99 protein-coding genes and 1 riboswitch (2 of these 100 running past the window's edge) are annotated in these 112694 nt (G+C 74.7%); of the genes, 51 read left to right on the top strand and 48 right to left on the bottom strand.

Annotation, left to right across the window (positions count from 1 at the left end):
- Together ATL31_RS13200 and ATL31_RS13195 are read right to left on the bottom strand one after the other, a co-directional pair.
- Positions 1–547, bottom strand: the 5' portion of a protein-coding gene (locus ATL31_RS13200) for a WS/DGAT/MGAT family O-acyltransferase (RefSeq protein WP_101396177.1). Its footprint begins 848 nt before the window's first position; 547 of the gene's 1395 nt are visible here — the first part of the coding sequence; the start codon lies at positions 545–547; the stop codon falls past the left edge of the window.
- A gap of 4 nt (positions 548–551) precedes the next feature.
- Positions 552–1376, bottom strand: a complete 825-nt coding sequence (locus tag ATL31_RS13195; protein WP_101396176.1) for an esterase/lipase family protein — start codon at positions 1374–1376, stop codon at positions 552–554.
- Positions 1377–1528: 152 nt separating this feature from the next.
- Between ATL31_RS13195 and fumC the strand changes: the two genes are divergently transcribed.
- Positions 1529–2986 carry a class II fumarate hydratase gene (fumC, locus tag ATL31_RS13190; protein ID WP_101396175.1) on the top strand — a complete coding sequence of 486 codons (1458 nt, stop codon included), beginning with the start codon at positions 1529–1531 and terminating at the stop codon, positions 2984–2986.
- Between the two features lie 83 nt (positions 2987–3069).
- Here the strand turns inward: fumC and ATL31_RS13185 are convergent, their stop codons facing one another.
- The 3 genes from ATL31_RS13185 to ATL31_RS13175 all read right to left on the bottom strand — a co-directional run bounded on the left by ATL31_RS13185 (position 3070) and on the right by ATL31_RS13175 (position 8584).
- Positions 3070–6390 carry a DEAD/DEAH box helicase gene (locus ATL31_RS13185; protein WP_101396174.1) on the bottom strand — a complete coding sequence of 1107 codons (3321 nt, stop codon included), beginning with the start codon at positions 6388–6390 and terminating at the stop codon, positions 3070–3072.
- Positions 6391–6536: 146 nt separating this feature from the next.
- Positions 6537–7892, bottom strand: coding sequence for a sensor histidine kinase (locus tag ATL31_RS13180; protein ID WP_101396173.1), 1356 nt, complete (start codon positions 7890–7892; stop codon positions 6537–6539).
- Positions 7889–8584 (bottom strand): response regulator transcription factor, encoded by a 696-nt coding sequence (locus ATL31_RS13175; RefSeq protein WP_245862436.1) that lies wholly within the window; start codon positions 8582–8584, stop codon positions 7889–7891. Before ATL31_RS13175 ends, ATL31_RS13180 begins: the two co-directional genes overlap by 4 nt.
- Positions 8585–8762: 178 nt before the next feature.
- Here ATL31_RS13175 and ATL31_RS16990 point away from each other — a divergent pair, with 178 nt between their 5' ends.
- Positions 8763–9302, top strand: coding sequence for a hypothetical protein (locus ATL31_RS16990; RefSeq protein ID WP_245862434.1), 540 nt, complete (start codon positions 8763–8765; stop codon positions 9300–9302).
- A gap of 111 nt (positions 9303–9413) precedes the next feature.
- On the opposite strand, the gene ATL31_RS13170 is transcribed toward ATL31_RS16990, so the two are convergent.
- From ATL31_RS13170 to ATL31_RS13150, 5 genes are all read right to left on the bottom strand, one after another.
- On the bottom strand, positions 9414–10790 hold the full coding sequence (locus tag ATL31_RS13170; RefSeq protein ID WP_101396171.1) for an aspartate aminotransferase family protein: 1377 nt from the start codon (positions 10788–10790) through the stop codon (positions 9414–9416).
- Between the two features lie 27 nt (positions 10791–10817).
- Complete coding sequence (locus ATL31_RS13165; protein WP_101396170.1) at positions 10818–12296, bottom strand: gamma-aminobutyraldehyde dehydrogenase; 1479 nt, start codon at positions 12294–12296, stop codon at positions 10818–10820.
- A gap of 99 nt (positions 12297–12395) precedes the next feature.
- Positions 12396–12917: a YbhB/YbcL family Raf kinase inhibitor-like protein gene (locus ATL31_RS13160; RefSeq protein WP_101396169.1), complete on the bottom strand. Its 522-nt coding sequence runs from the start codon at positions 12915–12917 to the stop codon at positions 12396–12398.
- Between the two features lie 128 nt (positions 12918–13045).
- Positions 13046–13321, bottom strand: coding sequence for an HU family DNA-binding protein (locus ATL31_RS13155; RefSeq protein ID WP_055810150.1), 276 nt, complete (start codon positions 13319–13321; stop codon positions 13046–13048).
- Positions 13322–13429: 108 nt separating this feature from the next.
- The gene (locus tag ATL31_RS13150) at positions 13430–14428 is read right to left on the bottom strand and encodes a small ribosomal subunit Rsm22 family protein (protein ID WP_101396168.1); all 999 of its coding nucleotides are present in this window, start codon (positions 14426–14428) and stop codon (positions 13430–13432) included.
- Positions 14429–14610: 182 nt separating this feature from the next.
- Between ATL31_RS13150 and trxA the strand changes: the two genes are divergently transcribed.
- Both trxA and ATL31_RS13140 read left to right on the top strand, forming a co-directional pair.
- The gene (gene trxA / locus ATL31_RS13145) at positions 14611–14976 is read left to right on the top strand and encodes a thioredoxin (protein WP_101396167.1); all 366 of its coding nucleotides are present in this window, start codon (positions 14611–14613) and stop codon (positions 14974–14976) included.
- Positions 14977–15029: 53 nt separating this feature from the next.
- Positions 15030–15293 (top strand): metal-sensitive transcriptional regulator, encoded by a 264-nt coding sequence (locus tag ATL31_RS13140; protein ID WP_101396166.1) that lies wholly within the window; start codon positions 15030–15032, stop codon positions 15291–15293.
- Positions 15294–15307: 14 nt separating this feature from the next.
- Here the strand turns inward: ATL31_RS13140 and ATL31_RS13135 are convergent, their stop codons facing one another.
- A complete protein-coding gene (locus tag ATL31_RS13135; RefSeq protein WP_101396165.1) occupies positions 15308–16363 on the bottom strand; it encodes a zinc-binding dehydrogenase in 1056 nt (351 codons plus the stop codon).
- A gap of 323 nt (positions 16364–16686) precedes the next feature.
- Between ATL31_RS13135 and ATL31_RS13130 the strand changes: the two genes are divergently transcribed.
- Positions 16687–17676 (top strand): LacI family DNA-binding transcriptional regulator, encoded by a 990-nt coding sequence (locus tag ATL31_RS13130; RefSeq protein ID WP_211284035.1) that lies wholly within the window; start codon positions 16687–16689, stop codon positions 17674–17676.
- A 78-nt stretch (positions 17677–17754) separates the two neighbouring features.
- Here ATL31_RS13130 and ATL31_RS16465 read toward each other — a convergent pair whose 3' ends face one another.
- Entirely contained in the window at positions 17755–17922 is a 168-nt protein-coding gene (locus ATL31_RS16465; protein ID WP_157622410.1) for a hypothetical protein, read from the bottom strand.
- An 81-nt stretch (positions 17923–18003) separates the two neighbouring features.
- Here ATL31_RS16465 and ATL31_RS13125 point away from each other — a divergent pair, with 81 nt between their 5' ends.
- Complete coding sequence (locus ATL31_RS13125; protein WP_101396163.1) at positions 18004–18903, top strand: LysR family transcriptional regulator; 900 nt, start codon at positions 18004–18006, stop codon at positions 18901–18903.
- Here ATL31_RS13125 and ATL31_RS13120 read toward each other — a convergent pair.
- The 4 genes from ATL31_RS13120 to ATL31_RS13105 all read right to left on the bottom strand — a co-directional run bounded on the left by ATL31_RS13120 (position 18872) and on the right by ATL31_RS13105 (position 24077).
- Positions 18872–21514: an MMPL family transporter gene (locus ATL31_RS13120; protein ID WP_101396162.1), complete on the bottom strand. Its 2643-nt coding sequence runs from the start codon at positions 21512–21514 to the stop codon at positions 18872–18874. The genes ATL31_RS13125 and ATL31_RS13120 overlap by 32 nt on opposite strands.
- Positions 21515–21539: 25 nt before the next feature.
- Positions 21540–22175, bottom strand: a complete 636-nt coding sequence (locus ATL31_RS13115; RefSeq protein ID WP_158239850.1) for a TetR/AcrR family transcriptional regulator — start codon at positions 22173–22175, stop codon at positions 21540–21542.
- A 76-nt stretch (positions 22176–22251) separates the two neighbouring features.
- Positions 22252–22905 (bottom strand): response regulator, encoded by a 654-nt coding sequence (locus ATL31_RS13110; RefSeq protein WP_245862432.1) that lies wholly within the window; start codon positions 22903–22905, stop codon positions 22252–22254.
- Between the two features lie 5 nt (positions 22906–22910).
- Complete coding sequence (locus ATL31_RS13105) at positions 22911–24077, bottom strand: sensor histidine kinase (RefSeq protein ID WP_101396160.1); 1167 nt, start codon at positions 24075–24077, stop codon at positions 22911–22913.
- Between the two features lie 161 nt (positions 24078–24238).
- Between ATL31_RS13105 and ATL31_RS13100 the strand changes: the two genes are divergently transcribed.
- Both ATL31_RS13100 and ATL31_RS13095 read left to right on the top strand, forming a co-directional pair.
- Positions 24239–24922, top strand: a complete 684-nt coding sequence (locus ATL31_RS13100) for a hypothetical protein (protein WP_101396159.1) — start codon at positions 24239–24241, stop codon at positions 24920–24922.
- 100 nt (positions 24923–25022) lie between these two features.
- Positions 25023–25553: a GNAT family N-acetyltransferase gene (locus tag ATL31_RS13095; RefSeq protein ID WP_101396158.1), complete on the top strand. Its 531-nt coding sequence runs from the start codon at positions 25023–25025 to the stop codon at positions 25551–25553.
- A gap of 36 nt (positions 25554–25589) precedes the next feature.
- On the opposite strand, the gene ATL31_RS13090 is transcribed toward ATL31_RS13095, so the two are convergent.
- Entirely contained in the window at positions 25590–26456 is an 867-nt protein-coding gene (locus ATL31_RS13090) for a nuclease-related domain-containing protein (RefSeq protein ID WP_245862429.1), read from the bottom strand.
- 142 nt (positions 26457–26598) lie between these two features.
- Between ATL31_RS13090 and ATL31_RS13085 the strand changes: the two genes are divergently transcribed.
- The 3 genes from ATL31_RS13085 (at position 26599) to ATL31_RS13075 (ending at position 30410) form a co-directional block, all read left to right on the top strand.
- Positions 26599–27132 carry a DUF1697 domain-containing protein gene (locus ATL31_RS13085; RefSeq protein WP_101396156.1) on the top strand — a complete coding sequence of 178 codons (534 nt, stop codon included), beginning with the start codon at positions 26599–26601 and terminating at the stop codon, positions 27130–27132.
- A 464-nt stretch (positions 27133–27596) separates the two neighbouring features.
- The gene (locus tag ATL31_RS13080) at positions 27597–28295 is read left to right on the top strand and encodes a spermidine synthase (RefSeq protein ID WP_101396155.1); all 699 of its coding nucleotides are present in this window, start codon (positions 27597–27599) and stop codon (positions 28293–28295) included.
- Between the two features lie 222 nt (positions 28296–28517).
- A complete protein-coding gene (locus ATL31_RS13075; RefSeq protein WP_143598391.1) occupies positions 28518–30410 on the top strand; it encodes a diguanylate cyclase domain-containing protein in 1893 nt (630 codons plus the stop codon).
- On the opposite strand, the gene ATL31_RS13070 is transcribed toward ATL31_RS13075, so the two are convergent.
- Positions 30407–32554: a DEAD/DEAH box helicase gene (locus tag ATL31_RS13070; protein WP_101396153.1), complete on the bottom strand. Its 2148-nt coding sequence runs from the start codon at positions 32552–32554 to the stop codon at positions 30407–30409. The two genes, ATL31_RS13075 and ATL31_RS13070, sit on opposite strands and share 4 nt — an antisense overlap.
- Positions 32555–32818: 264 nt before the next feature.
- Positions 32819–33244 (bottom strand): MarR family winged helix-turn-helix transcriptional regulator, encoded by a 426-nt coding sequence (locus tag ATL31_RS13065; protein ID WP_101396152.1) that lies wholly within the window; start codon positions 33242–33244, stop codon positions 32819–32821.
- Between the two features lie 136 nt (positions 33245–33380).
- Here ATL31_RS13065 and ATL31_RS13060 point away from each other — a divergent pair, with 136 nt between their 5' ends.
- The 3 genes from ATL31_RS13060 to ATL31_RS13050 are packed head-to-tail and all read left to right on the top strand — an operon-like array spanning position 33381 to position 36528.
- A complete protein-coding gene (locus tag ATL31_RS13060) occupies positions 33381–34388 on the top strand; it encodes an SDR family oxidoreductase (RefSeq protein WP_101396151.1) in 1008 nt (335 codons plus the stop codon).
- On the top strand, positions 34385–34753 hold the full coding sequence (locus tag ATL31_RS13055) for a hypothetical protein (protein WP_101396150.1): 369 nt from the start codon (positions 34385–34387) through the stop codon (positions 34751–34753). The genes ATL31_RS13060 and ATL31_RS13055 overlap by 4 nt, the downstream gene beginning before the upstream one ends.
- Positions 34750–36528, top strand: a complete 1779-nt coding sequence (locus ATL31_RS13050) for a glycoside hydrolase family 15 protein (protein WP_101396149.1) — start codon at positions 34750–34752, stop codon at positions 36526–36528. Before ATL31_RS13055 ends, ATL31_RS13050 begins: the two co-directional genes overlap by 4 nt.
- A 29-nt stretch (positions 36529–36557) precedes the next feature.
- Here ATL31_RS13050 and ATL31_RS13045 read toward each other — a convergent pair whose 3' ends face one another.
- Together ATL31_RS13045 and ATL31_RS13040 are read right to left on the bottom strand one after the other, a co-directional pair.
- Entirely contained in the window at positions 36558–37469 is a 912-nt protein-coding gene (locus ATL31_RS13045; protein WP_101396148.1) for a hypothetical protein, read from the bottom strand.
- Positions 37466–38176 (bottom strand): hypothetical protein, encoded by a 711-nt coding sequence (locus ATL31_RS13040; protein WP_101396147.1) that lies wholly within the window; start codon positions 38174–38176, stop codon positions 37466–37468. Before ATL31_RS13040 ends, ATL31_RS13045 begins: the two co-directional genes overlap by 4 nt.
- 210 nt (positions 38177–38386) lie before the next feature.
- Between ATL31_RS13040 and ATL31_RS13035 the strand changes: the two genes are divergently transcribed.
- Positions 38387–39733: a GmrSD restriction endonuclease domain-containing protein gene (locus tag ATL31_RS13035; RefSeq protein WP_101396146.1), complete on the top strand. Its 1347-nt coding sequence runs from the start codon at positions 38387–38389 to the stop codon at positions 39731–39733.
- Between the two features lie 28 nt (positions 39734–39761).
- Positions 39762–41480, top strand: a complete 1719-nt coding sequence (locus tag ATL31_RS13030) for an aminotransferase class V-fold PLP-dependent enzyme (protein ID WP_101396145.1) — start codon at positions 39762–39764, stop codon at positions 41478–41480.
- On the opposite strand, the gene ATL31_RS13025 is transcribed toward ATL31_RS13030, so the two are convergent.
- Entirely contained in the window at positions 41470–41796 is a 327-nt protein-coding gene (locus ATL31_RS13025; RefSeq protein WP_101396144.1) for a DUF952 domain-containing protein, read from the bottom strand. The genes ATL31_RS13030 and ATL31_RS13025 overlap by 11 nt on opposite strands.
- 88 nt (positions 41797–41884) lie before the next feature.
- On the opposite strand from ATL31_RS13025, the gene ATL31_RS13020 reads away from it, so the two are divergent.
- Positions 41885–42382 carry a GNAT family N-acetyltransferase gene (locus ATL31_RS13020; protein ID WP_101396143.1) on the top strand — a complete coding sequence of 166 codons (498 nt, stop codon included), beginning with the start codon at positions 41885–41887 and terminating at the stop codon, positions 42380–42382.
- Between the two features lie 23 nt (positions 42383–42405).
- On the opposite strand, the gene ATL31_RS13015 is transcribed toward ATL31_RS13020, so the two are convergent.
- From ATL31_RS13015 to ATL31_RS13005, 3 genes are all read right to left on the bottom strand, one after another.
- Positions 42406–44490 (bottom strand): NAD(+) synthase, encoded by a 2085-nt coding sequence (locus ATL31_RS13015; protein WP_101396142.1) that lies wholly within the window; start codon positions 44488–44490, stop codon positions 42406–42408.
- Between the two features lie 29 nt (positions 44491–44519).
- A complete protein-coding gene (locus ATL31_RS13010) occupies positions 44520–45038 on the bottom strand; it encodes a DUF2231 domain-containing protein (RefSeq protein ID WP_101396141.1) in 519 nt (172 codons plus the stop codon).
- A 149-nt stretch (positions 45039–45187) separates the two neighbouring features.
- Positions 45188–46174 (bottom strand): NADPH:quinone oxidoreductase family protein, encoded by a 987-nt coding sequence (locus ATL31_RS13005; RefSeq protein WP_101396140.1) that lies wholly within the window; start codon positions 46172–46174, stop codon positions 45188–45190.
- A 104-nt stretch (positions 46175–46278) separates the two neighbouring features.
- Between ATL31_RS13005 and ATL31_RS13000 the strand changes: the two genes are divergently transcribed.
- Positions 46279–47523, top strand: coding sequence for an MFS transporter (locus tag ATL31_RS13000; RefSeq protein ID WP_211284033.1), 1245 nt, complete (start codon positions 46279–46281; stop codon positions 47521–47523).
- On the opposite strand, the gene ATL31_RS12995 is transcribed toward ATL31_RS13000, so the two are convergent.
- Positions 47487–48575 (bottom strand): alkene reductase, encoded by a 1089-nt coding sequence (locus tag ATL31_RS12995; protein ID WP_101396138.1) that lies wholly within the window; start codon positions 48573–48575, stop codon positions 47487–47489. The two genes, ATL31_RS13000 and ATL31_RS12995, sit on opposite strands and share 37 nt — an antisense overlap.
- 171 nt (positions 48576–48746) lie before the next feature.
- Positions 48747–50348, bottom strand: a complete 1602-nt coding sequence (locus ATL31_RS12990) for an HNH endonuclease signature motif containing protein (RefSeq protein WP_143598390.1) — start codon at positions 50346–50348, stop codon at positions 48747–48749.
- Positions 50349–50793: 445 nt separating this feature from the next.
- Between ATL31_RS12990 and ATL31_RS12985 the strand changes: the two genes are divergently transcribed.
- From ATL31_RS12985 to ATL31_RS12970, 4 genes are read left to right on the top strand one after another with little or no spacing between them, the layout of a single operon-like run.
- Positions 50794–51591, top strand: a complete 798-nt coding sequence (locus ATL31_RS12985) for a crotonase/enoyl-CoA hydratase family protein (protein ID WP_101396136.1) — start codon at positions 50794–50796, stop codon at positions 51589–51591.
- Positions 51588–53783 (top strand): molybdopterin-dependent oxidoreductase, encoded by a 2196-nt coding sequence (locus ATL31_RS12980; RefSeq protein ID WP_101396135.1) that lies wholly within the window; start codon positions 51588–51590, stop codon positions 53781–53783. The genes ATL31_RS12985 and ATL31_RS12980 overlap by 4 nt, the downstream gene beginning before the upstream one ends.
- 26 nt (positions 53784–53809) lie before the next feature.
- A complete protein-coding gene (locus tag ATL31_RS12975) occupies positions 53810–54634 on the top strand; it encodes an SDR family NAD(P)-dependent oxidoreductase (RefSeq protein WP_101396134.1) in 825 nt (274 codons plus the stop codon).
- Positions 54631–55614 (top strand): 2-hydroxyacid dehydrogenase, encoded by a 984-nt coding sequence (locus ATL31_RS12970; protein WP_101396133.1) that lies wholly within the window; start codon positions 54631–54633, stop codon positions 55612–55614. Before ATL31_RS12975 ends, ATL31_RS12970 begins: the two co-directional genes overlap by 4 nt.
- Here the strand turns inward: ATL31_RS12970 and ATL31_RS12965 are convergent.
- Positions 55595–56749: a glycerate kinase gene (locus ATL31_RS12965; protein WP_245862426.1), complete on the bottom strand. Its 1155-nt coding sequence runs from the start codon at positions 56747–56749 to the stop codon at positions 55595–55597. The two genes, ATL31_RS12970 and ATL31_RS12965, sit on opposite strands and share 20 nt — an antisense overlap.
- Positions 56746–57192: a pyridoxamine 5'-phosphate oxidase family protein gene (locus tag ATL31_RS12960; RefSeq protein WP_101396132.1), complete on the bottom strand. Its 447-nt coding sequence runs from the start codon at positions 57190–57192 to the stop codon at positions 56746–56748. Before ATL31_RS12960 ends, ATL31_RS12965 begins: the two co-directional genes overlap by 4 nt.
- Before the next feature lie 132 nt (positions 57193–57324).
- Here ATL31_RS12960 and ATL31_RS12955 point away from each other — a divergent pair, with 132 nt between their 5' ends.
- Positions 57325–58491 (top strand): flavin-containing monooxygenase, encoded by a 1167-nt coding sequence (locus ATL31_RS12955; RefSeq protein ID WP_101396131.1) that lies wholly within the window; start codon positions 57325–57327, stop codon positions 58489–58491.
- Here ATL31_RS12955 and ATL31_RS12950 read toward each other — a convergent pair.
- Both ATL31_RS12950 and xylB read right to left on the bottom strand, forming a co-directional pair.
- Entirely contained in the window at positions 58454–59734 is a 1281-nt protein-coding gene (locus ATL31_RS12950) for a saccharopine dehydrogenase family protein (protein ID WP_101396130.1), read from the bottom strand. The genes ATL31_RS12955 and ATL31_RS12950 overlap by 38 nt on opposite strands.
- Before the next feature lie 34 nt (positions 59735–59768).
- A complete protein-coding gene (gene xylB / locus ATL31_RS12945) occupies positions 59769–61181 on the bottom strand; it encodes a xylulokinase (RefSeq protein ID WP_101396129.1) in 1413 nt (470 codons plus the stop codon).
- A gap of 193 nt (positions 61182–61374) precedes the next feature.
- Between xylB and ATL31_RS12940 the strand changes: the two genes are divergently transcribed.
- Positions 61375–62322, top strand: coding sequence for a sugar-binding transcriptional regulator (locus tag ATL31_RS12940; protein ID WP_101396128.1), 948 nt, complete (start codon positions 61375–61377; stop codon positions 62320–62322).
- 25 nt (positions 62323–62347) lie between these two features.
- Here the strand turns inward: ATL31_RS12940 and ATL31_RS12935 are convergent, their stop codons facing one another.
- The gene (locus ATL31_RS12935; protein WP_101396127.1) at positions 62348–63412 is read right to left on the bottom strand and encodes an SGNH/GDSL hydrolase family protein; all 1065 of its coding nucleotides are present in this window, start codon (positions 63410–63412) and stop codon (positions 62348–62350) included.
- Between the two features lie 150 nt (positions 63413–63562).
- Here ATL31_RS12935 and ATL31_RS12930 point away from each other — a divergent pair, with 150 nt between their 5' ends.
- The 5 genes from ATL31_RS12930 to ATL31_RS12910 all read left to right on the top strand — a co-directional run bounded on the left by ATL31_RS12930 (position 63563) and on the right by ATL31_RS12910 (position 69104).
- Positions 63563–64753 carry an ROK family transcriptional regulator gene (locus ATL31_RS12930; protein ID WP_211284032.1) on the top strand — a complete coding sequence of 397 codons (1191 nt, stop codon included), beginning with the start codon at positions 63563–63565 and terminating at the stop codon, positions 64751–64753.
- A gap of 122 nt (positions 64754–64875) precedes the next feature.
- Entirely contained in the window at positions 64876–65973 is a 1098-nt protein-coding gene (locus tag ATL31_RS12925; RefSeq protein WP_101396125.1) for a substrate-binding domain-containing protein, read from the top strand.
- A gap of 116 nt (positions 65974–66089) precedes the next feature.
- Entirely contained in the window at positions 66090–66851 is a 762-nt protein-coding gene (locus tag ATL31_RS12920) for an ATP-binding cassette domain-containing protein (protein ID WP_101397626.1), read from the top strand.
- On the top strand, positions 66848–68119 hold the full coding sequence (locus ATL31_RS12915) for a sugar ABC transporter permease (protein WP_101396124.1): 1272 nt from the start codon (positions 66848–66850) through the stop codon (positions 68117–68119). The genes ATL31_RS12920 and ATL31_RS12915 overlap by 4 nt, the downstream gene beginning before the upstream one ends.
- A gap of 82 nt (positions 68120–68201) precedes the next feature.
- Positions 68202–69104 carry a ferredoxin family protein gene (locus tag ATL31_RS12910; protein ID WP_101396123.1) on the top strand — a complete coding sequence of 301 codons (903 nt, stop codon included), beginning with the start codon at positions 68202–68204 and terminating at the stop codon, positions 69102–69104.
- Positions 69105–69130: 26 nt separating this feature from the next.
- Here the strand turns inward: ATL31_RS12910 and ATL31_RS12905 are convergent, their stop codons facing one another.
- The gene (locus ATL31_RS12905) at positions 69131–71263 is read right to left on the bottom strand and encodes a DUF998 domain-containing protein (RefSeq protein WP_101396122.1); all 2133 of its coding nucleotides are present in this window, start codon (positions 71261–71263) and stop codon (positions 69131–69133) included.
- 87 nt (positions 71264–71350) lie between these two features.
- Between ATL31_RS12905 and ATL31_RS12900 the strand changes: the two genes are divergently transcribed.
- The 3 genes from ATL31_RS12900 (at position 71351) to ATL31_RS12890 (ending at position 74566) form a co-directional block, all read left to right on the top strand.
- Positions 71351–72037 carry an HAD-IA family hydrolase gene (locus ATL31_RS12900; RefSeq protein ID WP_101396121.1) on the top strand — a complete coding sequence of 229 codons (687 nt, stop codon included), beginning with the start codon at positions 71351–71353 and terminating at the stop codon, positions 72035–72037.
- 9 nt (positions 72038–72046) lie between these two features.
- Positions 72047–73720 carry an FAD-binding dehydrogenase gene (locus ATL31_RS12895; RefSeq protein WP_101396120.1) on the top strand — a complete coding sequence of 558 codons (1674 nt, stop codon included), beginning with the start codon at positions 72047–72049 and terminating at the stop codon, positions 73718–73720.
- Between the two features lie 240 nt (positions 73721–73960).
- A complete protein-coding gene (locus tag ATL31_RS12890; protein ID WP_101396119.1) occupies positions 73961–74566 on the top strand; it encodes a hypothetical protein in 606 nt (201 codons plus the stop codon).
- Between the two features lie 83 nt (positions 74567–74649).
- Here ATL31_RS12890 and ATL31_RS12885 read toward each other — a convergent pair whose 3' ends face one another.
- Complete coding sequence (locus ATL31_RS12885) at positions 74650–75672, bottom strand: zinc-dependent alcohol dehydrogenase family protein (RefSeq protein ID WP_101396118.1); 1023 nt, start codon at positions 75670–75672, stop codon at positions 74650–74652.
- 146 nt (positions 75673–75818) lie between these two features.
- Here ATL31_RS12885 and ATL31_RS12880 point away from each other — a divergent pair, with 146 nt between their 5' ends.
- Together ATL31_RS12880 and ATL31_RS12875 are read left to right on the top strand one after the other, a co-directional pair.
- Positions 75819–77069 (top strand): MFS transporter, encoded by a 1251-nt coding sequence (locus ATL31_RS12880; RefSeq protein ID WP_158239849.1) that lies wholly within the window; start codon positions 75819–75821, stop codon positions 77067–77069.
- A complete protein-coding gene (locus ATL31_RS12875; RefSeq protein ID WP_101396116.1) occupies positions 77066–78277 on the top strand; it encodes an MFS transporter in 1212 nt (403 codons plus the stop codon). The genes ATL31_RS12880 and ATL31_RS12875 overlap by 4 nt, the downstream gene beginning before the upstream one ends.
- Here ATL31_RS12875 and ATL31_RS12870 read toward each other — a convergent pair.
- Together ATL31_RS12870 and ATL31_RS12865 are read right to left on the bottom strand one after the other, a co-directional pair.
- The gene (locus tag ATL31_RS12870; RefSeq protein WP_425440330.1) at positions 78274–78948 is read right to left on the bottom strand and encodes a proteasome activator; all 675 of its coding nucleotides are present in this window, start codon (positions 78946–78948) and stop codon (positions 78274–78276) included. The two genes, ATL31_RS12875 and ATL31_RS12870, sit on opposite strands and share 4 nt — an antisense overlap.
- Before the next feature lie 28 nt (positions 78949–78976).
- On the bottom strand, positions 78977–80233 hold the full coding sequence (locus ATL31_RS12865) for an MFS transporter (RefSeq protein ID WP_101396115.1): 1257 nt from the start codon (positions 80231–80233) through the stop codon (positions 78977–78979).
- 262 nt (positions 80234–80495) lie between these two features.
- On the opposite strand from ATL31_RS12865, the gene ATL31_RS12860 reads away from it, so the two are divergent.
- Positions 80496–82016: an AMP-binding protein gene (locus ATL31_RS12860; RefSeq protein WP_245862422.1), complete on the top strand. Its 1521-nt coding sequence runs from the start codon at positions 80496–80498 to the stop codon at positions 82014–82016.
- A gap of 334 nt (positions 82017–82350) precedes the next feature.
- On the opposite strand, the gene ATL31_RS12855 is transcribed toward ATL31_RS12860, so the two are convergent.
- Together ATL31_RS12855 and mobA are read right to left on the bottom strand one after the other, a co-directional pair.
- Positions 82351–83331 (bottom strand): NAD(P)H-quinone oxidoreductase, encoded by a 981-nt coding sequence (locus ATL31_RS12855; protein ID WP_101396113.1) that lies wholly within the window; start codon positions 83329–83331, stop codon positions 82351–82353.
- Positions 83332–83340: 9 nt separating this feature from the next.
- Positions 83341–83904 (bottom strand): molybdenum cofactor guanylyltransferase, encoded by a 564-nt coding sequence (mobA, locus tag ATL31_RS12850; protein ID WP_101396112.1) that lies wholly within the window; start codon positions 83902–83904, stop codon positions 83341–83343.
- Positions 83905–83985: 81 nt separating this feature from the next.
- Here mobA and ATL31_RS12845 point away from each other — a divergent pair, with 81 nt between their 5' ends.
- Both ATL31_RS12845 and ATL31_RS12840 read left to right on the top strand, forming a co-directional pair.
- Positions 83986–84408, top strand: a complete 423-nt coding sequence (locus ATL31_RS12845; RefSeq protein WP_245862419.1) for a MerR family transcriptional regulator — start codon at positions 83986–83988, stop codon at positions 84406–84408.
- Positions 84409–84442: 34 nt separating this feature from the next.
- Positions 84443–85438, top strand: a complete 996-nt coding sequence (locus ATL31_RS12840) for an aldo/keto reductase (RefSeq protein WP_101396110.1) — start codon at positions 84443–84445, stop codon at positions 85436–85438.
- Between the two features lie 28 nt (positions 85439–85466).
- Here the strand turns inward: ATL31_RS12840 and ATL31_RS12835 are convergent, their stop codons facing one another.
- From ATL31_RS12835 to ATL31_RS12825, 3 genes are read right to left on the bottom strand one after another with little or no spacing between them, the layout of a single operon-like run.
- On the bottom strand, positions 85467–86228 hold the full coding sequence (locus tag ATL31_RS12835; protein ID WP_101396109.1) for an IclR family transcriptional regulator: 762 nt from the start codon (positions 86226–86228) through the stop codon (positions 85467–85469).
- The gene (locus ATL31_RS12830) at positions 86228–86896 is read right to left on the bottom strand and encodes a response regulator (RefSeq protein WP_101396108.1); all 669 of its coding nucleotides are present in this window, start codon (positions 86894–86896) and stop codon (positions 86228–86230) included. Before ATL31_RS12830 ends, ATL31_RS12835 begins: the two co-directional genes overlap by 1 nt.
- Positions 86893–88611, bottom strand: a complete 1719-nt coding sequence (locus tag ATL31_RS12825) for a sensor histidine kinase (protein WP_245862415.1) — start codon at positions 88609–88611, stop codon at positions 86893–86895. The genes ATL31_RS12830 and ATL31_RS12825 overlap by 4 nt, the downstream gene beginning before the upstream one ends.
- A gap of 100 nt (positions 88612–88711) precedes the next feature.
- Here ATL31_RS12825 and ATL31_RS12820 point away from each other — a divergent pair, with 100 nt between their 5' ends.
- Genes ATL31_RS12820 through rraA form a run of 5 tightly spaced genes read left to right on the top strand, consistent with a single transcriptional unit; the run spans position 88712 to position 92744 of the window.
- Positions 88712–89719 (top strand): Bug family tripartite tricarboxylate transporter substrate binding protein, encoded by a 1008-nt coding sequence (locus ATL31_RS12820; protein WP_101396107.1) that lies wholly within the window; start codon positions 88712–88714, stop codon positions 89717–89719.
- A 1-nt stretch (position 89720) separates the two neighbouring features.
- A complete protein-coding gene (locus tag ATL31_RS12815) occupies positions 89721–90269 on the top strand; it encodes a tripartite tricarboxylate transporter TctB family protein (RefSeq protein ID WP_101396106.1) in 549 nt (182 codons plus the stop codon).
- A complete protein-coding gene (locus tag ATL31_RS12810) occupies positions 90269–91852 on the top strand; it encodes a tripartite tricarboxylate transporter permease (RefSeq protein ID WP_101396105.1) in 1584 nt (527 codons plus the stop codon). The genes ATL31_RS12815 and ATL31_RS12810 overlap by 1 nt, the downstream gene beginning before the upstream one ends.
- Complete coding sequence (locus ATL31_RS12805) at positions 91849–92247, top strand: universal stress protein (RefSeq protein ID WP_101396104.1); 399 nt, start codon at positions 91849–91851, stop codon at positions 92245–92247. Before ATL31_RS12810 ends, ATL31_RS12805 begins: the two co-directional genes overlap by 4 nt.
- Positions 92244–92744 (top strand): ribonuclease E activity regulator RraA, encoded by a 501-nt coding sequence (rraA, locus tag ATL31_RS12800; protein ID WP_170062506.1) that lies wholly within the window; start codon positions 92244–92246, stop codon positions 92742–92744. The genes ATL31_RS12805 and rraA overlap by 4 nt, the downstream gene beginning before the upstream one ends.
- 128 nt (positions 92745–92872) lie before the next feature.
- Here the strand turns inward: rraA and ATL31_RS12795 are convergent, their stop codons facing one another.
- Complete coding sequence (locus tag ATL31_RS12795) at positions 92873–93310, bottom strand: MarR family winged helix-turn-helix transcriptional regulator (protein ID WP_245862412.1); 438 nt, start codon at positions 93308–93310, stop codon at positions 92873–92875.
- Positions 93311–93400: 90 nt separating this feature from the next.
- Between ATL31_RS12795 and ATL31_RS12790 the strand changes: the two genes are divergently transcribed.
- Entirely contained in the window at positions 93401–95260 is a 1860-nt protein-coding gene (locus ATL31_RS12790) for an ABC transporter ATP-binding protein (protein WP_101396102.1), read from the top strand.
- 58 nt (positions 95261–95318) lie between these two features.
- Positions 95319–96893: a histidine ammonia-lyase gene (gene hutH / locus ATL31_RS12785; RefSeq protein WP_101396101.1), complete on the top strand. Its 1575-nt coding sequence runs from the start codon at positions 95319–95321 to the stop codon at positions 96891–96893.
- Positions 96894–96983: 90 nt separating this feature from the next.
- Here hutH and ATL31_RS12780 read toward each other — a convergent pair whose 3' ends face one another.
- Positions 96984–97643, bottom strand: a complete 660-nt coding sequence (locus ATL31_RS12780) for a class I SAM-dependent methyltransferase (RefSeq protein ID WP_101396100.1) — start codon at positions 97641–97643, stop codon at positions 96984–96986.
- A gap of 155 nt (positions 97644–97798) precedes the next feature.
- Between ATL31_RS12780 and hutU the strand changes: the two genes are divergently transcribed.
- On the top strand, positions 97799–99454 hold the full coding sequence (gene hutU / locus ATL31_RS12775) for a urocanate hydratase (protein ID WP_101396099.1): 1656 nt from the start codon (positions 97799–97801) through the stop codon (positions 99452–99454).
- A gap of 8 nt (positions 99455–99462) precedes the next feature.
- Here hutU and ATL31_RS12770 read toward each other — a convergent pair whose 3' ends face one another.
- On the bottom strand, positions 99463–99960 hold the full coding sequence (locus tag ATL31_RS12770) for an aminoacyl-tRNA deacylase (protein ID WP_101396098.1): 498 nt from the start codon (positions 99958–99960) through the stop codon (positions 99463–99465).
- A 108-nt stretch (positions 99961–100068) separates the two neighbouring features.
- Between ATL31_RS12770 and ATL31_RS12765 the strand changes: the two genes are divergently transcribed.
- The 3 genes from ATL31_RS12765 to hutI are packed head-to-tail and all read left to right on the top strand — an operon-like array spanning position 100069 to position 103852.
- Positions 100069–101337 carry an allantoate amidohydrolase gene (locus ATL31_RS12765; RefSeq protein WP_245862409.1) on the top strand — a complete coding sequence of 423 codons (1269 nt, stop codon included), beginning with the start codon at positions 100069–100071 and terminating at the stop codon, positions 101335–101337.
- Positions 101334–102659, top strand: a complete 1326-nt coding sequence (locus ATL31_RS12760; protein WP_101396097.1) for a formimidoylglutamate deiminase — start codon at positions 101334–101336, stop codon at positions 102657–102659. Before ATL31_RS12765 ends, ATL31_RS12760 begins: the two co-directional genes overlap by 4 nt.
- Entirely contained in the window at positions 102656–103852 is a 1197-nt protein-coding gene (hutI, locus tag ATL31_RS12755; protein ID WP_101396096.1) for an imidazolonepropionase, read from the top strand. Before ATL31_RS12760 ends, hutI begins: the two co-directional genes overlap by 4 nt.
- Here hutI and ATL31_RS12750 read toward each other — a convergent pair.
- A complete protein-coding gene (locus tag ATL31_RS12750) occupies positions 103845–104123 on the bottom strand; it encodes a DUF4235 domain-containing protein (RefSeq protein WP_101396095.1) in 279 nt (92 codons plus the stop codon). The two genes, hutI and ATL31_RS12750, sit on opposite strands and share 8 nt — an antisense overlap.
- Before the next feature lie 85 nt (positions 104124–104208).
- A riboswitch (TPP riboswitch) is annotated at positions 104209–104311 on the top strand.
- An 86-nt stretch (positions 104312–104397) separates the two neighbouring features.
- On the opposite strand from ATL31_RS12750, the gene ATL31_RS12745 reads away from it, so the two are divergent.
- Genes ATL31_RS12745 through ATL31_RS12735 form a run of 3 tightly spaced genes read left to right on the top strand, consistent with a single transcriptional unit; the run spans position 104398 to position 108595 of the window.
- Entirely contained in the window at positions 104398–105099 is a 702-nt protein-coding gene (locus tag ATL31_RS12745; RefSeq protein WP_101396094.1) for an ECF transporter S component, read from the top strand.
- Positions 105038–107353, top strand: coding sequence for an ATP-binding cassette domain-containing protein (locus ATL31_RS12740; protein WP_245862408.1), 2316 nt, complete (start codon positions 105038–105040; stop codon positions 107351–107353). Before ATL31_RS12745 ends, ATL31_RS12740 begins: the two co-directional genes overlap by 62 nt.
- Positions 107354–107374: 21 nt before the next feature.
- Positions 107375–108595: an MFS transporter gene (locus ATL31_RS12735; RefSeq protein ID WP_101396093.1), complete on the top strand. Its 1221-nt coding sequence runs from the start codon at positions 107375–107377 to the stop codon at positions 108593–108595.
- A 94-nt stretch (positions 108596–108689) separates the two neighbouring features.
- On the opposite strand, the gene ATL31_RS12730 is transcribed toward ATL31_RS12735, so the two are convergent.
- The 3 genes from ATL31_RS12730 to ATL31_RS12720 all read right to left on the bottom strand — a co-directional run.
- Entirely contained in the window at positions 108690–110261 is a 1572-nt protein-coding gene (locus ATL31_RS12730) for an alkaline phosphatase PhoX (protein ID WP_101396092.1), read from the bottom strand.
- A 147-nt stretch (positions 110262–110408) separates the two neighbouring features.
- Positions 110409–111887: an MDR family MFS transporter gene (locus ATL31_RS12725; protein WP_245862405.1), complete on the bottom strand. Its 1479-nt coding sequence runs from the start codon at positions 111885–111887 to the stop codon at positions 110409–110411.
- A 90-nt stretch (positions 111888–111977) separates the two neighbouring features.
- Positions 111978–112694 carry the 3' portion of a cation diffusion facilitator family transporter gene (locus ATL31_RS12720; protein WP_101396091.1) on the bottom strand. The gene runs 198 nt beyond the window's last position, so only the last 717 of its 915 coding nucleotides appear in the window; the start codon falls outside the window, past its right edge; the stop codon is at positions 111978–111980.

Below are 112694 nucleotides of genomic sequence, written 5' to 3'. Positions count from 1 at the left end.
GGGTCTCCTCGGTGCGCGGGCGGCGGTCGAGGCTGAAGAAGTGCGGGTGGCTGCGGTCGTCGGGCGTGGCGGCGAGGCCCCGCTGGAGGAAGCGCATGGCGGTGAAGCCGTCGACCAGGCTGTGGTGGATCTTCACGTAGACCGCGAACCGCCCTGGCCCCACGCCCTCGATGAGGTGGATCTCCCAGGGCGGGCGGCGGAAGTCGATCTGGTTCGAGTGCAGCCGGGAGACCAGGATGCCGAGCTCGCGCTCGCCGCCCGGGGCCGGGAGGGCCGAGTGCCGCACGTGGTAGCCCATGTCGACGCGGGCGTCCTCGACGAAGCGGTGCACCGGCTGGCGCATCAGGCGCCGGGTCTGCAGGCGCAGCGACCACGGGGGGTGCACCGGGGCGGACCGGAGGTCGGCCGCGAGGTCGCGCAGGAAGGTGTCCTCCTCGCCCTCGGGGTGGCTGAAGTGCAGCAGCGCCCCGACGTGCATCAGGGTCTCGGGCGACTCCGCCACGAGGAAGACCGCATCCAGGGGGGAGGCCCAGCGCGCGTGCGCCACGCGGTCATCCGGCCTGTTCGTGGGCGTCCGCGGGGATGGGGGCGGGCGCCTGCCAGGGCGCCCAGGCGCCCTCGGGCTGGGCCAGCCGGTCGCACAGCACCCGGAGCGTCTCGAGGTGGTGGCCGTACCCCAGGTGGGTGGCGCCGACCTCGATGTTCTCGGTCTGCGGCGCCTCCTCGGCCACACAGCACTGCCAGGCCACGATGCCGTCGTCGCGCGAGTAGATGCTGGTCGTCGGCACCTCCAGGGCGCCGGCCCGGGCCGCGATGGCCTCCTGGGTGAAGAGCTCGCCGGTGTACTGGCCCCGGTTGAGCAGCCGGTACATGGCCCAGGCGCGGGTCGAGGCCGGGTGGCCGGCGAACGGGCTGCCCAGCGTGATGACCGAGCGCGTGTAGTGCGGCAGCGCGCGCGCCAGCTCGCGGGCGTAGATGCCGCCGGCGCTCCAGCCGACGACGCTGACCCGGCGCCCGTAGCGGTCGTACAGCTCGAGGAGCAGCTCCTCGAGGTCGGCGGCCAGGGCGGCGCTGGCCCCGAGGTTGCGGCCCTGTCGCCAGTCGTGGGTGCGGTAGCCCAGGCGGCGCAGGTGCTGGCGCAGGAAGAGCGTCGACTCGGGGCCGGCCAGGAAGCCGGGGATGACGAGCACGGGGTGGCCGTCTCCGGGAGGCCAGCCGGTGAGGTCGCGGGTGCGCACGGCGGTGGCGGCGAGGTCGAGCGCGGTGCGCCACTCGCGCGAGGTGGCCCACAGGGTGGGGGCCAGCGGGGCGCTCGGCGCGTCCGGAGGGTCGGTGCTCCCGGGAGCGGCGGCGACGGGCGCGGGGGCCGTGGTCATCGGTCGCTCCTTCCGGGGGACGGGCGGCGCGACGACCTCCCCGGGGTCGCGACGCTGCGAGGGCAGACGAGCAGTGTCGCAGAACGAGGCCCGTTGTGGACGGGTCCGCACGGGGCCGTTCGGCATCCGGCGGACGGGCCTACCGTGGAGGGATGACGACGCGTCACGACGACCCGGCCTCCCCGACCACCCCCGACGCCGCGGGTGCGGCGCCCGGCGCGACCCGCACCGAACGCGACACCATGGGCGCGGTCGAGGTGCCGGCCGACCGCTACTGGGGGGCCCAGACCCAGCGCAGCCTCGAGCACTTCGACATCGGGCGAGACACCTTCGTGTGGGGGCGGCCTGTCATCCGGGGTCTCGGACTGCTGAAGAAGTCGGCCGCGCTGGCCAACGCCGGGTTGGGGCTGCTGCCCGATGACGTGGCGCGCGCGGTGGTCGCGGCGGCCGACGAGGTAGCGCGCGGGGGGCTGGACGACCACTTCCCGCTGGTGGTGTTCCAGACCGGGTCGGGGACGCAGTCGAACATGAACGCCAACGAGGTCGTGGCCAACCGCGCCATCGAGATCCTGGGCGGGGTGCTCGGCTCGAAGGACCCGGTGCACCCCAACGACCACGTCAACCGGAGCCAGTCGAGCAACGACACCTTCCCCACGGCGGTGCACGTGGCGGTGGCGCTCGAGCTGGCCGAGCGGCTGCATCCGGCCGTCGACAGGCTCGTCGCGGCCCTCGACGCCAAGGCGGCCGAGCTGGGCGATGTCGTGAAGGTCGGGCGCACCCACCTCCAGGACGCCACGCCGGTCACCCTCGGGCAGGAGATCGGCGCCTGGGCCGGGCAGCTGCGCGAGGCGCAGGCCGACGTGCGGTACGCCGGTGAGAAGGTGCTCGCGCTCGCCATCGGGGGCACCGCGGTGGGCACCGGGCTCAACGCCCCCGCGGCGTTCGGGCCGGCGGTGGCCGATCACCTCGCGGCCGAGACCGGCCTGGCGTTCCGGCAGGCCGACAACCTGTTCGTGCAGCTCGCGGCGCACGACGGGCTGGTGGCGGTGTCGTCGTCGCTGCGCACCCTGGCCGGGGGGCTGATGAAGCTGGCCAACGACGTGCGCTGGCTGGCGTCCGGGCCGCGCACCGGCATCGGCGAGCTGCGCATCCCCGAGAACGAGCCCGGCAGCTCGATCATGCCGGGGAAGGTCAACCCCACCCAGAGCGAGGCGATGACGATGGTCGTCACGCGGGTGTTCGGCAACGACGCGACGGTCGGGTTCGCGGGGACGCAGGGCAACTTCCAGCTCAACGTGTTCACGCCGGTGATGGCGCACGCGGTGCTCGAGTCGGTGCGGCTGCTGGCGGATGCCTGCCGGTCGTTCACCGAGCACTGCGTCGTGGGGCTCGAGGCCGACCGCGAGCGCATCGCCGATCACCTCGACGCCGACCTGATGCTCGTCACGGCGCTGGCCCCGCACATCGGGTACGACCGGGCGGCGGCCATCGCCAAGCAGGCGCACCGCGACGGCTCGACGCTGCGCGAGGCCGCGGTGGCGTCGGGCGCGGTGTCGGACGCCGACTACGACCGCTGGGTCGACCCCGAGGCCATGACCCACTCCGACTGATCCTCTAACGCCCTCGCTCACCGCCCCGAACGTGTGTGAAGAACGGCGGCATCCCGATGTTCTTCACACACATTCGGGAGTGTTCAGCCGGAGAGGAGGCCGCGCAGGTCGTCGGCGGTCAGGGCCGTGCTCATCGCCGCGCCCTCGTCGACCACCCGGGCGAACAGGTCGCGCTTGCGCTCCTGCAGCGCGATGACCTTCTCCTCGACGGTGTCGCGCGCCACCAGCCGGTAGACGTTGACCGGCCGGGTCTGCCCGATGCGGTGCGCGCGGTCGATGGCCTGGGCCTCGGCGGCGGGGTTCCACCAGGGGTCGAGCACGAACACGTAGTCGGCCTCGGTGAGGGTGAGCCCGAAGCCGCCCGCCTTGAGCGAGATGAGGAACACCGGGGCGTCGCCGTCGCGGAAGGCGGCGATCCGGTCGGCGCGGTCGCGGGTGCGGCCGTCGAGGTACTCGTAGGCGATGCCCTCGGCCGCCAACCGCTCGCGGACGACGCCCAGGAAGCCGGTGAACTGCGAGAACACCAGGGCCCGGTGCCCCTCGCCGGCGAGCTCGGTCACGTGCTCGACCAGCGCGTCGACCTTGGCCGAGGTCGCCAGCCCCGCGTACTCGGGGTCGACCAGCGCCGGGTCGAGCGCCATCTGCCGCAGCGCCGTGAGCGCGCGCAGGACCGCCATCCGGTTGCCGTCGAGGTCGTCGATGAGCCCCAGCAGCCGCTGCCGCTCGCGCTGGAGATGCCGGTCGTAGACCGCCCGGTGGCGCGGGTGCAGGTCGACGGTGAGGATCTGCTCCTGCTTGGGTGGCAGCTCGGTGGCCACCGCCTCCTTGGTGCGGCGCAGCATCAGCGGCCGGATGCGGCGGCGCAGCGTGGCCAGCCGCTCGCCGTCGCCGTCGCGCTCGATGGGGTTGGCCCACTGCTCCTTGAACGCCCCGGGTCGCGGGTGCAGCCCGGGCGCGACGATCGAGAGCAGCGACCAGAGGTCCATCAGCGAGTTCTCGAGCGGGGTGCCGGTGATCGCGAACTTGCCCCGGGCGCTGAGCCGGCGCACCGCCTGGTAGGTCTTGGCCTGGTGGTTCTTCACGAACTGCGCTTCGTCGAGGACGACGGCCGCCCACGGCCGCGAGCGCCACGCGGCCTCGTCGATGCGCGCCACGGTGTAGGACGTGATGACCAGCTGCGCCCCGGCGATGGCGGCCTCGAGCGAGCGCCCGTCCTTGCCGCGGGTCCGCTCGACCACCGCGGTCGTCAGGCTGGGCGCGAACCGGGCGGCCTCGCCGGCCCAGGTCGAGAGCACCGAGGTCGGGGCCACCACCAGCACCGGGTGCTCGAGCTCGCCGCGCTCCTGGGCCCGCAGCACCATGGCCAGCATCTGCACGGTCTTGCCCAGGCCCATGTCGTCGGCCAGCACCCCGCCGAGCCCGGTGTCCCAGAGCAGCGAGAGCCAGCGGAAGCCGTCGACCTGGTACGGCCGGAGTGTGGCGTCGAGGCTCGCGGGCACCTCGGCGGGCTCGACCCCGGTGCCGTCGACCAGCCGGCCCACGGTGGCCTGCCAGCGCTCGCTCTGCTCGTCGACCACCCCGAGGTTCGCGAGCTCCTCCCACAGCCCGACGTGCACCGCCGAGATGCGCAGCGGGTCAGTGGGCTTGTCCTGCAGCGAGCGCGCCTCCTCGACCAGCCGGCGCAGCGACTCGAGCTCGGGGCGCTCCAGTGAGAACCAGGTGCCGGAGTCGAGGATGAGGTGGGGGTGCCGGCGGGCCAAGGCCTCGATGAGCGGCGCCAGGGGCACGTCCTCGCCCCCGACGGTGACCGAGATGCCGAGGTCGAACCAGTCGGTGGAGCCCGAACCCCCGCGCGACTCGGTGGCGGAGACCTGGATGAGGGGCGCCTCGTCGGTCTCGCTGTAGTCGGCGACCTCGCCCACGACGGTGACGTCGAGGTCGGGCAGCTCCTGGAGCACCGGCAGCACGTGGCTGAACCCCACGGTCGTGAAGCCGTGCAGGCGGGTCTCGGGCACCAGGCGCGGCTGCTGCCCCACGACCTGCCAGAGCGCGGCGAACCCGGCGACCTCGGGCACCTCGCGCAGGCCCTCGACCAGCCGCCGCTCGGCGCCGCGGTCGCGCATCGGGTCGGGGTCGTCGGAGCCCAGCGGCACGTGCACCCCGGACGGGCCGCCGTAGCGGAAGCCCCAGCGCAGGTGGGTGCGGTGCCCGGGCTCGGCGGTGACGGTGAGGTCGAGGCGCGGCGGGACCGCCTCGGGCAGGTCGAGCCCCGGCGAGAGGCTGCGCACGTGCGCCTTGCGGCGCAGCCCGGGCAGGTGGGTGACGGTGAAGCGCGCCCAGTCGGCCTCGGGGACCTCGATGGTGCCGAGGTCGAGGAGGCGCTGACGGGTGGCGTCGAGCGGCTCGGCCAGCGCCCCCAGCACCAGGGTGTCGTCGTCACGCAGCCAGAACCCGGTGGCCGGCGAGCCGACCAGGTGGGTGGTGGTGCCGGGCGTGACGGGCAGGTCGAGGTGGGGGTGCAGGGCGGCGCCGTCGTCGGTGCGGTCGATGTCGACGACGAGCTCGGCCGGCTCGGGGGCGAACGCGACGCGGCCCTCGCCGGTGAGGTCGGCCAGCAGGCGGACGCCCGCCCGGTCGGCGGCGCGCAGCAGGGCGACCCACCCCGCCCCGAGATGGTCGAGCAGGATGGCGTCGGGCATCCGGCCGTACCCGAACGCGCGCACCGAGCGGCGGTGGGCGTCGGCGACGGCGGTGAGGGCGTCACGGTGCTCGTCGGGGAAGGTCACCTTCCCGAAGCCGTAGTAGCCGCCGGCGAACGTCTCCCAGGACACTCCGCTGCGGATCCAGGTGCCGCGCACGCCGGGCACCACCGGGCGCAGCCGCAGCTGGGCCCGGCCGGTGTCGTCGGCCAGGCGCGGGCGGCCGCCGGCGGGCCGGGCGGGCTCGATGAGCAGCCCCACGGGGGTGGTGTCGAGCGCACGGTCGTCGTCGAGGAGGCCGCCGAGCGCCTGCTCCCAGGTGGGCGGGGGCGGTGGGCCGCCGGCGGCCGCCCTGGCGGCGTCCGACACCGCGGGCTCGCGCTGGCGGACGGCGACGGCGACGGCGACGGCGTGCTTGCAGTCGCTGCCGACCGGGCACGAGCACTGGCTGTACCAGCGGCGCAGCGGCCGGCTGACGGAGGTCTCCTCGGTGGGGCGCAGCGTGACCTGGGTGGTGTAGGTCTGGCCGGTGCTGCCGCCGACCCAGCCGGTGGCGTCGGTGCCGTCGGGGGAGACCTCGACGTCGACGACGCGCCCCTCCTTGGCGTAGGCCAGCCCGCGCGCGACCGTGACGGTGCCGCAGAGCTCGCCGAGGGTGCGGTTGGTGAGCGCGGCGAGGCGGTCGACGCCGACGGCACGTGCCATCGCGGACCTCCTCGCAGGGACCTGGCGCCGGCCCGGTACCGGCGACCCCGAACACCCGAGCGTACGTCGCCGCGACGACATCCGTGGAACTCCTCCACAGGGTCACCGGCCGGCCCGGTGCGCCGCGCCGGCGGCGAGCGCCGCGCTCAGGCGGGCAGGGTGATGGTGAACGTCGAGCCCCGCCCCACCTCGGACGCCACCCCTACCGAGCCCCCGTGCCCGCGGGCCACGGCGTCGACGACGGCCAGCCCGAGCCCCGACCCACCGCTGCCCGACGAGCGCGAGCGGTCGACCCGGTAGAAGCGCTCGAACAGGTGCCGCAGGTGCTCCGGGGGGATGCCGGGGCCGGCGTCCGAGACCTCGATGCGCACCGCGCCGGCCCCGGGCACCAGCCGCAGGGCCACGGGCGTCCCGGCCGGGGTGTGCCGGACGGCGTTCGACGTCAGCCCGACCACCGCCTGGGTGATGCGGTCGCGGTCGGCGTGCAGCACGAGGGACTCCGGCGCCTCGAGGCTGACCTCGCGGTCGGGCGCGACCACCCGCAGGTCGGAGGCGACGTCGCGCAGCAGGGGCCCGAGGTCGACCGGCTCGCGGCGCAGCGCGTCGGGCGACTCGAGCCCGGCCAGGTCGAGCAGCCCGTCGACCAGGCGCCGCATCCGCGCCGCCTCGTCGCCGATGCGGCGCATCCCGTCGTCGACCTCGGCCCGCCCGTCCGCGTCGAGGGGGCCCGGCGGCCGGGCGGCGTGCAGGGCGGCGTACCCGCCGAGCGTGGTCAGGGGTGTGCGCAGCTCGTGGGAGGCGTCGGCGACGAAGCGCCGCATCCGCTCGTTGGTCGCGGCCGAGCGGTCGATCATCGTGTTGAGGGCCTCGCCGAGCCGGGCGGCCTCGGTGCCGGGCGGCCCCGGAGGGACGCGCCGCGACGTGTCGCCCGCGGTGACGGCGTCGGCCGCGGCGGTCATGGCGGCGATGGGCCGTAGCCCGAGCCGGTCGACCCACCACAGCAGCAGCCCCACGAACCCGGCCACCACCAGGCCGGTGAGCAGCAGCGTCAGGGCCAGCCGCCGCGTGGTGACGTCGGCCGAGGTGGTGGGCACCGCGATGACCGCCTGCGCGCGGCCGTTGGGCAGGGGGACCGTGAGGACGCGCACCCGCGGGGCGTGGCCGGATGGCGCGGGCCGCCCCTCGGGGGTGGTGACGGTCTCCCCGGCCGCCAGCGCGGGCGTCAGCGTGGGGTCACTCTCGGGGGCCAGCACCGTGACCAGCCGCCCGTCGGCGGTCATCCGGCCGACGTAGACGTCGCCCAGCCCGGCGGCCGACACGGTGTCCGGGGACCGCTGCGAGGCCAGGAGCAGGGCCCGGGGGTTACCCGCCAGCGTCGCGATCTCGGTGTCGAGACGGGCCACCAGGTAGGCGCGCTGGATGAGGACCACGGTCACCCCGGCGGTGACGGCCAGCACCGCGAGCACCGAGACCGCCACGACCAGCCGGCGGCGCAGCGTCATCCGGGCTCCCGCACGGTGTAGCCCACGCCCCGGACCGTGTGCACCAGCTTGGGCCCGGTGGCGTCGACCTTCTTGCGCAGCGTCGACACGAACGACTCGATGATCGCCGTCTCGCCCGCGAAGTCGTACTGCCACACGTGGTCGAGGATCTGCGCGCGCGTGACGACCCGGCCGGCGTTGACCAGCAGCAGCCGCAGCAGGCTGAACTCGGTGGCCGTCAGGTGCACCTCGGTCTCGCCCCGCCAGACGCGGTGCTGGTCCTCGTCGAGCTCGAGGTCGTGGACGCGGTGCCGGGCACTGGGCGCGGCGGCGGTGCCGGCGCGGCGCAGGGCCACGTGCACCCGGGCCACCAGCTCCTCGAGGGCGAAGGGCTTGGTGATGTAGTCGTCGCCGCCGCTGGTGAGCCCGCGCACCCGGTCGGCGGTGTCGGTGCGGGCGGTCAGGAACAGCACGGGCGCGTGGATGCCGCCGGCCCGCAGCCGCCGCAGCACCTCGAAACCGTCGAGGTCGGGGAGCATCACGTCGAGGACCACGGCGTCGGGGTGCAGGCGGGCGGCGGCCTCCAGCGCCTCGTCACCGCCGGCCGCGGTGGTCACCCTCATCCCGGCCAGGCGCAGCGCCGACGACACCAGGTAGGCGATGTTCTCCTCGTCGTCGACGACCAGGACGCTCGGGGCGGCGGGCGCGGGCACGGTCCCACGCTCCCACGCGGGCCGGGTGGCTGTCTGGAGGGTTCCTCGGGGTTTCCTGGGGATGGTGGCGGCGCCCGGGGCGCATCTCCAGGAAGTCACGAGCCTCGCCCGGGGTGGCCGCGAGGTGCGCGCACCAGAGTCGGGACCGTCATCCCCGACCACCCCCCCAGGAGCTCCGATGCCCGTCCTGCGCACCGCCCTCGTCACCCTCGTCGCCGGGAGCGCCGCCGCCGCCGTCGCCGCCGGGGTCGTCGTCACGACCCCCTCCGCCTCCGCGGCCCCCGCGCCGCTCGCCGCCGTCAGCGCGCTCCAGGCGGGGGAGAGCATCCCGTCCGACGGCGCCGGCCTTCCCCGCATCCGGCCGGCCCGCCAGTGGTGGAAGGACCTCACCGACGCCGAGCGCACCTGCCTGACGGACGCGAAGATCACCCGCCCCGTCGGCCCCCTCGACGACGCCGAGCGGGCCGCCCTGAGGGCGAAGGTCGAGGCGGCCGCCGCGAGCTGCGACGTCACGCTGCCGGTCGCGAAGGGGCGCGCGTTCTGGGGCGGCCTGACCGACACCCAGCGCACCTGCCTCAAGACCGCCGGGGTGAACCGCCCGTGGGGCCCGATGACGAAGGAGCAGCGTCAGCAGGTGCGCGCCGACCTCGAGGCCGCTGCGAAGACCTGCGGCGTCACCCTTCCGGAGCGGAAGGCCGCCGGGTCGCCGGCCACCTGAGCGCGCGGTTCGGCCCGCTCGTTCGCACCGGGCACCGGGACCTTCAGCGAGGCACCCCTACCGTTGCGGTGCCTCGCTGAAGGTTCCCGCACCGGGCGAGAAAGTGGGGTCTCAGCCGGTGACGTGGCGGTCGGTGACGTCGAGGGCGCGGTCGAGGATGTCGAGGCCTTCGGCCATCTCCTCGGCGGTGGTCGTGCACGGGGGGACCACGTGGGTGCGGTTGAAGTGGGTGAACGGCCAGAGCCCTTCGGCCTTGCAGGCGGCGGCGAGCTCGGTCATCGGGGCCGCGGCGGGCCCGGAGGCGTTGTAGGGCACCAGCGGCTCGCGGGTCTCGGGGTCGCGCACCAGGTCCAGCGCCCAGAAGAACCCCAGCCCGCGCACCTCGCCCACACTGGGGTGCTTGTCGGCGATCTCGGCCAGGCGGGGTGCGATGACGGTGTCGGCGACCTTGCGGACGTTCTCCAGGATGCCCTCCTCGTCGAAGATCCGCATCGAGGCCACCGCCGACGCGCACGCCAACGGGTGCCCCGAGTACGTCAGCCCGCCCGGGAAGACCCGCTCGTCGAACGTGGCCGCGATCTCGGCCGAGATCACCACCCCACCGAGCGGCACGTACCCGGAGTTCACGCCCTTGGCGAAGCAGATCAGGTCCGGCACCACCCCCCAGTGGTCGACCGCGAACCACTCACCGCACCGCCCGAACCCGGCCATCACCTCGTCGGCGATGTACACGATGCCGTGCTCGTCACAGATCTCGCGGACCCCGGCCAGGTACCCCTCCGGCGGCACCAGGATCCCGTTGGTCCCGACGACGGTCTCGAGCATGATCGCCGCGATCGTGTGCGCGCCCTCGACCATGATCGTCTCGCGCAGGTGCTGCAACGCCCGCTCGCACTCCTGCGCGGCGTCGGCGGAGTGGAACGGCGACCGGTACGGGTACGGGCCCCAGAAGTGCACGATCCCCGCCACCCCCGGCTCGTTGGCCCAGCGGCGCGGGTCACCCGTCGCGGCGATCGAGCCCGCGGTGGCGCCGTGGTAGCTGCGGTACGTGGTCAGCACCTTGTTCCGCCCGGTGTGCAGCTTCGCCATCCGCATCGCGTTCTCGGTGGCCTCGGCGCCGCCGTTGGTGAAGAACACCTTGTCCAGGCTTCCCGGCGCGCGCTCGGCGATCATCCGCGCCGCCTCCGAACGCGACTCGTCCGCGAAGCTCGGCGCGATGGTGCACTGCCGGGCCGCGGCCTCCTGGATCGCCGCGACCAGCTTCGGATGCTGGTAGCCGATGTTGACGTTCACCAGCTGGCTCGAGAAGTCCAGGTACCGCTTCCCCTCGAAGTCCCAGAAATGACTCCCCGACGCCCCCGCGATCGGCAACGGACTGATCTGAGCCTGCGCCGACCACGAATGGAACACGTGCGCCCGGTCCTCCTGCGCCACCCGGGCGCCCTTCGCGGGGTCGGGGGTGATGGTCGGGGCGGCGAACTCGGTCATCGTCGGGGTCCTCTCGGTCGGTCCGGGTCAGCCCGGCAGGGTGAAGATGGTGCGGTGCCAGGGCTTGTGCGCCTGGCCGGTGAGGTCGTGCATGACGTGCTTGACCTGCGTGTACTCCTCGAACGAGTACGCCGACATGTCCTTGCCGAAGCCGGAGTGCTTGTACCCACCATGGGGCATCTCGCTGATGATCGGGATGTGGTCGTTCACCCAGACACAACCGGCCGCGATCTCGCGTGCGGCCCGGCCGGCCCGGTAGGTGTCCCGGGTCCACGCCGAGGCGGCCAGGCCGTACGCGGTGTCGTTGGCCAGCGCGATGGCCTCGTCGTCGGTGTCGAACGGCACCACGGCCAGCACCGGCCCGAACACCTCGTCGGTCCACAGCTCGGACCCGATGGGCACGTCGGCCACCAGCGTCGGCGCGTAGTAGCAGCCGCGGGCCAGGTCGCCCGTGGGGGCGGCGCCGCCGGTGACGACCCGCGCGTAGCCGCGGGCGCGCTCGACCATGCCGGCCACCTTCTCGAGGTGGCGCCGCGAGCTGAGCGGGCCCAGGTCGGTGGCGGGGTCGGGCGTGGGGCCCATCCGCACCGCCGCCATCAGGTCGGCGACGCCGCGCACGAACGCGTCGTACAGCGAGCGGTGCACGATGGCGCGGGTGGCGGCCGTGCAGTCCTGACCGGTGTTGATGAGCGAGGCGGCCACGGCCCCGTGCACCGCGGCCTCGAGGTCGGCGTCGTCGAAGACCACGAACGGCGCCTTGCCGCCGAGCTCGAGGTGCACCCGCTTGCCGGTGAGAGCGGCGGTGGCCATCACCTGCCGGCCGACGGCGGTGGAGCCGGTGAACGAGGTCATGACGACGTCCGGGTGGCCCACGAGATGCTGCCCCGCCACCGCCCCGGTGCCGGTGACCACGTTGAAGACCCCGGGCGGGGCGCCGGCGGCGGTGAAGGCCTCCGCGAACACCAGCGCCGTGAGCGGGGTGATCTCGGCCGGCTTGAGCACGATGGTGTTGCCCGCAGCCACCGCCGGCAGCACCTTCCAGGCGGCCATCTGCAGGGGGTAGTTCCACGGGGCGATGGACCCGACGACGCCGAGGGGCTCGCGCCGGATGCTGGAGGTGTGGTCGGCCGAGTACTCGCCGCTGGCCATCCCGTCGAGGCGCCGCGCGGCGGCGCCGAAGAAGGCGGTGTTGTCGACGGTGCCGGGCACGTCGAACTCGCGGGCCAGGCGGATGGGCTTACCGGCCTGGCGGGACTCGAGCTGCGCGAGCTCCTCGGCGCGCTCGTCGAGGACGGCGGCGGCCCGGGTGAGCACGGCGGCGCGCTCGGCGGGGGTGGCGCGCGACCACTCGCCGAAGGCGGCCTTCGCCGAGGCCACCGCGGCGTCGACGTCGGCCGGGCCGGCCAGGGTCAGCGTCTCGAGGGTCTCGTCGGTGCTCGGGTCCAGGACGTCGAAGGACTCCCCCGACGTCGCCGCGCGGCGTGCGCCATCGATGTACTGGTGCATGGTCGCGAGCATACGGGGGCGCCCCCGCTGCCGGAAAGGGCAGCAGGGGCGCGGTGAGACGACGGATTCCGTCGCCGGGGGCTCCCGGCGATGTCGCGCTCAGTGCTGGAAGGTCCCGTGGATGACGGCGCGACCCAGCGTCTTGAAGGCCAGGTTGAACGAGACCACGGCCGGGGACGCGTCGGCGTCGACCCCGAGGGTCGGCTCCGACACGGCGTGCACGGCCAGGAAGTAGCGGTGCGGCATGTCGCCCGGCGGCGGGGCGGCGCCGGTGAAGCCGGCCTCCCCGGTGTCGTTGCGGACGTGGAAGGCCTTCCCGGGCAGCTCTCCAGCGGCAGCGCCGGCGTCGAGCGAGGTGACGTCGGCGGGCACGTCGACCAGCACCCAGTGCCAGAAGCCGGAGGGCGTGGGGGCGTCCGGGTCGAACACGGTGACGACGTAGGACTGCGTCCCCTCGGGGGCGCCGCTCCACGACACCTGCGGCGAGGTGTTGCCGCGGTCGGCCACCTGGTCGTCCTTCAGCGGGGCGCCGTCGGTGACGTCGTCGCTGGTCACGGTGAACGAGGGCACTGCGGGCAGCAGGTCGTAGGGGTTCGGGGCGACCGGTCGGTCCAGGCTCATGCCGTTGCTCCTTCGCATCGGGGGGTGTCCCTGGGTCCAACCCCGACCCGGCCCGTCTTATTGCGCCGGGGACGCGAACGGGGCGCCGACCGGGTGGTCGGCGCCCCGTTCGGGCGTGCGGGGGTGTCTCAGCCGTTGACGGCGCGCTTGAGCTGCGCCGCGGCCTTGAAGCCGACCGAGGTCGACGCGGCGATCTGGATCTCGGCGCCCGTCTGCGGGTTGCGGCCGGTGCGGGCCGCGCGCTCGCGGGTCTCGAAGTTGCCGAACCCGGCGAGCTTGACGTCCTCACCCTTGGCGAGCGAGTCGCTGATGATGTCCAGGGCGGCGTTGACGACGTCCTCGGCCGCGCTGGCGGACAGGTCGGTCTTGCCGGCGAGGGCCTGGGCGAGTTCCTTCTTGGTCATGCTGATGCTCCTTCGTGGCGTCTGGCTTTCCTGCTGAACCTAGCAAGGACCGGGGCCCCGCTCGTGCAGGGCACCCTCGGGGGCCTCGGCGTGGCGCGGATCCGCACGTCAGCGGGGGTGTGCGGCGTCCGGGCCCCCGGGCTCGCCCCAGGCGTCCCCCCAGTCGACGTCGCGGGCCCGGCGGTAGGCCTCCCGGTCGCGCTTGGTGACGATCTGCGGCCCGGCGCTGCCGTCGCTGCGGCAGAGCTCGAGGGTGACCATCCCCTTGCGGAAGCCGGGATGCCGCAGCACGCGGGCGTCGCTGTGCGGCAGGGGCTCCCGCGACGCCAGGACGTACGAGAACTTCTCGTCCTCGTGCCCGAGCGCCCCACCCTTGAGGCGGCGGTGCAGCGCGCTGCGTTCGAGGCGGGCGGTGAAGTGGCACCAGTCGCCCGAGCGCGCCGCCACCGGGCAGGGACCCGGCTGAGGGCACGGCGCCACGAGGTGCCACCCGGCGGCCGCCAGCCGGTCGCGCGCGGCCAGCACCGCGGCGAATCCGCGCGGCGTGCCGGGCTCGACCACGAGGACCCGCCCGGCGGCGTCGGCCACCGCGTCGACGATGTCGGCGCGCCGCTCCTCGGCCAGCTCGCCCAGGACGTACGACACGACGGCCAGGTCGGCCGCGGGCAGGGTGGGGCGGGTCGCCAGCTCGACCGGGGCCCACCCGGCCGCGGCCACCACCGGCGGCCCGTACCCGGCGAGGCGCCGGCCCAGCGCCAGGGCGTCGGCCGACCCGTCGAGCACGGTGGCCCGCTCGAGCTCCGGCACGGCCTCCGCCACCGCCCACAGCGCCGCACCGGTGCCGCCCCCGACGTCGAGCAGCGAGCGGATGCCCGCCAGGGCGCCCAGCCCGCCGGCTTCGCCCAGCGCGCGGGTCAGCGCCGCATGGGTGGCAGGCATCCGGTAGGCCGCGTAGGCCATCGCCGCGACCGGGTCGGCCAGCACCTGCGTGGAGGGCGGAGCCCCCGAGCGGTACACCTCGACCAGCCGGGCGGTGGCCCGGCGCAGCGCGCCGGTGTCGGCGTCGGCGAGGGCGGCCCCGAGGGCGTCGGTCAGGGGGTGCGGCACGGGCCCATCCTGCCGCGCGCCCGGCCCGGCGGGGAGCACGGAACGGGCCACGAGCGGTTCGGCCGGGATGAATCCCGCCCCCGGTGGCGTTGTGCCCTCAGATCCGGGCGGAGTGCCCGGGCCCCGGGGAGGGGCCCGACCACCACTGCCGCCTCCCGCACACCTCCAGGAGGAGCACCGCCATGGCAACGACCGACCTCACGGCCGAGACCTTCGAGAAGACCGTCACCGACCAGGGCATCGTCCTCGTCGACTTCTGGGCGTCCTGGTGCGGCCCGTGCCGCCAGTTCGCCCCCACGTTCGACGCCTCCAGCGAGAAGCACGACGACGTCGTGCACGCCAAGGTCGACACCGAGGCCGAGCAGGCGCTCGCCACGATGCTGCAGATCACCTCGATCCCGACCCTCATGGGCTTCCGCGACGGCATCCTGGTGTTCCACCAGGCCGGTGCGCTGCCGCCGGCCGCGCTCGAGCAGGTCGTGCAGGGGATCAAGGACCTCGACATGGACGAGGTCCACGCCAAGGTCGCCGCACGCTCGGCCGGCTGAGCACCGATCCCCCCGGACGGCGCGTGCCGTCCCGCAGGCCAGGAGGGCCTTGTATGGAGCTCGACCCCACCGAGATGCAGGCCGTGGTCAAGCGGCTGCGCCGGGCCCAGGGCCAGATCGGCGGCATCCTCAAGATGATCGAGGACGGCCGCGAGTGCCAGGACGTCGTCACCCAGCTGGCGGCGGTCTCCAAGGCCGTCGACCGGGCCGGGTTCGCCGTCATCGCGCTCGGGCTGCGCCAGTGCCTCTCCGACCCCGAGACCGCCGGCACGATGGACGTCGAGCAGATGGAGAAGCTCTTCCTGTCGCTCGCCTGAGGACCGCCCGCCCGTCAGCGGGTCGGGTCGACCAGCACCATCCCGCGGGAGGCCGTCGTCCCCAGCGTGGTGAGCAGCCGCCCGGCCTCCTCCAGCCCCACCGGCTCACCGGCCGCCGTCAGGCGCCCCAGGTCGAGGTGGCCGGCCGCGACGTCGGCCAACAGTGCGGGGTAGTCGGCCGCGGCCATCCCGTGGCTGCCCAGGACGTCGAGCTCCCAGCCGATGACGCGCTCCATCGGGATGTCCGCCCGCCCGGCGCTCGGGGGCAGCAGCCCCACCTGCACGTGCCGCCCGCGGCGCCGCAGCGCGAGGATGCCGGCGCGCGCGGTGGCGGGGGAGCCCACGGCGTCGACCGCGAGGTGCGCCCCGCCGCCCGACCAGTCGGCCACGGCGGCCACGAGGTCGTCCTCGCGGACGGAGCCGTCGAGCGTCGTCTCGGCGCCGGCCGCGAGCGCGTGCTCGCGTGAGGTGGCGTCGACGTCGACGGCGCACACCCGTGCCCCGCGGGCCGCGGCCACCTGCACGGCGGCCAGCCCCACGCCACCACACCCGAGCACCAGGACGCACTCGCCGGCGCCGACCCGCCCGCGGGCCACGACCGCCCGGTGGGCGGTGGCCACGCGGCAGCCGAGCCCGGCGGCGGTGGCAGGGGGCACGCTGTCGGGGAGGGCGACCAGGTTGGTGCCGGCGGCCCGCACCGCGACGAGCTCGGCGAAGCTGCCGGGGTCGGTGAACCCGGGCTGGCGCTGGTGGGGGCACACCTGGCCGTCGCCCGCGGCGCAGGTGGGGCAGGCGCCGCACGCGAAGACGAAGGGGGCCGTGACCGCGCGGCCGACCCATCCCGCGTCCACCCCGGCGCCCACGGACTCGACGACCCCCGCCAGCTCGTGGCCCGGCACGTGCGGGAAGGTCGCGATGTCGGGGTCGTGGCCCATCCAGCCGTGCCAGTCGCTGCGGCACAGCCCGGTCCGTACGACCCGCACCACGGCGTCGCCGGGGCCGGCCACCGGGTCGGGCCGCTGGGTCACGTGGGGCGTCGCGCCGAAGGCGTCGTAGACGAGGGCTCGCACGGGCCCCAGCCTGCCAGGGGCGGGCCGGCCCGTGCCGCCGCCTCCTGTCCCTCGAACGTGTGTGAAAACTCCGGGGGATCCGCGGGTTCTTCACACACGTTCGGGACGGCCGGCCCAGGTCACGGTTCGGACACGTCGTGGACGCGTCGTTGACGCGGGCCGCCCACGCCCCTGATGCTGCTGGGGTGACGGATGGGAGCGCTCCCACGACGAGCGACACGAGCCGCGGGAGCACCCGGCGCCACCCGTCCGGGACCCGTGCCGGGGCCGACCGGGAACCCGGCCCCGGCACGGGGACCGGACGGCCGCCCACCCTCGACGACGTGGCGCGGGCCGCCGGGGTGGGGCGGGGCACCGCCTCCCGCGTGCTCAACGGCTCACCGCACGTGAGCCTCGCCGCCCGCAGCGCCGTCCTGGCCTCGGTGCGCGACCTCTCCTACGTCCCGAACGCCGCGGCCCGGGCCCTGGTCCGCCGCCGCACCGACGCCGTCGCGCTGGTCGTCACCGAGTCCGACGAGCGCGTCTTCGGCGAGCCCTACTTCGCCGCCGCGGTGCGCGGCATCGGGGCACGGCTGGGGGAGGCCGGCTTCCAGCTGGTGCTGGTGATGGCGCGCCCGGGGGGCGACGAGGGGGCGGCGCAGACGGCACAGTCCTTCCTGACCGACCGGCACGTGGACGGTGTCCTCCTGCTGTCGCTGCATGCCGACGACCCACTGCCCGAGCTCCTCGAGGCGCGTGGCGTCCCCACGGTCTGCGGCGGCAGCCCGGCCACCACCCGCCCGCGCACCGTGGTGGACGCCGACAACCTGGGCGGGGGGCGCAGCGCCGTGCAGCACCTGGTCGCCACCGGCCGCCGGCGGCTGGCCGTGCTGGCCGGGCCGCAGGACATGTCCTCGGGGCGCGACCGCCTGGCCGGTGCGCTCGACGCCGCGGCCGAGGCGGGCCATCCCCGCCACGCCGTGGCGCTGGCCTACGGTGACTACTCGGAGGAGAGCGGGCGTCGCGCCATGGCCGAGGTGCTGGCGGCCGGGCCGTCCCCCGACGGGGTGTTCGCGGCCTCCGACCTGATGGCCGTGGGCGCCCTCCGGGCGCTGCGCGACGCCGGGCTGAGCGCGCCCCACGACGTCGGGCTGGTCGGGTTCGACGACTCGCCCGTGTGCCGCCACACCGACCCCGAGCTCACCAGCGTGCACCAGCCCGTGGCCCGGATGGGGCGGGTCATGGCCGACGTGCTTCTGGCCCGCATCGCCGGCGACGAGGTGCCCACCCAGACCGTGCTCCCCACCCGGCTCGTCGTGCGGGGCTCGGCCTAGGCCCCGAGGGACGACGACGACCCCCGGCCACGGCGGGCGGAGGGTCGGTCAGGATCGCGCCGAAGGGCGCGGACGGGCTCAGATCACGCGGGGCGCGGAGGTCTGGGCGAGGTAGTACAGCTCGTTGGTCTCGCGGACGAGGTCACGGTCGACCTCGGTGTCCCAGCCGCGGCCGGCGCGACGGACGGTGCGGAGGTTGGCGGCGAGGGCACGGGCCTTCTGGACGGAGAGCGATGCGGCGTTCATACGAAGAATGATCCCGCTCTCAACTGTTCAGCACAACGTGGCTCCACTACGAGATCTCGTAGTGGTGCTTATGCTTGGTGCATGCTCGATCCGCACCGTCTCACCGTCTTCCGCTCCGTGGTCGCGAGCGGCGGCGTCCAGGCCGCAGCCGACAACCTCGGGATGACCTCCTCGGCCGTCAGCCAGCACCTCGCCGCCCTCCAGCGCGAGACCGGGCTGACCCTCTTCCAGCGAGCCGGGCGGGGCATCGTCCCCACCGAGGCGGCCCTGGTCCTGGATGCGCAGAGCGACGCCCCGCTCGGCGAGTGGAGCCGCCTCGACCAGGTGGTCGGCGACCTGCGCGACGGCCGGTCGGGGCGCCTGACCATCGGCTACTTCGCCTCGGCCGGCTCCGCCTGGATGCCCACGCTGGTGCGCCGCCTCTCGTCGGAGTACCCCGACCTGGTGCTCGAGCTGGTGCTCAACGAGTTCGAGCAGCGCGGCCCGCGACCCGACATCGACCTCGTCATCGACCCGCCCGACACCCCGCCGCCGGCCGGGCACCGCCGCGTCCGCCTCACCGAGGACCCGTTCGTCGTCGTCGTGCCGCGCGACCACCCGCTGGCCGGCGCGGGCGAGGTCGCGCTCACCGACCTGCGCGGTGAGACCTGGGTGAGCAACGACCTGCCGGGGGCCGTCTGCCACCGCATCGTGGTCGCCGCCTGCGCCGCCGTCGGGCTGCGCCCCCGGTTCAGCGTGCAGGCCCAGGACCACCACACCGCCATCGGGTTCGTGGCCGCGGGGGTCGGCATCTCGGTGATGCCGGGGCTGGCCGCGCGCGGGCTGCCGGGCTCGGTGGTACGACTCGCCATCGCCCCGCCGGCCCCGGTGCGCCACCTCGCCGCGGTCGTGCGTCAGCTGGGGGCGTCGACCGCCCCGGCGGAGCGGGCGGTGCAGCTGCTCCAGGACCTCATCGCCCACCCGAGCGCGCGCCGCCGCTGACGGGCGCGGGGTCGGGCGCGGTGCGGGAAGAACCGTCGGAACCGTGGTCGGCGCCCGCAGCGTGCTCGGGCCCGTCGAAGTGCCCGGCCTCGAGCCGCTCGGTCAGCTTCAGCCCCTCCACGTCGAGGTCGGGCAGCAGCCGGTCGAGCCAGCGCGGGATCCACCAGGCCCGGTCGCCGAGCAGGTGCATCACGGCCGGCGTCAGCGTCATCCGCACCAGGAAGGCGTCGACCAGCACGCCGACCGCGAGCCCGAAGCCGATCGGCCGCACCATCACGAGGTGGCTGTAGGCGAAGCCGAGGAACACCGACGTCATGATGACCGCCGCCGCCGAGACCACCCGGGCCCCGTGGACGAACCCGGTGCGCACGGCGCTGCGCGAGTCCTCGCCGTGGGCGCGGGCCTCATGCATGCCGGAGACGAGGAACATCTGGTAGTCCATGGCCAGGCCGAAGAGCACCCCGATGAGGATGATCGGCATGAACGACAGCAGCGGCCCGGGCTGGCTCACCCCGAGGTACTCGCCGAGCCAGCCCCACTGGTGCACGGCCACGGTGGCGCCGAAGGCCGCGGCGACCGACAGCAGGAACCCGCCGGTGGCGATCAGCGGCACGACCACCGACCGGAAGACCAGCAGCAGGATGACCAGCGACATCCCGACCACGACCGCGAGGTAGCCCGGCAGGGCCCCCGCCAGCCGGTCGGAGATCTCGATGTTGGCCACCGTCTGGCCGGTGAGGCCGACCGAGATGCCCTCCTGGCGGTCGAGCCGGTCGGCGGTGGAGCGGATGTCGTCGAGGGTGGTGCGGGTCTCCTCCGAGGCCGGGCCACTGGTGGGCACGATCTGGAACGCCAGCGTGCTGGTGTCCTTGCTGACGCCGAACGGGACGACGCTGCTCACCGACGGCAGGTCGCTGAACGCGGTCGCGACGACCGCCTGGGCGTGCAGCACCTCGGCGTCGGTACGGGGGCCCGACGCGTCCGGCAGGGTGGCCACGGCCACGACCGGCCCGTTCATCCCCGGCCCGAACTCGTCGGCGATGGTCGTGTACGCGGTGTAGGCGGACGAGCCGCTGGGCTCGCTGCCGCCGTCGGGCAGGCCGAGGAACATCGAGCGGGTGGGCAGCGCGACGACCGCCACGATGCCGACGACCCCGAGCAGGGTGAGCCACGGGTGCCGGGTGACTGCGGCGACGTGCCACCCTCCGTGCTCCTCGGTGGCGGCGTGCCCCGAGGTGGTGCGGCCTGAGACGTCGCCCGGCGTCGCGAAGCCGGCCCGGCGCCAGCCACGACGCGAGACGACGCGGGTGCCCATCAGCCGCAGCACGGCCGGCGAGATGGTGACGGCGACGAGGACGGTGACGGCCACCGTGGCGGCCGCGACCAGCCCCATCTGCGCCAGGATCGGGATGCCCGACAGCACCAGCGCGGCCAGGGCGATGACGACCGTCGTGCCGGCGAAGGTGACCGCGCTGCCCGCCGTGGCGACCGCGCGGGGGATGGAGTCGCGCAGGGGCATGCCGCCGAGGATGTTGGCGCGGTGCCGGTTGACGATGAACAGCGCGTAGTCGATGCCGACGGCCAGGCCGAGCATGAGCGCGAGGGCGGGCGTGGTGTTGTTGAGCTCGACCAGCGAGGTCATCGCCATCGCCCCGCCCAGCCCGACGCCGACGCCGAGCAGCGCGACGAGCAGCGGGAGGCCGGCCGCGATCAGGCTGCCGAGCACGACGACCAGCACGAGGACGGCGACGGAGAGGCCGAGGATCTCGCCGGGGCCGACCAGGGCGATGTCCTGGGTGATCTCGACGCTGTACGAGGGGGTGATGCCGGCGGCCTTCAGGACGGGGTCGCCGGTCGCGGGGATGCGGGCGCGGTCGTCGGTGGGCACGGACTGGGCGTTGGTGTCGAACTGGACCTGCACGACGGCGTAGCGACCGTCCTCGCTGACCAGGCGGGTGCCCTTCGAGGCCTCGGCGACGGCCAGCCCGTCCTCGTACTGGGCCTGCCCGGCGTCCAGGCGCGCCTGGGACTGTGCGAGCTTCTGCTCCCCGGCGGAGACCTGGGCGCGGCCCTGCGCCACCTGCGCCTCGATGGCCGGGATGCGGGGGTCGGACGGGGCGGCGGCCTTCAGCTGCGCGAGGGAGGCCTCGCCGGCACTGAGCTGGGACCGGGCGGCCTCGAGCTGCTGGCGACCGGCGGCGAGCTGGGTGCGTCCCTGCTCGAGCTGGGCCTTCGAGGCGGCCAGCGACGAGGCGGAGGCGTCGATCCGCTGCTGTGCGGCGAAGGGGTCGACGGTGCTCTCGACGTGGGGGAGGGTGCCCCACGTCTTCAGCACCTCGGCCACCGCGGCCTTCTGCTGCTCGGTGAACGCGCCGGAGTCGCTGCGGAGCACGACGCGGCCGAAGCCGCCGGCCGCGGCGGGGATCTCGTCGCCGAGCTGCGTGAGGACCTTCTCGAACGCGGTCCCCGGCATCGTGATCTCGTTGGTCAGGGGCTTGCCGACGGTGCCGGCGAGAGTGCCGGCGGCGGCCAGCACGACGAGCCACGCGGCGATGACGGGCCACGCGTGGGCGGCGCACCAGCGGCCGAGGCGGTACAGGGCGGTGGACATGGAGGGGACCTTCCGGAGGGTGGGGTCAGGAGCTACGGGTGGGGGTACCGTCGAGCAGGCCGGTGCGCAGGTGCCCCAGCGACTCGGCGAGGACGGCGGGAAACGCGGGCGGGCGCTGGCCGGCGACCACGGCGCGGGACCAGACGCGGATGGCGGCCTCGCCGCTGCCGAGGATGGCCGCGGCCAGGGTGGCGAGGTGGACCTCGCTGATCCCGGGGCCGACGCGGCCGCGCAGCCACTCCTCGAACCAGTCGAGCCAGGTGTGGAACTCGGCCAGGATCAGGCCCTTGGCGTGCGCGGACGTCTCGCCGGCCGCGGCGAGGACGCCGATCCGCTCGACGAGGGAGAGGTCGCCCGGGTCGTCGACGACGGAGATGACGCTGTCGAGGACGTCCTCGTCGGGGGGGCGCTGGTCGAGCCGCTCGCTCAGGGCGGCGAAGAAGTCGGTGACGCTGGCGGTGAGCACCGACTCGACCGAGGGGAAGTAGTTGAAGAAGGTGCGGCGCGAGACGCCGGCGCGCTCGGCCACGGCGTCGGCGGTGACGGCGGCGACGCCGGCGTCGCGCACGATCGCGTAGGCGGCCCCGGCGATGGCGCGGCGGGTCTCCTCGCGCTTGCGGTCACGCAGCGTGGGGACCACGCAGCTCGGGCGGCGGCTCATGGCATCGAGGGTAGGACGTAGATGCACACCAGTGCAAATCTGCACCACCATGCATGTCGAAGATCACGGGCCGCGGTCAGCCGGGGCGGACGAACCCCGTCTCGTAGGCCAGGACGGCGGCCTGGACCCGGTCACGGAGGCCGAGCTTGGCGAGCACCCGCGCCACGTGCGTCTTCACGGTCGCCTCGCCCAGGAAGAGGTCCGCGGCGATCTCCGCGTTGGACTGACCGCGCGCGACGTGCCGCAGGACCTCGCGTTCGCGCTCGCTGAGGCACTCCAGCGCCGCCGGCACGCCGGTCTCCGGCGGGGGCTGTCTGACGTAGGCCTCGATCAGCCGTCGGGTGACCGCCGGCGCGAGCAGCGCGTCGCCGCGGGCCACCATCCGCACGGCGGCGACGAGCTGTTCGCGGGGAGCGTCCTTGAGCAGGAAACCACTGGCGCCGGCCTTCATCGCCGCGTAGACGTAGGCGTCGAGGTCGAAGGTGGTGAGGACCAGGACCCGGGCGGCCGAGCCTGCGGCGACGATGCGGCGGGTGGCCTCGATGCCGTCGAGTACGGGCATCTGGACGTCCATCAGGACGACGTCGGGAGAGGTGTGGGCGACGAGGTCGAGAGCGCGGCTGCCGTCGGGGGCCTCCCCGACCACCTCGAGGTCGTCCTCGAGGTCGAGGATCAGCCGGAAGCCGGCGCGCACCATCTCCTGGTCGTCGCACAGGAGGACCCGCAGCACGTCCGTCACCGTGGTGTCCCGGGCAGCCGTGCCCACAACCGGAAGCCGCCGGCCGGGTCGGGGCCGTGCTCGAGCCGGCCGCCCGCCGCGTGGACCCGTTCGCGGACGCCCATGAGTCCGGTCCCGCCGCGCGCGACCGTGGGCACGGGCGCCGCGGCCGCGATGTTGTGGACGCACACCTCGACCCACTCGTCGGTGACCCGCACCGCCAGGGTCGTCGCGACCGGTCCCGCGTGCTTGAGCACGTTCGTCAGACCCTCCTGCGCGATCCGGTACGACGCCAGGCCCACGGCCGCGGGACACGAGGCGGAGGGGTCGGGGAGCGAGGCGGTCAGGGGCAGCCCGGCGCCCCGCATCAGCGCGACCAGCCCAGGCAGGTCAGCCAGGCCACGAGCAGGGCGAAGGTCCTCGGGCCCGAGTCCATCGTCGCCGGCCGGGCGCAGGACGCCCAGCATCTGACGCATGTCCTGCAGGGCGGCCCGCGAGGCGGCACGGATCATCCGCAGTGGTTCTGCGGCGCGCGCCGGGTCCTTGGCGAGAGCGGCCTCGGCGGCGTCGGCCTGTACCGCGATCACGCTCAGCCCGTTGGCGACGACGTCGTGGAGCTCGCGCGCGATCCGGACGCGCTCCTCCGCGACGGCGAGCCGCGCGAGGTCGCGCTGGTGCTGTTCGGCGTACGTCGCCCGGGACCGCCATCCCCGCAGGGCCCGCCCGCCCAACCACGCCGCGCCGTACACCAGCAGGATGAACAGGTAGTCGCTGCCGTGGTCGAGCCACTCCTGGACCCAGACCCCGCCCACGAGGGCCACGAGGCCGAGCACCGCCGGCCCCTCTTCACGCTCCGCCCCGACCGTGAAGGCCAGGACGAGATAGATGACCAGGCTGCTCAGCGTGCTGGGCGAGTGGCCGACCACGGCCTGGGCGGCCCCCGCTGCCACCGCCACGATCGTGGCGGCGACGGGCCACCGGCTGCGGGCGAGCAGCGAGCCACACATCAGCACCGCGACCGGCACGCTCACCCACACCGGTCCCTCGTGCACCGCCCCCGTCAGGATCGCGCCGAGGGTGTAGAGCAGCAGCGCGGCGGCGAGGACGACGTCCACGACGGGGGCGCCCGCGACCTGGCCGGGGCCGGCCCACCGATGTCGCGGCCGCCTCACCTGCTCGTCCATGCACGGATCGTAGGTCCACGGTGGATCCTGGCGGGTCCGTCCCGAGGACGGGGGCGGTCATCCCTGCGGCGGACCCGGATCGCCCCCAGTCCGGATGCTGCGCGGGGCGCCCGAACCCCAGGCTCGGAGGCGTCATCTTCTCCAGGCCGAAGGAGGCCCCGATGTCCACGTCCTTCCTCTCCCCTTCGCCGCGCACGGCAGGACCCGTTGGTCTCGTCGCCGGCGCCGCCGCGTTCGGTGTCGGTGATCTCCTCCGGCGCTCGGTCGACACCGGTGCCGGCTCTCCGAACGCGATCGTGGCCGCCGTGCAGCAGCACCCGATCACCTGGCTCGCCGCCGGAGCACTGTCCGTGCTGGCGACGGTGCTGATGCTGCCGGCGGTGCTGTCCCTCCCCGACCGGGCCATGGGGCGCGGCCGCGTACCGGTGGCGGTCGGGAGCGCACTGTTCGGGCTCGGCCTGATCGCCAGTGTCGGCCACGCGGTCGCGTACTTCGGCTCCTACGCCGCGCTGGCCCGGGCCGGCCTCGATGCCGCGCAGGTGTCCGCGGTCGCCACCGCCACGGAGAACACCCCCTTCCTGATCGGCTTCATCCTTCTGTTCGTGCTCGGCCTGATGCTCGGGCAGCTGGTGCTCTGGTTCGGGCTCTGGCGGGCGCGGCTGGTGCCGGTGTGGGCCCTGTTGGCGGCCCTCGTGGACGTCGTCGCCGGCAACAGCCCCGGGATGGCTGCCGGCGTCGTGGGACTCATCGGCTGGGTGGCGGCCACGGCCGCCCTCCTGCGGCGTCGGTCTGTGCCCGGCGCGGTGGCGACCGCCCCGCTGGCGGTCGACCCGGCCCGGGCCTGATCCGCAACTCCTGGCCCGGTCACCGGTGAACGCAGGTCCGTCCCGCCACGGCCGGCGAATGTGGGTGGCGACCGTCGTGGGCGGGCCGTAGCGTCCCGGTATGGCGCCCGAACCCACCGTCACGCTGCGCTCGCGCACGCCGGAGGACCTGGACGTCCTGTTCCGGCTCTCCACCGAGCTCGACACCTGGGAGGAGCGCAGCGCCCGGCCGCCACGCCCGATGACGCGAGAGGCGTACGAGGCGCGCCTCGCGCAGGTGACCGTGGAGCACGGGAGCGACGCGGTGTCCTTCGTCGTGGACGTCGACGGGGCCGCCACCGGCATCGTGACCCTGTTGGACGTCGACCATCTGGCACGTCACGCCGAGGTCGGGATCACCCTCGAACGGAGCTTCCGCGGTCGGGGGATCGGCACGGCCGCGATCGTCCTGCTCGTCGAGTTCGGCTTCGTGCGGCTCAACCTGCGCCGGCTGCACCTCCAGGCGATCGCGTCGAACACCGCGGCGATCCGCGCCTACGAGAAGGCCGGCTTCGTCGTCGAAGGCCGCCAGCGCCAGCACGCCTGGGTCAGAGGCGGGTACGAGGACATCGTGCGGATGGGCATCCTGCGCTCGGAGCACCGTCGCGCGTAGGCCGGGCTCGGAGGTGTCTCGACGAGGCCTCTCTGCTCAGGACGCGGGGAGGTGCGCAGCCAGGGATCGGTGCAGCGTGTCGATGGCGGCGGCCTCGAGCGGACCCTCCGCGCGAAGATGTCCGTAGAGCTTCTTCGGCCAGAGTGACTCGACCTCGCGGGTGGTGAAGCTGCCACCCAACAGCGGCCAGTCGGCATCCAGGAAGCAGAGGACGCCGCGCACCGGCACCTCGTCGCCGACGATGCCGCGCACGACGTCCATCTGTTTCAGGACGCCGTCGACGAGCTTCGTGCCGTCGCGCGACCCGATGAACAGCCGCTCCACGCGAGGCCGCAGGAAGCCGCCGTCGACGCGCAGGTGCGGCCGCCCCTTGTACCGCTTGGCGTCGATGACGAACACGCCGCCGGCCGTGACGGCGAGATGGTCGATGTTGGCGCGAGTCCGGGGGATGCGACGGTCGTGCAGCACGCGGACGGTGTCGGAGGCGAGGCGGTCGAGTCCCTTGCCGAGCATCTCCTCGCCGCGCGCCCCGACGGCCCAGGCCGTGGTCGACTGGGGCTCGTCGGAGATGGCGAGGATCAGGCCCCCGAGCTTCGGGTGTTGGGTGCGGATGCGCTCCTCGCGCTTGGCCTTTCGCCGCTCGAACTCGCGCCGCGCCGATGCCCCGGGCTGCCCGGCCTCGACGAGCTCGGCCGGTGCCGGTGCCGTTTCGACCGTCGCGGGGGCCGAGGAGGGCGGCATTTCCGTCGGGGCGGCAACCGGCTCGACAGTGGAGGAGGCGCCGGCATCCGTCGGATGAGCCACGCAGCGAACCGTTTTCGTGGAGCGTTCGTAGATCGCCTCGGCCTGCGCGGGCAGCGCGGCCGCGCACACGCGACACGTTCCGGCGTAGCGCAGCTGCATCCGCTTCTCATCAGGTCCCCCGGCCATGAAGAGAGGGTAGAGGTGGGACCTCGGCCCTGTCGGGGTTTCGACCCATCGCGGGCGGTCTGTCTAGCGAGTCGACGCCGGGCTCGTGTCCGTGCGCGGGCCTACAGTGGCGCGCATGAGCGTCCGGGTCGGGTTCCTGCGCGCGGTCAACGTCGGCAGGCGGCGGGTGCCGATGAGCCGGTTGGTGACGGTCTGCGAAGGCCTCGGGTACGCCGACGTGTGGACCTATGTCAACAGCGGCAACGTCGTGGTCGACGCTCCCGGCTCGCGCGCGGCGGTCGAGAGCGCGATGGAGCAGGCGTTCGAGAACGAGTTCGGTTTCGAGTGCACGACTTTCGTCCGGACCGCGCCCGAGCTGCGCACCATCGTCGACGCGACGCCCTTCCCGATGCACCCCGGCGACACGCACTTCGTGACGTTCCTCAAGCAGGCCCCGTCGGCGAGCGACGCCAAGGCACTCCAGGCCCTCTCGAACGAGTTCGACACCCTCGTGGTCTCCGGCGCCGAGGTGCACTGGCACATGCCCGGCACGTCGACCGACTCCCTGCTGGTGAAGCGCCACTGGGATCGGATCCTCGGCCCCTTGAGCAGCACCAGCCGCAACGTCACGATGCTGACGAAGCTCGTGGCCAAGCTCGACGCCGCCTGACCCTTTCCCAGAGGGCGACCGTTCGCTGACGCAGAAGTTCGGGCGGCACGCAGCAATCGCTGCGTGCGACCAGAACTTCTGCGTGCCGCCGGCGCGGCGTCGTGGCGGTACTCTCGCGGGCCGCCGGAGCACCGCACCCGGTCGTCAGCGTCGGGCGGGCGCCGGCTGGTCGTCGAGCCGCGAGGAGGCGAGGAGCTTCCGCGTCATCACTGTGACGGCGCGGACGTTCGCCGATGACGCGGAAGCTTCCGCGCCACGGGCCACGTACCGCGCCACGCCTGGGGCGTCACCTCGACGGTCTGTCAACGACATACGGAAGGGACCGGGGGTGAAGTCTCCAGCAGCACCCACGCCCGGCCAGGAGCGCGAGCGACGCCGGCCCCGAGGAGTCCGGGACGCCGTGCCGCAGACCCGGCTGCGGCCGCCGAGGAGCCGGCCGGGATCGCCGGCACTAGTCTCGGTGGGTGAGGATCGAGGAGCTCGACTGGGCCGAGACGCCGTGGGGTGAGATCAGCCTCCGCCGGCGCCGTGACCCCGTCACCGACCGCGACGTCTACGAGGTCAAGCTCGGCGACGACTACCTGATGTCGAGCCAGTTCGTCCAAGGGGAGCAGGAGCTCTCACGCATCGGGCTGCGGGCGGCGACGGGCACCCGGCTGACGGTCCTGGTCGGCGGCCTGGGCCTGGGCTACACGGCTGTCGCCGCCCTCGAGGACGACCGCGTCGCCGAGCTCACCGTGGTCGAGGCACTGGAGCAGGTGGTCTCCTGGCACCGGCGCGACCTGCTGCCCGACACCCGCGGGCTGGCCGCCGACCAGCGGGTCCGCCTCGTCCGCGACGACTTCTTCGAGCTGGTGCGCGCCGGTCGTGCCGACCGCACCTACGACGCCGTGCTGGTCGACATCGACCACGCGCCCGACTGGCTGCTGCGCGAGGACCACGGCGACCTCTACACCGTCGAGGGGTTCGCGCGGCTGGGCCGGATGCTCACCGACGACGGCGTCTTCGCGCTCTGGTCCGACGAGCCGCCCGAGCCCGAGGTCGTCCGGCGGATGGCGGGGGCGTTCGAGCAGGCTGACGCCCACGTCGTGCCGTTCCCCAACCCGCTGACCGGCGGGGAGTCGACCAACACCGTGTACCTGGCCGTCCGCCCGCGACGCTGAGCGGCGTCGGAGGGTCCGCCCATCGGCCGTTCGTCGCTGTTTCCTCGACGACGGCCCGGCCGCGCACCCCCCCGAGTACCCTCGGGGGCATGAGGTGACCGCGCCCGCGCGGCCGGTCACGCAGGGTCGGCACCCGCCGACCGCCGGACGCCTCGCGGCCCCTCCGTCTGTTCCGCGAGGACGCGCTTTCGCACGTTGGCCAACCGGATCGAGGAGCACGCAGTGTTGGACGGAGAGGGCTCGGCCCACACCATCGCTCAGATGGCCGACTGCGCGACCCTGGGGACGGAGCGCCCCGCCACCGGACCGACCGGAGTGTGCGAGACCCGCGGCGTCGTCCCGCGCGCCCTGCTGGAGGCCACCCGCGGCCTGTTGTGGATGGAGGGTCCGGCGGAGGCCAGGCGCCTGGTCGCCGACCTGGTGCACAGCCTGGGTGGCGAGCTCGTGTCGGCCGAGGTGTTCGACGAGGCCAGGATCCCGCTGGAGCTCTCGTTCAACGACGGTCCCCCTATGGTCGCGTCGGCCCGGCCGGGGACGGCGGCACGGGCCCTGCTCGACACGTACCTGCCGCCGTTCGTCCGTGACGTCCGACGGGTGCTCGAGCTCGGTGGACGGGTGGAGCGACTCGCGCGGTCGGCCTCGGTCGACGGCCTGACCGGGCTGCCGAACCGCGCGACGCTGGACCGCTCGCTGGCCAGGACCATGCCCTCCGAGGTGGTCATCGTGCTCGACCTCGACCACTTCAAGGCGGTCAACGACGGGCTCGGGCACGCCGCCGGCGACGAGGTGCTCGCCGCCTTCGGCGCGCTGCTCGCCGAATCCATCCGCGGGAGCGACACCGTCGGCCGGTACGGGGGTGAGGAGTTCGTGGTGGTCCTGCCCGCCGGCGGCGACGCCGATGCCTTCCTGTCGCGACTGCAGACCAGTTGGGCGGACGTGCGACCCCATCCCGTGACGTTCTCCGCCGGCGTCGCCCTGTCCTCGAACGACCCCGCGGAGGCGATGAAGCGGGCCGACGCGGCGCTCTACGAGGCCAAACGTTCCGGGCGCGACCGGTGGGTGTGGGCACCTCCGGCGGTCCAGACCACTCCGGCGCGGGCGCCCGCCGACCTGATGGAGCCCTACCTCGCGTCGGCCCTCAGCGGTGACCGCCCCGGCGGGGTCCGGCTCGTGCTCGACCTCCTGGACCGCCACATGAGCTCCGACCGCAGCGTGGTCGAGCTGCTCGCCACGGCCCAGCAGCAGATCGGCGAACGGTGGGAGCGCAACGAGATCACCGCCGTGCACGAGCACCTGGCCACCGGCGTCACCACCGCGGTGCTGGACGCCCTCGCGGGCGAGAGCAGCGAGGACGTCCACGGGCTGACGCTGGTCGCCTGTCCCGAGGGTGACTGGCACTCCCTCGCCGCCGAGATGTTCGCCACCTCGCTGCGGGCGGAGGGGATCGGCACCCAGGTCATCGGGGCCTCCGCGCCGGGCGAGGCCGTGGCGGAGTTCCTCCGTCGTTCGACCTGCGACGCCCTGGCCGTCTCGTGCACCCTGCCGGCGTTCTTCCCCGGGGTGGTCAAGCTCGTCAACCTCGTCCACAGCCTGGGCGTCCCGGTCATCGTCGGTGGTCGGGCGTTGGGCGCGAACGCGCGGCGTGCACACCGGCTCGGCGCTGATGCCTGGGCCCCGTCCGCGGTCGAGGCGGCCGTCATCCTCGACGGCTGGCGCTCGGCTCCTCCTGTCCCGAACCCGGAACCGGTGCTGATCGACCCGGCCGTCCGCCTGCTCTTCGACTCCGCGGATCGCCTGGCCGCCGATGCCATGGAGGTCCTCCCCCGGTGGGTGCCGGCCAGGAAGGGTGGCGACCCCGTACGCATGGCCCGGCGCCAGGAGTACCTCGCTCACACCGTGAGCTCGCTCGCCGCGTCCGCCCTGGTCGACGACGACTCGGTGTTCCTGGACTACCTGGCGTGGCTGGCCCGCGTGCTCGCCCCCCGCGGGGTGTCGGTCCAGGCCCTGGTCTCGGCCCTCGACGCCCTGGGCCCCGGCGTCGGTCAGATCAGCGGTGACGCGGTGCGCCTGCTGGCCACCGGCCGGGCCGAGCTCGTCGCCCAGGTCCGCGACTAGGAGACGCGGGCCTCCAGCGCGTCGGTGAGCAGCGACACCAGGGCCTCGAGCTGGATGTCGGCCGAGGAGCCGACCTCCTCGTCGGAGCCGTCGAGCGCGCGCGCCGCCAGGCCGGCCTTGTCGTCGACGATCTCGGCCAGCCGCGAGTCGATGGTCTGGGCGGCGATGATGCGCCAGGCCGTGACGGGCTCGGTCTGGCCGATGCGGTGCACGCGGTCGATGGCCTGGGTCTGCTCGGCCGAGGTCCACGACAGCTCGGCCAGCACGACGTTGGAGGCGACCTGGAGGTTCAGGCCGACCCCGGCCGCACTGAGCGAGCAGACGATCACCGAGACCTCGGGGTCGGTGAGGAAGGCCTCGATGTTGGCCTTGCGCACCTTCGCGGTCTGCTCGCCGCGGACCGACGCGTAGCCGATGCCGCGCTTGGCGAAGGTCTGCTCGGCGGCGTCCATCACGTCGATGTGCTTGGCGAAGAGGACGACCTTGCCGACGCTTCGCGCCAGCTGCGCGGCGTAGTCGGCGGCCGGGGCGGCCTTGGCCTGCCCGATGCGGCGCATGACGGTGAAGACGTTGTCCCCGGTGGCCTTGGCCCCGGTGTTCTTGCGTTCGGCGGAGGCCACCTTGCGGACCAGGGCCTCGTCGATCCCCTCGCCGTCGACCACGACCGGCCGGGACGCGAGCGCCTTCTCGTACCGCGCCACGAGGCGCCGCGCGAGCTCCTGCTCGGCGGCGCGCACCGAGCGCCCCGCCTCGTCGTCGAGCTCGATGGGCAGGTCGGCGACGCGCCGGGCGGGGATGTCAGCGGCGACGTCGACCTTGCGGCGGCGCACGATCCCCATCCCGATGACGGCCGCCCGGGCGGCGGCGGCGAACCCCGGGTCGGCCGGGGTCAGGCCGGTCTCCTCGAGCGCGGCCATCAGGGCGCCCCGGGGCTTGGTGTCGTCGATCCAACCGAGGAACTGCCAGATGGCCCGGAAGTCCTCGATGTCGTTGATCAGGGGGGTACCGGTGAGCGCCATCAGCAGCGCGTCGGCGCGCCGGTCGCGGATGCGGGCCGAGAGCTCGAGCACGTGGCGCGAGCGCTGCGACGTGCGGTTCTTGATGAAGTGCGCCTCGTCGACGACCATCCCTCGGAAGCCGTGGTGGGCCAGCCAGCCGGCGTGCCGGTCGAGGATGTCGTAGTTGACGATGACGATGTCGGCGAAGCCGTCGAGAGTCTCGCCGTCACCGTGGATGACGGTGGCCGTGCGCCTCGGCGTCCAGAGCCCTGCCTCGTGGGCCCAGTTGGCCTTGACGACGTTGGGCACGACGACGAGCAGGGGGAACGCGTCGGCGGCATCCGCCGCCAGCAGCGCCTGCGCGGTCTTGCCCAGGCCCGGCTCGTCGGCGAGGAGGAAGGTGCGATGGCCGCCCGCGGCGGCGGCGACGACCTGGGCCTGGTGGTGCATCAGGACCCGGCCGCGCAGGCCGGGCACGGCGCGGTCGGGCTCGGGCAGAGGCATGCACGAGGAGTCGCCGCCGGACTCGAAGGCCCGGAACAGCGGCGACAGCAGCTCCCAGCTGCCCAGCCGGTTGGTGGTGGGGCGGCGGGCCGGCACGGCCGAGAAGTCCGGGGCCAGGAACGGGCTCGCCAGCTGGCGCGCGATGACGGTCTGCGGCACGACCCGGCGGGACGGGGGCGCGAGGTCGGTGGCGGGCTCCGGCGCGCGGGTGGGCTCGGGGTCGGGCTCGCGCCCGGCCGCCCGCAGCATCCGGTTCTTCAGGTCGGCGGCGTCGTGCGACACGACCGCACCGTCGGCCAGCAACGACAGCAGCGAGGTGTCGCGGGCCGCCGTCTTGGCCAGGATGGTGGCGACCCCCTCGAGCTGGGCCAGGCCGGCCGCGCGCCCGGGCTCGCCCACCGAGGCCTCGCTCTGGAGCCGGGCGCGCTCCTGGCGCACCAGCAGGGCCACGACCTGGTAGGCCGTGCGGCTGGCGGGCCGGATACGGCCGCGGTTGGCCTCGGCCTCGACCCGGCGGGCGGTGCGGGTCAGGGCCGGGATGAGGGACTCGTCCTGCGGCGCGCGGGCAGGCTGGTGCGAGCGCGGGGCGGTGCGCCGCGCGCCGGCACGACGCGGGGATCGCGGTGTCAAGCGGTTCGTCATCTCCCGGATGGGCGAATGGGCGTGAGGTGATGCTCGTGTGGGCGCCCGGTACACCCCGACGGGGCGGAGGTCCCCCCACGCGTCGTCAGGCGCTGGTCGGGCCGGAGCGAACGCGCGGCATGGACCTGGTCCGGGCCCCCGGTTCGCTGCCGTGTGCTGCCGTTCGGCGCACCACGCCACAACGGTACGCGCTCCGGCGCCTCATCCGGTAGCCGAGCGGCGTCGGGCTGGTCACGTCGTTCCGGGGTCGCGGGCCGGGTGGCGTCACCAGGGAGCGACCGAGACCCCCTCGTGCGGCTCCTCGGCGGCGTCGGTGAACGCGGTCAGGGCGGCGGTGAGCATCTCGACGTCGCTCGCGGACATCCGGCCGAGGATGTCGACCAGGGCCGCGCGGCGGTGGCCCATGACCGAGCCGACGAGGGCGACCCCGTCGTCGGTGAGGGTCAGCACGACCCGCCGCCGGTCGCTGGGCGACTCCGCCCGCTCGACCAGCCCCGACTCCACCAGGCGGTCGCACAGCCGCGTCGCGCTCGAGGGGTGCAGGCCGAGGGCCGAGGCGATCGTGACCGCGTTGACCTCGGGCCAGGTCGCGATGAGCACCAGCGCCCTCAGCTGGGGCGGGCTGACGGCATCGCCGGCCTCCGCGACCGACGCGGCGATGATCGCCGAGAAGGCCCGGGACGCCCGCATGGTCGCGATGACCTGCGGGGACTCGTCGTCGGGCGTCGTGTCGAACGATCGGATGGTCGGACCTCAATTAGTTGATGTTGTGCAACAGTTGCTATTGTACAAGAAATCGACCGCACGAGGGAAGGACGGGTTCGTCATGGCAGGAGTCACGGTGGTCACGGGGGCAAGTGGAGGGATCGGGCGCGCCTGTGTCCGGGAGTTCGCCCGGCGCGGGGACGACGTGGCGCTCCTGGCCCGCGGCGAGGCCGGCCTCGAGGCCGCGGCCGAGGAGGCGCGGGCCATGGGCGTCCGGGCGCTCGTCGTGCCGGTCGACATGGCCGACGCCGATGCCGTCGAGCGCGCTGTGGCGACCGTCGAGGACGAGCTGGGCCCGGTCGACGTCTGGGTGAACGTCGCCTTCACCTCGGTGTTCGCGCGCTTCGACGACATCGAACCGGCGGAGTTCCGTCGCGTCACCGAGGTCAGCTACCTCGGGTACGTCTACGCCACCATGGCCATCCTGCCGCGGATGAAGCAGCGCGACCGCGGGGCCATCGTCCACGTCGGGTCGGCGCTCGCCTACCGGGGCATCCCGCTGCAGAGCGCCTACTGCGGGGCCAAGCACGCCATCCAGGGCTTCCACGAGTCCGTGCGCTGCGAGCTCCTGCACGAGCACAGCAACGTGCACGTCACGATGGTGCAGATGCCGGCGGTCAACACCCCGCAGTTCTCCTGGGTGCTCTCCCGTCTGCCCAACCACGCGCAGCCGGTGCCGCCCATCTACCAGCCCGAGGTCGCGGCCCGCGCCGTGGTCTTCGCGGCCGACCACCCGCAGCGGCGCGAGTACTGGGTGGGCGCCAGCACGGTCGGGACGCTCCTGGCCAACGCGGTGGTGCCGGGCCTGCTCGACCGCTACCTGGGGCGCACCGGGTTCTCCTCGCAGCAGACCGACGAGCCCAAGCCGGCCGACCAGCCGGCCAACCTCTGGGAGCCCGCCGACGGTCCCGAGGGCCACGACTTCGGGGCCCACGGCGCGTTCGACGGCAAGGCCACCGCGCGCAGCCCCCAGCAGTGGGTCGCCCACCGCTACCCGCAGGTCGCGGCCGTCGGCGCGGCCGTCGGCGCGCTGACCGGCGCCGCCTGGGCCGTGAGCCGGCGCCGGTGAACGCCGCCACCACCCCGGTGTGGGCCGCCGGTGCGCTCGGGGTGGCCTGGGGAGTGGCGCTCCTCGCCCGCCCCGAGCCGCTGTGGCGCGCGGTCACCGGGAGCGGGCCGCACGAGACCGATGTGCTGGCGGCCCGGGCACTGGGGGTACGCCATCTCGTCCAGGGCGCGGCCCAGGTCGCGGCTCCCACCCACCTGCGCGCGGTGTACGTGACGGTCGACCTGCTCCACGCGGCCACCATGCTGCCGCTCGCGCTGCGCCCCGGGCGCCGGCGGCGGGCGGGTGCACTGACGACGGCGGTGGCCCTGGCCAGCGCCGCGACCACGGTGGCCGCCGGCCGGGCGGGGCGAGGAGCCCGCAGGTGACCGGCTCCTCCCGGGCCCCCGCCGACCTCTCGTATCCCCCACAGGTGGTGCGCGAGTACGCCTTCCTCGGTGACGGCTACCGGGGCGCCCTCATCGGCCCCCGCGGCGATGTCGGATGGCTGTGCGCGCCCACCTGGGACAGCCCGCCGGCGCTCGCTCGGCTGATCGGCGGCGACGGGGTCTACGCGGTGACGCCCCACGACCCGTTCGTCTGGGGCGGCTCCTACGAGCCGGGCAGCCTCATCTGGCGCAGCCGGTGGACCACCGCGCAGGCGCGGCTCGAGTGCCGTGAGGCGCTCGCGTGCCCGTCCGACCCCCACCGCCTGGTCCTGCTGCGACGGATCCGTCCGCTGTACGGGCCCTGCAGCGTCGACATCGTCCTCCAGGTGGCCGACGGGTTCGAGCGCTCGCCGCTGAGCGCCCGGCGCGACGACAGCGGCGCCTGGGTCCTGGAGTCGGGCACCCGCCGGGCCCGCTGGACCGGCGCCGGGGACGCCCGCCTCGACCGGGACGGCGTCCTGCGCCTCCACCTGGACGTGGCGGCCGGTGAGCACCACGACCTGGTCCTCGAGATCAGCGACCGCGCGCTCCCCGAGCTGCCGGACCCCGCCCGGCTCTGGGCCACCACGGAGAGCTACTGGCACGACACGGTGCCCGCGTTCGAGTCGTCGGCGGCCCCCCGGGACGCCCGGCACGCCTACGCCGTGCTGCGTGGGCTCACCTCACCCGGAGGCGGAGGCATGGTGGCCGCGGCCACCCTCGGGATGCCCGAGCGCGTCGAGGCCGGGCGCAACTACGACTACCGCTACGTGTGGCTGCGCGACCAGGCCTACGCCGGGCTGGCCGTGTCGGTGGACCAGCCGGACCCGCTCATGGACGAGGCGGTGGCGCTCAGCACCGCCCGGGTCCTCGAGCACGGGCCCGACCTCGCGCCGGCGTACCGGCTCGACGGCCGGCTCCCGCCCCGCGAGCGCGACCTCGACCTCCCCGGCTACCCGGGCGGCAAGGTCGTCGCGGGGAACTGGGTCCGTGGGCAGTTCCAGCTCGACGTCTGCGGGGAGCTGCTCCAGCTCTACGCCACCTCGGCCCGGCACGACCACCTCACCGTCGACGACGTGCGCGCCCTGACCCAGGTCGTCGACATCATCGAGCAGCGCTGGGACGAGCCGGACGCCGGCGTCTGGGAGCTCGACGACCAGTGGTGGACCCAGTCCCGGCTGGCCTGCGTGGCGGGCCTGCGGGCTGCCGCCGCCCAGCTCTCCGGCCCGCAGGCGGGGCGCCTCGTGTCCCTCGCCGATGCCGTCATGGCCGAGACCTCCCGCCGCTGCCTGGGGCCCGACGGCGCCTGGCAGCGGGCGCCGGGCCTCACCGGGGTGGACGCCTCCCTCCTGCTGCCGCCGGTGCGAGGGGCGCTGTCGCCGGCCGACCCCCGCAGCCTCGCCACCCTCGCGGCCGTGAGCCGTGACCTGGTCGAGGACGGCTACGTGTACCGCTACCAGCCCGACGACCGGCCCCTCGGGGAGGCCGAGGGGGCCTTCCTGCTGTGCGGCTTCGGGATGAGCCTGGCGCACCTCGCGGCCGGGGACCGGGTCGAGGCGTTCCGGTGGTTCGAGCGGCAGCGCGCGAGCTGCGGGCCGGCCGGGCTGCTGTCCGAGGAGTTCGACGTGCGCGAGCGCCAGCTCCGGGGCAACCTGCCCCAGGGGTTCGTGCACGCGTTGCTGCTCGAGTGTGCCCAGCGGCTCGGGGCGACGGGCGAGGGCCCCGGCACCGACTGACCGCGGGATGCCGGGCGTCCCGCCGTCCGTCAGGAGACCCCGGGCGACGGGAGCCGGTCGAGCGCCCGTCGCGCACCGGCCGCAGCGTCGTGGGCGGCGCGCTCGTCGCGGGTGGCGGCCAGCTGGGAGCGCCGGGCACCCGCCTCGGCCTCGGTGGCGTCGCCGACCTGCGCCTCGAGGCCGGCCACCCGGCCGCGAGCCTCGTCCAGGTCGGCCTGCAGCTCCTCGCGCCGGCGTCGGGCCGCGGTCGCGGCCTGACGGGCGGCATCCGCCCTGGCGGTCGCCTCCGCCAGCGCGGCCCGCGCGCCGTCGTGGGCGCGGCGTGCCTCGGCCAGGGCCTGCTCCTCCCGTTCGGCACGGACGGCCCCCGCGCCGGCTCGTGCGCCGGAACGCGCCGGGGTGGCCCGAGAGGCCGCGCGACGAGGGCCCGTGCCGCCCAGGGCCACCGCGGACGACAGGTCGACCGGGTCGAGCCCGGACGCGCTGAAGGTGTCGACCAGCATCCCGGTGGCCAGGGCGGCCCCGGCGCCGGGGTCGACCATGGCCGAGCGCAGCGTCTCCTCGACGGCCGCGAGCACGGCCGGCGTCACGGTGCGGCCGTCGTCGCGAGCCAGGGCCGCTGCCCGTTGGGCGACGGCCCGCGTCAGCGCGCGGCGCTGGGTGTCGAGGGCACGCAGCTCGGCAGCGCCGAGAGTGCCCTGGGCGGCGCGCAGCCGGCCGCCGAGGGCCAGCACGTCGTCGACCTCGGCGGGATGCTCCCGCACCAGCCGGTTGAGGAGCCAAGCGCCCGCGGTGGGTCGGCGGAGCGCCTTGACGGCGGCGGCCAGGTCGCGGTCGCCCGCCTCCTTGGCCGCGCTCGAGCGGGCGTTGCGCGCGGCGGTGAACTCCTCCGGCGGCAGGGCGTACAGCTCGGCGGCCACGCTGTCGAGGCCCGCGGTCATCCGCCCAGCGACCCCACGGCGCGGGCGACGATCAGCAGCGACACCGCCAGCGCTGCCGTGGCCTGGCTCGCCATCAGCAGCTTGGCCCGCGAGCTGAGTGGCATCGTGTCGGTGGGGCTGAACGCGCTGGAGTTCGTGATCGACATGTAGAGGTAGTCGACGAACACCGGGACCCAGCCGCTGCGCTCGCTCGAGCCCACCGCCACCTCACGGACGGTGTCGGCGTTCTCGTCCTGCGAGAACCGCCAGTCGGCGGGGGGCAGGCGGTCGCGGCGCTCGCGGTGTCGCGACACCGGCCCGCCGCGGTCGAGCTCCCAGTACAGGAGCGCGTAGCCGATGACGTTGGTGAGCCACACCTGCACGCCCCCCATCAGGAGGCCCTTGGCGCCCTCCTTGGGGGCGCCCAGCGTGTTCACCAGCATCGCGAGGCCCCCGAGGTTGGCGCCGATGACCACCAGCGCCAGGGTGATCGAGACGTAGCGCGACCAGCGGGTCTGGCGCACGAGCCGGACGGGGTTGACCGCCACCAGGCTGACGAGCAGCAGCACCTCGACGGCCGGGATGGCCAGCCGCGGGCCGATGAGCAGCGAGTCGGGCAACAGCGTGTAGGTGACGACGGCGACCGCCACGGCCAGCGCGGGCGGCACCCTGTTCTCGCCTTCGCCCGAGCGCCGGCCCGACCCCTCGTCGGGCGTCTCTGGTGGCACGGACTCCTCCTCAGGGGGCTGATGGGGCGCTGACCTGGCACGGACGACGCTACTCCGGCGCCCGGGCCCAGGGGGTCGCCCGAGGCGGGCAGGTCGGGAGCGCCTCGGCCGTTCGGGCCGTTCTGGCGCCCGGCCCTGTCAGGGGACTCGGCGCGCGACGTACGGTGCCGGAGGCGTGAGGGACGACGTGGGGGAGCAGGGGAACGCAGGATGACGACACCGGCCGGCTGGTACCCCGACGGCGACGGCCTGCGCTACTGGGACGGCTCCCGCTGGACCGAGCACGTGGCGCCGCGTCCGGCGACTGCTGCTCCGACGCCTCGGACGGCTGCGACGCCCGCCGGGCGGGGCCCCGGGCCCGCGCACTGGTTCGGCTGGGGCGGCCTGGTGGCGGTCGCGTTCCTCGGCGGGCTGAGCTCGGGCGTCAGCGGCTTCTTCTCGCTGGCCGGCGCCTACGTGCTGGTGGTGGCCGTCGTCGGGCTGGTGCGTGGGCACGTCGGCTGGGCCCGCCTGCGCGGGCGCGCCACGGCCGGGGTGGCACTCGCCGCCGCGGTCGTCATCACCGGCATCGGCGGGGCCACCGCCTCCCCCGTCGAGGGGTCGACCGGCCTCGAGCTCGCCGGACCCACGGCCGCCGCGCCCACGGGTGCGGCATCCGCGTCCGCCGTCCCCACGCCGGTCCCGACCCCCACCCCGAGCCCGCCGTCGACGCCCACCGTCACCCCCACCCCGAGCCCCACCCCCACGAAGGCCGCCCCGGCCCGCGGCACCGCCCTGGCCGCGCTGGCCACCGTGGCGGTCAAGGGCCGGGCCCCCAAGACGGGCTACGACCGGGCGCAGTTCGGCACCGCCTGGAAGGACGTCGACCGCAACGGCTGTGACACCCGCAACGACATCCTGCGCCGTGACCTGCGCCCGTTCACCCTCAAGGCCGGGACCCACGGCTGCCTCGTGCTGTCCGGGACGCTGAAGAGCCCCTACACGGGCGCGACCAAGGCCTTCGTGCGCGGCCAGGGCACGTCGTCGGCGGTGCAGATCGACCACGTCGTGGCCCTGTCGGACGCCTGGCAGAAGGGGGCGCAGCAGCTCGACGCCGGCACCCGCACCGCCTTCGCGAACGACCCGCTGAACCTGCTCGCCGTCGAGGGCGCGGTGAACCAGGCCAAGAGCGACGGGGATGCCGCCACCTGGCTGCCGCCGCGCAAGGCCTACCGCTGCGCGTACGTGGCCCGCCAGGTCGCGGTGAAGGTCCGGTACCACCTGTGGATGACGGCCGCCGAGCACGACGCCGTCGAGCGCATCCTGCTGACCTGCCCGGGGCAGAAGCTCCCCACCGCCGGCGCGGTCGCCCTGGGTGGCGGGCGCGTGGTCAGCGCACCGGCGCCCACGACCACGGCGCCGCGGGTCGTGAGCCCGCCCCCGCCCGGCGGCACCGACCCGCACTTCGACACCTGCAAGGCCGCGAAGGCTGCCGGCTACGGGCCGTACTACCGCGGGCGGGACGCCGAGTACGACTGGTACCGCGACGCCGACAGCGACGGCATCGTCTGCGAGTGACCCCTCGGGGCGTGGGACCCTGTCGGGCATGGTCGATGACACCGCACAGGACCCCCGTGCCGAGGCGCTGCTGCGCCGCATCCGGGAGTCGGTCATCGGCGAGGACCACGTCATGGAGACGCCGTACGGGCGGCGTCGGGTCACCTACGCCGACTACACCGCGAGCGGCCGGGCCCTCTCGTTCATCGAGGACGTCATCCGCGACGAGGTGCTGCCGGCGTACGCCAACACGCACACCGAGTCCAGCGGCACCGGCCTGCAGACGACCCGGCTGCGCGAGGACGCCCGGCGCCTCATCCGCGACGCCGTGGGGGGCGACGACGGCACCGTCGTGCTGTTCGCGGGCTCGGGCTGCACCGGCGCCATCGACAAGATCATCGGGGTGCTGGGCCTGCGCCTCCCCTCGGCCCTCGAGGACCGCTACGACCTGTCCCGGCACATCGCCGCCGACCAGCGGCCGGTGGTGTTCATCGGGCCCTACGAGCACCACAGCAACGAGCTCCCCTGGCGCGAGACGATCGCCGACGTCGTCACCATCCGCGAGGACGCCGACGGGCTGATCGACGCCGCCGACCTCGAGGCGCGCCTCACCGAGTACGCCGGTCGGCCGCTGCTCATCGGGTCGTTCAGCGCCGCCAGCAACGTGACCGGGATCGTCAGCGACACCCACGGCATCTCGGCGCGGCTGCACCGGCACGGGGCGCTGGCGTTCTGGGACTTCGCGGCCGCCGGCCCGTACGTGGAGATCGAGATGCAGGCACCGGAGGGCGGGGACCCGTTGGCGTACAAGGACGCCCTCTTCCTCAGCCCGCACAAGTTCATCGGCGGCCCGTCGACGCCGGGGGTGCTGGTGGCGCGGCGCGAGCTGTTCGCCAACCGGGTGCCGGTGGTGCCCGGTGGCGGCACGGTGGCCTACGTCAACCCCGAGGACCACGCCTACCTGGCCGACGTCGAGCACCGCGAGGAGGGCGGGACGCCGGCGATCATCGAGTCCATCCGGGCCGGGCTGGTGTTCCAGCTGAAGGAGGCGGTCGGCGTCGACACCATCCGGGCCCGCGAGGAGCGCTTCCTGGCGCGCGCGGTCACGGCCTGGCGCGACGAGCCCGGCCTCGAGATCCTCGGCAACCTCGACGCCCCCCGGCTCTCGATCGTCTCGTTCGTGGTGCGCGCGCCCAGCGGCCGCTACCTGCACCACAACCTCGTGGTCGCGATGCTCAACGACCTGTTCGGCATCCAGGCCCGCGGTGGCTGCTCGTGCGCCGGCCCCTACGGCCACCGGCTGCTCGGCATCGACCTCGAGCGCAGCCACGCCTTCGAGCGCGAGATCACCGGGGGCTGCGAGGGCATCAAGCCCGGCTGGGTCCGGGTGAACTTCAACTACTTCATCTCCGACGCCGTGGCCGACTACGTGGTGGAGGCCGTGCGGATGGTCGCGCGCGACGGCTGGCGGCTGATCGGCGACTACACCTTCGACCCGCTCACCGGGCTGTGGCGGCACCGCCGCGGGCTCGTCGAGCCTCCGGTGCGGCTCACCGACATCCGCTACGAGGACGACGGGACGCTGACCGTGCCGAGCGCGGCCCGCGTGGGGGGCGAGGAGATGCTGGCCGAGCACCTGCGCGAGGCCGCCACGGTGCTGGCCGCGGCCGTCCCACCCGACCTTGAGGCCGCGGCCGCCGGGCTGTCGGACGACTTCGAGCACCTGCGCTGGTTCGACCTCCCGAGCAGCGCGGTCGTCAGCGGCTGAGGGGCCGCGCGTCGGTGACGGCGCCGGCGTCGAGCCCGCCGTAGAGGTGGGGGAAGAGCTCGTCCGCCTCGGGCTGGGCGGGCTCCCAGCGGATCTCGGGCCCGACCCGGCTGGGGTCGATGGTCAGCAGCACCAGGTCGCCGTGGTGGTCGGCGTAGTAGCGCTCGAGCACCCCCGGCCACTGCTCGGCGGTGGAGAGGTGGATGAACCCGACCTCGGCCAACGAGAGCCCACGGGTGGAGCGTTCGTACCGTCCGAGGGCGCGGGCGGCCTCCCACTCGGAGGCGTCGGCGACGTGGAAGAGGGAGTCGGTCACGGGGACACGGTGCCACGAGGGGGATGGCCCCGCACGCGGTGGCCGGGGAGTGACCGGCGCGGAGGCCTGGCCGTCGTAGGGTCGCGGGGTGAGCACGAGCATCCGTCCCGCGACCCTCGCCGACGTCCCCGCCATCCTGCGCCTCGTCGAGGACCTGGCCGAGTACGAGAAGGCCCGCCACGAGGTCGAGGCCACCGAGGAGCACCTGCGGGCGGCGCTGTTCCCGGAGGACGGGGCGACCTCGACCTTCGCCCACGTGGCCGAGGTCGACGGCCAGGTCGTGGGGATGGCGGTGTGGTTCCTGTCGTTCTCGACCTGGACCGGGACCAGCGGCATCTGGCTCGAGGACCTCTACGTCGACCCCGCGCACCGGGGGTCGGGGCTGGGCCACGGCCTGCTGCGTGCGCTCGCCCAGGTGTGCCGTGACCGGGGCTACCGGCGCCTGGAGTGGTGGGTCCTGAACTGGAACACCCCCAGCATCGGCTTCTACGAGTCGCTCGGCGCGCAGCCGCAGAGCGAGTGGACGACCTACCGGCTCGACGGCGACGCGCTGGCCGCGCTGGCCGGAGCCACGGGCGGCGCGTAGGCGTCAGCGGCGAGCCGCCGTCGTCACGCCTCCGGGACGTTCGCCTCGAGCTCGGCGAGCCAGGCGGCGGCGGCGGCGTCCGACGGCATCCGCCAGTCGCCGCGCGGTGAGAGCGAACCGCCCGCGACGACCTTGGGGCCGTTGGGCAGCGCCGACCGCTTGAACTGGTTCTGGAAGAAGCGGCGCAGGAACACCTGCATCCAGTGCCGGACCGCGGCCAGGTCGTAGGCGGTGCGGTCGGCCTCGGGGTAGCCCGAAGGCCACGCGCCGGCCTCGACGTCGCGCCACGCGTGCTCGGCCAGGAACGCGACCTTGCTGGGCCGGTAGCCGCGCCGCAGCAGGTGGAAGAGCGTGAAGTCGTGCAGGGCGTACGGCCCGATGGTGTCCTGGGTCGACTGGATCTTCTCGCCGTCGCGGGCCGGCACCAGCTCGGGGCTGATCTCGGTGGCCAGGATGGCGAGCAGCGTCTCGTCGGCCTTCTCGTCGCCGAGCTCGCCGGACGAGACGACCCAGCGGATGAGGTGCTGGATGAGGGTCTTGGGCACCCCGGCGTTGACGCCGTAGTGCGACATCTGGTCCCCCACGCCGTAGGTGCACCACCCGAGCGCGAGCTCCGAGAGGTCACCGGTCCCCAGGACGATGCCCCCGCGCTGGTTGGCCGCGCGGAACAGCAGGTCGGTGCGCAGCCCGGCCTGCACGTTCTCGAACGTGACGTCGTAGACCTCGTCGCCGTCGCCCGCAGGGTGGCCCAGGTCGCGCAGCATCTGGGTGGCCAGCGGTCGGATGTCGACCTCCTCCCACTGGATGCCGAGCGCCTCCATCAGCCGCACGGCGTTGCTCTTGGTGCCGGCGCTGGTGGCGAAGCCGGGCATCGTGATGCCGAGGACGTGGGTGCGGGGCAGCCCGAGCCGGTCGCAGGCCTTGACCGCGACGATCAGGGCGTGGGTGGAGTCGAGGCCGCCGGAGACGCCGATGACGATGCGCGGCATCCGTGCCGGGTCACCGCCGCCGATGGCCCGCAGCCGCTGCTCGAGGCCGCTGACCTGGATGTTGTAGGCCTCGTAGCAGTCGAGGGCCAGGCGGGTGGGGTCGTCGGGGACGAACGGGAAGCGGTCGAGCGAGCGGCGCAGGCCGAGGTCGCCGGGGGGCGGGCGCAGCCGGAACGGCACCACCCGGAAACCGGCGTCGTCGGCGGAGTAGGCGCCGGCGTTGTCGTCGAAGCTGCCCTGGCGCAGGCGCTCCTGGCGCAGCCGGTCGAGGTCGACGTCGACGACGGTGGCACGCGGGCCGTCGGGGAAGCGGTCGGACTCGCCGAGCAGGTCGCCCGCCTCGTAGACCATCGTCATCCCGTCCCACGACAGGTCGGTGCTCGACTCGCCCTGGCTCGCGGCGGCGTAGAGGTAGGCCGCGTTGCAGCGGGCGCTGGCCGAGCGGGCCAGCAGGTGGCGGTCCTGCGCGCGGCCGACGGTGATGGGCGAGGCCGACAGGTTCAGCAGCACGCTGGCGCCGGCGAGGGCCGCCTCGTGGCTGGGCGGCACCGGGACCCACATGTCCTCGCAGACCTCGGCGTGCACGACGAGGCCCGGCACGTCGTCGGCCGAGAACAGCAGGTCGGGCCCGAACGGGATCTCGCCGTCGGCGTCGCTGCCGGGCCACGCGGGGCGGACGAGGAACTGGCCCTCCTGGCCGGTGCCGGCGGCGAACCAGCGCTTCTCGTAGAACTCGCGGTAGTTGGGCAGGTACGACTTGGGCGCGACGCCGAGGACCTCGCCGCGGTGGATGACGACGGCGCAGTTGTAGAGGCGGTGCCCGTGGCGCAGGGGGGCGCCGACGACGACGAGCGGGGTGAGGCCGGCAGTCGCCTCGGCGACGGCCACGATGCCGGCCTCGACGGCGTCGAGCAGGACGTCCTGCAGCAGCAGGTCGTCGATGGCGTAGCCCGACAGCGACAGCTCGGGGAACAGCGCCACGGCCACCCCGTCGTCGTGGTGGGCACGGACCTGTTCGACGATGCGCCGGGCGTTCTCGGCCGGGTCGGCCAGGGCGACGGGGAGGGTGCACGCCGCGACCCGGGCGAACCCCTGGGCGTAGACGTTCCGGAACTCCATGCCGTCAGCCTAGGGGTGCGCGCCGGCGCTCAGCCCTCGTCGTCCCCGCCGCCGCCCTGGACGGTCTTGGACCCGACCTCGCTCCAGACGGCCTTGGCGCCGGAGTGGCCCACCAGGGTCACGTCGACCGCGAGGCCGACGGCGGCGAGGACGCCCACGACGGTCAGGATGCGGAACAGGCTCGACGGGCGCGCGGGGCCCTCGCCGTCGACGGCGGCCCGGCGGCCGGAGCGCCAGAGGTACCAGAGGACGCCGGCGACGATGGTGGCGCCGAGGACGACCCAGGGCAGCAGGTCGCCGAGCTCGGCGTGCTCCCGGACGAGGTCGGTGCGGCCCACCCGGCGCTGGAGTGACTCACCCGACGAGCTCGCGACGAAGGAGAAGAGGGTCGTCAGCGCGCCCACCGCGGTGGTCAGCCAGCCGCTCCAGGCGCGGAACCGCTCGCTGACCGAGAAGGCCAGCAGCATCAGGACCGTGAGGGGGGAGAGGACGACCACGGCGTGCACGACCAGGGCGTGCACGGGGATGCCGAAGACGGTGTCGAACAAGCGGACCTCCGAGAGATGACGGGCGGCCGGGGCCGCGGGACTCAGGGGTAACCCTGCCCTGTCGGCGGCCCGCGGGCATCCTCAGAACCTGTGCGGAGGCTATGACTTGCGGACGACGTCCGAAGGAGTGGGGTGCCGAATGCCGCAGGTCAGGGGGTCAGCAGCACCTTGCCGGTGGCGCGGCGCTCGTCGACGGCGACCAGGGCGGCGACCACCTCGTCGAGGTCGCGCACCTCGCCGATGACGGGGTCCACGGCGCCGGACTCGAGCAGGGGGACCAGCTCGTCCCACTGGGTGCGCAGGTACCCGGGGCCGGGGCCCTGGCGGTGGGTCCACCACGCGCCCCAGCCCACCCCGACGACCGAGACGTTGTTGAGCAGGAGCCGGTTGACCCTCACCTCGGGGATGGAGCCGGCGGTGAACCCGATGACGAGGTGCCGACCGCCGGGGGCCAGCGAGCGCAGCGAGTCGGTGAGGCGGTCGCCCCCCACGGGGTCGACGACCAGGTCGACGCCGCGCCCGGAGGTGAGGTCGGCGACGGCGTCCTTGAAGCCGTCGGCCGGGACCACCTCGTCGGCGCCGGCGGCCCGCGCCACCGCACCCTTGGCGTCGGTGGAGACGACGGCGACGACCCGGGCGCCCCAGGCCTTGGCCAGCTGGACGGCCGCGGTGCCGACGCCGCCGGCCGCGCCGTGCACCAGCACGGTCTCGCCGGGCTGGAGGCGACCGCGCTCGCGCAGCGCGAAGTGGCAGGTCAGGTAGTTCATCGGCAGCGCCGCGCCGGCGGCCCAGGGGGTGTCCTGCGGCAGCGGGAAGACCATGGCGGGGTCGACGGCGACCGCCTCGGCGAAGCCGCCGAGCACGCAGAACGCGGCCACCCGGTCGCCCGGGGAGAGCTCGCTCCCGGGCGGGGCGCTGCGGACCACCCCGGCCACCTCCGAGCCCGGGACGAAGGGCGGGTCGGGCTTCATCTGGTACTGGCCGCGGGTCAGCAGCACGTCGGGGAAGCAGATTCCGGCGGCCGCGACGTCGACGACGACCGTGGTCGCGGGGTCGGCCCCCTCGGCCGCGTCGGGGAGGTCGACGACCTCGACGGCCTCGGGTCCGTCGAGCCGGGTCACCTGGGCTGCGCGCATCCCCCGATCCTAGGCAGCGGGCCGTTCGGAGGAGGTCCGTGCGACATCCGGGCCGGATGGCCCTGCGCGGGAATGCCCCACGGGGTCGGGTTCCTTGCACCTGCGTGCCCGCGCCCCGACACCCAGCCCTCGCGACCGCCGCCCTCATCCTCGGCGGCGTCGCCATCGGGACGACCGAGTTCGTGACGATGGGGCTGCTGCCGCGCATCGCCGACGGGGTGCAGGTCAGCATCCCGGTGGCGGGGCACACCATCTCGGCCTACGCGGCGGGGGTCGTGTCCGGTGCGCCGCTCATCGCCGCCCTCGGCGCGACGCGCCCGCGCAAGGGGCTGCTGCTGTCGCTGATGGCCGCCTTCGCGGTCGGGAACGTGCTCAGTGCGCTGGCGCCGAGCTACGAGCTGCTGGTCGCCGCGCGCTTCCTGTCGGGGCTGCCGCACGGCGCGTTCTTCGGGGTGGCCGCGCTGGTCGCCGTCGACCTCGCACCCAACGGGCGGGCCGGGCGGGCCGTCGGCACGGTGATGCTCGGCATCCCGATCGCGAACGTCCTCGGCGTGCCGGGCGCCACCTGGCTCGGGCAGCACGCGGGGTGGCGGTCGGCCTACTGGCTGGTGGCGGTCCTCGGGGCGGCCACCGTGGCGCTGGTGGCGCTGGGTGTGCCCCGGCTGGCGGCCGACCCCACGCGGACCGTGCGGGCCGAGCTCAGCGCACTGAAGAGCCTGCAGGTGATGCTGACCCTGGCGGTGGCCGCCATCGGCTTCGGCGGGATGTTCGCCATGTACTCCTACATCGCGCCCACCGTGACCGAGGTGACGGGGCTGTCGGAGTCGGCGGTGCCCGTCTTCCTGCTGGTCTTCGGGGCCGCCGGCTTCGTCGGCAACCTGGTGGCGGGCCGGATGGGCGACTGGTCGGTGCTGCGCTCGGTCGTCATCGGGATGGTGGGGCTCGGTGTCGGGCTGGCGCTCTTCGCCCTCGCGGCCCCCTACGCCGTGGCCGCTCTGGTGGTGCTGGCGCTGGTCTCGATGCTGGCGTCGGTGCTCGTCATCAACCTCCAGCTGCGGCTGATGCAGGTGGCGGGCGCGGCCCAGACCCTGGCCGCGGCCGGCAACCACGCCGCGCTCAACGCGGCCAACGCGCTGGGGGCGTGGCTGGGCGGCGTCGTCATCGCGGCCGGCTACGCCTACACGGCGCCCTCGTGGGTGGGGGTGGGGCTCGCCGTGCTGGGCCTCGGCGTGCTCGCGCTGTCGGTGCGGCTGCACCGACGGGACACCCGGGGGTCGCGTGCCGACCGCCCGGGGTCCCGTCGTGCTGTCGCTCAGGCGCTCTCGCGCAGCTCGTCCAGCGTGGGGTAGTCGACGTAACCCTCGGCGCCGCCACCGTAGAAGGTGTCGGGGTTCGGCTCGTTGAGCTCGGCGCCCTCGTGCCAGCGGCGCGGCAGGTCGGGGTTGGCCAGGAAGAGCCGGCCGACGACCACGGCGTCGCCGAGGCCTTCCTGGACGAGCTTCTCGGCCGCGTCACGGGTCGTCACCGAGGCGAAGCCGTCGTTGACCAGCAGGACGCCGTGGTGCAGCGAGCGGATGGTCGCGGCCAGCTCGCCGCGGGGGTCGGCGAGCACCGACACGTAGGCGATGCCGAGGTCGGCGATGCCCTCGAGGAAGGCGGTGTACGTGGCCTGGGTGTCGGCCTCGTCCTCCTCGGTGGCACCCTGGATGTTGTGGGCCGGCGAGAGGCGCAGGCCCACCCGGTCGGCGCCGATGGCGTCGACGACGGCCCGGACGACCTCGACGCCGAAGCGCGCGCGGGCGGCGGGGGAGCCGCCGTAGCCGTCGGTGCGCTCGTTGGAGCCCGGCGCGAGGAACTGGTGGATGAGGTAGCCGTTGGCGCCGTGGACCTCGACGCCGTCGAGCCCGGCCTCGATGGCGTTGCGGGCGGCGTCGACGTACTCCTGGACCACGGAGGGGATCTCGTCCTCGGTGAGGGCACGGGGCACCGGGTGGGGCTTGGGGCCGCCGGCGGTGAACATCTCGCCGGGGGCCGCGAGGGCGCTGGGGGCGACGGTCTCGAGGCCGTGCTTGTTGTCGGGGTGCGCGACGCGGCCGACGTGCATCAGCTGGACGACGATGCGGCCGCCCTCACCGTGGACGGCGTCGGCCACTCGGCGCCAACCGGCGACCTGCTCGGCGCTGTGGATGCCGGGGGTGTTGAGGTAGCCCTGGCCGACGGCGCTGGGCTGGGTGCCCTCGGTGACGATGAGCGCGGCGGAGGCCCGCTGGCGGTAGTACTCGACCTGGAGGTCGGTGGGGACGCCGTTCTCGTCGGCGCGGTTGCGCGTGAGCGGCGCCAGCACGATGCGGTGCGGCAGCTCGCCGAGGGGGGTGGGCAGGGGGGTGAACAGGTCTGTCATGTCTCACCGTTCTGTGCGGGAGGCCCGCCGCCCGACCCCCAGGGATGGGGCCGGAGCGGGCGTCGATGTCGTTGAGGGTTCAACATGCCGAGGCGTGAGTCATTCCCCCGTCGGTGTCGAACCCTGAGCTCCCGCTCGTGGGACGGGTGACGCCCTTCGGGTGGTCCCGGGTCAGAAGGGCGGGTCGGGCTCCGCTGTCGGGGACGGTGCCCGACAGGGTGGAGCGGTTGCGGTGTAGGTGAGGTGGGCGCCGGCGGCTGTCGGGTGGTGGTGGTCGATGCGGCAGCGGGGGTGGGGTCTTGCTGGTGGTGGGCCGAGGGTGTGTTCGAGGTGGTACTCGAGGGTGCTGTGGGGTCCGTCGGGGGTGACGAGGCGGGGTTTGGAGATCACGGGGGCGGGGTCGGTGCCGGTGTCGGGCAGGACGGCGCGGTGGAGGTGGTCGACGGGGTGGGTGGTGCGGTTCCGGCCGGTGGGGTCGGTCCAGGTGAGGGTGGCGTCGGGGTGGAGAACCGCGCGCCAGCCGGGGCGTTGTTTGATGCGGTGGTGTCGGCGGCAGAGGCAGACCAGGTTGGCCGCTGATGTCGGGCCGGTGGGCCAGGGGGTGACGTGGTCGAGGTCACAGAAGCGGGCGGCGACGTGGCAGCCGGGGAAGCGGCAGTGCCCGTCGCGGGCCTTGACCAGCGCGACCAGGGCCTTGCCGGGGCGGTAGGCGTCGGTGGTGAGGGCGCCGGCGAGGTCGAGCAGCGCGCCGGTGAGCGGGTCACACGGGGCGGGACTCTTCGCCGGTTTGCCCCGCGGTCGCGGTGCGGCCCGGCCGGCGCGAGTGGGGGTCGTGTCTGTAGGCAGCAGCGGAGCGCTGGCACGGTCGAGCCACGCACGGGAGACCAGCGTGGGTTCGCCGGGGCGGAGGCCGGTGACCTCGACCAGGTCGCCCGGAGCTCCCTCGCTCGCCCCAGCCTCGCTCGCGGGCGTAGGACCTGTGGGCGCATCGGCTGCGATGGTGTGGACGACCTGGACGTCGATGGTCGCGTTGCCCGCGACGAGGTCGGTCAGGGCCTTGGCGCGGGCCCGGTCGACCGGCTCGCACACGCCGTCGGTGACGTACTGCTGGGCGAGGGCGTCGATCGCGGCCCAGGCCTGGGCGGCTTCTTCGGAGGGGAAGGTGCCGTGCCAGGTGTCGACCCCGGGCTCACCGACCCACCGCTCGAGGCGGCACTCCGACCGGGCCCGCACCGCGCGCTGGCGGAGCAGGTCGGGCGAGATCCGGGCCAGCATCCGCCGGACCCGGCGCCGCAACCGCGGCCCGTCCTCGCTGCCGAAGTACTCGTGCAGACCGGCGATCACGGACGCGGCGACCTCGGCCGGTGCCTCCTCGAGCTCGGTCGCCACCACCGACGCCCGGTAGGCGTCCAGGCGTCCGGCGCCCATCGCCTCGTGCAACCCACGAAGCCCGGTCTCGGTCGCGGTGCCTTCCGGACCGTCCGCGGCGAGACGGACCGCCGCCCGCACCCGCCGCTCGGCGTGCACGGCGGTCACGGCCAGCACCCCGGACACGATCGCCGAAGCGTCCAACGCCACGTGGCCGAGCGCCCGGGGGGTGTCGATGACCTCCCCGTCGTCCAGGACCTCCGGCTCGATCGCCGCCAGCCGCACGATCGCGGCATCCTGCGCGGCGGTCGCGGTGTCGATCACGGCCTGCAGCTCACCGAGAGCCTGCGCCCACTCCTCCTGCGACCCCCGCACCTCACCCGGGGACAGAGCGTCCGTCAACATCTGACGCGCTGAACGTGCGGCACTCAGAACGTCCTGCGGACCGGTCGTCACTGCCATCGGAAACCCCCCTCCCCTGTACCCACGATCCTACCCGGAAGAGGTGACACGAACAAGCGTTCGAGGGCACCAATCGAACTTTCTGGCAACGTTTTTCCCGCCAGAAGCGCAACGGAAGGGGCGGATGTGACGACCGCAGGAGAAGGCGCCGGGCCGCGGGGAGGAGCGACCGCGGAGCCCGCCATCCAGGCCGCCTGTGAAGGTGCGGCCCACGCGCTCGAGGCTCACCGCGGGACCCGGCCGAGGTCATCCGCGGGACCCGGCCGAGGTCATCCGCGGGACCCGGCCGAGGTCATCCGGCCGGCCCGCGGCCCACCGCCCTGACACCCAGCGGAAGCCACCGGCCGCGCCCACGCGCCCCTCTCGACACTGCTCGTAGGCTGGCGGCATGTCAGCCCCCGTCACCTGCAGCGTCGAGGGCGGCATCGCCCAGGTCCGCCTCGACCGGCCCGAGAAGCTCAACGCCCTGACCCTCGACACCCTCGAGGCGCTGGTCGAGACCGCCGGCCGGCTGCGCCGCGACCGGACCCTGCGGGGGGTCGTGCTGGGGGGCAGCGGCGACTCGTTCTGCGCGGGGCTGGACTTCGCGACCGTGATGGCGCAACCGCGCCGGGTCGCGCGTGCCTTCGTCCCGCGGCCCTGGCGTGGCACCAACCTCTTCCAGGAGGCGTGCTGGGCCTGGCGCCGGCTGCCGGTCCCGGTCGTCGCCGCGGTGCACGGCCACTGCTACGGCGGCGGCCTGCAGATCGCGCTGGCGGCCGACCTGCGGATGACCACCCCCGACGCCCGCTGGTCGGTGCTCGAGGCGAAGTGGGGGCTGGTCCCCGACATGAGCGGGATGCAGGCGCTGAGCCAGCAGGTGCGGATGGACGTCGCCAAGCGGCTCACGATGACCGGCGAGGTCGTCAGTGGCGAGCGGGCCGTCGAGCTCGGGCTGGCGAGCGAGGTCCACGAGGAGCCGTTCGTCGCCGCCACCCGGTTCATCGAGGAGGTCGCCACCCGCTCGCCCGACGCGGTGGCGGCGACCAAGCGGCTGTTCGAGCGCACCTGGACCTCCGGCCCACGCCGCACCTTCGCCGGTGAGCGGCTCGAGCAGGCTCTGCTGCTGCGTCGTGGCAACACCCGGGCCGCCCGTGAGGCCGCCCTGCGCCGTGAGACGCCGTCGTTCGGCCCGAGGGCCCGATGAGCGCCCCGGCCGGGCGGGTCCGGCACACCTCGTGCACCCTGTGTGAGGCGATGTGCGGGCTCGAGGTGACGCTCGCCGCCGACGGGACGGTGGGCAGCATCCGCGGCCACGACGGCGACCCGCTCTCACGAGGGCACCTGTGCCCCAAGGCCTTCGCCCTCCCCGAGCTCCAGGACGACCCGGACCGCCTCCGCCGCCCCCTCGTCCGCGGCGCCGACGGCGAGCTGCACGAGACCTCGTGGGACGCCGCCATCACCAAGGCGGCCGAGCTCCTCGGCGATGTGCAGGCCGAACACGGCGACGACGCCCTGGCGATCTACCTCGGCAACCCCAACGTCCACAGCCTCGGCGCGCTCACCCACCATCCGACCCTGGTCCGCCTGCTGCGCACGCGGAACCGCTACTCCGCCACCTCGGTCGACCAGCTGCCCCACCACGTCGTGGCCTGGGCCCTCTACGGCCACCAGTTCCTGCTACCGGTCCCCGACATCGACCGCACCGACCTCCTCGTGCTCGTCGGCCACAACCCGATGGCCTCCAACGGCTCGCTCTGGACCGTCCCCGACTTCCCGCAGCGCCGCCGCGAGCTCGCCTCCCGCGGAGGCCGGCTCGTGGTCCTCGACCCGCGCCGCACCGAGACCGCTCGCATCGCCGACGAGCACCACTTCGTGCGCCCTGGCTCGGACGCCTTCGTCCTGCTGGCCCTGGTGCGTGAGGTGCTGGCCTCCGGCCGCGCCCGGCCCGCCGCCTGGGTCGACGGCGTCGAATCGGTCCGAGCCGCCGTCGAGCCCTTCACCCCCGAGCTCGCCGAGACCGTCAGCGGGATGCCGGCCGGAGCGGTGCGCGGGCTGGCCGTGGCCCTGCTCGACGCGCCCTCGGCGGCGGTCCACGGCCGGATGGGGGTGTCGACGCAGGGCGCCGGCGTCGTGTGCCAGTGGGCCGTGCACGTGCTGAACATCCTCACCGGCAACCTCGACCGGCCGGGCGGGGCGATGTTCGCGACGCCGGCCGTCGACCTCGTCGGCCGCGGGCTGCTCGGCCCGGGTGGGTTCTCGCGCCGGAGGACGCGGGTGCGCGGGCTCCCCGGCTTCGGCGGCGAGCTGCCGGTGTCGGCGCTGGCCGAGGAGATCACGACGCCCGGCAAGGGTCAGGTACACGCTCTGCTGACGATCGCCGGCAACCCGGTGTCGTCGACGCCCGGGGGCCAGCACCTGGATGCGGCGATCGCCGCGCTCGACGCGGTCGTGTGCATCGACTACTACCTCAACGAGACGACCCGGCACGCCGACGTCGTCCTGCCCCCCAGCGGGCCGCTGGAGCGCGACCACTACGACCTCGTGTTCCACCTGTTGGCGGTGCGCGACACCGCCCGCTTCTCGCCGGCGCTGTTGCCCAAGGACCCTGGCGGGCGGCACGACTGGGAGATCGCACGCGACCTCGGGGCCGCCTACCTCGCGGTGCGCAGCCGCAGCCTGTTCGGACGCTGGTCGCGCTCGGCCCTGGAGGCGACCGCCCGGCTGCGCACCTCGCCGACCCGCCAGCTCGACCTGCTCCTGCGCACCAGCGGTGCGGGCCTGTCGGTCCGGAAGCTGAAGCAGGCCGGCCCGGGCGGTCTCGACCTCGGGCCGCTGCGGCCGCGTCTCCCCGAGCGGCTCGCGACGCGCGACCGCCGGGTCGACCTCGCCGTGCCGCTGGTGCTCGACGACCTGCCGCGTGTCCTGGCCTCGGCCGAACGCGAGCGCGACGCCGACGAGCTGCTGCTGGTCGGCCGTCGCCACCAGCGCGACAACAACTCCTGGCTGCACAACTCGGCGCTGCTCACGAAGGGCCGGGCCCGGCACGCCCTGCTGGCGCATCCCGACGACCTGGCCGTGCGCGGCATCACCGACGGCGCCACCGTGCGGGTGCGCTCGGCCGTCGGGGCGGTCGAGGTCGAGGTGGCCGCGTCGGAGGACCTGATGCGCGGGGTCGTCTCGCTGCCGCACGGCTACGGGCACCGACGCGACGGGGTGCGGCTGCGCCGGGCCACCGCGGTCCCCGGGGTGTCGATGAACGACCTCACCGACCCGTCCGTCACCGAGCCGCTCTCGGGCAACGCGGTCCTCAACGGCGTGCCGGTGACCCTGGAGCCAGTGCTCGAGCCGGTGCACGAGCCGGTGCCCGAAGCCACTCCGACAGCGCCGCCGGCCTGACGGGTCCCCGCGGCTAGGGTCGGTCCATGACCCCTCCCCCCGGCCCCCGTCGGGCGCTCGTCACCGGTGGCGCCTCCGGCCTCGGGCGCGCCCTCGTCGCCCTGCTCGTCGCGCGCGGTGACCGGGTCATCGCCGCCGACCTGGCCCCCGAGCGGCCCGACAGCATCCCGGCCGGCGCCGACTACCTGACCCTCGACGTGCGCAGCCAGCAGGACTGGGACGCCGCCCTGGCCCACGTCCGCGAGACCTGGGGCGGCCTCGACCTGCTCGTCAACAACGCCGGCGTGGCCACCGGGGGGCGCATCGAGATCGAGGCGATGGCCGACTGGGAGCGGGTGGTCGACATCAACCTGCTCGGCCCGGCCCGCGGCTGCCACACCTTCACGCCCCTGCTCAAGGAGCAGCGCAGCGGCCACATCGTCAACGTCGCCTCGCTCGCCGGCCTGGTCCACGGCCCCGGCATGTCGAGCTACAACGCCACCAAGGCCGGGGTGGTCGCCCTCAGCGAGACCCTCGGCTTCGAGCTGAAGCCGTGGGGCATCGACGTCTCGGTCGTCTGCCCCGCGTTCTTCCGCACCAACCTGCACCAGTCGTTCGCCGGCAAGGACACCGCCATGCAGGAGGCCGGGGTCCGCCTCATCACGCAGGCGGGGGTCGGCGCCGACGACGTCGCCCGCATCGTCCTCGACGGCATCGACCGGAGGAAGCCGATCATCCTGACCGACCGGATGGGGCGCCAGGCGTACTTCGGCAAGCGCTTCGCCCGCCCCCTCTACGACCGGATGATGAACGGCCAGGCCGACAAGCTCGCCCGCCGGGCCGGCGCCGACCCGAGCGAGCTCACCCGATGAGCCCCGCCGCCACCGGCCGGGCCGGGGTCGTGGTGCTCAGCACCCTGCCCGGGGACGCCGTCGAGCGGCTGCGCGCCGAGCACGACGTGCGGTACCGCGACGAGGACTCCTCGGTGCCGCCCGGGGAGCTGCCGATGCTGCTCGCCGGGGCCGACGCCGTCGTCGTCACCCTGAGCCAGCGGGTCGACGAAACCTTCCTCGACGCCGTCGGCCCCCAGCTGAAGGTCGTGGCCAACGTCGCGGTCGGCTACGACAACGTCGACGTCGCCGCCTGCCGCGAGCGGGGCGTGGTGGTCACGAACACCCCCGGCGTGCTCACCGACGCCACCGCCGACATCGCCTTCGCGCTGGTGCTGATGGCCACGCGGCGCCTGGGCGAGGCCGAGCGCGAGGTCCGTACCGGGCGCCCCTGGACGTGGGGGATCTTCCACCTCATCGGCGTCTCGGTGCAGGGCAGGACGATCGGCATCATCGGCTCCGGCGCCATCGGGCTGGCGACCGCACGCCGGGCCCGGGCCTTCGGCATGGACGTCCTGCTCTCGGGGCGCTCGGCCCCCGACCCGGGCGTCGTCGCCGAGCTGGGGGCACGCGTCGTCGACCTCGACACCCTCCTGGCCGAGTCCGACGTCGTCTCGGTGCACGCACCGCTCGGCCCGCAGACCCGACACCTGGTCGACGCCGACGCGCTCGCCCGGATGAAGCCCACGGCCTACCTGGTCAACACGGCCCGCGGGCCCGTGGTCGACGAGGCCGCCCTGGTGGCCGCGCTCGAGGCCGGCACGATCGCCGGGGCCGGGCTCGACGTCTACGAGGACGAGCCCCACGTGCACCCGGGGCTGCTGACGCGCGACGACGTGGTGCTGCTGCCGCACGTCGGCTCGGCGACCATCGATACGCGCACCGCCATGGCCGACCTCGCCGCCGACAACGTGCTGGCGGTGCTGGCCGGGCGCGACCCCCTCACCCCGGTGCGCGGCTGAGGCCCTCGCGGGCGATGCGGGCACCGACGAGCCGCAGCAGGGCGGCGGCGTCGGCCATCGAGCGGGCCGGGTCGGGCTCGAGATCGCTCAACGCGTAGGCGACGTCGAGCCCGAGACCGTGCGTCTCACTGTCGGACAGGCGGTTCCGCCCGCAGACGGCCACCACAGGTACCCCCGCCGCGCGGGCCCGGCGGGCGACCCCCGCGACCGCCTTGCCGGATGCCGTCTGCCCGTCGAGCGACCCCTCGCCGGTCACCACGAGGTCGGCTCCCGCCAGCAGGTCGTCGGCGCTCGCCAGGTCGAGCACCACGTCGACCCCCGGGCGGCGCTGCGCCCCGAGCACCGCCATCAGCGCGAAGCCCACGCCCCCGGCGGCCCCCGCCCCGGGCTGCTCGGCCCAGCCGCCGCCGACGACCTCGGCCCACGTCGCCAACCCGGCCTCGAGCCGGCGCACGTCGCCCGGCCCGGCCCCCTTCTGCGGGCCGAACACGGCGGCGGCGCCCCGCGGCCCCAGCAGCGGGTTGGTGACGTCGGCGGCGAGGACGAGGTCGACGGCACGCAGCCTCGGGTCGAGCGCCGAGGGGTCGAGGCGCGCCACCCGCTCCAGTGCCGCGCCCCCGTCGGGCACCTCCGCCCCCGCGTCATCGAGCACCCGGGCGCCCAGCGCGCTCAGCATCCCGGCCCCGCCGTCGGTGCTCGCCGAGCCCCCCACCCCGACCACCAGCAGGCGAGGCCCCAGCCCGAGGGCCGCCCGCAGCGCGTCGCCCAGCCCCCGGCTCGAGGCGGTGAGCGGGGCCGCAACGCCACCGGCCAGGCGTCCGAGCCCGCACGCGTCGGCCAGCTCGACCACCGCGGTGCCCGCGCCCTGATGCCAGGCGAGCGTCGTGGTGTGGAGCTCGCCGGTCGGGCCGTGGACGGTGGCCGCCACCGGCTCGTACCCCGTGGCCAGGGCGGCCGCGACCGTGCCCTCGCCACCGTCGGCCACGGGCACGACCGTGACGACGGCGTCGGGGACGACGTCGAGGATGCCCGCTCGCACCGCCGCCCCGACCTGCGCGGACGTCAGCGAGCCCTTGAAGGAGTCGCTCGCGACGACGACCCGGCCAGCGCGCGGCATCGGGACGGGCGCGGTCACTCCCGCAGCGTAGGCGGGCGTAGGACGAACTCGCGCCCGCTCAGCTCGTCGACCGTGACGGCGACGACCTCCTCGCGCATCCCCGGCACCCAGGGCCGGCGAGGCAGCCGGTCGGCGGCCTCCGCCTCGTCACCCTTGAGCACCCGGGCCCGCCCGCGCAGCACCACGCTGCGGGCGCGGAAGCCGTCGAGCTCGTCGATCTCGAAGGCGACGTCGGCGTCGAAGCGGACACCGAGGAGCTTGTCGCCCTCGGCGGTGCGGAACACGACCCGGTCCTGGTGGTCGACGCCGTAGTTGACCGGTACGAGGTGCACCTCGTCGCTCAGGTGGAACGCCAGCCGGCCCAGCTCGTGGCGGCGCAGCATCTCCCAGGTCTCGTCGGCGGACAGGACGCGGACCGCCGGGTCGGAGACCGACGGCGGGGGGACGGACGGCGCGGGCATGGCGGGCTCCTTCGGCTCGGGGCGTCGGAACGGCGCTGTACTACGAAGTGTGGTTGTCGGGCGGGCCGGCGTCCAAGGGACCAACGTCCCCGGGTCCGGGGAGCGGCGCAGGGCCGGGAGTAGCGTGCGGCCATGGTCGACGGGCGCGGGGTCGAGGACGTGGTCGTCGTGGGGGCGGGCCCGGGCGGCCTGGCCGTCGCCGGGGCACTGCGGATGCGGGGGTCTGACCCGCTGGTGCTCGACGCGGGGCCCCACGTCGGCGAGCGGTGGCGCACCCACTACGAGCGCCTGCACCTGCACACTCCGCGCGGCTGGTCGGCCCTGCCCGGCTACCGCATCCCGCGCCGGTTCGGCCGCTGGGTGGCCCGCGACGACGTGGTGCGCTATCTCGAGGAGTACGCCGCCCACCACCGGCTGCGACTGCGCACCGGCGCCGCCGTCGAGCGCATCGACCCCGGCTCCGGCGACGCCCGGTGGGAGGTGCACCTGGCCGACGGCACGACCGTGGTGGCCCGCGACGTCGTGGTCGCCACCGGCTACAACCACACCCCGGTGACGCCGTCCTGGCCCGGCAGCGACGGCTTCACCGGCGAGGTCCTGCACGCCCGCGACTACCGCAACGGCCGCCGCTGGGCCGGGCGCGACGTCCTCGTCGTGGGCACTGGCAACACCGGCACCGAGATCGCCACCGACCTCGCCGAGCACGGGGCGACCCGGGTCTGGCTGTCGGTCCGCACCCCACCGCACATCCTGGCCCGTGACCGGATGGGCGTGCCGGCCCAGGCCACCGGCATCGCCGTGCGCCGCCTGCCCCCGCGTGTGGTCGACCGCGTCTCGGGTGTCCTGGCCCGGGTGCAGGAGGCCGACCTCACCGAGTTCGGGATGCCGCGCGCCGCCGCCGACCTCTACAGCCGCACCCTCGACGGCCGGGTCCCCGTGCAGGACGTCGGCATCGTCAGCGCCATCCGGGCGCGGCGCGTCGAGCCGGTCGCGGCCCTCGAGGCCTTCGACGGCGACGAGGTCGTGCTGGCCGACGGCACCCGCCTGCGGCCGGCGCTGGTGGTCACGGCCACCGGCTACCGGGCGGGCCTCGAGCCGCTGGTCGGCCACCTCGGGGTGCTCGGCGAGCGGGGGCTGCCCACGGTGCGCGGTTCGGCCCGCCCCGAAGCCCGCCCCGGCCTGTGGTTCACCGGCTTCACCAACCCGATCTCGGGCATGCTGCGCGAGCTGCGGATCGACGCCGAGCGCATCGCCGCCGCGATCAGCTCGTCGCGGGGAGGCGCTCGACCTCGAGGGTGAAGCCGTGGGCCCGCAGCCGGTGCACCAACGGCATCCCGAGGGCCGTCGCCGGCGTCAGGACGCCGGTGGCGGCGGGCAGCCCGGCGTCGTCCTGTGCCAGGGCCAGCGCCGACTGGCCGAGCATGATGGCGGTGCCCGAGTACCCGGGGTCGTAGGGCGCCGCGACGGTGGCGCGGTAGCGCGAGCCGTTGCTGGCGGCCGCCGTGACGACCATCCGGAAGCGCCCCGCGCGCATGGCGTCCTCGCTCGGGCCCTCGCCGGGGGCCGGCAGGAGGCGGTCGAGCACCGCCCGGGTGGGACGGAACGCCATCCCGGCGACGCCGGCGAGCAACCCGGCCGAGACCACGCCGGCGGTCACGGCGCCCTTGGCCCCCGGGCCGTAGTCGGAGTACTCGGTGTAACGGAAGCCGCTGCCGTAGCCCAGCAGCGAGGCCGACCGGGCGACCACGCGCGTGTTGAAGGCGGCCATCACGAACGGCCCGGTGAAGTGCGCGTTGTCGGGGTCGCGGCGCACCGGCGAGGCCTGGGTGACCCGGCCGGCCAGGGCCGCGACGCCACGGCGCCGGGGGGCGGACCCGCGGGGCGGCCGTGGCGGCCGGCCGCCCTCGGCAAGCGCCCACGGGTCGCCGGCGATACGGCGGGTGGTGGGGTCGGCCCGCATCTCGATGGCCTGGGTGCGCGCCGAGTCGATGGTGCCGCCGCTGAAGCCGCCCTTCATCGAGCGCACCGCCAGCCGGGTCGACCCCAGCTCGGCGCCGTCGGCCCGGGCGGCGTCGGCGCACAGCAGCACCCCGAGGTCGCTCGGCACCGAGTCGAAGCCGCAGGCGTGTACGACCTTGGCGCCGCTGAGCATCGCGGGCTCGTGGTGGGCCGCGACGCTGCGGTGCACGAAGAGCACCTCGCCGGTGAGGTCGCAGTAGTGCGTGCCCGCGGCGGCGCAGGCGGCGGCCAGGGGGAGGCCCAGCCGGGCGTAGGGGCCGACCGTGGTCACCACGACCCGGGCCCGGGCGGCGAGGTCGGCCACCGCGTCCTGGTCGAGGGCGTCGAGGACGATGACCGGCCAGTCGGCGGCCGCCCAGCCCAGCTCGGTGCGGACGGTCTCGAGGCGCTCGCGGGAGCGCCCGGCCAGGCCGATGCGCATCCCGGCCGGTGCCTGCTCGGCCAGGTGGGCGGCGGTGAGGCGACCCACGAAGCCGGTGGCTCCGAAGAGGACGATGTCGAGCTCGCGAGGCGCGTCGGTCATCGGACCAACCTAGTGGCGCCGCGACCCCCGCGGCTCAGGGATGGGCGGCGCGCAGGACGTCGGCGTAGCGGGCCCTCAGCTCGGCGCCGCGCTCGGGCTCGCGCGGCTCGACGGTGGCCTCGACCGCGACGGGCCACGCCGGGGGAGCGTCACCACCGGCCAGTGCCCAGGCGGCCTGGCGCGCGGCCCCGACCGCGACGTACTCACCGGGTTCCGGCACCGCCACCGGCGCCCCGAGGACGTCGGGCGCGACGGTTCGCACGGCCCGCGACGCGGCCGCACCGCCGATGAGCAGGACCCGCTCGACCGGGCAGCCGGCGCGGTCGCGCACGGCGTCGACGGCGCTCGCCAGCCCCAGCAGCATCCCCTCGACCACGGCGCGGGCCAGGTTCTCGGGGGTGGCGTTGGCGCGGGTGAGGCCGTGCAGGGAGCCGGTGGCGTCGGGCAGGTTGGGCGTGCGCTCGCCGTCGAGGAACGGCAGCAGGGTGAGCCCACCGGCCCCCGGGTCGGCCGCGAGGGCCAGGTCGTCGAGCCCGGCGAGGTCGACCCCGAGCATCGCCGCGCCCGAGGTCAGCACCCGCGCGGCGTTGAGGGTGCAGACCAGGGGCAGGAAGCCGCCCTCGGCATCCGCGAAGGACTGCACGAAGCCGCTGGGGTCGGCGGTCGGCCGGTCGTGGCGGGCGAAGGCCGTGCCGCTGGTGCCGAGCGAGACCACGACGTCGCCGCGCCCCAGCCCGAGGCCGAGCGCGGCGCCCATGTTGTCGCCGGTGCCGGGGGCGAGGGCCATCCCGTCGCGGGTGCGGCCCACCACCTCGGCCGGGCCGGCGACCCGGGGGAGCCCCAGGTCGCGCCCGGCGGCCAGTCGCAGCAGGTCGGGGCGGTACTCGCGGGTGGCGGCATCGAACCAGCCGGTGCCCGACGCGTCGCCGGCGTCGGTCGTCCAGCCCTCGAAGCCCCCGCCGTCGGTGAGGATGCGGCCGGTCAGCCAGTCGTGGGGGAGGACCACCCGGGTGGCGCGCTCCATCGAGGCGGGCTCGGTGTCACGCACCCAGCGCACCTTGGCGGCGGTGATGGCCGCCAGCGGCACGATGCCCACCGCGTCGGCCCAGGCCTGGGGGCCGCCGAGCTCGTCGACCAGGTCGCGGGCGGTACCGGCCGAGCGGGTGTCGTTCCACAGCAGGGCGGGGCGGACCACCTCGTCCCTCTCGTCCAGCAGGACCATCCCGTGCTGCTGACCGCCGACCGCCAGCGCCCCGACGCCGTCGAGCAGCCCCCCGGCCGTGGCCGCCTGCCACGCATCCCACCAGCGCGCGGGCTCGACCTCGGTGGCGTCGGGGTGGGTGCCACGGCCGGTGCGCACGACCTCCCCGGTCGTGGCGTCGCACACCACCACCTTGCACGACTGGGTGGAGGTGTCGACGCCGGCGACGAGGGGGCGGTCGGTCATCGGAGGTCCTTCGGGTGTGGGCGGCACTGCCACGGTCATCCTGTCAGTCCTTCCGGGACGACGTTGCCCTCGTCCGCTCGGAAGAGGGACAATCCGCTCAGGTGATGCGCGGCCCGGACCCGGCCGCGCCTCGCGACCCGCACCCCGCGTCGGGTGCCTCTCTCGCACCGGGTCCGGTGAGAGGACGGACGCCGTGAGCGACACCCTGCGCGCCCCGGACGCCGTGCTGGCCGCGGAGGTCGCGCGCCGGCACTACCTGGCGGGCGAGAGCAAGGTCGACATCGCGGGCGCGCTCGGCATGAGCCGCTTCAAGGTGGCCCGGCTGCTCGAGGCCGCCCGCACCAGCGGCATCGTGCGGATCGAGATCGTCGACCGGAGCGGGGTCGACAGCGAGCTCTCGGCGCGGCTGCGCGATGCCTACGGGCTGCGGCGCTGCGTGGTGGTCGACTGCCCCGACGAGCCCGGCCTGCGCCGCGCCCGGGTGGGCGCTGCGGCGGCGGAGCTGCTGCTCGACGTCGTGGGCGAGGGCGACGTCCTCGGCCTGCCGTGGGCGCGCACGGTCAGCGCGATGGTGCAGGCGCTGCCCTCCCTCCCGCCGGTGCCGGTCGTGCAGCTGAGCGGGTCCATGGTCATCGACGGCGAGCACACGCCCGTCGACGTCGTGCGCGCCGCCGCGGCCCTCACCGGCGTGCCGGCCCACCTGTACTACGCGCCGTTCGTGCTGGACGACGCCGAGAGCGCGGTCACCATGCGCCGCCAGCCCGCCGTGGCGGCCGCCCAGGCCGAGGTCGCGCGGGTCACGGTGGCGGTCGTGAGCCTCGGGGCCTGGCGGGCCGGCCACTCGACCATCCACGACGTGGTGCCCGAGCCCGTGCGCGCCGAGGTCGCTGCCGCCGGCGCGGTCGGTGAGGCCCTCGGGGTGTTCGTCGACGCCGACGGTGCGGCCGTCGAGACCGGGCTGACGCGTCGGATGCTGACCGTCACCGCCGACGAGCTGCGCGCCCCGCGCGAGGTCATCGCGCTGGCCACCGGCGTCGAGAAGCTCGCGGTCACCCGGGCCTTCCTGCTGGGGGGCTGGGTGGCCACGCTCGTCACCGACCGGTCGCTGGCCCAGCAGCTGCTGCGCGCGGCCGGGGCCTGAGCCCCGGCCGCCCGCCACGGCGGGGTCAGCCGGCCGCCCCCGCGCGGGCCCGGTGCTCGGCGGCCTGGCGCGCCGAGGCCGTGCGGTCGGCGGCGTCGACCGCGGCCCGGTCGTCGACGTCGAGGCCGATGCGCGCGGCCGCCGCGAGGGCGCGCGCGCTGTGCAGGTCGGGCACCGCGACGGTCTCGGGCCGGATGCGGCGGTCGAGCGCCGCGTAGCCCCGCTGCTGGGTGGTCAGCCGGTCCGTGTCGGCGGCCGCGGTGCGCAGCACTCCGGCTGTGACGCGCAGGGTCGCCCCGGTGAGGTAGGGCGACACGGTGGGCGCGTAGCCGTACGCGTGGCCCTCCTTCTTGGGGTGGTAGGACTCGACGATCGGGTTCGAGAGGCCGTTGATCCACTCGGGGCTGTCGCAGACCGCGTGGCCGACGAAGCGCGCAGTCGGGTTGGCGAACGAGAAGCCCGCGGCCGCCGCGCGCTGGGCCGTCACCGAGTTCACGAGGTCGGCGGTCGCGTTCAGCCGGCTCTCCTCCGTGGGGGAGAACCACGTGAAGGCGTTGCAGTCCTCACCGTCGAAGATCCGCGGGTACCCCACGACGGTGACGCGCGCGTTCGGCGCCTTGGCGCGGATGCTCGAGTACAGCGTCGCCAGCCGGCTCGGCAGGGTCGACCGGATGAACGACTGGGCGTCGTCGACCGCGCCGTTGCAGTCGCTCATCCAGCCCGGCTGCGCGCACTCGGTCAGCACGTCCGCGAACCCGGCGTCGTTGCCGCCCACCGAGATCGAGACGTACGCGGTCGAGGCCGAGAGCGCCGCCAGCTGGGTCGTCGTGACGTCGGCGACCTTCGCCCCCGAGCAGGCCCGCAGGTTCAGGGCGTAGCCCCGGGCCGCCGCCACCAGCGAGGGGTAGGCGTAGGCCGAGCGCAGGCACGACGTGCCGTCGGCGAGGTAGTCGCGGGTCCCGGTCCCCGACGAGTAGCTGTCGCCCAACGCCACGTAGGACGGCGCCGCGGCCTGCGCGGGGGCGAGCGGGAGGACGAGCGCGGCGGCCGACCCGAGGGCGGCGGCGGCCATGGCACGGCGTCGGGGCATGGGAACCTCTCAGAGCAGGGGGTCTGGGTGGCCACACGCTAGGGCGGGGCGGCCCGTTCCGCCCGTCGAACGGCGCGCCCCCCCGCTGTGACCGCAGCGCGCGCGGCCGTGGTGCTTCCGCCAGGGGCCCGGCTCCCTTATCTTTGGCGCGTGAACCCAACGAGTGCGGCGCCGGGCTCGCAGGCGTCCCTCCGGGAGATGAACCGCCTGCGGGTCCTCGACGCCGTGCGCGAGCACGGGGCGCTCACCCAGGTCGAGATCGCCGGCGTCACCGGCCTGTCCGCCGCCACCGTCTCCAACCTCGTCAAGGAGCTCGACGTCGCCGGGATGGTCGACCTGCGCCCGAGCATCCGCAACGGCCGCCGCGCCACCCAGGTCTCGGCCGCCACCAGCGAGGGGCTGCTGGCGGCCGCGGTGTTCGGCGACCGCGACATCCGGGTCGCCGTGGCCACCGGGCCGGGCGACATCGTGAGCCAGCGCCGGATGCCCCTCCCGGCCGACCATGCCGCCGACGAGGGGATGTCCCGCGCTGCGCGCCTGGTCCAGGAGCTCGTCGAGGCCACCGGGCAGGGGATGGGGGGCCTGCGCTCGCTCGTGGTCGGGCTGCCCGCCCCGATCGACACCGTCTCGGGTCAGGTGGGCTCCGAGGGGATCCTGCCCGGGTGGCAGGGCATCGCGGTGGCCGCCGCCATGGAGGATGCGGTGCAGGTGCCGGTGCGCCTCGAGAACACCGCCAACCTGGCCGCCCTCGGCGAAGCGAGACTCGGTGCGTTGCAGGGAGTCTCGACCGGGGTCTTCCTCAAGGTGTCGTACGGGGTCGGGGCCGGCCTCATCATCGGCGGCGAGCTGTTCCGGGGGAGTGCGGGCACCGCCGGCGAGATCGGCCACGTCACCATCGACGAGAACGGGCCGGTCTGCCGGTGCGGCAACCGCGGCTGTCTCGACACCTTCGTGGGGGCCCGGGCCGTGCTCGCGGCGCTGCGTCCGACCCATGGCACGCTCACCTTCCGGGACGTCATCTCGCGTGCCCTCGACGGCGACCCCGGATGCCGCCGGGTGCTCGAGGACTCGGGCCGCCACCTCGGGGTCGCGCTGGCCGGAGTGGTCAACCTGCTCAACCCCGAGGTCGTCGCCCTGGGCGGGCAGGTCGCCCGCGTCGGCGAGCTCGTGCTGGGCCCCATGCGCGAGGCCATCGAGCGCTGCGCCATCCCGAGCGCGGCGGCGTCGGTCGAGGTGCGGGTCGGCGCGCTGGCACCCGAGGAGGCCGACGTGCGCGGCGCCCTCACCCTGGCCGACCAGCTGCGCGAGGACGCCGACCGGGCGTCGCTGACCCTCCAGTGAGCGTCGTGATCGAATCGTTGTCTCAACTCCTTGTATTCAAGGCTTGACGTCAAGCCGTGAACGGAGTTGACTGCACCGACCGCACCAGAGTGGCTGCGGACGTCATGACCCAGGAGAGACACATGACCACTCGGTTCACCCGGATCGCCGGCGCCGTCGTCGCGCTCGGCCTCACCGCGACGGGCCTGGCGGCCTGTGGCAGCGACTCGTCCTCCGGGGGGTCGAGCTCCGGCGCGGCCTCCGGCTCGGGCGGTGGCGGTGCGCAGAAGATCGCCCTGCTCCTCCCCGAGAACAAGACCGCCCGCTACGAGGCCTTCGACAAGCCGATGTTCGAGGCCGCCGTCAAGGCCGCCTGCGCCGACTGCGAGGTCCTCTACAGCAACGCCGAGCAGGACGCCGCCAAGCAGCAGCAGCAGGCCGAGGCCGCCATCACCCAGGGCGCCAACGTCCTGGTCCTCGACGCCGTCGACGGCAAGTCGGCCGCGACCATCGTCAACAACGCCAAGTCGCAGGGCATCCCCGTCATCGCCTACGACCGCTTCGTGGCCGGCTCCGACTACTACGTCTCGTTCGACAACCAGAAGGTCGGCCAGCTGCAGGGGCAGGGCCTGGTCGACGCGATGAAGGCCAACGGCAAGACCAGCGGCGACATCGTGATGATCAACGGCTCGCCCACCGACGCCAACGCCGCCGACTTCAAGAAGGGCGCGCACAGCGTCCTCGACGCCAGCGGGTACACCATCAAGGCCGAGTACGACACCCCCGACTGGAGCCCCGACAAGGCCCAGGCGTGGATGGAGGGCCAGGTCGGCACCGTCAAGGGCAACCTCGTCGGGGTGTACGCGGCCAACGACGGCACCGCCGGTGGCGCCATCGCGGCGCTCAAGGGCGGCGGCGTCAACCCGCTCCCGCCGGTCACCGGCCAGGACGCCGAGCTCGCCGCCATCCAGCGGATCATCTCGGGCGACCAGGCGCTGACCATCTACAAGGCCATCAAGCCCCAGGCCGAGGACGCCGCCAAGAACGCGATCGCCCTGGCCAACAAGCAGAAGCCGGCCGCGGCGGCCGACAAGGAGGGCGTGCCCGCCACCCTGCTCGAGCCCGTGGTCGTGACCAAGAAGAACATCAAGGACACGATCATCGCCGACGGCTTCTACAAGGCCTCCGACATCTGCACCGCCGAGTACGCCACGGCGTGCACCGCCCTCGGCATCAGCTGAGCACCACCCCCGTCCCCGGGCCGGCCGCGAGGCCGGCCCGGGGACTCACCACCTCCCCCTCACGAAGGAGTGAGCCACCCGTGAGCACCACCACGACCCTGGCGCCCGTGCTGTCGATGACCGGGGTGTCCAAGCGCTTCGGCGCGGTGCAGGCCCTCAAGGACATCGACTTCGACGTGGCCGCGGGGGAGGTGGTCGCCCTCGTCGGCGACAACGGCGCCGGCAAGTCGACGCTGGTCAAGACCATCGCGGGCGTCTACTCGCCCGACGGCGGCGAGGTCGTCTTCGACGGCTCGCCGGTGACCATCCACTCGCCGTCGGAGGCACAGGCCCTGGGCATCGCGACCGTCTTCCAGGACCTCGCCCTGTGCGACAACCTCGACGTCGTCGGCAACCTCTTCCTCGGCAACGAGGTGCTGCGCGGCCGCGCCCTCGACGAGGTCACGATGGAGCAGGAGTCCTGGCGGCTGCTGCGCGAGCTCAGCGCCAAGATCCCCAGCGTTCGCATCCCCGTCGCGAGCCTCTCGGGCGGACAGCGCCAGACCGTGGCCATCGCCCGCTCGCTGCTCGGCGCGCCCAAGGTCGTGATGCTCGACGAGCCCACGGCCGCGCTCGGCGTGGCCCAGACCGCGGAGGTGCTCAACCTCGTCGAGCGGCTGCGCGAGAAGGGTCTCGGGGTCATCCTCATCAGCCACAACATGTCCGACGTGATGGCCGTCGCCGACCGCGTGGCCGTGCTCCGCCTCGGCCGCAACAACGGCGACTTCCGCGTCGCCGACACCACCAGTCAGGAGATCATCGCCGCCATCACCGGCGCGACGACCAACGCCGTCACCGCCCGCGCCGCCCGCCGGGCCCCGCAGGAGGAGCAGTCGTGACCACCTCGCAGACCCCGCCGCCGGCCGACCCCACCGCGGCCGCCCTCCCCGCCGACCTCCAGGACGAGCGCCTCATCGCCAGCCGGGGCATCGGCGGCTGGGCCGGGGCCACCTGGCAGCGCGTGAAGTCGGGTGACCTCGGCTCGCTTCCCGTCGTCGTCGGCCTCGTCCTCATCTGGGGCGTCTTCTACGCCCTCAACCCGCTCTTCCTCTCGAGCCGCAACCTCGTGAACCTCACCGTGCAGATGGTGCCGATCGGCACCATCGCCATCGGGGTGGTGCTGGTGCTCCTGCTCGGCGAGATCGACCTGTCGGTGGGCTCGATGTCGGGCCTGTCCGGGGCGGTCCTGGCGGTCCTGTTCGTCAACCACGGCGTCAGCGTGTGGCTGGCCATCCTGGCTGCGCTGGCCGCCGGGGTCGTGACCGGTCTCGTCTACGGGATGCTGTTCAACCGCTTCGGGGTCCCGAGCTTCGTCATCACCCTGGCGGGGTTGCTGGTGCTCCTCGGGCTCCAGATCCGAACCCTCGGCAAGGACGGCACCATCAACCTGCCGTTCGAGTCGGGCGTGGTGCAGTTCGCCTCGCAGCAGTTCCTCCCCGACGTGCTCGCCTACGTCCTGGCGGTCGTCGTCCCGGCGGTCTACCTGCTCTCGCGGCTGCGCACCAACCAGCGCCGATCCGGCGCCGGCCTGTCGGCGGCCCCGCTGTCGGCGCTCGCGCTGCGGGCCGGGCTGCTCGCCCTCCTGCTGCTGGTCGCGGCCTACGTGCTCAACCGCGACCGGGGCGTCTCCTACATGGTCGTGCTGTTCATCGCGCTCGTCGTGGTGATGGACCTCCTCATCCGCCGCACCACCTGGGGACGCTCGGTCCTGGCCATCGGCGGCAACGTCGAGGCGGCGCGCCGCGCCGGCATCAACGTCAAGCGCATCTACCTCACGGTGTTCACCCTGTGCTCCACCTTCGCGGCCCTCGGCGGCATCCTGGCGGCCGCTCGGCTGGCCTCGGCCAACCAGAGCAGCGGCGGCGCCGACACCAACCTCAACGCCATCGCAGCGGCGGTCATCGGCGGCACCTCGCTCTTCGGTGGTCGCGGCTCGGCCTACTCGGCCCTGCTCGGCATCGTCGTGATCTTCTCGATCAGCAACGGGCTGGCGCTGCTGTCGGTCTCCTCCGACGTGCGCTTCGTCGTCACCGGCGCGGTGCTGCTGCTGGCCGTCGTCATCGACAGCCTCAGCCGCCGCAGCCGCGCCGCCCACGGGCGCGCCTGACCCGCAGCAGGTCTCGACGGGGCCCGCCCTCCTTGGGGGCCGGGCTCCGTCGGCCGTCCCGGGCCCGCGTAGCATCGCCGGAATGGCGCTGACCGACCTCTCCCGCTGCTCGGCCGCGGCCCGCCACCGGGGCGACCCGCTCGCCGGCTCCGCTCCCGTGGCCGCGCGTTGGCTGCTCGTCGAGCACCCCGGCCCGTGGGCCAAGGCCCCCCTCGACACCCCGCCGATGGCCGGGCGGGTGGGTCAGGAGATCGAGGCCGTCAGCGCGTCCTACGGCGGCAAGGTGCTGCTCATCCGCCGTCAGGGACGGCGCCAGGCCGATGGCGGTGACCCCGCCTGGTACGCCGTCGACACCGTGCGCGGCACCTGGGTCCGCGGCACCTGGCGCACCGCCGAGGACCTCCTCGCCGCCGCCCACGCGCTCGGGCCGGCGCTGAGCGTCAGCGACGAGGACGCCGACCCGATGGTGCTGGTCTGCACCCACGGCACCCGCGACGCCTGCTGCGCCGTGCGGGGCCGGCCCATCGCGGCGCGGCTCGCCCGCGAGCGGCCCGGCGACGTCTGGGAGTGCACCCACCTGGGCGGGCACCGCTTCTCCGGCACGCTCCTGGTCCTGCCCGACGGCGCCTGCTACGGGATGCTCGACACCGACGACGCGGCCGAGGTAGTCAGCGGCCACCTGGCGGGCCGCGTCACCGCCAGCCACCTGCGCGGCCTCACCCGGTACGAGCCCGAGGTCCAGGCGGCGGTGGCCGCGGTGCTGCGCGAGTACGGCCCCACCGGCAGCACCGACGCCGAGGCCGGGCTCGTCACGCCGGGTCGGGCCGGGATGCCGACCCGGGTCGAGGTCCTCGGCCACGGCCCGGTCCCCGAGCTCGTGGTCGTCGACATCGTGCGCGAGGAGCTGCCCGAGGCGCCGCTGAGCTGCGGCGCCGGGCCCAAGCCGCACGTGGCCTACCGCACCACCCTCTCGCTGCCCGCCTGACCGCCCCGACCGGGCGGCGATGCGCCTCAGCCGGCGCCGACCCCTGCCGCGATGGTCGTGCGGGTGAGCGGCTCGTCGGCGCTGCAGGTGCGCTCGGCGTCGTTCGGGCGGGTGTCGATCCGGTCGCCGTTGATGATCGAGACGTCGTCGTAGGCCGGCCGGCCCTCGATGATGTCGTGGAACCGGTAGCGCGTCAGCGACGAGAGGCGGCACCGGGGCCCGAAGGTGAGGATGTCGAACGCCGACGGCTGTCCCTCGAGCTCCTCGCCGCCGTCGGGCGACTCCTGCGCGACGAAGTGCACGAACGGGCCGCCGCCGGTGAACGTGCCCACCTGGATCCGGTTGCCCTCGAGGTCGCTCGAGTGCATGTGACCGTTGAGCAGGACCCCGCCCTCCACCCCGTCGAGGGCCCACGGTTCGTGCGAGACGACCACGTCGGGGGCGGGTCGGCCGGCGAACGCGCGCTGGAAGGCCTCGCGGGCAGGGCGCTGCTTCGCGGGCGAGCCCCTGCCCGAGTCGCCGAACCAGCGGGGGTCGTTGAAGCCCGCGATCCGTATGCCGCCCACGGTGACCTCGTCGTAGTCGCCGTTCGGAGCCTGGAGGAGGACCACGTTGGGGACGTCCTCGAGCCGGGTCAGCAGGGCGGTGTCGGTGGCGCTCGTGGCGTCGTGGTTGCCGCGGACGAACAGGTAGGGGACGCCCAGCGAGGCGATGCCCTCGAACATGCCGGCCGCCGTGGCCTCGGTGACGGTGCCGAAGTTGACGAGGTCGCCGGCATCGACGACGACGTCGATGCTCTCCTGCTCGACGATGGTGCGCATCAGGGGGTACTGGAGACCGCCGTGGATGTCGCTGACCAGCAGCACCCGCAGCGCGGGGTCGAACTCGAGGGACCCGGCGGCGTACTTCTGCTGGAGCGCGGTCGAGAGGGCCAGGAGGTTGCGCAGGTAGGGGACCGCCTGGGTGGCGCGGGTCTCGACGTCGCCGAGCAGGCCCTGGTTGCGCTGCAGGGTGCCGAGGACCTCGGTGGCGGTGAAGGTGCCCTGCCGGCTCGGCTGGTAGGTGGTGTAGACGCTGGCGGCCGTGCCCACGGTGGCGACCGTCCAGGCCGCGACCGAGGCGGCCACCAGCCAGGGTGGCGGACGGCGCCGGCGGCCGAGGGCCCAGGCACCGACGACGACCAGCGCCAGCAGGGCGGCGCCGAGGGCGAAGCGCAGGAGCACGGCCACCCCGGCGTCGCGGATGGCGGTGTCGAGCTCCTGGGGGCCGGGGCGCAGGCTGCTCAGGCTCACCTTCGGGCGCGAGAGGAGGTCGGCGATGCTGGCCTTGACCTGGGGGACGGCGCGGATGCCGGGCGCCAGGCCGGAGAAGGTCACCTGCACGTCGCCGAAGGTGGTCTCGGCCAGCAGCTCACCCGCCCGGCGGGGGTCGCCGTCGAGGGTCACCGTGGCCTGGTAGGTGCGGGTCTGGGCGGTCACCGGCGCCAGCGAGGTGGCCGCGACGCCGGCGACCACGCAGCCGGCGGTCAGCCCGAGCGCGGTCAGCACGTGCAGGACCCGGCGCGACCCCACCCGGTGCCCGGCCGACCACCAGACGCCGACCGCCGTGACCAGCGGCCACAGCACGGTGAGCGCCGCGACCAGGCGCTCGTGGAGGCCGAACGACCCCCCGCCCAGCCCCACCCCGAGCGAGGCCACGGCCAGCAGCAGGACGGCGCCGGCCGGCCACGCCACCCTGCGGCGCAGGACCAGCGGCCCGTCGCGGCGGGCGCCCAGCACCGGCCAGAGCCCGAGCAGGACGAAGGACAGCGTGGCGACGGTGGTGTGCAGCGACGAGGACTCGGTACGCGACGGCAGGGGTGCGGCGGCGACGGCGAGGGTCGCCAGGCCGCCGAGCGCGAGCGCGATGCGGCCGGGGCGGCGGGCGGCCCCGAGCGCGGCGGCCGTGACGCAGTGCGCGAGCCCGGTCACCACGAGGGCGGCCGTCATCACCCAGCGATGGGGCGTCGCGAGCGAGGCCAGCGCGCTGATCGACTCGGTGCGCGGGTCGAAGCCGCTCCCGACCAGGTCGGCGGCCCAGCTCCATCCCCCCACCAGGGCCACGACCGCGACGGTGGCGCTCGCGACCGCGGTGCGCGGAGCGCCGGCGGGTCGGGACATGACGCCCACACTAGGTCGGCCGCCTGGGTGGCCGGGCCGGACCGGGCGGACACCGGCCGGTCGGCGCCGGACCCTAGGCTGGCCGGCATGCCCGACTCCGCGGTCCCACCCGCCCTGGCCCGGCCCTTCGCGGGGGTGCTGCTCGACATGGACGGCACCCTCATCGACTCCATCGGGGCGGTCGAGCGGTCCTGGCTGCGGTGGTGCGAGGAGCACGGGGTCGACCCGCGGCGGCTCGTGGGCTTCCACGGCGTCACCGCGCGCAACCTCATCGCCGAGCTGCTGCCCGAGGCGCGGCGCGAGGCCGCGTACGAGCGGATCGTCGAGCTCGAGGTGGCCGACGTCGACGGCATCACCGTGCTGCCCGGCGCGGCCGAGCTGCTGGCGCTGCTGCACGCGGCCGGCGTGCCCACGGCCATCGTCACGTCCTCGAGCGACCCGCTGGCCGAGGCGCGGCTGCGCGCCACCGGGCTGGCGCGCCCGGACGTCGTCGTCACCGCCGACCACGTCGAGCGCGGCAAGCCCTGGCCCGACCCCTGGCTGCTGGGCGCCGAGCGGCTCGGGCTCGCCCCCGCCGACTGCCTGGTGGTCGAGGACGCCGTGGCCGGGCTGCGTGCGGCACGGGCGGCCGGCTGCGGGGGGCTCGTCGCGGTGGAGAACACCATGGAGCGGGCCGAGCTCGAGCCCGAGGCCGACCTCGTCGTGCGCGACCTCGCGGCGCTGGTCGTCGAGGGTGTGGGGCGAGGGGTCCGCGTGGTGGGCGTGCAGGCATAGGGTCGGGCCGTGGATGCCGACGCCGTCGTCGTGGGAGCCGGGCTCGCCGGCCTGGTCGCGGCGTGCGAGCTCGCCGATGCCGACCGCTCGGTGGTGCTGCTCGACCAGGAGTCCGAGGCCAACCTCGGGGGCCAGGCGTGGTGGAGCTTCGGTGGCCTGTTCCTCGTCGACAGCCCCGAGCAGCGGCGGATGGGCGTCCGCGACTCGCTCGAGCTGGCGTGGCAGGACTGGCAGGGCAGTGCGGGGTGGGACCGCCTGGTCGCACCCGACGGCAGCCCGGGCCCCGACCACTGGGGGCGCGAGTGGGCGCGCTCGTACGTCGAGTGGGCCGCGGGCGAGAAGCGCGCCTGGCTGCGCGAGCGCGGCGTGTCGTTCTTCCCGGTGGTCGGCTGGGCCGAGCGCGGCGACGGCACCAGCGGCGGCCACGGCAACTCGGTGCCGCGCTTCCACATCCCGTGGGGGACGGGCACCGGGCTGGTCGCACCGTTCGAGAAGCGGGTCCGCGAGCACATGGCCGGCGGCCGGATCGTCTACCGGCCGCGGCACCGGGTCGACGAGCTGGTGACCAGCGGGGGTGCCGTCACCGGGGTGCGCGGGTCGGTGCTGGCACCCGACGCGTCACCGCGCGGGGTGGCCACCAACCGCGACGTCACCGGCGGCTTCGAGTACGGCGCCGAGGTCGTGCTGGTGACCTCGGGCGGCATCGGCGGCGACCACTCGCTGGTGCGCCCCAACTGGCCGTCGCGCCTGGGGGAGGCACCTCGCGACCTGCTCACCGGGGTGCCGGCCCATGTCGACGGCCGGATGCTCGCGATCACCGAGGCGGCGGGCGGCGTGGTCGTGAACCGCGACCGGATGTGGCACTACACCGAGGGCGTGCGCAACTGGGACCCCATCTGGCCGGGGCACGGCATCCGCATCCTGCCCGGCCCGAGCTCGCTCTGGTTCGACGCCCACGGCGACCGGCTGCCGAGCCCGTTCCTGCCGGGGTTCGACACCCTCGGGACGCTCCAGCACCTGCGGCGCACCGGCGCCGACCACTCGTGGTTCGTGCTCAACCGCTCGATCGTCGGCAAGGAGTTCACGCTCTCGGGGTCGGAGCAGAACCTCGACCTCACCGAGCGCCGCTACCGCGACGTGCTGCGCCGGCCGTTCACCAAGGTCCAGCCCTCGGTGCAGGCGTTCCTCGACCACGGCGAGGACTGGCTCACCGCCGACACCCTTGACCAGCTGGTGGCGCGGATGAACGCGCTCGAACCCGACCATCCGATCGACGCCGGGCACCTGACGCGGCAGGTCGTCGAGCGCGACCGGCAGGTCGACAACGAGTTCACCAAGGACGCGCAGGTCGCGGCGATCCGGGTGGCCCGGCGGTATCGCGGCGACCGTCTCACCAAGCGCGCGTTCCCGCCGCACCGCATCCTCGACCCCAAGCACGGACCGCTCGTGGCGGTGCGGCTGCGGGTCCTCTCGCGCAAGACCCTGGGTGGCCTGCACACCGACCTCTCGGGGCGGGTGCTCGACGCGGCCGGCTCGCCGGTGCCGGGGTTGTACGCGGCGGGTGAGGTCGCCGGGTTCGGCGGCGGCGGCGTGCACGGGTACCGGGCCCTCGAGGGCACCTTCGTGGGGGGATGCCTGTTCACGGGGCGTGAGGCCGGGCGGGCAGCCGCCGCCGCGCTCTGACCGGGCGTCGGCGCGCGCCAGAACCCAGCACGTGCGGGGTTGTTGCGGTGGGAGCAGCCCCCCGCGCGCAACAACCCGGCACGTGCGGGAGTGTCGTGGCGGGACAGCCGCCTCATTCGTGGGGTTGACCTCCCGTGTCGCCGCAGCCCGCTACTGTTCCGCCCGGGGGTCCGGATGGCTCCACGCCGGGCGGCCCAGCCCGAGGCGGGCTACGGCCGACACGTAGGGAGCTCTGGAACGATGATCAAGTCGGTGGTGAAGGTGGTGGCGGGGGGCGTCGTCGTGGCGATCCTCCTGATCGGGGGACTCGTCGTGGCGACCACGCAGGGTTGGTCCCTCCCCTTCGGGAGTCGAAGCGAAAGCCGGGACTCCCAGGTCATCCAGGCGATCGAGCGCACGCAGGAGGTCTCGCTGGTCAGCCTCAGCATCCAGGGCATCACGTCGCAGAAGACGAACGCCACCCTGTTCGGGAGGACCATCCCCGGATCGAGCAGCAGTGTGTTCCTCCAGTACACCTTCAAGGGGAAGCTCGGGATCGACGGGGCCGCGGTGAAGGTGGCGACGGTCGGGCAGAGCGCCTACCGGGTCACCGTGCCCGAGTTCGTCTTCATCGGTTATGACGAGCCGACGTTCGAGGTCGCCACGGAGGACGGCGACTTCCTGAGCTGGACGGCACCGAAGCCCGACACGCTCAAGATGGTGAACGAGATCCTCGACAAGAAGGCCCAGCAGAAGTACCTCGACTCGAACCAGGGCGTCCTGAAGGACCAGGCGAAGACCGTCTACACGACGTTGATCACGACCATCGACCCGGCCGCGGTGGTCACGATGGAGTTCGCGTCCTGACCCAGCGATCTGCGCGCAGGACCTTCACCCGGGGGAAACCGGGGTCGGGGCGCCGGTTTCTCGGGGTGCTGTTCTGAGCGGCCTCAGGCGGTGGGGTCGACGAGGACCTTGAGGCTGGTCGGGTCGCTGCGCAGCGTCTCGAGCGCGGTGCCGTACTCGGCGAGCGGGAACCGGTGCGTGACGAGCCCGTCGGTGCGGATGCGCCCCGAGCGCAGCCAGGCCAGCGACCGGTCCATGCAGTCGACCTGGGCGAACGAGCCTCTGACGGTCAGCTGCCGCCGGAACACGTCGTACGGGCTGAGCGGGATGCGGGCGTCCTCGTCGCACATCCCGTAGACGAACACGGTGCCGTTGGTCGCGGTCAGCGCCGGCAGGGTGGCGACCACCGCCGCCGCCCCGGTGACGTCGACGGTCACGTCGAACCCGCCGGGCTGCAGCGCGGCCAGGGTGCGCGCGGTGGCCTCGGCGTCGCGGGTCACCGGCACCACCCGGTCGACGCCGAAGGACTCGGCCAGCGCGAGCTTGAACGCCGTCGGCGCCGCCATCGTCACCCGGCCGGCGCCGCCGTGCAGCAGCAGCTGGGCCAGCAGGAGCCCGGTCGTGCCGGCCCCCACCACCAGCACGTCGGCTCCGGGGCGCAGGCCCAGCACGTCCATCCCGTGCACCGCGCACGCGAGCGGCTCGGCGAACACGGCGACCTCGGCGGCCAGGTCGTCGGCGGGGTAGACCTTGTGCGCCGGGCTGACGAGCGACTCGGCGAACCCGCCGGGCGCGTTGACCCCGAGGGACAGGAAGTCCTCGCAGAACAGGTGGTTGCCGCGCGAGCACTCGGGGCAGTGTCCGCAGGCCGAGGCGTTGTCGACGGCCACCCGCTGCCCGACCCGCACGTGCCCGACCCCGTCGCCCACCTCGCGCACGACACCGGTCGACTCGTGCCCCGGCGTCAGCGGGAAGGCGGCGAAGAAGCCGCCCTCGTGCAGGTGCAGGTCGGTGCCGCAGACCCCGGCGCGGTCGACGTCGACCACCACCTGGCCCGGGCCGGCGCTCGGGCGCTCGACCTCCTGCACGGCGAACGACCGGGGACGGTCGTAGACCACTGCGCGCATGGTGCCTCCTGGGGTTCGCGGCCCGGCGTGGGCCTCCTGCGCACGGTAGTCGCCGCGGCGTCCCGGACGCGCCCGTGCCCGACGGTGGGCGTCGGTACGCTCTGCCCGTACCGAGGACCGACGGACCGCAGGGGAGGAGAGCGCCGGTGGACGCGCCGCTCACCCCGCTGCGGGCCGACCCCGACTTCCGGGCCTTCTGGAGCGCGCGCATCGTGTCCATCCTGGGCACGCTCGTCACCGCCGTCGCGCTCCCCGTGCTGGTCTACCGGCTCAGCGGCAGCCCCGCGCTCACCGCCCTGGTCACCCTGGTCGAGGGCCTGCCGTACCTGTTCTTCGGGCTGGTCTCGGGCGCCCTGTCCGACCGGCTCGACCGCCGCCGGGTCATGGTCGCGGCCGACCTGCTCAGCGCCTGTGCCATCGGGTCGGTCCCGGTGGCCTACGCGCTCGACGCGCTCACGGTCACCCACGCCCTGCTCGCCGGGTTCGTCACGCAGACCTGCTTCGTGTTCTTCGACGGCGCGGCCTTCGGGGCCCTCCCGGCCATCGTCGGCCGCGCCCGGCTCGGCGAGGCCAACGCCGCCGTCTGGGGGGTGGGCTCGCTGCTCGACCTCGGGGTGCCGATGCTCACCGGCGTGCTCCTGGCCCTGGCGCATCCGGCCGTGCTGCTCGGGGTCGACGCCGTCAGTTTCGTGCTCTCGGCGGTGCTCGTGGCGCGCATCCGGGTGCGGCTCTCGGGGCGCCGCGACCTGCCGCCGCTGCGGCCCCGGGTGCTGGGAGCCGAGGTGCTGGTCGGGCTGCGCTTCCTGTGGGCCCACGCGGGCGTGCGCGCGCAGACCGTCATCGGCTTCCTGATGTCGCTCTCCGGCGCCGGGTTCATGGCCCTCTCGGTGCCCTACGCCGACCGGCTGCTCGGCGTCGGCACCAGCGGCTGGCGCTTCGGCCTCGTCTTCGCGGCCTGGGGCATGGGGGGTGTCACGGCCGCCGCCCTCACGCCGTGGCTGCTGCGCCGGATGCCGCCGGCCCGGGTCACGCTGGTGGCGCTCGGCCCGTCGGCCGTCGCCGGCCTGGTGGTGGCCACCGCCTCGGCCTGGCCGGTGGCGGTCGTGGCCATGGTGGTGTGGGGCGTGTTCTACCAGACCGTCGTGCTGAACTCGATGACCTACCGCCAGCAGGTCACCCCCGAGCCGCTCCTCGGGCGGGTCAACACCGCGGGCCGGATGCTGTCGTTCGGCGTCGGCTGGACCACCGGCGCCCTGGGGGCCAGCGCGGTGGCCGAGCTGCTGGGGGTGCGGGGCGCGATGGTGGCCGTGGTCTCGGTCGGGCTGGTGGCGGCGGCCTTCGGCTGGCTCTCGCCGCTGCGCTCGCTGCGCCGCGTCGACGTCCCGGTGCCGGTGTGAGCACCCGGCGGGCCGCCTCCCTGGCCGTCGACGTCGGGCCCACGGCGTCGCGGTGGTGGATGCTGGCCGCCTTCTCGCTGCTCGTGGCCACCACCCAGGTGCTGTGGCTGACCTTCGCCCCGGTCACCCGCGAGAGCGCCCGCGCGCTCGGGGTCTCCGAGGGCCTCGTCGGCGACCTGGCCGTCGTCAACCCGCTGCTGTTCGTGCTGCTCGCGCTGCCGGCCGGGCGCTTCGTCGACCGCGCCTTCCGCCCCACACTGGCGGCCGGCGCCGCCTTCACGATGGGCGGGGCCCTGGTCCGGCTGGTCGACCCCGCCTCCTACGGATGGCAGCTGTCGGGCCAGCTGCTGGCGTCGGTGGCCCAGCCGCTCGTGCTCACGGCCACCACCGCACTGGCCGCCCGCTGCTTCCCGCCCGCACAGCGCACCCTCGCCATCGCGGTCGGCAGCGCGGCCCAGTTCGTGGGGGTCCTCGCCGGCGCCCTGGGTGGGCCGCTGCTCGTGGGCCACGACGGCCTCGCGCCACTCCTGGCCGCCCACGCCGCCCTGGCGGTCGTGGCCGGTGTCGCGGTCCTGGCCCTGCTCCGTGTCGTCGTCGTCGCCCCGCCCGAGGTCCGTGCCGCGGGCGGCGCCGGCTGGGCCTGGTTGCGCCACGACCCGCTTCTCTGGCGGCTGGCGGGCCTGCTGCTGGTGGGGGTCGGCGTCTTCAACGCGCTGGCCACCTGGCTCGACCCGATCATGGCCGGGCTGGGGCACCCGGGTGTCGCGGGCGGCCTGATCGGGGTGATGACGGTGGCGGGGATCGTCGGGGCCGCGGTGCTGCCCGGCCCGGCGGCCGCTCGCGACGCCCGTCGCGCGCTGCTGCTCGTCGCGACCGCGCTCACCGCCGGCGTGATGCTCGTGCTCACCGTGGTCAACGCGCCGCTGGCGGCCGGGGCACTGCTCGCGGTGCTCGGCGTCGTCCTCCTGGCGGGGCTGCCGGTGGCACTGGACTGGTCCGAGGCGCACGTCGGTGCGGCCCGTTCGGGCACGGCCACGGCGGTCCTGCTGTTGGCCGGCAACCTCGGCGGGGTCGTGCTGGTCCTCGCGGTGCAGCCGTTCGTGGGCTCGCCGCGGCTGGCACTCATGGTCATCGGCCTCGCCGGCCCGCCGGGCCTGTGGCTCGCGCTCGGACTGCCTCGCCGCGCCTCCCGGGCGACGCCCGTCTAGAGGTACTGGCCGGTGCCCTCGGCGTGCCCCGGCTCGGACGGCGGCCCGGGCATGCCCGGCATCCCCCCGCCCGGGTGCGGCATCCCGGGGTGGGTGCCGGGCGGGAGCTGGCGCATCTGCTGCAGCTGCGCCTGGGCCGCCATCTGCTGCGCGACCAGGGCGGTCTGGATGCCGTGGAACAGGCCCTCGAGCCAGCCGACCAGCTGCGCCTGGGCGATGCGGAGCTCGGCATCGCTGGGCGCCTCGTCGCTGAAGGGCAGGGCGATGCGCTCGAGCTCCTCGACCAGCTCGGGGGCCAGGCCGTCCTTGAGCTCGGCGATCGAGCGCTCGTGCACGTCGGCGAGGCGGGCCCGGCCCTGCTCGTCGAGCGGCGCGCTGCGCACCTCCTCGAGGAGCTGCTTGACCATGGCGCCGATGCGCATGACCTTGGCGGGCTGCTCGACGAGGTCGGCCGGGTTGGTGGGCCGCCGGCGGGCCGGGGTCGAGCCCTCGTCGTCGGGCGTCGTGGCCTGAGCCTCGCGCGGTGCCACGCCCATCCCGTCGGGGGTCACGACGACGATGCGGTCCTCGTCGCCGACCACGGTCGCGGGCACCACGCGCTGCTCGTCGTCGCCGTGGTCCGGGCCCTGGCCCCGGCCCTGCTCGTCCTGCTGGCTCGGCTGGTCGCTCATCCCCTCATCCTGCCCCAGCCCGCTCCGGTCAGGCGGGGGCGCCCTCGACGGCACCGGCGTCGTCGCCCGACATCCGGCCGGTTGCCGAGACGCGGCGCAGCAGCGGCTGCGCGGCCAGTGCCAGCAGCGCGGCCAGCGACCCGGCCGCCACCGTCACCGCGAACGCCCCGGGATGGCCGTGTGCGTCCGCCAGCCGACCCGCCACGGCCGACCCCAGGGCGTACCCCACGCCGGTCACCGCCGCGAGCAGGGTCATCGCCGTCCCGACCCGCGAGGCCGGCACCACCCGCTCGCCGAGGACGAACACGCTGATCATGTAGGGCGCGATCACGAAGCCCAGCACCAGGACGACCGCGAACAGCCGCGGGACCGAGTCGGTCACGAGCAGCGGCGTGGTCAGCACGGCGAGCCCCAGCGCCGCCACCAGCACCCGCGACGGGAAGCCGAAGCGCACCGGCAGGCCGGCCACCGCGAGGCCCGCGAGCACCGAGCCCACCCCGAGGGACGCGTGCACCAGCCCGGCGATCCCGGGCTGCCCGGCCGCGGTCGTGAGCACGGTCGTCCCGGTCTGGATGGAGCCGAACAGCACCCCGATGAGCAGCTGCGCGCCCAGGAGCACCCCGAAGGCCGCGGTGAGCAGCCGGCCGGTCGCCGCGGCCGTCGAGCGGTGCGCGTGCGCCAGGGTCGCGGTCGGGTGCAGCGCGAAGGCCGTGCCGAAGGCCAGCAGCAGCACCGCCGCCACCGACACCGCCAGCGCCGGGCTGACCAGCACCACCAGCACCCCGATGAGGGCCGGGCCGAGCACGAACGAGGCTTCGTCGGCCGCGCCCTCGTACGAGAAGGCCGTCTCCATCAGGCGGGGCTGGGCGGCGCCCTGGCCGCGCGTCAGCGGCCGCCAGCGCACCCGGGCCAGCGGCCCGATCTGCGGCATCGCCGCGCCGGCCACCGCGGCCGCGGTGATGACGACGGCCGGCGACCGCCCCGACACGGCGAGGGCCACGAGCGCCAGCAGGGCCGCCCCACCGGCCAGGGACTGCACGAGGACGACGGGCCGCTGCCCGATGCGGTCGGCCAGTGACCCGGCGACCGGGGCACCCACGGCGTTGGCGACGGCCAGGGCACCGGCGGCCCCACCGCCCAGGGCGTACGAGCCGGTGGTGCCGGCGACGAGGAGCAGCGTCCCCATCTGGCTCATCGCGAGCGGCAACCTCCCGACGAAGGCGACGAGGACGTAGCGCGGGCCGGCGAGCGAGAACAGCCGCCGGTAGCTGGCGAGGGGAGACATCGGGTGTGGGCTTCCTGGGTCCTGCGCCCGGGGAGGGCGGAGCGAGCGTGCGCCGAACCCGCCTCCAACGACGCACCAGGACCCTGTGCGCCCCCGATGCTACCGGCTCGCGCCCCCCGCTCAGGCCCCACGACGAGCTCGCCGCCCGCTCGCCGCCGGGATCGTCCCTCCTGCCGAACGGGTGCTGGCGCGCGCGGCCGGGACGACGCAGGATGTCCGGTGCAGGTCCCTTCGACGGAGAGGCAGACCGATGCTGGTCCCGATGACCGTGTCCGACTTCATCGACCGTGCCCGCACGGTCTACGGCGACCGCGTGGGCGTCGTCGACGAGCCCAGCCAGGTGGCCGACCCCCTGCCCGACCTCACCTACGCCGAGGTCGCGGCCCTGGCGAAGCGGCAGGCGGCCCGGCTCGACGAGCTCGGTATCGGGGTGGGCGAGCGGGTCGCGATCGTGTCGCACAACGCGGCCCGGATGCTGGTGGCGTTCTTCGGGGTGTGCGGGTCGGGGCGGGTGCTGGTGCCGGTCAACTTCCGGCTGCGCCCCGACGAGATCCGCTACATCGTCGAGCACTCGGGGTCACGCGTGCTGCTGGTCGACCCCGAGGTCGACGAGGCGCTGGCGTCGGTCGGGGCCGAGCACCGCTTCGTCATCGGTGACGACGACGCGATCTTCGCGGCCGAGGGGGTCGAGCCGCGCGCCTGGGAGCCCGACGAGAACGCGACGGCCACCATCAACTACACCTCGGGCACCACGGCGCGGCCCAAGGGCGTGCAGATCACCCACCGCAACATCTGGACCAACGCGCTCACCTTCGCGTTGCACGCCGGGGTCACCGACCGCGACGTGTACCTGCACACGCTGCCGATGTTCCACGCCAACGGGTGGGGGATGCCGTTCGCCACCACCGGTCTCGGGGTGCCGCAGATCGTGCTGCGCAAGGTCGACGGCGCCGAGATCCTGCGCCGGGTGGAGCGGCACGGGGTGACCTTCATGTGTGCGGCGCCGGCCGTGGTCAACGCGGTGCTCGAGGCGGCCCAGACGTGGGAGGGCGAGATCCCCGGGCGCGACCGGGTGCGCATCATCGTGGCCGGGGCGCCGCCGCCCACGAAGACGGTGGCGCGGGTGGAGGCCGAGCTGGGCTGGGAGTTCATCCAGATCTACGGGCTCACCGAGACCTCGCCGCTGCTGACCATCAACCGCCGCCGCGCCGAGTGGGACGACCTGCCCGCGGATGAGCGCGCCTCGTTGCTGGTGCGAGCGGGGGCCCCCGCCCTCGGGGTGTCGCTCTCGTTGTCGCCCGAGAACGAGGTGCTCGCGCGCTCGAACGTGGTGCTCGAGGGGTACTGGGAGCAGCCCGAGGAGTCGGCACGCGCGCTCGAGGGCGGCTGGTTCCACACCGGCGACGGCGGCACCATCGGCGACGACGGCTACCTGACCATCTCCGACCGCAAGAAGGACGTCATCATCACCGGCGGCGAGAACGTGTCGTCGGTCGAGGTCGAGGACGTCATCTTCAGCCACCCGGCCGTCACCGAGGTGGCGGTGATCGGCGTGCCCGACGAGAAGTGGGGCGAGACGATCAAGGCGCTCGTGGTGGTCGGCGGCGAGGAGCAGGTCACCGAGGCCGAGATCATCGCTTGGTGCAAGGAGCGCGCGGCCGGTTACAAGGCGCCGACGTCGGTGGAGTTCCGCTCCGAGCTGGCCCGCACCGCGACCGGGAAGCTGCAGAAGTTCAAGCTGCGTGCGCCGTACTGGGAAGGGCGGGACCGCCAGGTCAACTGAGTGACGGTGCCGGTGCCGGTGCCGTGCCGGTGCCGTGCCGGTGCCGAGTTCGCCGGGCCCCAGAGGTTGACGGTCGCCGGCGCCCTCTCGGTTGCTCCCGGTGGTGGCCCGCCGCCCCGAACCGCGGTGTGGTGCTGCCTGACTCTCGGTTGCTCCCGGTCGTGAGTCAGACGTGCGTGGGGCGCCGGTCGGGGAGCGCTCCCGCATGGGGAGCATCCGAGAGGTCACGATCCGCCCCTCCCCCGGGGGTCCGCTCCCGGACCGGGAGCATCCGAGAGGACGGCGCGGACACATGTACCGGCCGCGAAGGGCGGACGGCGTCCGCGCCCGCCCGTCAGCCGATGGTGAGCAGGATCTTGCCGATGTGGCCGCTCTCCTCCATCTCGCGGTGCGCGGCGGCCGCCTCGGCGAGCGGGTGGCGCGAGTGGATGATCGGGCGCACCACGCCGTCGGCCACCAGCGGCCACACGTGCTCGCGCACGGCGGCCACGATCGCCGCCTTCTCGTCGCGAGGACGGGCCCGCAGCGACGTCGCGATCACGGCGGCCCGCTTGACCAGCAGGGCGCCGAGGTCGAGCTGCCCCACGCGCCCGCCCTGGAGCCCGATGACGACCAGCCGCCCGTTGGGGGCCAGCACGTCGACGTTGCGCCCCAGGTACTTGGCCCCCATGTTGTCGAGCACCACGTCGGCGCCGCGGCCGCCGGTCGCCGCGCGCACCCGCTCGACGAAGTCCTCGTCGCGGTAGTTGACCAGGATGTCGGCGCCGAGGGCGCGGCAGGCCTCGAGCTTCTCGGCGCTCCCCGCGGTGACCGCGACCGTGGCGCCGACCGCCTTCGCGAGCTGGATGGCCATGGTGCCGATCCCCGACGACCCGCCGTGCACCAGCAGGGTCTCGCCGGGCTGCAGGTTGGCGGTGAGGAAGACGTTGGACCAGACCGTGCAGGCCACCTCAGGCAGCGCGGCGGCGTCGGCGAGCGACACCCCGCTCGGCACCGGCAGCAGCTGCCCCGCGGGCACCCGCACCAGCTCGGCGTACCCACCGCCGGCCAGCAGCGCGCACACCTCGTCGCCGACCGCCCAGCCGTCGACGCCGTCACCGAGCGCCTCGACGGTGCCGCTCACCTCGAGCCCCGGGACCTCGGACTCGCCGGGCGGCGGCGGGTAGTGGCCCTGGCGCTGCATGGTGTCGGCCCGGTTGACGCCCGCGGCCGCGACGCGCACCAGCACCTCGCCCGCCTCTGGTGCCGGTGTCTCGACGTCGGAGAGGACGAGGGCGTCGGGCCCGCCGGGCTCGGGGATCGTGATCGCCTGCATCCCCCGAGGCTATGCCCGCGGGCCGAAGGAATCGAGGTCGGCCCGGGTGTCGACGTCGTGCGCCTCCCGCCCGGGCACCGGCACCTCGACGTGCACCAGCGACAGCAGCGAGCGGGCCGGGACGCCCGCGGTCGGCAGCGCCGCCCGGGCCGCGACCGCCGCGCGCCGGTAGGCCGCCAGCAGGGGGTTGGGGACCCCCTCGTCGTCGACCCCCACGGCCGCCTCCACCTCGGGGCCCGCCGCCGTGAGCACCGCCACCAACCGCTCCAGCGCCGGCGCCGCCTCCGGCATGTCGCCCGCCACGACCGCCACCAGATCGGCCCGCGCCACCGCGACCCCGGCCAGCACCGCCGCCAGCGGGCCACCGCCGGGCGGGTCCTCGCGGGCCCACGTCACGGGGCGGCGGGTCGCCCGCTCCTGACCCACCACCACGACGGGCCACGCGGTGGGCAGGGCGTCGAGCAGGTGGTCGAGCACGGTGGTGCCGCGCAGCGGGGCGGCCAGCTTGTCGGCCCCGAACCGGCTCGACCGGCCTCCGGCGAGGACGACGACGCTGACGGGGGCACTCGGCATCCCCCGACCCTACGGTGGCCGGCGTGCCCCTCGGACGCCCGGCTTGACCTGGAGTGGGCTCCAGGCGCGAGGATGGCGGCCGTGAGCACCGCGACCGCCGTCACCGCACCCCCCGCCGGCCTCTCGATCGCCGAGGCCGCCGAGCGCACCGGTCTGACGACCGACACCCTGCGCTACTACGAGAAGGACGGCCTGCTGCTGCGCGCCGTGGGCCGCTCCAGCAGTGGCCACCGGCGCTACACCGAGGCCGACCTGCGCTGGATCGGGTTGCTGAGCCGGCTGCGCGCCACCGGGATGCCGATCCGCGACGTCCGCCGCTACGCCGACCTCGTCCGCGCCGGCAGTGGCACCGAGGCCGACCGGCTCGAGCTCCTGCGCGCGCACCGTCGGGTCGTCCTCGACCAGCTGGCCGAGGTCACCGAGCACCTCGGGGCGATCGACCAGAAGATCGGCATCTACGAGGACGTCGTGGCCCGTCAGGAGTCGGAGGCCGCCCGGGCTTGACCTGGAGCGCGCTCCAAGGAGTTGGCTGGGGGACATGACGACACAGCACCGCACCCTCGGCACCACCTCCGCCCTCACCGTCTCGGCCCTCGGCCTCGGCTGCATGGGGATGTCGGAGTTCTACGGCACCGGCGACGAGCAGACCGGCATCGACACCATCCGCCGCGCCCTCGACTTCGGCGTCAGCTTCCTCGACACCGCCGACATGTACGGCCCCTTCACCAACGAGCGGCTCGTCGGCAAGGCCATCGCCGGCCGCCGCGACGAGGTGCAGCTGGCCACCAAGTTCGGCAACAAGCGCGGGGAGGACGGCGCGCGCCTCGGCATCGACGGCAGCCCCGAGTACGTCCGCGCCGCGTGCGACGCCAGCCTCCAGCGCCTCGGCGTCGACCACATCGACCTCTACTACCAGCACCGCGTCGACAAGGCCGTCCCCATCGAGGAGACCGTCGGCGCGATGAAGGGGCTCGTCGAGGCCGGCAAGGTGCGCCACCTCGGCCTGTCGGAGGCTTCGGCCGAGACCATCCGCCGGGCCCACGCGGTGCACCCGATCACCGCGCTCCAGACCGAGTACAGCCTCTTCACCCGCGACCTCGAGGACGAGATCCTCCCCACGATCCGCGAGCTCGGCATCGGCCTGGTGCCCTACTCGCCGCTGGGGCGCGGCATCCTGACCGGCGCCATCACCTCGGAGGAGCAGCTCGAGGCCAACGACTCGCGCCGCACGGCGTACTTCCCGCGCTTCCAGGGCGAGGCGCTCGAGACCAACCTCGGCCTGGTCGCCAAGGTGCGCGCCATCGCCGAGGAGAAGGGCTGCACGCCGGGCCAGCTCGCGCTCGCCTGGGTGCTGGCGCAGGGTGACGACGTCGCCCCGATCCCCGGCACCAAGCGGGTCAAGTACCTGGAGGAGAACGTCGGCGCGCTGGAGGTCGAGCTCACGGCCGACGACCTCGCGGCCCTCGACGCCGCCGTCCCGCGCGACGCCGTGGCCGGCCCCCGCTACGGCGACATGTCCTCGATCGACGCCTGACCGGCCGGACGCGAGCGCCGGGGCGCGCTCAGCGCACCCGCCCGACCCGCGCCGCGAGCGCCCCGGCCGTCCGCCCCACGGCGGCGACGAGGCGCTCGCGGCCGGCGTCGTCGACGTCGGCCTGCGGGTAGGTGACGGCCACCGCGGCCACCGGGTAGTCGTTCGCGTCGAGCACGGCGACCGCGACCGAACCCAGGCCCGGCGTGACCAGCCCGTCCTCGACCGCGTACCCGCGCTGGCGCACCGCCTGCAGCCAGGAGCGCAGCTGGGTCGTGGACGCCGGCCCGCGCCCGTCGCGCCGCACCAGGGCGGCCCGGTCGGGGTAGAGCGCCCGCACCTGGGCGGCCGGCAGGGCCGCCAGCATCGCCAGCCCGGTGGCGGTCAGGGGCGCCGGCAGCCGCACCCCCACGTCGGTGACCAGCAGCGGCCGACCCGGCGCCCGGTGCTCGACCACGTAGAGCACGTCGCCCCCGTGCAGCACCGCCAGATGCGCGTTGTGGCCGCAGCCGTCGACGAGCCGGTCCATCAGGCCCCGGGCCATCCGCTCCAGGGGCGCCTGCCGTTGGTACGCCGAGCCGAGCTCGTACGCGGCCAGCCCCAGCCCGTAGCGCCGCTCCTCGGGCAGGTGGCGCACGTAGCCGCGCTCCACGAGCACGGCCAGCAGGTGGTAGACGCTGGAGCGGGGCAGCCCCAGGTCGCGCGCGATGGCCGCGGCCGGCACCGGCTCCCCGCGGCGGGCGATGAGGCCGAGGACGTCGAGGGCGTGCCCGGCCGCGGGGGCGTTGGCCATCAGCCGACCCAGCGGTACTGCCGCTCGGGGCGCCCGGTGCTGCCGTACCGCAGCCGCACGTCGGCCCGACCCATCTGCGCGAAGTGCTCGAGGTAGCGGCGCGCGCTGACCCGCGACATCCCGACGGTCTCGGCGATCTCGGTGGCCGAGACCGGCGCGGAGGCCGCCCCGAGGGCGTCCTCGACCAGCCGCGCCGTCTCGGGGCTGAGCCCCTTGGGCAGCGGCGGTGCGGCGCCCCCGACCCGCAGGAACACCCGGTCGACGTCCTCCTGCCCGGTGACCTCGGCGCGGGCGAGCAGCGAGCGCTGCCCCGCGTAGCGCCGGAGCCGCTCCTCGAGGTCGGGGAACCCGAAGGGCTTGAGCAGGTAGTCGGCCACCCCGAGCCGCACGGCCGCCCGCACCGACTCGCTCTCCTTGGCCGCGGTGATGACGATGGCGTCGCACGGGTGGGGCCCGGTGCGCACCTCGGCCAGCAGGTCGAGCCCGAAACGGTCGGGGAGGTAGAGGTCGAGCAGCAGCAGGTCGGGGCGCAGCCGCTCGACCGCCTCGACCGTCTCCGCCCCCGAGTGTGCGACCCCCACGACCGCGAAGCCGTCCACCTTCTCGACGAACCCCACGTGGATGCGCGCCACCATGAAGTCGTCGTCGACCACGAGCACCCGGATCATCGGGCCATCCCCTCGGCGACGGCCGGCCGGGCCGGCGCGTCGGGGTCGACGAAGGTCGACACCCCGAGGCGCGCCACGAACCGGGTCGTCCCGTCGACGCGGTCGACCTCGATCTCGCCCCCACGCCGGCGGCAGACCAGCCGGGTCAGGGCCAGCCCCACGCCGTGCTCCATCGGGTCGACCCGCTTGGTGGTGACGCCGTGCTCGAACAGGCTGGCGCGCAACGCGTCCGGCACGCCCGGGCCCGAGTCGGTGACGACGATCTCGACCGTGCTCGCGTCCTGGCGCACCCGCACCCGCACGAACGGCGGCGTCAGCGGGCCCCGCGGTGCGTGCTCGAAGGCGTTGTCGACGAGGTTGCCGAGCACCGTGGCGACGTCGGCGGCGTCGTGGGTCTCGAGCCGCTCGAGGCGCGACTCCTCGGTGATGGTCAGGTCGATGCGCCGCTCGTTGGCGGTGGCGGCCTTGGCCATGAGCAGGGCCGCGATGGTGGGGTCCTGCACGAGGGTGTTGACCACGAGGTCGAGCGCGTGGCGGCGTTCGCTGAGGGTGTCGACGTAGCGCACCACCTCGTCGAGCTCGCCGATCTGGATGAGGCCGCTGATGGTGTGCAGCTGGTTGGCGAACTCGTGGGCCTGGGCGCGCAGCACGTGGGCGGTCGAGCGGAACGAGCCGATCTCGCGCTCGAGGTCGGCCAGCGCGGTGCGGTCGCGCAGGGTGGTGACCGTGCCGAGCACGCGGCCGCCGCTGACGACGCGCATGGTGCTCATCACCAGCACCCGCCCGCGCCGGATGACCACCTCGTCGCGCGCGGCGGTGACGTGGTCGGCGGGGTCGGCGGCGCCCCGGGGGTTCTCGCCCACCAGGACCTCGCGCAGCCGGCCCTCGATCCGCAGGTCCGAGACCGACGTGCCGATGGCGTGCTCGGGCAGGTCGAGCAGCTGGCGGGCGACCTCGTTGACCAGGGTGATGCGCTGCTGGGTGTCGAGCGCGATGACGCCCTCGGCGATGCCCCGCAGCATCGCCTCGCGGTGCTCGGCCAGGCCGGCGATCTCGCGCGGCTCCATCCCGCGGGTCTGGCGCTTGATCCGCCGCGACAGCAGCCACGACCCGCCCAGCCCGACGGCCAGCGCGATGCCGAGGTAGGTGAGCAGGTAGGACGAGGTGCCCTGCAGGCGCTCCCACGTGGATGGGGTGACCTCGGCGACCATCACCGTGCCGAGCAGCTGGCCGGCGCGCGAGGGGGTGGCGGGGTCCTTGTCGTCGTCGTCGCCGCCGAGCACCGGCACCTGCGAGGCGAGGTGGTCGCGCCCGTCGAGGGTGATCATCCCTGACCAGCTGCCGCCGGCGGCCACCCGCGGGTCGCCCAGCGGGAGCGGCTGCTCGTCGAGGGAGGGGTCGGTCGAGACACGCACGTCGAGGTCGCGGTCGGCGAACGACACCGAGGAGACGCCGGCCTGGGTCACGACGCTCTGTCCGAGGGTCGCCAGCCCGGTGCGCGTCTCGGGCATCGTCAGGCTCACCCGCACGAGGGGGTTGGCGGCCAGCTGCTCGCCGAGGGCGGCCACCCGGCGCCCCTCGGTGCGCTCGAAGGTGGCCTCCGACTGCGCCAGCGAGACCGCGGCCACGGCGACGAGCACCACCACGATGATCGCCAGCTGGAGCGCGAAGAGCTGCCCTGCGAGGGTCGCCCGACGGCGCCTGAGCGTGACCACTATGTACTCAACCTCCACTGCGGACAGAAGCGCGACAACCCTGGCCCGGCTCCACCACGATCATCGCGTTCCACTCCACCACAGGAAAGGGATCTCGACGATGAGACTCCACCGCATCGCGCTCGGCGCCCTCGTCGCGGCCTCGCTGGCCCTCACCGGCTGCGGCGCCACGAAGGACCAGGGGACCGGCGGTGCCACGGCCTCCGCGGATGCTGCGCCCGCCACCGGCCTGCAGTACATGGTCCCCAACAGCCCCGGAGGCGGGTACGACACCACCGCCCGCACCGCGGCCCAGGTGATGGAGAAGGAGAAGATCACCGGCAGCGTCCAGGTCTTCAACCTGCCCGGCGCCGGCGGCACGGTCGGCCTCCAGCGGGTCGTCAACGAGAAGGGCAACGGCAAGCTCGCCATGCAGATGGGGCTCGGCGTCGTCGGCGCCGCCTACACGCAGAAGTCGAAGGCCAAGCTCAGCGAGACCACCCCCGTCGCCAAGCTCATCGAGGAGGCCGGGGCGATCGTCGTCCCGAAGGACTCCCCGTACCAGGACATCAACGCCCTCGTCGCGGCCTGGAAGGCGAACCCGAAGGGCCTCGCGGTCGGCGGCGGCTCCTCGCCGGGCGGCCCCGACCACCTGCTGCCGATGCAGCTCGCCCAGACCGTGGGCATCGACCCCCAGCAGGTCAGCTACGTCAGCTACGACGGTGGCGGCGAGCTCCTGCCGGCGATCCTCGGCAAGAAGATCGCGTTCGGCGCCAGCGGGTTCGGCGAGTTCCTCGACCAGGTCGAGGCCGGCGACGTCCGCATCCTGGCCGTCACCAGCGCCGAGCGGGTCAGCGCCCTCCCCGACGTGCCGACGCTCAAGGAGAGCGGCATCGACCTCAAGTTCACCAACTGGCGCGGCGTCGTGGCACCCCCCGGCATCTCCGCTGCCGACAAGGCCGTCTGGGTCGACGCCTTCACGAAGATGCACGACTCCCAGGCCTGGAAGGACGAGCTGAAGAAGCGCGGCTGGGTCGACGCCTTCGAGACCGGCGACGAGTTCGGTGCCTTCATCGAGGAGCAGGACAAGAAGGTCGCCGACATCCTGACCACGCTCGGCCTGGCCTGACATGACGACCCAGGCCACGACCGTCCCCGAGGGCAGCACGCCCTCGGGGGCGGGTCCCCTCGGCCGGGTCCGGGACCGCGCGCAGCTCGGGCTGTGCGCGGCCCTGGCCGTGGCCGGGGTCGTCGTCATCGTCGACGCGAGCCGCCTCGGCCCGGTCACGAGCAGCAACGACCCGATCGGCCCGAAGGCGATGCCCTTCCTGGTCGGCGGGCTCCTCCTCCTGGTCTCGGTCCTGTACACCGTCGACGTCCTGCGCGGCGGGGTGGGCGAGGCGGAGGAGGGCGAGGACGTCGAGCTCGGCCAGGCGGCCGACTGGAGGACCGTCGCCATCCTCGCCGGTGCCTTCGTCCTCAACGCGCTGCTCATCGAGCCGCTCGGTTGGGTCATCAGCGGCGCCCTGCTCTTCGCGCTCTCGGCCTTCGCGCTCGGCAACCGGCACCACGTCCGCGGCCTGGCCGTCGGGATCGCGATGAGCCTCGCCACCTTCTACGCCTTCGCCATCGGGCTCGGGGTCAACCTGCCCGCCGGCGTCCTCCAGGGGATCCTCTGATGGACAACCTCAACGCCCTGCTCGGCGGGTTCGCCGACGTCATCACCCCGATGAACCTGCTCATCGCCCTGCTCGGGGTCACGGTCGGGACCGCGGTCGGCGTCCTGCCGGGCATCGGCCCGGCGATGACCGTCGCGCTGCTGCTGCCGGTCACCTACGGGCTGCCCGTCGAGCAGTCGCTCATCCTGTTCGGCGGCATCTTCTACGGCGGGATGTACGGCGGCTCGACGACCTCGATCCTGCTCAACACGCCCGGCGAGTCCTCGTCGGTCGTCACCGCCCTCGAGGGCAACAAGATGGCCAAGTCGGGGCGGGCCGCCCAGGCGCGCGCGACGTCGGCCATCGGCTCGTTCGTCGCCGGCACCATCGCGACCGCGCTCCTGGTGTTCGTGATGCCCGAGGTCGCGTCGTTCGCGGTCACCCTCGGGGCGCCCGAGTTCCTCGCGATCATCCTCGTCGCCTTCGTCGGGACGTCGATGATCCTCGGGTCCTCGCGGGTCCGGGGCTTCGCCGCCCTGCTCGTCGGGCTCGCGCTCGGGCTGGTCGGCACCGACTTCGTCACGGGCCAGCAGCGGCTGACCTTCGGGTCGCCGTTCCTGGCCGACAACATCGACGTCGTCGTCATCGCGGTCGGCATCTTCGCGGTCGGGGAGGCCCTGTGGGTCGCCGCGCACCTGCGCCGCAAGGCGGGGACGGTCATCCCCGTCGGCCGCCCGTGGATGTCGAAGGAGGACTGGGGCCGCTCGTGGAAGCCCTGGCTGCGGGGCACGGCCCTCGGCTTCCCGTTCGGGGCGATCCCGGCGGGCGGGGCCGAGATCCCGACCTTCCTCAGCTACCTCACCGAGCGCAGGCTGACCAAGCATCCCGAGGAGTTCGGCCACGGCGCCATCGAGGGCGTCGCCGGCCCGGAGGCGGCCAACAACGCCTCGGCGGCCGGGACGATGGTGCCGCTGCTCGCACTCGGCCTCCCGACCAACGCGACCGCGGCCATCATCATCGCCGCGATCACGTCCTACGGCATCGAGCCCGGCCCGCTGCTGCTCGTCAAGCAGCCGGACCTGGTGTGGATGCTCATCGCGAGCCTGTTCATCGGCAACGTCCTGCTCCTGGTGCTGAACCTGCCCCTCGCGCCGGCGTGGGCCAAGCTGCTGCGCATCCCGCGGCCCTACCTCTACGCGGGCATCCTCTTCTTCGCGTCGATGGGCGCGTACGCGGTCAACGCGCAGCCGTTCGACCTGTTCCTGCTCCTGGTGCTCGGCGGGATCGGGTTCGCGATGCGGCGGTTCGGGGTCCCGGTCCTGCCGCTCATCGTGGGGGCGATCCTCGGGCCGCTGGTCGAGCGCAAGGCCCGCCAGGCGTTGCAGCTCACCGGCGGCGACGCCTCCGGGCTGGTCGGGGGACCCGTCGCGTGGGTCTGCTACGCGTTCATCGCCGTCGTCCTCCTGTGGCCGCTCTTCGCGCGGCTGCTGCGCCGGGGCTCCGGGGGCGACGACGACCACCGCGGCGGCGGCGACGGCGACCGGCCCTCGCCCGCCGCCGCCGAGGACAGCCGCCCCGTCGCCTCGGAAGGAGCCACCCGATGACCGTGCTCGTGGGCTACGTGCCCAGCCCGCTCGGTGAGGCGGCGCTGGCCGCCGGCGTCGAGGAGGCCCGACGCCGGGGCGAACGGCTGGTGGTGCTCAACATGTCGCGCGACGACGTGCTGGTCGACGCCCGCCGCGCCCCGGCCGACGACCTGGCGCGGGTGCAGCGCGACGTCGCCGACCTGGGGGTCGACGCCGAGGTGGTGCAGGTCGAGGAGGGCGGTGACCCCGCCGCCGCGATCGTGGCCGCCGCCTCCGAGCGGTCGGCGTCGGTCCTGGTCATCGGCCTGCGCCACCGCTCGGCGGTGGGCAAGCTCATCCTCGGGTCGGTCGCGCAGCGGGTGCTGCTCGACGCCCCGTGCCCGGTGCTCGCGGTGAAGGCGGCGGCGCGATGAGCGGGTCGCCGGGCCCGGTCGCGCCGGTGGCGGTCGCGACCGCCGACCTCTACGACGAGCACGGCGACGCGCTCCAGTCGGTGTCCCTGCCGCTGCGCCATTACGGCGGCCGGACGCAGTTCACCGGGGTCGTGAGCACGGTGCACTGCCACCGCGACAACGCCCTGGTCAAGGCGGCGCTGGCCGAGCCCGGGGAGGGGCGGGTGCTGGTCGTCGACGGCGGCGGCTCGCTGGAGTCGGCGCTGTTGGGCGACCTCATCGCCGCCTCGGCCGTCGAGCGCGGCTGGGCGGGGGTCGTCCTCCACGGCGCGGTGCGCGACGTGCTGGCCCTCGGCGCGCTGCCGCTCGGGGTGCTGGCGCTGGGCTCGAACCCGCGCAAGTCGGCCAAGGAGGGCGTGGGGGAACGTGACGTGGCGGTGTCGTTCGGCGGGGTCGAGTTCGTGCCCGGCGCCACCCTCTGGGCCGACGAGGACGGGGTGCTGGTCACCCGCGGCTGAGCCGGCGTGGGTCCGGTGGCCACCCTGATGCCGCCTCCGGCGGGTCGGGGTCGGGTGGGTGCTCACCCCCATCCCGCGCGTTCCCGCCCGTCGACGTCGATCCGCCAGGTGGCCGTCATCACCCCCGGTCAGGCGTCGGCGTCGAGGCGCAGCAGGATCCGGCGCAGCGTCTCGCGCTCACCGGCCGGCAGCCGCGCGAAGTACGCCTCGGCGCCGGCGCGGCGGGCCTCGTCGATGCGGCCGACCAGGGCCCGCGCGTCGTCGGTGAGCTCGACCACCTGGGCCCGGCGGTCGTCGGGGTCGGGGGAGCGCCGGGCCAGGCCGCGGCTCTCGAGGGCGTCGACGACGTCGGTGACCGATCGCGGGGCGACCCGCAGGTGCTGGGCCAGCTCGCCCAGCCGCATCGTGCCCTGGTGCGCCACCACCCGCAGCGCCCGCACGTGGTGGGGCGCGAGGTCGTAGGGCTCGAAGGCCGCCATCCCGCTGCGGCGCAGGTCGCGGGCCACCCGCATCACGAGGTCGCCGAGGTCGAGGTCGGCGGGGGTGTCGTCGCGGTGGGGCAGCACGACGGGAATGCTACCGGGAGCTGGTGCGTTTGCCTCATTGTGAGGTAACCTCATTATATTCTTCCCCTCGACCCACAAGGAGAGGTGCCCATGACAGCGGCCCCGACCACGACCTCCCCCCGTCCGACCACCACCCACGGCGGCGGCGCCCGCGGCGCCATGACCGTCGACCCCCGCGACCGGGCCCGCCTGGCCGAGGCGCCGGTCCCCCTCTCGCGCGTCCTCGCGCTCTTCCGTCCCCACCGCGCCCGCATCGGCGTCGTGGTGGCGATGATCGTCGTCACCAGCGTCGTCGGCCTCGCCCAGCCCTTCCTCGTCCGCGAGGTCGTCGACGTCGCCATCCCGCAGCGCGACGTGCGCCTGCTCCTCCTCGTCGTCGGCGCGATGGTCGCCATCGCCGCCGTCACCCAGCTCCTCGGCGTCGTACAGACCTGGCTCTCGACCCAGGTCGGGCAGCAGGTCATGCACGGTCTGCGCACGCGCGTCTTCGGCCACCTCCAGCGCCAGTCGCTCGGCTTCTTCACCCGCACCCGCGGCGGCGAAATGCAGTCGCGCCTGGTCAACGACGTGGGCGGGATGCAGGGCGTGGTCACCTCCACCGCCACGTCCATCGCATCGAACGTCACCACGGCCGCCGCCACCGCCGCCGCCATGGTGGCCCTCTCGTGGCGCCTGTCGCTGCTCTCCCTGCTGGTCGTCCCGCCGGCGCTGTGGCTGACCCGCCGGGTCGCCCTCCTGCGCCGTGAGGTCACCACCCAGCAGCAGCGCCGCCTGGCCGACCTCAACGCCCAGATCGAGGAGGGCCTCTCGGTCAGCGGCGTCCGCCTCGCCAAGACCCTCGGCACCTCGGCCCGCTCGGCCCAGCGCTTCGCCGAGACCTCCGAGGAGCTCGTAGGTCTCGAGCTGCGCTCTCAGCTGGCCGGCCGCTGGCGGATGGCGACGATGCAGATCGTCTTCGCGGTCATCCCGGCCCTGGTCTACCTGGCCGCGGGCCTGCCGGCCACCTCCGGCAGCATGACCATCGGCACCCTGGTCGCGTTCACCGCGCTGCAGGGCGCGATCTTCCGTCCGCTCATGGGGCTGCTCAACGTCACGGCCCAGTGGGTGGCCTCGATGGCCCTGTTCTCGCGGGTCTTCGAGTACCTCGACCTCGTCCCCGACGTCGCCGCGCCCGAGCACCCGGTGCCGCTCGACCCCACCCGGGTCGCCGGCCACGTGCGGGTCGAGGGTGTCACCGTCCGCTACCCCGGCAGCGACCGCGACGCCGTCGCGGGCGTGACGCTCGACGTGCCGGCCGGCTCCACGCTGGCCATCGTCGGCCCCACCGGCTCGGGCAAGTCGACCGTGGCCGCCCTGCTGGCCCGCCTGCTCGACCCCGGCACCGGGCGGGTGAGCATCGACGGCGTCGACGTGCGCGACCTCGACCTCGACGTGCTGGCCGCGGTGGTCGGCACCGTGTCGCAGGAGAGCTACCTGGTGCACGCCTCGGTGCGCGACAACCTGCTGCTGGCCCGGCCCGAGGCCACCGAGGCCGAGCTCTGGCGGGCGCTGGCCGCGGCCCAGGTCGCCGACCTGGTCGCCTCCCTCCCCGAGGGGCTCGAGACCGTGGTGGGGGCCCGGGGCCACCGGTTCAGCGGCGGCGAGCAGCAACGGCTGGCGGTGGCGCGCACCATCCTGCGCGACCCGCCGATGCTGGTCCTCGATGAGGCGACCTCGGCCCTCGACACCGCCACCGAGCGGGCCCTCCAGGGGGCTCTCGACGAGCTGGCCCGCGGCCGCACCACGGTCACCGTCGCCCACCGGCTCTCGACCGTGCGCCGGGCGGACCGGATCGCCGTCCTGCATGAGGGGCGCCTGGTCGAGGCCGGCACCCACGACGAGCTGCTCGCGCTCGGGGGGCGCTATGCCGGCCTCGTCGCCGCCGCCGAGGACGTGCCGTCTCGGGTGTGAGACAGGATGCGCTTCGCGGCCTCCGCCGCGGCCCGCGCCGCGCCCTCCAATGGGAGGCATGAGCCCCACCCCCGCCGTCGTCCCCGCACCGCCCGCGCCCGTCGTGGTCGGCGCCGGCCCGCTCACCGTCGACGACGTGGTGGCCGTCGCCCGCCACGGCGCCCGCGTCTCTCTCGACCCCGCCGCGGTGGCCGAGGTGCGCCGCACCCGCGAGATCGTCCGCGGCCTGGCCGGCGACACCCGCCCGCACTACGGCGTCTCGACCGGGTTCGGGGCGCTGGCCACCCGGCACATCCCCGTCGACCTGCGGCACCGGCTGCAGCGCTCGCTGATCCGCTCGCACGCGGCCGGCTCGGGCCCCGAGGTCGAGCGCGAGGTGGTGCGGGCCCTGATGCTGCTGCGGGTCGCCACGCTCGCCACCGGGCGCACCGGCATCCGCGAGGAGACGCTGCGCGCCTACGCCGGGATGCTCGATGCCGGCATCACGCCGGTGGTGCACGAGTACGGCTCGCTCGGCTGCTCGGGTGACCTCGCGCCGCTGTCGCACTGCGCGCTGGCCCTGATGGGGGAGGGCGACGTGCACGACGCCGCCGGCGAGCGGATGCCGGCCGCCGCCGCGCTCGCTGCCGCCGGGCTGACCCCCGTCGAGCTCGAGGAGAAGGAGGGGCTGGCGCTGGTCAACGGCACCGACGGGATGCTCGGGATGCTGTGCCTCGCGCTGCACGACCTGCGCGGCCTGCTCGTGGTGGCCGACGTGGCGGCGGCGATGTCGGTCGAGGGGCTGCTCGGCACGGACGACGTGTTCGCCGCGGACCTGCAGGCCCTGCGGCCGCAGCCGGGCCAGGCGACCTCGGCCCACAACATCCGAAAAGTGATGGCCGACAGCCCGATCCGCGCGTCACACCGCACCGAGGAGTGCACCCGCGTGCAGGACGCGTACTCGCTGCGGTGCGCGCCCGTCGTCGCCGGCGCGGCCCGCGACACCGTCGACCACGCCGCCCGGGTCGCCGGCTGGGAGCTCGCGTCGGCCGTCGACAACCCGGTCGTGACGCTGGACGGCCGGGTGGAGAGCAACGGCAACTTCCACGGGGCGCCGGTCGCCTACGTGCTCGACTTCCTGGCGATCGTGGCGGCCGACGTCGCGTCGATGAGCGAGCGCCGCACCGACCGCTTCCTCGACGTCTCGCGCAGCAACGGGCTGCCGCCGTTCCTCGCCGACGACCCCGGCGTCGACAGCGGCCACATGATCGCCCAGTACACCCAGGCCGCCATCGTCTCGGAGCTGAAGCGCCTGGCCGCGCCGGCCTCGGTGGACTCCATCCCCAGCAGCGCCATGCAGGAGGACCACGTCTCGATGGGCTGGTCGGCCGCCCGCAAGCTGCGCCGCTCGGTCGACGGGCTCTCGCGGGTGCTGGCCGTCGAGGTGCTGACCGCCGCCCGCGGCCTCCAGCTGCGCGCGCCACTGACCCCGGCGCCGGCCACTGCCGCGGTGGTCGCGGCCCTGGTCGAGGCGGGTGCCTCACAGCCGGGGCCGGACCGGTTCCTCGCGCCCGAGATCGAGGTCGCCCACCGGCTCGTCACCGACGGCACGGTGCGGCGCGTCGTCGAGGCGGTCACCGGCCCCCTGGCCTGAGCCCCCCGCCCCCCTGCTTCCCCGAACGTGTGTGAAGAACGTCGACATGCCGACGCTCTTCACACACGTTCGGGGAAGCAGGGGTGGAGGTCAGGGCTTCCGGAGGGCCCGCACCACGAGGTCGTCGTGGTGGTGCGCCCCGGAGCCGCCGCGCACCGACCGGTGGCGTGACTCCGGGCCCGAGACGGTCCAGCCCTCGCGTCCACGCAGCGCCTCGGCCATCTGGGGCGGCGAGAGCAGCAGGTCGGGGTCGAAGCCGCGCTCGAGCGCCCGCTGCCGGTCGACCTCGGCGTGGTGGACGAAGACCACCGTGCCGCCGGGCGCCACCAGCGACGCCAGCCGCTCGGCCGGCGCCTCCTCGAGGGCGAGCGTCGGGTAGAACACCGACACCAGGTCGAAGCCGCCCTCCGGCAGGTCGAGCCCGGCGAGGCCGCCGTGGCGCCAGTCGACCTCGACCCCCGCCGCGTCGGCGGCCGACCGGGCCCGCTCCAGCGCCACCCCCGACGGGTCGAGCGCCGTCACCCGCCAGCCCTGCTGCGCCAGCCACACGGCATCGGCCCCCTCGCCGCAGCCGACGTCGAGCGCGCGGCCGGGCGCCATCCCCGCGACCTCCAGGGTGAGGGCGTGGTTCGGGTCGCCGCTCCACACGCGGTCGAGCTCGGAGTAGCGCGCGTCCCACACGCTCTCGTCGTCGCGCAGGGGGATGCCGTGCTCGTGCCGGTGGCCGTCGGGGGCGTCGTGCGTCGTCATGCGAGAAGTCTGCTCCGCGGGGCCCGCGTGCGCGGCATCGCGGTGCCGATCCGGCACAGCCCCGCGTCTCGCATCCCAGACGCAGACGCCCGCCCGGCCCTTCACCGCGGCCCGTGCCGCCAGGACAGTGGAGGCACCAGACGAAGGAGACCGACATGGAGGGCGCCCGCCCCGTGCGCAGCCCCCGCGGCACCACCCTGACCGCCCGCCAGTGGTCGACCGAGGCGCCGTTGCGGATGCTGATGAACAACCTCGACCCCGAGGTCGCCGAGCGCCCCGACGACCTCGTGGTCTACGGGGGCACCGGCCGGGCGGCACGCGACTGGCGCTCGTTCGACGCCATGGTGCGCACCCTCACCACGCTCAGGGCCGACGAGACGATGCTCGTGCAGAGCGGGCGCCCGGTCGGGGTCATGCAGACCCACGAGTGGGCGCCGCGCGTGCTCATCGCCAACTCCAACCTCGTGGGCGACTGGGCCACCTGGCCCGAGTTCCGCCGGCTCGAGCACCTCGGCCTGACGATGTACGGCCAGATGACGGCCGGCTCGTGGATCTACATCGGCACCCAGGGCATCGTCCAGGGCACCTACGAGACCTTCGCCGCCGTCGCCGAGAAGCGCTTCGGCGGCACCCTCGCCGGCACCCTGACGCTCACCGCCGGCTGCGGCGGGATGGGTGGGGCCCAGCCGCTGGCCGTGACGATGAACGGCGGTGTGTGCCTCGTCGTCGACGTCGACCCGGCGCGGCTGCATCGAAGGGTCGAGCACCGCTACCTCGACGAGGTCGCCGACAGCCTGGACGCGGCCGTCGAGATCGCCCTGCGCGCCAAGGCCGAGCGCCGGGCCTGGTCCATCGGCGTCGTCGGCAACGCGGCCGAGGTCTTCCCCGAGCTGCTGCGCCGGGGGGTGCCGGTCGACGTCGTCACCGACCAGACCAGCGCCCACGACCCGCTCTCGTACCTGCCCGAGGGGATCGCGCTCGAGGACTGGGCCGAGTACGCCGAGAAGAAGCCGGAGGAGTTCACCGACCGGGCCCGGGCCTCGATGGCCAGGCACGTGCAGGCGATGGTCGAGTTCCAGGACGCCGGCGCCGAGGTCTTCGACTACGGCAACAGCATCCGCGACGAGGCGCGCCAGGGCGGCTACGAGCGGGCGTTCGAGTTCCCCGGGTTCGTGCCGGCCTACATCCGCCCGCTGTTCTGTGAGGGCAAGGGCCCGTTCCGCTGGGTGGCGCTGTCCGGAGACCCGAAGGACATCGCCGCCACCGACCGCGCGGTGCTCGACCTCTTCCCCGACGACGCGAAGCTGCACCACTGGATCCGCGGGGCCCAGGACCGCATCGCGTTCCAGGGGCTGCCGGCGCGGATCTGCTGGCTGGGCCAGGGCGAGCGCGACCGGGCCGGTGCGGCCTTCAACGACCTGGTCCGCCGCGGCGAGGTCAGCGCCCCCATCGTCATCGGGCGCGACCACCTCGACACCGGCTCGGTCGCCAGCCCGTACCGCGAGACCGAGTCGATGCTCGACGGGTCCGACGCCATCGCCGACTGGCCGCTGCTCAACGCCCTGGTCAACACCGCCTCGGGCGCGAGCTGGGTCTCGATCCACCACGGCGGGGGCGTCGGCATCGGCCGCTCGCTGCACGCCGGGCAGGTCTCGCTCGCCGACGGCACCGACCTGGCCGCGCAGAAGCTGCACCGGGTGCTCACCAACGACCCGGCGATGGGCGTCATCCGGCACGTCGACGCGGGCTACGACATCGCCGAGCGCACCGCGGCCGAGCAGGGCGTGCGCATCCCGATGCGCGAGTCGTGACCTCGGGGTCAGCGCCGGTCGACCGGCTCGACCGGGTCGACCGGGTCGGTGACGTCGGCGACGTCGGCGTCGAGCACCGCCACCAGCGCATCGGCCCCCACGGTGGCGGCGACCCCGTGGGCCCCCGCGCCGATGGAGACCGTGCGACCGGTGACGGTGGCGTCGGCCACCACCGGCAGCCGCTGCAGCGACCCGAAGGGCGTGATGGTGCCGCGCTCGTACCCGGTCACCTCGCGCGCGGTGGCGGCGTCGGGCATCGAGATGCGGTTGACCCCCAGATGGGCGCCCAGCTTGGGCCACGAGATCTCGCGGTCACCGGGCACCAGGACGAAGAGGTGGTCGTCGGCACCGCGCCGCACCACGAGGGTCTTGATGATGCCGCCGGGCTCGACGCCGCGCACCCGCGCCGCCTCGGCCAGCGACCCCACCCGGCCGTGCTCGGTGATGTGGTAGGCCAGGCCCGCGGCCGCGAGGGCCCGGCGGGCGCGCTCGGCGCCGTCGTCCATCCGCCCAGCGTAATTGCGGTGCGCCCCGGCGTCCGCCCTCCTTCCACGGGGACAATCCCCGCGTCCCTCCGGCCCCGCGGGGCCGCGCGAGTTGGTGCAATGGTCGGCATGTCCAGCACGGTGGCGTCCGAGGGGTCGACCCTCGCCTTCCGGCGGATGTGGAGCGAGCTCGAGCCGATGGGTCTCGACGCCGGCACCGGCGGCTACCGCCGGTTCGCCTGGACCCGCACCGACCACGACCTGCGCGAGTGGTTCGCCGGCGCGTGCGGTGACCGCGGGCTCGACGTGACGACCGACCGGATGGGCAACCAGTGGGCCTGGTGGGGCGACCCCGACGCCGCGGTGGCCGCCGGCACCCCGGGCGTGGTCATGGGCTCGCACCTGGACTCGGTCCCCGACGGCGGCGCCTTCGACGGCCCGCTCGGCGTGGTCAGCGCGCTCGCCGCCCTCGACGCCCTGCGCGAGAGCGGCCTCACCCCGAGTCGTCCCGTGGGGCTCGTGAGCTTCGCCGACGAGGAGGGCGCGCGCTTCGGGGTCGCGTGCACCGGCTCCCGCGTCATCACCGGCGCGATGTCGCCCGACCGGGCCCGCGGCCTGCGCGACAGCGACGGGCTGACCATGGCGGAGGCCATCACGCGCGCCGGCGGCGACCCCGCCCACCTCGGGCGCGACGACGAGACCCTGGCCCGCGTCGGCACCTTCGTCGAGCTGCACGTCGAGCAGGGCCGCACCCTCGACCACCTCGGCCACGCGGTGGGCGTCGGGAGCGACATCTGGCCGCACGGGCGCTGGCGCGTCGACATCCCCGGGATGGCGAACCACGCCGGCACGACCGCGCTCGACGACCGCGAGGACGCCGTGCTGGGCCTGGCCGCCACCATCATCGCCGCCCGCCGGGCCGCCGAGGAGCAGGGCTGCCTCGCCACCGTCGGCAAGGTCTCGGTCGTCCCGGGTGGGGTCAACGCCATCGCGGGCTGCGCCACGGGGTGGCTCGACGCGAGGGGGCGCGACGGGCAGGCCGTGCGGCGGGTCGTGGCGCAGGTCCGCGAGGTCGTCGACGAGTTCGAGGGCCTGGTCACCGAGGAGTCCTGGACCGACGCCACCCCGTTCGACGAGCGACTCGCCCGCCGGATCGCCGCCCTGCTCGGCGACGTGCCGGTCATCGGCACCGGGGCCGGCCACGACGCGGGCGTGCTGGCCACCGCCGGAGTGCCGACCGCGATGCTGTTCGTGCGCAACCCCACCGGTGTCAGCCACTCGCCCGACGAGTGGGCCACGGCCGACGACTGCCTGGCCGGTGTCGCGGCCCTGACCGCCGTGGTCACCGACCTCGTGAGCGAGCACCCCGGCGACCGGGTGGATCCGACGCCTGCATGAGCACGTACTGGTGCGAGCTCGCGGTGCTCCCCGGTGGCGTCCGCCGGCACGTGCGGCTCCGGACCGAACGCGGGCGCATCGTCGAGGTCGTCGCCGACGAGCCGATGGAACCCGGCGACACGGTCCTGGCCGGGCTGGTCCTGCCGGGGTTCGCGAACGCGCACAGCCACGCCTTCCACCGGGCCCTGCGCGGCCGGACCCACGCCGACGGCGGCAACTTCTGGACCTGGCGCGACGCGATGTACCGCGTCACCGAGCACCTCGACCCCGACACCTACCGGGCGCTCGCGACCGCCGTCTTCGCCGAGATGGTCCTGGCGGGCTACACCGTCGTCGGCGAGTTCCACTACCTGCACCACCGCGCCGGCGGTCGCCCCTACGACGACCCGAACGCGATGGGCGAGGCGCTCATGGCCGCGGCCGCCGACGCCGGTATCCGGCTCACCCTCATCGACACCCTCTACCTCGCCGGGGGGCTCACCGGCGGCGGTCACGTCCCGCTCGACGCCGTGCAGGAGCGCTTCTCCGACTGCTCCGCCGCGGCCTGGGCCGAACGTGTCGGGGCCCTGCGCCCGACCGAAAGATGGCGGGTGGCCGCGGCCGTGCACTCGGTGCGGGCCGTTCCCCGTGCCGACCTGTCGGTGCTGGCCGACGCCGCGGGCGCGGCGCGCTGGCCGGTGCACGCCCACCTGTCCGAGCAGCCCGGCGAGAACCTCGCCTGTGAGTCCTTCTACGGCTGCAGCCCCACCCGGCTGCTGGCCGACGAGGGGATGCTGACGCCCGCCGCCTCGCTGGTGCACGCCACGCACCTCGGCGACGACGACATCGCCCTGCTCGGGGGCGCCGGCGCCTGCGCGGTGCTGTGCCCGACCACCGAGCGCGACCTGGCCGACGGCATCGGGCCGGCCCGGGCGCTGGCCGACGCCGGGGCGCGCCTCGCCGTCGGCTCCGACCAGCAGGCCGTGGTCGACCCGTTCGAGGAGGTGCGGGGGGTCGAGATGCACGAGCGGCTCGAGAGCCTCGAGCGCGGGCGCTTCTCGCCGGTCGACCTGCTCGCCATGGGGACCTACGAGGGGTACCGCTCGCTCGGCTGGGACGACGGCGGCATCCTCGCCCACCACCACGTGGCCGACCTGGTGGCGGTGCGCACCGACAGCGTCCGCACCGCCGGGTGTGCGGTCGACCAGATCCTGTACGCCGCTACCTCGGCCGACGTCACCGACGTCGTGGTCGCCGGCGAGCACGTGGTGGCGGACGGGCGGCACCGGCTGGGCGACGTCGGCCGGCTGCTGGCGGAGGCCATCGGGCGGGTGCGCGGGTGACCGCCCGCCTGGTCACCGGCATCGGGGCACTCGTCACCTGCGCCGGCCCCGGCGGCGACGTGCCCGTGGGCGACCGCTCGCTCGACGCCGCGACCCGGCTCGGGGTGGTCGAGGGCGCCGCGGTCGTGGTCGAGGACGGATGGGTCGCCTGGGTGGGCCCGGCGGCACAGGCCCCGGCCGCCGACGACCGCGTCGACCTCCAGGGCCGCGCCGTCGTCCCCGGGTTCGTCGACAGCCACGCGCACCTGGTCTCGGCCGGTGACCGGGCCGCGGAGTTCGCCGCCCGGATGGCGGGAACGCCCTACGACGGCGGTGGCATCGGCGTGTCGGTGGCGGCCACCCGCGCGGCCTCCGACGACGAGCTGCGGGCCCTGCTGGCCGCCCGCGTGGCCGAGGCGCGGGCGCTCGGGACGACCACCCTCGAGGTCAAGAGTGGCTACGGCCTCACCGTCGAGGACGAGGCGCGCGCGCTGCGGCTCGCGGCCGAGGTCACCGACGAGACGACCTTCCTCGGGGCACACGTCGTCCCGGCCGAGTGGCGCGACGACCGCGGCGGCTACCTCGACCTCGTGACCGGCCCGATGCTGGCCGCCTGCGCCCCGCACGCCCACTGGGTCGACGTGTTCTGCGAGCCGCGCAGCCCGCACGCCTTCACCGCCGAGGAGGCCCGGCGGGTGCTGCTGGCCGGGCGCGCGGCCGGGCTCGGCCTGCGGGTGCACGGCAACCAGCTCGGGCCCGGGCCGGGGGTGCGCCTGGCCGTCGAGCTCGGGGCGGCCTCGGTCGACCACTGCACCTTCCTCGACGACGCCGACGTGGACGCGCTGGCGGCGGCGTCCGACACCACGGTGGCGACGCTGCTGCCCGGAGTGGAGTTCTCGACCCGGATGCCCTACCCCGACGCGCGCCGGCTGCTCGCGGCCGGGGCCTCGGTGGCGCTGGCCTCCGACTGCAACCCCGGCACCTGCAACACCGCGGCGATGCCGTTCGTCATCGCGCTCGCCGTGCGCGAGCTGCGGATGACCGGGGCCGAGGCGCTGGTGGCGGCGACCGTGGGGGGCGCCCGGGCTCTGCGCCGCACCGACGTGGGGCGGGTGGCGGTCGGCGCCCGGGCCGACCTGGCCGTCCTCGAGGCCCCGTCGTACGAGCACCTGGCCTACCGGCCGGGGATGCCGCTGGCCCGCGCCCTCAGCTGACGGGCTGGTCCTTGATCTCCTTGGGCAGGTGCCCGGCGGAGCTGCGGTAGTACTGCGCGGCCTTGCGCTCGGTGAAGGTGCGGGCGGCCCCGACGGCCAGGCCGGTGACGGCGGCGTAGGCGAGGGCCTTGGCGAGGGGGGCGTCGGGGTTCTTGGGGTTGATCTCGTCGTGCCCGGTCTTGGCCCACACCAGGTTGACCACCTTGGTGGCGAGGACGCCGGCGAGGATGGCGCCCCCCGTGCCGAGCAGCTTCCAGGCGGCGGTTCCCATGGGCGGTCCTTCCGAAGTGCGCAGGTCAGGCGGGCCGCCCGACCGGTCCTGGCCACTCTAACCGCGGCGGGGTTATGCTCGGGGAGTCCAACGACAGGGGAGCGCCCTAGCGCTGAGAGTGCGGTTCGCCGCAGACCCTCGAACCTGATCCGGTTAGCACCGGCGAAGGGAGTCGGGAATCTCAGGTGTGCTCCACCGTCATGCGCTCCCCCGGGGCGGGTGGTGGTGGCGCACGCCTCCCCGAGGTCACCCACGACCACGGGAGAAGCAGAACATGGCTACGAGCACCACCGAGGCGCCGCCCACCCGGCGCAGCATCACCGCGACCCGCCCGCTCCTGGGCTGGCGCACCGTCGACATCCTCACCATCGCCTTCCTCGGCGCGGCCTTCGGCGTCGCGTTCTGGGGCTGGGGGATCTTCTACAACGGCCCGATCACCGCGCTGAAGATCGGCTACGCCCCGCTGATGGGCCTGTTCACCGGGCCCTGGCTGCTCGCCGGCGTGGTCGGCGGCCTCGTCGTCCGTCGTCCCGGCGCGGCCCTGTTCTGCGAGGTCGTCGCCGCTCTGGTCTCGATGCTCCCCGGCACCGAGTGGGGTGCGACCGTCCTGGTCTCGGGCATCGCCCAGGGCCTCGGCGCCGAGATCGCCTTCGCCCTCCTGGGCTACCGGTTCTTCGGGGTCGGCGCGGCCGCGCTGGCGGGCGTGCTCTCGACGCCGCTGGAGTGGCTGTTCGAGACGGTGAAGTTCCCGGCGTCCTGGTCGGGTCGCCCGGTCCTCGGCATCCTCGCCGACGGCGGCGGCTGGTACGCCGAGTGGGGCGTGGGCGACAAGCTCGCCTACCTCGCGACGATGGCGGTCAGCGGGGTGGTGCTGGCCGGCGTCCTCGGCTGGCTGCTCACCCGGGCCCTGGCCCGTGCGGGCGCGCTGTCGGCGTTCCCCCCCGGCCAGGAGCTGCGGGAGAGTCACGCTGTCTGACGACGTCGCGGTCGGCACCCGCGGGCGGGTCGAGGTCAGCGGCCTCACCTGGCGGCCGTTCGGCCGTCGCGAGCCCGTCCTGCGGGGCGTCGACCTCACCCTGGAGCCCGGCGAGCGCGTGCTGCTCGTCGGGCCCTCGGGGTCGGGCAAGTCCACCCTCCTGCGGGCGCTCACCGGGCTGCTGGGCTCGGTCGAGGCCGGCGAGCTCAGCGGAGCGGTGACCCTCGACGGCACCGCCCCCGGCTCACGTCCCGGAGCAGTCGGTCTGGTGCTCCAGGAACCGGGCGCCGGGGTGGTGGCCGCCACGGTCGGGCGTGACGTCGCGTTCGGCCTCGAGAACACCGGCGTCGAGCGGTCGGCGATGCCCGCACGGGTCGCGGCGGCCCTGCGCGCCGTCGGGCTCGGCGACCTGCCCCTCGACACCCCCACGTCGGCGCTCTCGGGCGGGCAGACGCAGCGCCTGGCGCTGGCCGGCACCCTGGCGCTCGACCCCGCGGTCGTCCTGCTCGACGAGCCGACCGCGATGCTCGACCCCGGCTGCGCGGCCGAGGTGCGCGAGGCGGTCGCGGCCCTCACCGCGGACCCCGGCCCGGATGCCGCCCGCACCCTCGTCGTCGTCGAGCACGTGCTGGGCCCGTGGGTCGACCTCGTCGACCGCCTCGTCGTGCTGTCGTCCGACGGCGAGGTCGTGGCCGACGGGCCGGTGCACGACGTGCTGGCCGAGCGCCGCGAGGAGCTGCTGGGGATGGGGCTCTGGGTGCCCGGCGCCCCGGCACCCGAGCCCCTGACGGTCGACCCCGCGCTCCTGGACCCCATGCTCCTGGACCCGACGCGGTCGGGGATGGTGGCCGCGCCGTTCTCGGTCGAGCGCACCACCCGGCTGCTCGACGGCACCGCCCGCACCGTGCGCGCCGCCGCCCTCGACGACGCCCTCGACGCGCGGCCCGGCACCCTCACGGCCCTCGTGGGCCCCAGCGGCGCGGGCAAGTCGACCCTGCTGTCGGCCCTGGCCGGCTTCCTCACCCCCACCCCCGCGGATGCCGTGCGGGTCGGCCCCGGTGCGGCCGACCCGGCCTCCCTGGACGCGCGCGCCCTCGCCGGCACCCTCGCCTGGGTGCCCCAGTGGGCGAGCTCGACCCTCGTGGCCCGCACCGTCCTCGACGAGGTGCTGGTCACGGCACGTGCCCTCGGCCGCGACGACGCGGCCGAGGTGCCCCGCGCCCGGGCGCTGCTCGCCGCTCTGGGGCTGTCGCACCTCGAGCGCGCCGACCCCCGCGAGCTCTCCGGGGGCGAGCAGCGCCGCCTCGCGGTGGCCGCGGCCCTCCACCACGGCCCCCCCGTCCTCCTGGCCGACGAGCCGACCGTCGGCCAGGACCGCCACACCTGGGCCGCCGTCGTCGGGCTCGTCGCCGCCTACCGGCGAGCCGGGGGAGCCGTCGTCGCGGCCACCCACGACGCGGCCGTCGTCGCCCGCGCCGAAGTCGTGCACCGGGTGACGGCCCCCGCACGCCCCGCCGCGCCCCCGCCCGCGCGGGCCCCGCTGGTGGCGCGCTGCGGGCCGCTGGCGCTCCTCGCCGGCGCGCTGCTCGGCATCCCGGCCGGGGTGCTCTCACCGCACTGGGGCACGAGCCTGGCCGTCCTGGCCGTGCAGGTCGCCCTCGCGGTCGTCGGCCTCAGCGCGCCGGGCAACGGCCACGCCCCGGGCGGGCGGCTGCGCACGGTCGCGCTGCGCACCGCGCCCGGTCTGCTGGCGGCCCTGTCGGTCGGCTGGTCGACCTGGTGGCTGGCGGGGCACGACGTGGACGCCGCTCTCACCGTCGCGCTCCGCGTCCTGGTGATCGTGGTGCCGTCGGCCGTCCTGGTGCCCTGGGTCGACCCCGACCGCCTCGGCGACCATCTCGCCCAGCGGCTCGGGCTGCCCGACCGGCCGGTGGTGGCCGTCGCGGCCGCCCTCCAGCGGGTGCACACTTTCGGTGCCGTCTGGAGCGAGATCGGCCGGGCCCGACGGGTCCGCGCCCTCGGGGTCTCGGCCCGCCGCCCGGCCACGGTCGTGGCCCACGTCTCGGCCCTCACGATGGGTCTGCTGGTACGCACCCTGCGCGCCGCCGCCGAGCTGGCGGTGGCCATGGACGCCCGCGGCTTCGCCACCGCGCAGCGCCGCACCTGGTGGGCTCCGGCCCCCTGGCGTCTCCGCGACACCGTGCTGGTGGCCCTGGCCGCGCTCCCGCTCGTCGTCGCCACGACCGTGCGCTGACGGCAGGCATACTGGTCGTTCGTGTCTGCCGCCTCCGTGACCACGCCCGCCGTGCGGGTCCGCATCCCCCGCGAGATCTGGGTCCTCATCGCCGCGGCCTTCGTGATCGCCCTCGGGTTCGGGCTCATCACCCCGGTCCTGCCGCAGTTCGCGCAGAGCTTCGGGGTGGGTGCCACCGCCAGCAGCATCGTGGTCAGCGCCTTCGCGTTCTTCCGCCTCGTCTTCGCCCCCGCGGGCGGCCGGCTCATCGCCCGGGTCGGGGAGCGGCCGATCTACCTGGCGGGCCTGCTGATCGTCGCGGCCTCCAGCGCCGGCACCGCCTTCGCACACTCCTACTGGCAGCTGCTGGTCTACCGCGGCCTCGGTGGCATCGGCTCGGTCATGTTCACCGTGTCGGCGGTCGCCCTCATCGTGCGGCTCGCGCCCCCCGCCATCCGGGCGCGGGTGTCGTCGGCCTACGCCTCGGCGTTCCTCATCGGCGGCGTCGGCGGCCCGGTGGTCGGCGGTCTGCTCGGTGGCCTCGGGCTGCGGGTGCCGTTCCTCGCCTACGCCGCGGCCCTGGTGCTCGCCGCCGCCATCGTCTTCTTCTTCCTGCAGAGCGCCTCGCTGCGGCCGAAGGAGGGGGCGCCGACGCTGCCGGTCATGCGGGTGCGCGACGGCTGGGGCGACAGCGCCTACCGCGCCGCCGTGGCGTCGGGCTTCGCCAACGGCTGGGCCAACTTCGGGGTGCGCAACGCCATCCTGCCGCTGTTCGCGGTGGCCGTCATCGCCGACGACCCGCGGGTGGCCGGCTTCGCGCTCGCCGTGTTCGCGGCCGGCAACGCGCTGGGCATCACCTTCACCGGCCGCACCTCCGACCGGGTGGGGCGCAAGCCCTACATCATCGGCGGCCTGGTCGTCTCGGGCCTGGCCACCGCGGCCACCGGGCTCGCCACGAACCTGCCGATGCTGCTGGCCCTCTCCGTCGTCGCCGGCATCGGGGCCGGCACCCTCAACCCCGCACAGCAGGCCACCCTGGCCGATGTGGTCGGGCGCGAGCGCAACGGCGGCCCCGCCCTGGCGGCCTTCCAGATGTCCGCCGACACCGGCGCCATCATCGGGCCGGTCGTGGCGGGGCTGCTCGTCGACCGCGGCAGCTTCGGCCTGGCGTTCGCGGCCACCGGGGTGATCACGCTGCTGGCGGTCCTGCCGTGGCTGCGCGGCCGTGAGACGCACCCGGTGCGGGTCCCCTCGGGGGCCTGACCGCCGCTTCCCCGAGCCCGCGGCGCGTACGTTCAGCACGACGCCGGGCCGTCCACCACGCGGTGGACGGCCCGGCGCCGGTGGTCGGGCTGGGTCAGTCGTCGTGCCCGGCGCGCAGGTCCCAGGTGATCTCCCAGGTGACGTTGTCGCCGTGCTGCTGGGTCCAGAAGGTCCGCCAGGCCTGCGAGCGGACGTTCGGCAGCTTGGCGCCGAGGATGCCGGCCGGGGTCGGGTCGCCGTCGGACACGTGGATGCCGGTGATCTCGTTGTCGCCGTCGTTGTACTTCGGGCCGCCCGCCGCGTCGAAGGTGGCCGACGCGTCGCGCCCCTCGGCGAGGAAGCGCACGACCGAGGGGGCGGCGCCGCGCCGCTCGCCCCGGCCGAGGTCGATCACGTAGCCGGAGTCGAGGGCGTTGCGCTGCTGGTGCAGCCCGTCGCCCGCGTCCTCGACCACCAGCAGCGAGTCCCGGGCCGCGAAGGTGATGTTGTCGAAGCCGGTGTGCTCCTGGTCGCCACCGGTCACCAGCGAGATCGTGCCGGTCTCGGCGCCGGCGCTCTTCTGGGCGATGCGGAACACCCCGCCGTAGGCGCCGGGCAGCGTGCTCGAGGTGCTGGTGTCGCCGGTCTCGGTGAAGTAGAACTCGCGGAAGTCGGTGCCGGGCCGGAAGACGCCGTTCTCGGGGCGCTTCAGCGGGGTGGCCCCGGCGGCCGCGGCCCCGGCGGTGGCGGCCACCGACGAGGTGCCGGTGGAGACGTCGACCCAGCGGGTGCGGAACGAGGTCCCCTGGGTGTGCAGCGACGCGATGAAGGCATCCGACGGGTCGGCCTGCAGCTGCGACGCCAGCACCGGCGTGCCGTCGGCGCGCTGGATCTGCAGCGCCTGCAGGGTCCCGCCGGCCGTGAGGTCGGTGCGGTCGGCCGGGCGGAAGCGGTAGACGTAGGAGTTCGGCGCCTTGCCGCCGGCGGCCGCCGCGCCGCCGATGTCCTCGACCAGCCAGACATTGCCGTCGCCGTCGTTCTGGATGCCCTCGTAGCCGCCCGAGCCAAGCGCGGTGAGGCGGGTGGCCTTGCCGTCGACGGCGTCGCCCTGGCCGTCGAGCGAGACCCCGAAGACGCCGCCGTTGGGCGCGCCCGACTCGGCGGTCAGCAGCAGCTGGTGCGAGAAGGGGTCCCAGGTCATGCCGTCGATGGTGGGGAAGACGGCCCCGGTGCTGTCGACGTCACTGACCAGCGTGACGCGCTTCGTGGGGTCGGTCTGGTCGAGGTCGATGCGGGTGACGTACCCGCGCGGTCCGGCCTCGTGACCCTGGTAGAGGTAGTGGTGGCCGCCGAACACGAGGTAGACGTTCTTGTCGGGCTCGGTCTTGTTGGCCTCGGTCGCCGCCTGGGTGAGCGGGCCGCCGAGGGTCGTGTTGTAGCCGTAGTGGGTGACGCCGTTCGCGGCGTCGGGGTTGGTCAGGGGCAGGGCCCCCCAGGCCACCGGGACCTGGCGGGCGCTGGGGGTGAGGACGTTGTTCTCGACGCCGACGCGCGGGTTGGCGTACGGGACGGGGGCGACCGAGAAGCCGGAGTCGGCCTGGGCGGGGGAGGAGACCAGCGCGGCGCCGACGGCGACCGCGGCGAGGGCCGCGCACGTCGTGGCCTTCGCGAGGGGGGACTGCAGCATGGGGTGACCTTCCGATGACGACGTGGTTCCAGGGGGGCCCTGGACCCAGGGGTCAGCGTGCGTCCTGCTGCGTGACGGCCGCCCGGCCGTCAGGGGACGGGGGGATGAACACCGGCCGTCCGGCCGCGGCCCGTCCTCACTCCCGTCTCAGGAAGTGGCGACGGCGTGGTCGCTGCCGGCCTCCTGCACGGTGCGCGGCATCACGAAGGAGGCGAGCAGCATCGTGACCGACACCGCCGCCGCGACGAGGAAGACCACCTGGAGGGCGGGCCCCAGCACGCCCGGCGGCAGCGACTCCAGGTCGTCGGGGGTACGCCCGAGCCGGTCGTGCACCACGGTGTTGGCCACCGCGCCGAACGCCGCGACGCCCACGGCGCTGCCGACCGAGCGCGCGAAGATCGAGGCGCTGGTGGCCACGCCCCGCTCGTTCCAGGCCACCGCCGACTGCGCCGCGACCAGCGACGGGCTGGCCACGTAGCCGAAGCCGAGACCCAGCACCAGGCACGCGCCGGCGAGCAGCCACACCGAGCTGCTCGGGCGCACGAGCAGCAGGATGCCCGAGCCGAGCACCGCGAACACCGAGCCGATGAGCATGGTGGTGCGGAAGCCCAGGCGCAGGTACAGCCGCCCGGCGGTCGAGGCCGCGATCGGCCAGCCGATGGTCATGGCGGCCAGCGCGAAACCGGCCACGATGGCGCCCGTGCCCAGCACCCCCTGGGCGTAGAGCGGCACGTACGAGGTGAGGCCCAGCAGCATCACGCCGACGACGAGCGAGACCAGCATCGCGCCCCCCACCACCCGGTGCCGGAAGACCCACAGCGGCAGGACCGGCTCGGCCGCCCGGCGCTCGACGACGACGAAGGCCACGAGCAGGACGACGGAGGCCACGAACAGCCCGATGCTGACCGGCGAGGCCCAGCCCCAGAGGACCCCGCCCTCGAGGAGCGCGACCAGCAGCGCCACCGTGCCCAGCAGCAGGAGCACCGTCCCGGCGTAGTCGATGCGGGGGCGGGCGGCGGCCGGGCGTGGGGTCTCGCTGAACCGGCGCCACAGCATCCAGGCCGCGGCCAGCCCGAGGGGGAGGTTGACGAAGAAGATCCAGCGCCAGGTCAGGGCCTCCGAGAAGACGCCGCCGAGCGTCGGGCCGACCAGCGACGCCACCGCCCACACCGAGGCGATGTAGCCCTGCACGGTCGCGCGCTCGGCCACCGAGTAGATGTCGCCGACGATCGTCATCCCGATCGGCTGGATGGCACCGGCCCCCAGGCCCTGCAGGGCGCGGAACGCGATGAGCGATCCCATCGACCAGGCCGCGCCGCACAGGAGCGACCCGACCACGAACAGGCCGATGCCCACCAGCATCACGGTCTTGCGGCCGTAGAGGTCGGCGATCTTGCCGTACACGGGTACCGAGACCGCCTGCGCCAGGACGTAGATCGAGAACAACCAGGGGAACTGGGTGAGGCCGCCGAGGTCACGCACGACGGCGGGCACGGCGGTGGCCAGGATGGTGGCGTCGATGGCCACGAGGCCGGTGCTCAGCATCACGGCGAGCAGCACGGGGCCGCGAGCGCTGCGCAGGCCGACGTCGGCTCGGGGGACTCGGGCCGCGGTGGAGGTCGTCACCGCAGGACCAACCGCGCGGGGCGGCGCGGCATTCCGGGGTTGCACACGGCACGGAGGTGCTCGCTACCGGGGCCCCTCGCGAGGGCCCGGCTACCAGCTGGTCTCGACGCAGGAGCGGGTGCCCCGCGGCTCCACCTGGAGGGTGGCGTGGTCGATGCCGTAACGCTCGCGCAGGGTGCGGCCGGCGGCGTCGAGGACCCGCCCGGGGTCGGCCCCGTCGGCACACACCAGGTGCGCGGTCGCCACGTTCATCCCCGAGGTCAGGGTCCACAGGTGCAGGTCGTGCACGTCGAGCACGTCGGGGACGGCCCGCAGCGCGGCCTCGGCCTCGTCGGGGTGGATGCCGGCGGGCGCGTGCTGGGCCAGGACGCCGAGCACCTCGCGGCCCAGCACCACGGCCCGGACGGCCACGAACACCGCGATGGCCAGGGCCACGACGGTGTCCCAGACGGCGTCGCCGGTGGCGGCGACCAGGCCGCCGGCCGCGAGCACCCCTAGGGATCCCACGGTGTCGGCGACGACCTCGAGGTAGGCGCCCTTGACGTTGAGGCTGTCGGCGGCGCCCCCGCGCAGCAGCAGCAGCGACACCACGTTGACGACCAGCCCGAGGCCGCCGACCACGAGCATCGCGCCGGTGGCGACCTGGGGCTCGGAGCCGATGCGGGCCACGGCCTCGACCACGATGTAGACCGACACCCCGAGCATGAGCAGCACGGCGAGGCCGGAGGCGAAGACCTCGGCGCGGTAGGAGCCGTAGGTGCGCCGCCCGGTGGTGTCGGCGCGGGTGGCGATGCGGGTGGCCACCAG

Source organism: Phycicoccus duodecadis (assembly GCF_002846495.1).
GTDB lineage: Bacteria > Actinomycetota > Actinomycetes > Actinomycetales > Dermatophilaceae > Phycicoccus > Phycicoccus duodecadis.
This window is presented reverse-complemented; position numbering and strand designations above follow the sequence as displayed.

What these genes read in the sequence shown, in the direction of transcription:
- ATL31_RS13195 (WP_101396176.1), bottom strand. Translation starts at nt 1,376, where the DNA reads ATGACCACGGCCCCCGCGCCCGTCGCCGCCGCTCCCGGGAGCACCGAC.
- fumC (WP_101396175.1), top strand. Translation starts at nt 1,529, where the DNA reads ATGACGACGCGTCACGACGACCCGGCCTCCCCGACCACCCCCGACGCC.
- ATL31_RS13185 (WP_101396174.1), bottom strand. Translation starts at nt 6,390, where the DNA reads ATGGCACGTGCCGTCGGCGTCGACCGCCTCGCCGCGCTCACCAACCGC.
- ATL31_RS13180 (WP_101396173.1), bottom strand. Translation starts at nt 7,892, where the DNA reads ATGACGCTGCGCCGCCGGCTGGTCGTGGCGGTCTCGGTGCTCGCGGTG.
- ATL31_RS16990 (WP_245862434.1), top strand. Translation starts at nt 8,763, where the DNA reads ATGCCCGTCCTGCGCACCGCCCTCGTCACCCTCGTCGCCGGGAGCGCC.
- ATL31_RS13170 (WP_101396171.1), bottom strand. Translation starts at nt 10,790, where the DNA reads ATGACCGAGTTCGCCGCCCCGACCATCACCCCCGACCCCGCGAAGGGC.
- ATL31_RS13165 (WP_101396170.1), bottom strand. Translation starts at nt 12,296, where the DNA reads ATGCACCAGTACATCGATGGCGCACGCCGCGCGGCGACGTCGGGGGAG.
- ATL31_RS13160 (WP_101396169.1), bottom strand. Translation starts at nt 12,917, where the DNA reads ATGAGCCTGGACCGACCGGTCGCCCCGAACCCCTACGACCTGCTGCCC.
- ATL31_RS13155 (WP_055810150.1), bottom strand. Translation starts at nt 13,321, where the DNA reads ATGACCAAGAAGGAACTCGCCCAGGCCCTCGCCGGCAAGACCGACCTG.
- trxA (WP_101396167.1), top strand. Translation starts at nt 14,611, where the DNA reads ATGGCAACGACCGACCTCACGGCCGAGACCTTCGAGAAGACCGTCACC.
- ATL31_RS13140 (WP_101396166.1), top strand. Translation starts at nt 15,030, where the DNA reads ATGGAGCTCGACCCCACCGAGATGCAGGCCGTGGTCAAGCGGCTGCGC.
- ATL31_RS16465 (WP_157622410.1), bottom strand. Translation starts at nt 17,922, where the DNA reads ATGAACGCCGCATCGCTCTCCGTCCAGAAGGCCCGTGCCCTCGCCGCC.
- ATL31_RS13125 (WP_101396163.1), top strand. Translation starts at nt 18,004, where the DNA reads ATGCTCGATCCGCACCGTCTCACCGTCTTCCGCTCCGTGGTCGCGAGC.
- ATL31_RS13120 (WP_101396162.1), bottom strand. Translation starts at nt 21,514, where the DNA reads ATGTCCACCGCCCTGTACCGCCTCGGCCGCTGGTGCGCCGCCCACGCG.
- ATL31_RS13115 (WP_158239850.1), bottom strand. Translation starts at nt 22,175, where the DNA reads ATGAGCCGCCGCCCGAGCTGCGTGGTCCCCACGCTGCGTGACCGCAAG.
- ATL31_RS13105 (WP_101396160.1), bottom strand. Translation starts at nt 24,077, where the DNA reads ATGGACGAGCAGGTGAGGCGGCCGCGACATCGGTGGGCCGGCCCCGGC.
- ATL31_RS13100 (WP_101396159.1), top strand. Translation starts at nt 24,239, where the DNA reads ATGTCCACGTCCTTCCTCTCCCCTTCGCCGCGCACGGCAGGACCCGTT.
- ATL31_RS13095 (WP_101396158.1), top strand. Translation starts at nt 25,023, where the DNA reads ATGGCGCCCGAACCCACCGTCACGCTGCGCTCGCGCACGCCGGAGGAC.
- ATL31_RS13090 (WP_245862429.1), bottom strand. Translation starts at nt 26,456, where the DNA reads ATGCAGCTGCGCTACGCCGGAACGTGTCGCGTGTGCGCGGCCGCGCTG.
- ATL31_RS13085 (WP_101396156.1), top strand. Translation starts at nt 26,599, where the DNA reads ATGAGCGTCCGGGTCGGGTTCCTGCGCGCGGTCAACGTCGGCAGGCGG.
- ATL31_RS13070 (WP_101396153.1), bottom strand. Translation starts at nt 32,554, where the DNA reads ATGACGAACCGCTTGACACCGCGATCCCCGCGTCGTGCCGGCGCGCGG.
- ATL31_RS13065 (WP_101396152.1), bottom strand. Translation starts at nt 33,244, where the DNA reads ATGCGGGCGTCCCGGGCCTTCTCGGCGATCATCGCCGCGTCGGTCGCG.
- ATL31_RS13060 (WP_101396151.1), top strand. Translation starts at nt 33,381, where the DNA reads ATGGCAGGAGTCACGGTGGTCACGGGGGCAAGTGGAGGGATCGGGCGC.
- ATL31_RS13045 (WP_101396148.1), bottom strand. Translation starts at nt 37,469, where the DNA reads ATGACCGCGGGCCTCGACAGCGTGGCCGCCGAGCTGTACGCCCTGCCG.
- ATL31_RS13035 (WP_101396146.1), top strand. Translation starts at nt 38,387, where the DNA reads ATGACGACACCGGCCGGCTGGTACCCCGACGGCGACGGCCTGCGCTAC.
- ATL31_RS13030 (WP_101396145.1), top strand. Translation starts at nt 39,762, where the DNA reads ATGGTCGATGACACCGCACAGGACCCCCGTGCCGAGGCGCTGCTGCGC.
- ATL31_RS13015 (WP_101396142.1), bottom strand. Translation starts at nt 44,490, where the DNA reads ATGGAGTTCCGGAACGTCTACGCCCAGGGGTTCGCCCGGGTCGCGGCG.
- ATL31_RS13005 (WP_101396140.1), bottom strand. Translation starts at nt 46,174, where the DNA reads ATGCGCGCAGCCCAGGTGACCCGGCTCGACGGACCCGAGGCCGTCGAG.
- ATL31_RS12995 (WP_101396138.1), bottom strand. Translation starts at nt 48,575, where the DNA reads ATGACAGACCTGTTCACCCCCCTGCCCACCCCCCTCGGCGAGCTGCCG.
- ATL31_RS12990 (WP_143598390.1), bottom strand. Translation starts at nt 50,348, where the DNA reads ATGTTGACGGACGCTCTGTCCCCGGGTGAGGTGCGGGGGTCGCAGGAG.
- ATL31_RS12985 (WP_101396136.1), top strand. Translation starts at nt 50,794, where the DNA reads ATGTCAGCCCCCGTCACCTGCAGCGTCGAGGGCGGCATCGCCCAGGTC.
- ATL31_RS12980 (WP_101396135.1), top strand. Translation starts at nt 51,588, where the DNA reads ATGAGCGCCCCGGCCGGGCGGGTCCGGCACACCTCGTGCACCCTGTGT.
- ATL31_RS12975 (WP_101396134.1), top strand. Translation starts at nt 53,810, where the DNA reads ATGACCCCTCCCCCCGGCCCCCGTCGGGCGCTCGTCACCGGTGGCGCC.
- ATL31_RS12970 (WP_101396133.1), top strand. Translation starts at nt 54,631, where the DNA reads ATGAGCCCCGCCGCCACCGGCCGGGCCGGGGTCGTGGTGCTCAGCACC.
- ATL31_RS12960 (WP_101396132.1), bottom strand. Translation starts at nt 57,192, where the DNA reads ATGCCCGCGCCGTCCGTCCCCCCGCCGTCGGTCTCCGACCCGGCGGTC.
- ATL31_RS12955 (WP_101396131.1), top strand. Translation starts at nt 57,325, where the DNA reads ATGGTCGACGGGCGCGGGGTCGAGGACGTGGTCGTCGTGGGGGCGGGC.
- ATL31_RS12950 (WP_101396130.1), bottom strand. Translation starts at nt 59,734, where the DNA reads ATGACCGACGCGCCTCGCGAGCTCGACATCGTCCTCTTCGGAGCCACC.
- xylB (WP_101396129.1), bottom strand. Translation starts at nt 61,181, where the DNA reads ATGACCGACCGCCCCCTCGTCGCCGGCGTCGACACCTCCACCCAGTCG.
- ATL31_RS12935 (WP_101396127.1), bottom strand. Translation starts at nt 63,412, where the DNA reads ATGCCCCGACGCCGTGCCATGGCCGCCGCCGCCCTCGGGTCGGCCGCC.
- ATL31_RS12925 (WP_101396125.1), top strand. Translation starts at nt 64,876, where the DNA reads ATGACCACTCGGTTCACCCGGATCGCCGGCGCCGTCGTCGCGCTCGGC.
- ATL31_RS12920 (WP_101397626.1), top strand. Translation starts at nt 66,090, where the DNA reads ATGACCGGGGTGTCCAAGCGCTTCGGCGCGGTGCAGGCCCTCAAGGAC.
- ATL31_RS12910 (WP_101396123.1), top strand. Translation starts at nt 68,202, where the DNA reads ATGGCGCTGACCGACCTCTCCCGCTGCTCGGCCGCGGCCCGCCACCGG.
- ATL31_RS12905 (WP_101396122.1), bottom strand. Translation starts at nt 71,263, where the DNA reads ATGTCCCGACCCGCCGGCGCTCCGCGCACCGCGGTCGCGAGCGCCACC.
- ATL31_RS12900 (WP_101396121.1), top strand. Translation starts at nt 71,351, where the DNA reads ATGCCCGACTCCGCGGTCCCACCCGCCCTGGCCCGGCCCTTCGCGGGG.
- ATL31_RS12890 (WP_101396119.1), top strand. Translation starts at nt 73,961, where the DNA reads ATGATCAAGTCGGTGGTGAAGGTGGTGGCGGGGGGCGTCGTCGTGGCG.
- ATL31_RS12885 (WP_101396118.1), bottom strand. Translation starts at nt 75,672, where the DNA reads ATGCGCGCAGTGGTCTACGACCGTCCCCGGTCGTTCGCCGTGCAGGAG.
- ATL31_RS12870 (WP_425440330.1), bottom strand. Translation starts at nt 78,948, where the DNA reads ATGAGCGACCAGCCGAGCCAGCAGGACGAGCAGGGCCGGGGCCAGGGC.
- ATL31_RS12865 (WP_101396115.1), bottom strand. Translation starts at nt 80,233, where the DNA reads ATGTCTCCCCTCGCCAGCTACCGGCGGCTGTTCTCGCTCGCCGGCCCG.
- ATL31_RS12860 (WP_245862422.1), top strand. Translation starts at nt 80,496, where the DNA reads ATGACCGTGTCCGACTTCATCGACCGTGCCCGCACGGTCTACGGCGAC.
- ATL31_RS12855 (WP_101396113.1), bottom strand. Translation starts at nt 83,331, where the DNA reads ATGCAGGCGATCACGATCCCCGAGCCCGGCGGGCCCGACGCCCTCGTC.
- mobA (WP_101396112.1), bottom strand. Translation starts at nt 83,904, where the DNA reads ATGCCGAGTGCCCCCGTCAGCGTCGTCGTCCTCGCCGGAGGCCGGTCG.
- ATL31_RS12840 (WP_101396110.1), top strand. Translation starts at nt 84,443, where the DNA reads ATGACGACACAGCACCGCACCCTCGGCACCACCTCCGCCCTCACCGTC.
- ATL31_RS12835 (WP_101396109.1), bottom strand. Translation starts at nt 86,228, where the DNA reads ATGGCCAACGCCCCCGCGGCCGGGCACGCCCTCGACGTCCTCGGCCTC.
- ATL31_RS12830 (WP_101396108.1), bottom strand. Translation starts at nt 86,896, where the DNA reads ATGATCCGGGTGCTCGTGGTCGACGACGACTTCATGGTGGCGCGCATC.
- ATL31_RS12820 (WP_101396107.1), top strand. Translation starts at nt 88,712, where the DNA reads ATGAGACTCCACCGCATCGCGCTCGGCGCCCTCGTCGCGGCCTCGCTG.
- ATL31_RS12815 (WP_101396106.1), top strand. Translation starts at nt 89,721, where the DNA reads ATGACGACCCAGGCCACGACCGTCCCCGAGGGCAGCACGCCCTCGGGG.
- ATL31_RS12810 (WP_101396105.1), top strand. Translation starts at nt 90,269, where the DNA reads ATGGACAACCTCAACGCCCTGCTCGGCGGGTTCGCCGACGTCATCACC.
- ATL31_RS12805 (WP_101396104.1), top strand. Translation starts at nt 91,849, where the DNA reads ATGACCGTGCTCGTGGGCTACGTGCCCAGCCCGCTCGGTGAGGCGGCG.
- rraA (WP_170062506.1), top strand. Translation starts at nt 92,244, where the DNA reads ATGAGCGGGTCGCCGGGCCCGGTCGCGCCGGTGGCGGTCGCGACCGCC.
- ATL31_RS12790 (WP_101396102.1), top strand. Translation starts at nt 93,401, where the DNA reads ATGACAGCGGCCCCGACCACGACCTCCCCCCGTCCGACCACCACCCAC.
- hutH (WP_101396101.1), top strand. Translation starts at nt 95,319, where the DNA reads ATGAGCCCCACCCCCGCCGTCGTCCCCGCACCGCCCGCGCCCGTCGTG.
- ATL31_RS12780 (WP_101396100.1), bottom strand. Translation starts at nt 97,643, where the DNA reads ATGACGACGCACGACGCCCCCGACGGCCACCGGCACGAGCACGGCATC.
- hutU (WP_101396099.1), top strand. Translation starts at nt 97,799, where the DNA reads ATGGAGGGCGCCCGCCCCGTGCGCAGCCCCCGCGGCACCACCCTGACC.
- ATL31_RS12770 (WP_101396098.1), bottom strand. Translation starts at nt 99,960, where the DNA reads ATGGACGACGGCGCCGAGCGCGCCCGCCGGGCCCTCGCGGCCGCGGGC.
- ATL31_RS12765 (WP_245862409.1), top strand. Translation starts at nt 100,069, where the DNA reads ATGTCCAGCACGGTGGCGTCCGAGGGGTCGACCCTCGCCTTCCGGCGG.
- ATL31_RS12760 (WP_101396097.1), top strand. Translation starts at nt 101,334, where the DNA reads ATGAGCACGTACTGGTGCGAGCTCGCGGTGCTCCCCGGTGGCGTCCGC.
- ATL31_RS12750 (WP_101396095.1), bottom strand. Translation starts at nt 104,123, where the DNA reads ATGGGAACCGCCGCCTGGAAGCTGCTCGGCACGGGGGGCGCCATCCTC.
- ATL31_RS12745 (WP_101396094.1), top strand. Translation starts at nt 104,398, where the DNA reads ATGGCTACGAGCACCACCGAGGCGCCGCCCACCCGGCGCAGCATCACC.
- ATL31_RS12730 (WP_101396092.1), bottom strand. Translation starts at nt 110,261, where the DNA reads ATGCTGCAGTCCCCCCTCGCGAAGGCCACGACGTGCGCGGCCCTCGCC.